103 protein-coding genes, 2 tRNA genes, 2 other RNA genes and 16 pseudogenes (1 of these 123 running past the window's edge) are annotated in these 115,343 nt (G+C 34.7%); 57 read left to right on the top strand and 66 right to left on the bottom strand.

The features are described from left to right. The 6 genes and pseudogenes from NBW39_RS00595 to NBW39_RS00570 form a co-directional block, all read right to left on the bottom strand. On the bottom strand, positions 1–36 hold the 5' portion of the coding sequence (locus tag NBW39_RS00595; protein ID WP_250294632.1) for an IS982 family transposase. The gene continues 837 nt to the left of window position 1, outside the view; 36 of the gene's 873 nt are visible here — the first part of the coding sequence; it begins with the start codon at positions 34–36; its stop codon lies off the left edge, out of view. A gap of 114 nt (positions 37–150) precedes the next feature. Continuing rightward, a complete protein-coding gene (locus NBW39_RS00590) occupies positions 151–1,023 on the bottom strand; it encodes an IS982 family transposase (protein WP_250294632.1) in 873 nt (290 codons plus the stop codon). A 264-nt stretch (positions 1,024–1,287) separates the two neighbouring features. Beyond that, positions 1,288–1,389, bottom strand: a pseudogene (locus tag NBW39_RS09115) (EndoU domain-containing protein); the annotation flags it as partial. 207 nt (positions 1,390–1,596) lie between these two features. Continuing rightward, the gene (locus NBW39_RS00585) at positions 1,597–2,544 is read right to left on the bottom strand and encodes an IS110 family RNA-guided transposase (RefSeq protein WP_250295313.1); all 948 of its coding nucleotides are present in this window, start codon (positions 2,542–2,544) and stop codon (positions 1,597–1,599) included. Between the two features lie 224 nt (positions 2,545–2,768). Next, positions 2,769–3,436, bottom strand: a pseudogene (locus NBW39_RS09110) (EndoU domain-containing protein); the annotation flags it as partial. Between the two features lie 58 nt (positions 3,437–3,494). After that, a complete protein-coding gene (locus NBW39_RS00570; RefSeq protein WP_250295310.1) occupies positions 3,495–4,682 on the bottom strand; it encodes a phosphoglycerate kinase in 1,188 nt (395 codons plus the stop codon). 597 nt (positions 4,683–5,279) lie between these two features. Here NBW39_RS00570 and NBW39_RS00565 point away from each other — a divergent pair. From NBW39_RS00565 to NBW39_RS00550, 4 genes and pseudogenes are all read left to right on the top strand, one after another. Beyond that, positions 5,280–6,152, top strand: a complete 873-nt coding sequence (locus tag NBW39_RS00565) for an IS982 family transposase (protein ID WP_250294632.1) — start codon at positions 5,280–5,282, stop codon at positions 6,150–6,152. Between the two features lie 208 nt (positions 6,153–6,360). Next, a pseudogene (locus NBW39_RS00560) lies at positions 6,361–6,938 on the top strand (IS630 transposase-related protein); the annotation flags it as partial. 93 nt (positions 6,939–7,031) lie between these two features. Further along, positions 7,032–7,904 (top strand): IS982 family transposase, encoded by an 873-nt coding sequence (locus NBW39_RS00555; RefSeq protein WP_250294632.1) that lies wholly within the window; start codon positions 7,032–7,034, stop codon positions 7,902–7,904. Positions 7,905–7,918: 14 nt separating this feature from the next. Continuing rightward, positions 7,919–8,206 (top strand): annotated as a pseudogene (locus NBW39_RS00550) (transposase); the annotation flags it as partial. A gap of 318 nt (positions 8,207–8,524) precedes the next feature. Here NBW39_RS00550 and uvrC read toward each other — a convergent pair. The 6 genes and pseudogenes from uvrC to nuoH form a co-directional block, all read right to left on the bottom strand. Next, positions 8,525–10,327 (bottom strand): annotated as a pseudogene (uvrC, locus tag NBW39_RS00545) (excinuclease ABC subunit UvrC); the annotation flags it as partial. Positions 10,328–10,334: 7 nt separating this feature from the next. Continuing rightward, a complete protein-coding gene (gene glyS, locus NBW39_RS00540; RefSeq protein WP_256466300.1) occupies positions 10,335–12,428 on the bottom strand; it encodes a glycine--tRNA ligase subunit beta in 2,094 nt (697 codons plus the stop codon). Positions 12,429–12,431: 3 nt separating this feature from the next. Next, positions 12,432–13,271, bottom strand: coding sequence for a glycine--tRNA ligase subunit alpha (locus NBW39_RS00535; protein WP_250295307.1), 840 nt, complete (start codon positions 13,269–13,271; stop codon positions 12,432–12,434). Positions 13,272–13,315: 44 nt separating this feature from the next. Further along, the gene (locus NBW39_RS00530; protein ID WP_250295306.1) at positions 13,316–14,074 is read right to left on the bottom strand and encodes a phosphatidylglycerophosphatase; all 759 of its coding nucleotides are present in this window, start codon (positions 14,072–14,074) and stop codon (positions 13,316–13,318) included. A 146-nt stretch (positions 14,075–14,220) separates the two neighbouring features. Further along, a complete protein-coding gene (gene hemB / locus NBW39_RS00525; RefSeq protein WP_250295305.1) occupies positions 14,221–15,216 on the bottom strand; it encodes a porphobilinogen synthase in 996 nt (331 codons plus the stop codon). Further along, positions 15,209–16,234 carry an NADH-quinone oxidoreductase subunit NuoH gene (nuoH, locus tag NBW39_RS00520; RefSeq protein WP_250295303.1) on the bottom strand — a complete coding sequence of 342 codons (1,026 nt, stop codon included), beginning with the start codon at positions 16,232–16,234 and terminating at the stop codon, positions 15,209–15,211. The genes hemB and nuoH overlap by 8 nt, the downstream gene beginning before the upstream one ends. Before the next feature lie 969 nt (positions 16,235–17,203). On the opposite strand from nuoH, the gene lipB reads away from it, so the two are divergent. Continuing rightward, positions 17,204–17,821, top strand: coding sequence for a lipoyl(octanoyl) transferase LipB (gene lipB, locus NBW39_RS00515; RefSeq protein WP_250295301.1), 618 nt, complete (start codon positions 17,204–17,206; stop codon positions 17,819–17,821). Then, entirely contained in the window at positions 17,821–18,798 is a 978-nt protein-coding gene (locus NBW39_RS00510) for an LD-carboxypeptidase (protein ID WP_250295300.1), read from the top strand. Before lipB ends, NBW39_RS00510 begins: the two co-directional genes overlap by 1 nt. A gap of 1,001 nt (positions 18,799–19,799) precedes the next feature. On the opposite strand, the gene tldD is transcribed toward NBW39_RS00510, so the two are convergent. After that, on the bottom strand, positions 19,800–21,218 hold the full coding sequence (tldD, locus tag NBW39_RS00505; protein WP_250295299.1) for a metalloprotease TldD: 1,419 nt from the start codon (positions 21,216–21,218) through the stop codon (positions 19,800–19,802). A 62-nt stretch (positions 21,219–21,280) separates the two neighbouring features. Between tldD and NBW39_RS00500 the strand changes: the two genes are divergently transcribed. The 3 genes from NBW39_RS00500 (at position 21,281) to NBW39_RS00490 (ending at position 23,487) form a co-directional block, all read left to right on the top strand. After that, positions 21,281–21,365 (top strand) — tRNA-Leu (locus NBW39_RS00500). 70 nt (positions 21,366–21,435) lie between these two features. Then, on the top strand, positions 21,436–21,900 hold the full coding sequence (locus tag NBW39_RS00495; protein ID WP_250295297.1) for a hypothetical protein: 465 nt from the start codon (positions 21,436–21,438) through the stop codon (positions 21,898–21,900). Positions 21,901–22,614: 714 nt separating this feature from the next. Further along, the gene (locus NBW39_RS00490; protein WP_250294632.1) at positions 22,615–23,487 is read left to right on the top strand and encodes an IS982 family transposase; all 873 of its coding nucleotides are present in this window, start codon (positions 22,615–22,617) and stop codon (positions 23,485–23,487) included. Between the two features lie 148 nt (positions 23,488–23,635). Here NBW39_RS00490 and NBW39_RS00485 read toward each other — a convergent pair whose 3' ends face one another. After that, positions 23,636–24,385: an SDR family oxidoreductase gene (locus NBW39_RS00485; RefSeq protein WP_250295296.1), complete on the bottom strand. Its 750-nt coding sequence runs from the start codon at positions 24,383–24,385 to the stop codon at positions 23,636–23,638. A gap of 9 nt (positions 24,386–24,394) precedes the next feature. Further along, positions 24,395–25,210, bottom strand: coding sequence for a YihY/virulence factor BrkB family protein (locus NBW39_RS00480; protein WP_250295295.1), 816 nt, complete (start codon positions 25,208–25,210; stop codon positions 24,395–24,397). Positions 25,211–25,345: 135 nt separating this feature from the next. On the opposite strand from NBW39_RS00480, the gene NBW39_RS00475 reads away from it, so the two are divergent. Together NBW39_RS00475 and NBW39_RS00470 are read left to right on the top strand one after the other, a co-directional pair. Next, the gene (locus tag NBW39_RS00475) at positions 25,346–25,672 is read left to right on the top strand and encodes a TrbC/VirB2 family protein (protein ID WP_250295294.1); all 327 of its coding nucleotides are present in this window, start codon (positions 25,346–25,348) and stop codon (positions 25,670–25,672) included. 17 nt (positions 25,673–25,689) lie between these two features. Next, positions 25,690–26,046, top strand: coding sequence for a TrbC/VirB2 family protein (locus tag NBW39_RS00470; protein ID WP_250295293.1), 357 nt, complete (start codon positions 25,690–25,692; stop codon positions 26,044–26,046). Between the two features lie 313 nt (positions 26,047–26,359). Here the strand turns inward: NBW39_RS00470 and NBW39_RS00465 are convergent, their stop codons facing one another. Together NBW39_RS00465 and NBW39_RS00460 are read right to left on the bottom strand one after the other, a co-directional pair. Further along, on the bottom strand, positions 26,360–27,232 hold the full coding sequence (locus NBW39_RS00465) for a hypothetical protein (protein ID WP_250295292.1): 873 nt from the start codon (positions 27,230–27,232) through the stop codon (positions 26,360–26,362). 119 nt (positions 27,233–27,351) lie between these two features. Next, positions 27,352–27,708 carry a glutaredoxin gene (locus tag NBW39_RS00460; RefSeq protein ID WP_250295291.1) on the bottom strand — a complete coding sequence of 119 codons (357 nt, stop codon included), beginning with the start codon at positions 27,706–27,708 and terminating at the stop codon, positions 27,352–27,354. A gap of 60 nt (positions 27,709–27,768) precedes the next feature. Between NBW39_RS00460 and ribF the strand changes: the two genes are divergently transcribed. The 4 genes from ribF to NBW39_RS00440 are packed head-to-tail and all read left to right on the top strand — an operon-like array spanning position 27,769 to position 31,850. Beyond that, positions 27,769–28,701, top strand: coding sequence for a riboflavin biosynthesis protein RibF (gene ribF / locus NBW39_RS00455; RefSeq protein ID WP_250295290.1), 933 nt, complete (start codon positions 27,769–27,771; stop codon positions 28,699–28,701). Then, a complete protein-coding gene (gene lspA, locus NBW39_RS00450) occupies positions 28,698–29,174 on the top strand; it encodes a signal peptidase II (protein ID WP_006279329.1) in 477 nt (158 codons plus the stop codon). Before ribF ends, lspA begins: the two co-directional genes overlap by 4 nt. Positions 29,175–29,203: 29 nt before the next feature. Continuing rightward, positions 29,204–30,544, top strand: coding sequence for a M16 family metallopeptidase (locus NBW39_RS00445; RefSeq protein ID WP_250295286.1), 1,341 nt, complete (start codon positions 29,204–29,206; stop codon positions 30,542–30,544). Beyond that, positions 30,531–31,850 carry a M16 family metallopeptidase gene (locus tag NBW39_RS00440; RefSeq protein WP_250295284.1) on the top strand — a complete coding sequence of 440 codons (1,320 nt, stop codon included), beginning with the start codon at positions 30,531–30,533 and terminating at the stop codon, positions 31,848–31,850. Before NBW39_RS00445 ends, NBW39_RS00440 begins: the two co-directional genes overlap by 14 nt. On the opposite strand, the gene purN is transcribed toward NBW39_RS00440, so the two are convergent. Beyond that, complete coding sequence (gene purN, locus NBW39_RS00435; RefSeq protein ID WP_250295283.1) at positions 31,844–32,410, bottom strand: phosphoribosylglycinamide formyltransferase; 567 nt, start codon at positions 32,408–32,410, stop codon at positions 31,844–31,846. The two genes, NBW39_RS00440 and purN, sit on opposite strands and share 7 nt — an antisense overlap. A 299-nt stretch (positions 32,411–32,709) precedes the next feature. Here purN and NBW39_RS00430 point away from each other — a divergent pair, with 299 nt between their 5' ends. Continuing rightward, complete coding sequence (locus tag NBW39_RS00430; RefSeq protein ID WP_250295281.1) at positions 32,710–33,126, top strand: hypothetical protein; 417 nt, start codon at positions 32,710–32,712, stop codon at positions 33,124–33,126. Here the strand turns inward: NBW39_RS00430 and NBW39_RS00425 are convergent. Further along, entirely contained in the window at positions 33,119–33,640 is a 522-nt protein-coding gene (locus NBW39_RS00425; protein ID WP_250295280.1) for a Na+/H+ antiporter subunit E, read from the bottom strand. The two genes, NBW39_RS00430 and NBW39_RS00425, sit on opposite strands and share 8 nt — an antisense overlap. A gap of 98 nt (positions 33,641–33,738) precedes the next feature. On the opposite strand from NBW39_RS00425, the gene smpB reads away from it, so the two are divergent. The 3 genes and pseudogenes from smpB to NBW39_RS08785 form a co-directional block, all read left to right on the top strand. After that, complete coding sequence (smpB, locus tag NBW39_RS00420) at positions 33,739–34,188, top strand: SsrA-binding protein SmpB (protein WP_250295279.1); 450 nt, start codon at positions 33,739–33,741, stop codon at positions 34,186–34,188. A gap of 6 nt (positions 34,189–34,194) precedes the next feature. Continuing rightward, positions 34,195–34,980 carry a prolipoprotein diacylglyceryl transferase gene (gene lgt, locus NBW39_RS00415; RefSeq protein WP_250295278.1) on the top strand — a complete coding sequence of 262 codons (786 nt, stop codon included), beginning with the start codon at positions 34,195–34,197 and terminating at the stop codon, positions 34,978–34,980. Between the two features lie 516 nt (positions 34,981–35,496). Next, positions 35,497–35,653 (top strand): annotated as a pseudogene (locus NBW39_RS08785) (IS66 family transposase); the annotation flags it as partial. A gap of 321 nt (positions 35,654–35,974) precedes the next feature. Here the strand turns inward: NBW39_RS08785 and pth are convergent. Both pth and NBW39_RS00405 read right to left on the bottom strand, forming a co-directional pair. Next, positions 35,975–36,523 carry an aminoacyl-tRNA hydrolase gene (pth, locus tag NBW39_RS00410; protein ID WP_250295276.1) on the bottom strand — a complete coding sequence of 183 codons (549 nt, stop codon included), beginning with the start codon at positions 36,521–36,523 and terminating at the stop codon, positions 35,975–35,977. Positions 36,524–36,525: 2 nt separating this feature from the next. Continuing rightward, complete coding sequence (locus NBW39_RS00405; protein WP_250295275.1) at positions 36,526–37,134, bottom strand: 50S ribosomal protein L25/general stress protein Ctc; 609 nt, start codon at positions 37,132–37,134, stop codon at positions 36,526–36,528. Positions 37,135–37,276: 142 nt separating this feature from the next. Here NBW39_RS00405 and NBW39_RS00400 point away from each other — a divergent pair, with 142 nt between their 5' ends. Continuing rightward, on the top strand, positions 37,277–37,576 hold the full coding sequence (locus NBW39_RS00400) for an ETC complex I subunit (protein WP_250295274.1): 300 nt from the start codon (positions 37,277–37,279) through the stop codon (positions 37,574–37,576). Between the two features lie 114 nt (positions 37,577–37,690). Here NBW39_RS00400 and NBW39_RS00395 read toward each other — a convergent pair. The 3 genes and pseudogenes from NBW39_RS00395 to recA form a co-directional block, all read right to left on the bottom strand. Further along, positions 37,691–38,325, bottom strand: a pseudogene (locus NBW39_RS00395) (IS5 family transposase); the annotation flags it as partial. 95 nt (positions 38,326–38,420) lie between these two features. Beyond that, positions 38,421–38,603 (bottom strand): annotated as a pseudogene (locus tag NBW39_RS00390) (IS5 family transposase); the annotation flags it as partial. A 175-nt stretch (positions 38,604–38,778) separates the two neighbouring features. Next, entirely contained in the window at positions 38,779–39,846 is a 1,068-nt protein-coding gene (gene recA / locus NBW39_RS00385) for a recombinase RecA (protein ID WP_250295272.1), read from the bottom strand. 141 nt (positions 39,847–39,987) lie between these two features. On the opposite strand from recA, the gene truA reads away from it, so the two are divergent. Then, complete coding sequence (gene truA / locus NBW39_RS00380) at positions 39,988–40,725, top strand: tRNA pseudouridine(38-40) synthase TruA (RefSeq protein ID WP_250295271.1); 738 nt, start codon at positions 39,988–39,990, stop codon at positions 40,723–40,725. Positions 40,726–40,750: 25 nt separating this feature from the next. Here the strand turns inward: truA and dnaN are convergent, their stop codons facing one another. The 7 genes from dnaN to ffs form a co-directional block, all read right to left on the bottom strand. Continuing rightward, a complete protein-coding gene (gene dnaN / locus NBW39_RS00375; RefSeq protein ID WP_250295270.1) occupies positions 40,751–41,908 on the bottom strand; it encodes a DNA polymerase III subunit beta in 1,158 nt (385 codons plus the stop codon). 129 nt (positions 41,909–42,037) lie between these two features. Continuing rightward, positions 42,038–42,535, bottom strand: a complete 498-nt coding sequence (locus NBW39_RS00370) for an invasion associated locus B family protein (RefSeq protein ID WP_370273662.1) — start codon at positions 42,533–42,535, stop codon at positions 42,038–42,040. Then, a complete protein-coding gene (locus tag NBW39_RS00365; RefSeq protein WP_250295268.1) occupies positions 42,528–43,421 on the bottom strand; it encodes an RNA polymerase factor sigma-32 in 894 nt (297 codons plus the stop codon). Before NBW39_RS00365 ends, NBW39_RS00370 begins: the two co-directional genes overlap by 8 nt. A 310-nt stretch (positions 43,422–43,731) precedes the next feature. Beyond that, positions 43,732–44,433 (bottom strand): P44/Msp2 family outer membrane protein, encoded by a 702-nt coding sequence (locus NBW39_RS00360; RefSeq protein ID WP_250295267.1) that lies wholly within the window; start codon positions 44,431–44,433, stop codon positions 43,732–43,734. Positions 44,434–44,781: 348 nt separating this feature from the next. Beyond that, positions 44,782–45,096: a YbaB/EbfC family nucleoid-associated protein gene (locus NBW39_RS00355; protein WP_064125278.1), complete on the bottom strand. Its 315-nt coding sequence runs from the start codon at positions 45,094–45,096 to the stop codon at positions 44,782–44,784. Positions 45,097–45,117: 21 nt separating this feature from the next. After that, positions 45,118–46,710, bottom strand: coding sequence for a DNA polymerase III subunit gamma/tau (dnaX, locus tag NBW39_RS00350; RefSeq protein ID WP_250295266.1), 1,593 nt, complete (start codon positions 46,708–46,710; stop codon positions 45,118–45,120). Between the two features lie 15 nt (positions 46,711–46,725). Beyond that, an RNA gene (ffs, locus tag NBW39_RS00345) (signal recognition particle sRNA small type) lies at positions 46,726–46,825 on the bottom strand. 471 nt (positions 46,826–47,296) lie between these two features. Between ffs and NBW39_RS00340 the strand changes: the two genes are divergently transcribed. Further along, complete coding sequence (locus NBW39_RS00340) at positions 47,297–47,950, top strand: glutathione S-transferase family protein (protein WP_250295265.1); 654 nt, start codon at positions 47,297–47,299, stop codon at positions 47,948–47,950. Between the two features lies 1 nt (position 47,951). On the opposite strand, the gene NBW39_RS00335 is transcribed toward NBW39_RS00340, so the two are convergent. Further along, a complete protein-coding gene (locus tag NBW39_RS00335) occupies positions 47,952–48,599 on the bottom strand; it encodes an O-methyltransferase (protein WP_250295263.1) in 648 nt (215 codons plus the stop codon). A 250-nt stretch (positions 48,600–48,849) separates the two neighbouring features. Here NBW39_RS00335 and NBW39_RS00330 point away from each other — a divergent pair, with 250 nt between their 5' ends. Next, complete coding sequence (locus NBW39_RS00330; RefSeq protein WP_250295262.1) at positions 48,850–49,128, top strand: DUF2671 domain-containing protein; 279 nt, start codon at positions 48,850–48,852, stop codon at positions 49,126–49,128. Between the two features lie 37 nt (positions 49,129–49,165). Here the strand turns inward: NBW39_RS00330 and NBW39_RS00325 are convergent, their stop codons facing one another. From NBW39_RS00325 to ssrS, 3 genes are all read right to left on the bottom strand, one after another. After that, positions 49,166–49,846: a thioredoxin domain-containing protein gene (locus NBW39_RS00325; RefSeq protein WP_250295261.1), complete on the bottom strand. Its 681-nt coding sequence runs from the start codon at positions 49,844–49,846 to the stop codon at positions 49,166–49,168. 51 nt (positions 49,847–49,897) lie between these two features. Beyond that, a complete protein-coding gene (locus NBW39_RS00320) occupies positions 49,898–50,359 on the bottom strand; it encodes a type II toxin-antitoxin system RatA family toxin (protein ID WP_458695381.1) in 462 nt (153 codons plus the stop codon). 19 nt (positions 50,360–50,378) lie between these two features. Then, positions 50,379–50,540: non-coding RNA, 6S RNA (ssrS, locus tag NBW39_RS00315), on the bottom strand. A 118-nt stretch (positions 50,541–50,658) separates the two neighbouring features. On the opposite strand from ssrS, the gene NBW39_RS00310 reads away from it, so the two are divergent. The 4 genes from NBW39_RS00310 to NBW39_RS00300 all read left to right on the top strand — a co-directional run bounded on the left by NBW39_RS00310 (position 50,659) and on the right by NBW39_RS00300 (position 53,666). After that, positions 50,659–51,264 carry an MlaC/ttg2D family ABC transporter substrate-binding protein gene (locus tag NBW39_RS00310; RefSeq protein WP_250295259.1) on the top strand — a complete coding sequence of 202 codons (606 nt, stop codon included), beginning with the start codon at positions 50,659–50,661 and terminating at the stop codon, positions 51,262–51,264. Next, a complete protein-coding gene (locus NBW39_RS00305) occupies positions 51,239–52,618 on the top strand; it encodes a bifunctional folylpolyglutamate synthase/dihydrofolate synthase (protein ID WP_250295258.1) in 1,380 nt (459 codons plus the stop codon). Before NBW39_RS00310 ends, NBW39_RS00305 begins: the two co-directional genes overlap by 26 nt. A 45-nt stretch (positions 52,619–52,663) precedes the next feature. Next, positions 52,664–52,798, top strand: a complete 135-nt coding sequence (locus NBW39_RS08650; protein WP_256466299.1) for a hypothetical protein — start codon at positions 52,664–52,666, stop codon at positions 52,796–52,798. A 184-nt stretch (positions 52,799–52,982) separates the two neighbouring features. Next, positions 52,983–53,666 carry a TerC family protein gene (locus NBW39_RS00300; protein ID WP_250295257.1) on the top strand — a complete coding sequence of 228 codons (684 nt, stop codon included), beginning with the start codon at positions 52,983–52,985 and terminating at the stop codon, positions 53,664–53,666. A gap of 109 nt (positions 53,667–53,775) precedes the next feature. Here the strand turns inward: NBW39_RS00300 and NBW39_RS00295 are convergent, their stop codons facing one another. The 3 genes from NBW39_RS00295 to NBW39_RS00285 form a co-directional block, all read right to left on the bottom strand. Next, positions 53,776–54,648, bottom strand: coding sequence for an ankyrin repeat domain-containing protein (locus tag NBW39_RS00295; RefSeq protein WP_250295256.1), 873 nt, complete (start codon positions 54,646–54,648; stop codon positions 53,776–53,778). A gap of 194 nt (positions 54,649–54,842) precedes the next feature. Beyond that, positions 54,843–56,405: a glutamine-hydrolyzing GMP synthase gene (gene guaA, locus NBW39_RS00290; protein ID WP_250295255.1), complete on the bottom strand. Its 1,563-nt coding sequence runs from the start codon at positions 56,403–56,405 to the stop codon at positions 54,843–54,845. A 166-nt stretch (positions 56,406–56,571) separates the two neighbouring features. Further along, positions 56,572–56,727, bottom strand: a complete 156-nt coding sequence (locus NBW39_RS00285) for a hypothetical protein (RefSeq protein ID WP_250295254.1) — start codon at positions 56,725–56,727, stop codon at positions 56,572–56,574. 131 nt (positions 56,728–56,858) lie between these two features. On the opposite strand from NBW39_RS00285, the pseudogene NBW39_RS09105 reads away from it, so the two are divergent. Continuing rightward, positions 56,859–57,744: pseudogene (locus NBW39_RS09105) on the top strand (IS5 family transposase). A gap of 12 nt (positions 57,745–57,756) precedes the next feature. Here the strand turns inward: NBW39_RS09105 and NBW39_RS00270 are convergent. The 6 genes from NBW39_RS00270 to NBW39_RS00245 all read right to left on the bottom strand — a co-directional run bounded on the left by NBW39_RS00270 (position 57,757) and on the right by NBW39_RS00245 (position 63,855). Beyond that, the gene (locus NBW39_RS00270; protein WP_250295251.1) at positions 57,757–58,089 is read right to left on the bottom strand and encodes a hypothetical protein; all 333 of its coding nucleotides are present in this window, start codon (positions 58,087–58,089) and stop codon (positions 57,757–57,759) included. Between the two features lie 10 nt (positions 58,090–58,099). Next, a complete protein-coding gene (locus tag NBW39_RS00265; protein ID WP_250295250.1) occupies positions 58,100–59,566 on the bottom strand; it encodes an alanine/glycine:cation symporter family protein in 1,467 nt (488 codons plus the stop codon). A 1-nt stretch (position 59,567) separates the two neighbouring features. Further along, positions 59,568–60,911, bottom strand: coding sequence for an alanine/glycine:cation symporter family protein (locus NBW39_RS00260; protein WP_250295249.1), 1,344 nt, complete (start codon positions 60,909–60,911; stop codon positions 59,568–59,570). 22 nt (positions 60,912–60,933) lie between these two features. Next, positions 60,934–61,704, bottom strand: coding sequence for a CDP-alcohol phosphatidyltransferase family protein (locus NBW39_RS00255; RefSeq protein ID WP_250295248.1), 771 nt, complete (start codon positions 61,702–61,704; stop codon positions 60,934–60,936). Continuing rightward, a complete protein-coding gene (locus tag NBW39_RS00250) occupies positions 61,701–62,393 on the bottom strand; it encodes a phosphatidylserine decarboxylase (RefSeq protein WP_250295807.1) in 693 nt (230 codons plus the stop codon). The genes NBW39_RS00255 and NBW39_RS00250 overlap by 4 nt, the downstream gene beginning before the upstream one ends. Positions 62,394–62,982: 589 nt before the next feature. Further along, entirely contained in the window at positions 62,983–63,855 is an 873-nt protein-coding gene (locus tag NBW39_RS00245) for an IS982 family transposase (RefSeq protein WP_250294632.1), read from the bottom strand. Between the two features lie 794 nt (positions 63,856–64,649). Here NBW39_RS00245 and era point away from each other — a divergent pair. Together era and NBW39_RS00235 are read left to right on the top strand one after the other, a co-directional pair. After that, positions 64,650–65,534, top strand: coding sequence for a GTPase Era (era, locus tag NBW39_RS00240; protein WP_250295247.1), 885 nt, complete (start codon positions 64,650–64,652; stop codon positions 65,532–65,534). Beyond that, positions 65,527–66,321: a 3'-5' exonuclease gene (locus tag NBW39_RS00235; RefSeq protein ID WP_370273659.1), complete on the top strand. Its 795-nt coding sequence runs from the start codon at positions 65,527–65,529 to the stop codon at positions 66,319–66,321. Before era ends, NBW39_RS00235 begins: the two co-directional genes overlap by 8 nt. Positions 66,322–66,389: 68 nt before the next feature. Here NBW39_RS00235 and NBW39_RS00230 read toward each other — a convergent pair whose 3' ends face one another. After that, entirely contained in the window at positions 66,390–67,574 is a 1,185-nt protein-coding gene (locus NBW39_RS00230; protein ID WP_250295246.1) for a lipase family protein, read from the bottom strand. A 376-nt stretch (positions 67,575–67,950) separates the two neighbouring features. Between NBW39_RS00230 and NBW39_RS00225 the strand changes: the two genes are divergently transcribed. The 4 genes from NBW39_RS00225 to NBW39_RS00210 all read left to right on the top strand — a co-directional run bounded on the left by NBW39_RS00225 (position 67,951) and on the right by NBW39_RS00210 (position 71,528). After that, on the top strand, positions 67,951–69,879 hold the full coding sequence (locus tag NBW39_RS00225; RefSeq protein WP_250295245.1) for a WD0745 family porin: 1,929 nt from the start codon (positions 67,951–67,953) through the stop codon (positions 69,877–69,879). A 112-nt stretch (positions 69,880–69,991) separates the two neighbouring features. Next, positions 69,992–70,210, top strand: coding sequence for a ParD-like family protein (locus NBW39_RS00220; RefSeq protein WP_250295244.1), 219 nt, complete (start codon positions 69,992–69,994; stop codon positions 70,208–70,210). Positions 70,211–70,605: 395 nt separating this feature from the next. Then, positions 70,606–71,412: a DUF2163 domain-containing protein gene (locus tag NBW39_RS00215; protein WP_250295243.1), complete on the top strand. Its 807-nt coding sequence runs from the start codon at positions 70,606–70,608 to the stop codon at positions 71,410–71,412. Between the two features lie 29 nt (positions 71,413–71,441). Beyond that, a tRNA-Ser gene (locus NBW39_RS00210) sits at positions 71,442–71,528 on the top strand. A gap of 124 nt (positions 71,529–71,652) precedes the next feature. Here NBW39_RS00210 and NBW39_RS00205 read toward each other — a convergent pair. Beyond that, positions 71,653–72,699, bottom strand: coding sequence for a class I SAM-dependent methyltransferase (locus NBW39_RS00205; protein WP_250295242.1), 1,047 nt, complete (start codon positions 72,697–72,699; stop codon positions 71,653–71,655). A 101-nt stretch (positions 72,700–72,800) separates the two neighbouring features. On the opposite strand from NBW39_RS00205, the gene NBW39_RS00200 reads away from it, so the two are divergent. The 3 genes from NBW39_RS00200 (at position 72,801) to NBW39_RS00190 (ending at position 74,120) form a co-directional block, all read left to right on the top strand. Further along, positions 72,801–73,172 (top strand): hypothetical protein, encoded by a 372-nt coding sequence (locus NBW39_RS00200; RefSeq protein WP_370273656.1) that lies wholly within the window; start codon positions 72,801–72,803, stop codon positions 73,170–73,172. Beyond that, the gene (locus NBW39_RS00195) at positions 73,173–73,445 is read left to right on the top strand and encodes a DUF2610 domain-containing protein (RefSeq protein WP_250295239.1); all 273 of its coding nucleotides are present in this window, start codon (positions 73,173–73,175) and stop codon (positions 73,443–73,445) included. Positions 73,446–73,736: 291 nt separating this feature from the next. After that, a complete protein-coding gene (locus tag NBW39_RS00190; RefSeq protein ID WP_250295238.1) occupies positions 73,737–74,120 on the top strand; it encodes a hypothetical protein in 384 nt (127 codons plus the stop codon). Positions 74,121–74,198: 78 nt separating this feature from the next. On the opposite strand, the gene NBW39_RS00185 is transcribed toward NBW39_RS00190, so the two are convergent. Next, the gene (locus tag NBW39_RS00185; RefSeq protein WP_250295237.1) at positions 74,199–75,344 is read right to left on the bottom strand and encodes a cation:dicarboxylate symporter family transporter; all 1,146 of its coding nucleotides are present in this window, start codon (positions 75,342–75,344) and stop codon (positions 74,199–74,201) included. A 210-nt stretch (positions 75,345–75,554) separates the two neighbouring features. Between NBW39_RS00185 and NBW39_RS00180 the strand changes: the two genes are divergently transcribed. Together NBW39_RS00180 and NBW39_RS00175 are read left to right on the top strand one after the other, a co-directional pair. Next, entirely contained in the window at positions 75,555–76,262 is a 708-nt protein-coding gene (locus NBW39_RS00180) for a uroporphyrinogen-III synthase (protein ID WP_250295235.1), read from the top strand. Next, complete coding sequence (locus NBW39_RS00175) at positions 76,262–77,041, top strand: exodeoxyribonuclease III (RefSeq protein WP_250295806.1); 780 nt, start codon at positions 76,262–76,264, stop codon at positions 77,039–77,041. The genes NBW39_RS00180 and NBW39_RS00175 overlap by 1 nt, the downstream gene beginning before the upstream one ends. A 37-nt stretch (positions 77,042–77,078) precedes the next feature. Here NBW39_RS00175 and NBW39_RS00170 read toward each other — a convergent pair whose 3' ends face one another. Both NBW39_RS00170 and polA read right to left on the bottom strand, forming a co-directional pair. Further along, positions 77,079–78,167 (bottom strand): hypothetical protein, encoded by a 1,089-nt coding sequence (locus tag NBW39_RS00170; protein ID WP_250295234.1) that lies wholly within the window; start codon positions 78,165–78,167, stop codon positions 77,079–77,081. 51 nt (positions 78,168–78,218) lie between these two features. Further along, complete coding sequence (gene polA, locus NBW39_RS00165) at positions 78,219–80,792, bottom strand: DNA polymerase I (RefSeq protein ID WP_250295233.1); 2,574 nt, start codon at positions 80,790–80,792, stop codon at positions 78,219–78,221. Between the two features lie 146 nt (positions 80,793–80,938). Here polA and petA point away from each other — a divergent pair, with 146 nt between their 5' ends. After that, complete coding sequence (petA, locus tag NBW39_RS00160) at positions 80,939–81,538, top strand: ubiquinol-cytochrome c reductase iron-sulfur subunit (protein WP_250295232.1); 600 nt, start codon at positions 80,939–80,941, stop codon at positions 81,536–81,538. A gap of 9 nt (positions 81,539–81,547) precedes the next feature. Here petA and priA read toward each other — a convergent pair whose 3' ends face one another. Further along, the gene (gene priA / locus NBW39_RS00155; protein ID WP_250295231.1) at positions 81,548–83,761 is read right to left on the bottom strand and encodes a replication restart helicase PriA; all 2,214 of its coding nucleotides are present in this window, start codon (positions 83,759–83,761) and stop codon (positions 81,548–81,550) included. Positions 83,762–83,857: 96 nt separating this feature from the next. Here priA and NBW39_RS00150 point away from each other — a divergent pair, with 96 nt between their 5' ends. Next, positions 83,858–84,157 carry a hypothetical protein gene (locus NBW39_RS00150; RefSeq protein WP_250295230.1) on the top strand — a complete coding sequence of 100 codons (300 nt, stop codon included), beginning with the start codon at positions 83,858–83,860 and terminating at the stop codon, positions 84,155–84,157. Positions 84,158–84,220: 63 nt separating this feature from the next. Continuing rightward, positions 84,221–84,865 (top strand): hypothetical protein, encoded by a 645-nt coding sequence (locus tag NBW39_RS00145; protein ID WP_250295229.1) that lies wholly within the window; start codon positions 84,221–84,223, stop codon positions 84,863–84,865. On the opposite strand, the gene NBW39_RS00140 is transcribed toward NBW39_RS00145, so the two are convergent. Then, a protein-coding gene (locus NBW39_RS00140) for an IS5 family transposase (RefSeq protein WP_250294658.1) occupies positions 84,837–85,626 on the bottom strand; the annotation gives its coding sequence in 2 pieces (ribosomal slippage) (positions 84,837–85,364 and positions 85,366–85,626; 789 coding nt in all). The two genes, NBW39_RS00145 and NBW39_RS00140, sit on opposite strands and share 29 nt — an antisense overlap. Before the next feature lie 400 nt (positions 85,627–86,026). Here NBW39_RS00140 and NBW39_RS00135 point away from each other — a divergent pair. Beyond that, positions 86,027–86,365 carry a hypothetical protein gene (locus NBW39_RS00135; RefSeq protein ID WP_250295228.1) on the top strand — a complete coding sequence of 113 codons (339 nt, stop codon included), beginning with the start codon at positions 86,027–86,029 and terminating at the stop codon, positions 86,363–86,365. A 220-nt stretch (positions 86,366–86,585) separates the two neighbouring features. After that, a pseudogene (locus NBW39_RS09100) lies at positions 86,586–86,648 on the top strand (WPE palindromic element domain-containing protein); the annotation flags it as partial. 563 nt (positions 86,649–87,211) lie between these two features. Here NBW39_RS09100 and dapD read toward each other — a convergent pair. Beyond that, a complete protein-coding gene (dapD, locus tag NBW39_RS00130; protein ID WP_250295227.1) occupies positions 87,212–88,042 on the bottom strand; it encodes a 2,3,4,5-tetrahydropyridine-2,6-dicarboxylate N-succinyltransferase in 831 nt (276 codons plus the stop codon). 75 nt (positions 88,043–88,117) lie between these two features. On the opposite strand from dapD, the gene NBW39_RS00125 reads away from it, so the two are divergent. Beyond that, a complete protein-coding gene (locus NBW39_RS00125) occupies positions 88,118–88,546 on the top strand; it encodes a zinc-ribbon domain-containing protein (protein ID WP_250295226.1) in 429 nt (142 codons plus the stop codon). A gap of 118 nt (positions 88,547–88,664) precedes the next feature. Further along, positions 88,665–89,339, top strand: coding sequence for a ribulose-phosphate 3-epimerase (gene rpe, locus NBW39_RS00120; protein WP_250295225.1), 675 nt, complete (start codon positions 88,665–88,667; stop codon positions 89,337–89,339). A 92-nt stretch (positions 89,340–89,431) separates the two neighbouring features. Here rpe and NBW39_RS00115 read toward each other — a convergent pair whose 3' ends face one another. Next, positions 89,432–89,770 (bottom strand): GNAT family N-acetyltransferase, encoded by a 339-nt coding sequence (locus NBW39_RS00115; RefSeq protein WP_250295224.1) that lies wholly within the window; start codon positions 89,768–89,770, stop codon positions 89,432–89,434. A 48-nt stretch (positions 89,771–89,818) separates the two neighbouring features. On the opposite strand from NBW39_RS00115, the gene NBW39_RS00110 reads away from it, so the two are divergent. After that, positions 89,819–90,678, top strand: a protein-coding gene (locus tag NBW39_RS00110) for an IS630 family transposase (protein ID WP_250294642.1) whose coding sequence is annotated in 2 segments (ribosomal slippage) — positions 89,819–90,143 and positions 90,143–90,678 — 861 coding nt in all. Because the reading frame shifts where the segments join, the coding sequence is not laid out codon by codon here. 28 nt (positions 90,679–90,706) lie between these two features. On the opposite strand, the pseudogene NBW39_RS00105 reads toward NBW39_RS00110, so the two are convergent. Continuing rightward, positions 90,707–91,517: pseudogene (locus NBW39_RS00105) on the bottom strand (DUF6444 domain-containing protein); the annotation flags it as partial. A 122-nt stretch (positions 91,518–91,639) separates the two neighbouring features. Between NBW39_RS00105 and NBW39_RS09095 the strand changes: the two are divergent. The 5 genes and pseudogenes from NBW39_RS09095 to NBW39_RS08775 all read left to right on the top strand — a co-directional run. After that, positions 91,640–91,781 (top strand): annotated as a pseudogene (locus NBW39_RS09095) (IS5 family transposase); the annotation flags it as partial. Between the two features lie 107 nt (positions 91,782–91,888). Beyond that, positions 91,889–92,362 (top strand): annotated as a pseudogene (locus tag NBW39_RS00100) (IS3 family transposase); the annotation flags it as partial. 89 nt (positions 92,363–92,451) lie between these two features. Then, on the top strand, positions 92,452–93,324 hold the full coding sequence (locus tag NBW39_RS00095) for an IS982 family transposase (RefSeq protein WP_250294632.1): 873 nt from the start codon (positions 92,452–92,454) through the stop codon (positions 93,322–93,324). Positions 93,325–93,331: 7 nt separating this feature from the next. Next, positions 93,332–93,943, top strand: a pseudogene (locus NBW39_RS00090) (IS3 family transposase); the annotation flags it as partial. 140 nt (positions 93,944–94,083) lie between these two features. Then, positions 94,084–94,268: pseudogene (locus NBW39_RS08775) on the top strand (IS66 family transposase); the annotation flags it as partial. A gap of 105 nt (positions 94,269–94,373) precedes the next feature. Here NBW39_RS08775 and NBW39_RS00085 read toward each other — a convergent pair. The 3 genes and pseudogenes from NBW39_RS00085 to fsa all read right to left on the bottom strand — a co-directional run bounded on the left by NBW39_RS00085 (position 94,374) and on the right by fsa (position 96,518). Next, a complete protein-coding gene (locus tag NBW39_RS00085) occupies positions 94,374–94,544 on the bottom strand; it encodes a hypothetical protein (protein WP_250295137.1) in 171 nt (56 codons plus the stop codon). Positions 94,545–94,566: 22 nt separating this feature from the next. Then, a pseudogene (locus NBW39_RS09090) lies at positions 94,567–95,452 on the bottom strand (IS5 family transposase). 421 nt (positions 95,453–95,873) lie between these two features. Beyond that, complete coding sequence (fsa, locus tag NBW39_RS00070; RefSeq protein WP_250295223.1) at positions 95,874–96,518, bottom strand: fructose-6-phosphate aldolase; 645 nt, start codon at positions 96,516–96,518, stop codon at positions 95,874–95,876. 1,098 nt (positions 96,519–97,616) lie between these two features. Between fsa and gatB the strand changes: the two genes are divergently transcribed. Then, complete coding sequence (gene gatB, locus NBW39_RS00065) at positions 97,617–99,041, top strand: Asp-tRNA(Asn)/Glu-tRNA(Gln) amidotransferase subunit GatB (RefSeq protein WP_250295222.1); 1,425 nt, start codon at positions 97,617–97,619, stop codon at positions 99,039–99,041. Between the two features lie 204 nt (positions 99,042–99,245). Further along, positions 99,246–100,493, top strand: coding sequence for an ATP-binding protein (locus NBW39_RS00060; protein ID WP_250295221.1), 1,248 nt, complete (start codon positions 99,246–99,248; stop codon positions 100,491–100,493). Here the strand turns inward: NBW39_RS00060 and NBW39_RS00055 are convergent. Next, positions 100,443–101,315 (bottom strand): IS982 family transposase, encoded by an 873-nt coding sequence (locus NBW39_RS00055; RefSeq protein ID WP_250294632.1) that lies wholly within the window; start codon positions 101,313–101,315, stop codon positions 100,443–100,445. The two genes, NBW39_RS00060 and NBW39_RS00055, sit on opposite strands and share 51 nt — an antisense overlap. 176 nt (positions 101,316–101,491) lie before the next feature. Between NBW39_RS00055 and NBW39_RS00050 the strand changes: the two genes are divergently transcribed. After that, complete coding sequence (locus NBW39_RS00050) at positions 101,492–103,246, top strand: ankyrin repeat domain-containing protein (RefSeq protein WP_250295220.1); 1,755 nt, start codon at positions 101,492–101,494, stop codon at positions 103,244–103,246. Positions 103,247–103,337: 91 nt separating this feature from the next. Here NBW39_RS00050 and NBW39_RS08770 read toward each other — a convergent pair whose 3' ends face one another. From NBW39_RS08770 to NBW39_RS00035, 4 genes are all read right to left on the bottom strand, one after another. Continuing rightward, positions 103,338–103,757, bottom strand: coding sequence for a DedA family protein (locus NBW39_RS08770; protein ID WP_370273654.1), 420 nt, complete (start codon positions 103,755–103,757; stop codon positions 103,338–103,340). Between the two features lie 6 nt (positions 103,758–103,763). Next, positions 103,764–105,137: a cysteine--tRNA ligase gene (gene cysS, locus NBW39_RS00045; protein WP_250295219.1), complete on the bottom strand. Its 1,374-nt coding sequence runs from the start codon at positions 105,135–105,137 to the stop codon at positions 103,764–103,766. After that, a complete protein-coding gene (locus tag NBW39_RS00040; protein WP_250295218.1) occupies positions 105,130–105,786 on the bottom strand; it encodes an exopolysaccharide biosynthesis protein in 657 nt (218 codons plus the stop codon). Before NBW39_RS00040 ends, cysS begins: the two co-directional genes overlap by 8 nt. A gap of 105 nt (positions 105,787–105,891) precedes the next feature. Continuing rightward, positions 105,892–106,751, bottom strand: a protein-coding gene (locus NBW39_RS00035) for an IS630 family transposase (protein WP_250294642.1) whose coding sequence is annotated in 2 segments (ribosomal slippage) — positions 105,892–106,427 and positions 106,427–106,751 — 861 coding nt in all. Because the reading frame shifts where the segments join, the coding sequence is not laid out codon by codon here. Between the two features lie 48 nt (positions 106,752–106,799). On the opposite strand from NBW39_RS00035, the gene NBW39_RS00030 reads away from it, so the two are divergent. After that, positions 106,800–107,423, top strand: coding sequence for a transposase (locus NBW39_RS00030; RefSeq protein WP_250295217.1), 624 nt, complete (start codon positions 106,800–106,802; stop codon positions 107,421–107,423). 1,007 nt (positions 107,424–108,430) lie between these two features. Here the strand turns inward: NBW39_RS00030 and glyA are convergent. Beyond that, positions 108,431–109,708: a serine hydroxymethyltransferase gene (glyA, locus tag NBW39_RS00025; protein WP_250295216.1), complete on the bottom strand. Its 1,278-nt coding sequence runs from the start codon at positions 109,706–109,708 to the stop codon at positions 108,431–108,433. A gap of 40 nt (positions 109,709–109,748) precedes the next feature. After that, a complete protein-coding gene (locus NBW39_RS00020; RefSeq protein WP_250295215.1) occupies positions 109,749–110,963 on the bottom strand; it encodes an MFS transporter in 1,215 nt (404 codons plus the stop codon). Positions 110,964–111,455: 492 nt separating this feature from the next. Here NBW39_RS00020 and NBW39_RS00015 point away from each other — a divergent pair, with 492 nt between their 5' ends. Next, positions 111,456–111,944 carry a hypothetical protein gene (locus tag NBW39_RS00015; RefSeq protein WP_250295214.1) on the top strand — a complete coding sequence of 163 codons (489 nt, stop codon included), beginning with the start codon at positions 111,456–111,458 and terminating at the stop codon, positions 111,942–111,944. A 53-nt stretch (positions 111,945–111,997) separates the two neighbouring features. Here NBW39_RS00015 and NBW39_RS00010 read toward each other — a convergent pair whose 3' ends face one another. Both NBW39_RS00010 and hemE read right to left on the bottom strand, forming a co-directional pair. Next, entirely contained in the window at positions 111,998–113,191 is a 1,194-nt protein-coding gene (locus tag NBW39_RS00010; RefSeq protein WP_250295213.1) for a pyridoxal phosphate-dependent aminotransferase, read from the bottom strand. Positions 113,192–113,963: 772 nt separating this feature from the next. Next, a complete protein-coding gene (gene hemE / locus NBW39_RS00005) occupies positions 113,964–114,980 on the bottom strand; it encodes a uroporphyrinogen decarboxylase (RefSeq protein WP_250295212.1) in 1,017 nt (338 codons plus the stop codon). Positions 114,981–115,343: the final 363 nt, after the last annotated feature.

Below are 115,343 nucleotides of genomic sequence, written 5' to 3'. Positions count from 1 at the left end.
GACGCAACAGTACAGTTCTGTAATATCTTTCTTCATGTGTAACCTCTTATTATTACTAAAATACTCGAGTTTACCCTGTTTCCCTCTTCTTAGTTATACTTTTATCTATTTTCTAATCCATAACTGAGGTATATAAACCCCAGTTATGGATTAACCAACGAAGTAAAGCTGAGAAATACAGGGCTTTTTCGATTGCATTGAATAAGAAATGAGGGTAGAAAAAATATGTACCAAGAAATTTACTGTGGATCTATGCCGAGTGTGCTCAAGTTCAAATTTGTTTTTTAGGCAGCCAAAAACCGTTTCAACAATCGATCTTTTCCCTAGTAAAATCTTCTCTTTCAGCGAAATCAGTGCATTTTTCATACCTTTTTTCACTTTAGTGACGAGTTTTAGACCTCTATCGAATAGTTTCTCAAAGAGCTCTTTCTTTATATAGCCCTTATCTCCAAACAAAAGTCCAGTTAGTTTTTTGGTTAGAGTTGGTACAGGTTTTCTGTCATCGACGTTACCTCTGGTTAGCGTAACACCTTGAATTTCACCTATTTCATTGATTACTACATGTAATTTAAAACCAAAAAACCAGCCGTAAGTATTCTTTCCTAACTCTGCTAATCCTTTGAAAACCTTATTTCTTGAGATTCTTTTTCGATGGCATACTGCTATTGAAGTAGAATCTATGTAGGAAATCCCGGTCATTTTTGCTTGTTCACAAAACCATTGCAAAAGTAATGCTAAATACCACAAAACTCGCGGCTTTAAGGCAATAAATCTGTGATATGAAGGCAGCTTTGAAAACTCTGATCTATAGAATAACTGAAGATAACAAAGATAAAAAGCCTTGAAGTTTTTACATGGTGATTTATGGTATAATAGGATTATGGTTAGAATTTCTGAGTGCGCTATTTCTGGTACTCTGGTTGGTTTTTTGCCGTTTGATAAGAACCTATTTGCAAAATTATCATCTACCGCACGACAAAAATCCTCGACGCAACAGTACAGTTCTGTAATATCTTTCTTCATGTGTAACCTCTTATTATTACTAAAATACTCGAGTTTACCCTGTTTCCCTCTTCTTAGTTATACTTTTATCTATTTTCTAATCCATAACTGAGGTATATAAAAGCTGATTTTATTCCTTCACAAGAGTATTGAATTGCTTTTATTAGACGAATAATGCCCTTCTTCATTATTACTCACAAAACCCTTTAATCAAAATTTTAACTCATTTGGATTTGCTACACCATATAACATTTTTATCATTCGTTCACCTTATTGGTTTTGAAATTAAGATTTATTGCAACTACAATAAGTACTCTTGTTATCACATTTTGGTGTTAAGTCAGGATAGAACGTGAGTATAGCATCATTCTTTCTTACAAACACTGATCAACTATGTTTTTAAAAATTTTTTTATTTGTGTAATTTTGCAAATTATATGGGCAATAAAAACCCGTTTGTCATAGAAATAGAATTTTATATCGACATCTACCACAGCAATTTCTGCTTAAGCTAATGAATATGTGAATAAGTACTTTAAGTCTGTGTGAACGTACTTATTCACAATATTCATTGCAGTTACTGCTGTGTAAGTTTTTAAATATTTAAATTAATTGCTTCTTTAAGCCTTGTATTAGCAATTACTATAATTTTACGCATTAGAGCTGTTATAGCTACCATCTTCTTCTTACCACTTTCAACAAGCTTAAAATAAAAGGCGCCAAGTATAGATTTTGACCTTGTGGCAGCCATAGCGGCTGTAAAGAGCTTTGAACGAACGTTACTTCTACCACCTGTAATCCTTCGATAACCAACAGCTTTACCACTTTCTTTTGGATGCGGTGCAACTCCGGCAAGACTTGCTACTTCTTTTCTGTTTAAGTAACCAAGCTCTGGCATTAAACACAAAAAATCTTGTGATAACTTTTTACCTATTCCAGGAACTGTTTTAAGAATTTTTTGGCGTTGTTGTAATTCGCGGCTTTCATCAATAATCTTTTGTATAGTATCATTGAGTTCGTTTATTTGACTATCGAAAAACTCAATGGTCTTTTGACAGCTTTCTTTTATATGATCATTTTCCGGTGCTTCAAGTCTGCATTTTTCTTGAGTTCTCATTTGCGTAATATCATCACGACGTTGACAAAGTGCAGCCAAAGTTGATTGTTCTTTAGAGGTAGGTACAAATAAAGAGAGAGTTCTATGGCGTTCAAATCCATATTGAGCAAGAGCTCTTGCATCTGATCTATCAGACTTTGCTAAAGTTCCGTGAGATAAAATAAAGCTTTTTACTTTACGAGTATTAGCTCGATGCACAGCAATATTTTTGTCGGTAAGAAAATGTGATAAGCCAAGCTCATATTTCCCTGTATTTTCTAAAGTCACTAAAGAATTAGGTAGAATATCTGAAAACTCTTGAAGCAATTGTTGCCAACCAGAAGCATTATTATCAAATTCGACAGCATTCTTCTGTTTGTGAATTGCGACGACATTTTTAAATTTTCCGATGTCAATGCCAATAAAATTTTGATAAGATGTAACCATAATAAACCTCGATAGTTTTAGTTAATTTAAGATTGTAAACGGGTGCATATATATGTCCCAAACAACTATTCAAACGTATCGAGAGATAGGGCTAGTGTACCCTGATCAGTACGGTTGTAATACCAATTTCCTCCCGGTCGCACACGCCCATGATAACTCTATTCCTATAGTGAGTAGAGTTATCTTTCTCTCTTATCTCTTTTATATCACGTTTTTAACTTACAATTATCTTCCATTTTATATAGGCATATTCCATCTTTTCCTAATTCCTTAAACGCCTTAGTTGCAGAAATTATCGGCATGAAGATTATATGCATATCCATTTGGGCATTTAACTTTTACTTCTCCATCCTTACCTAAATATTTCATTCCAAATGTATAAACTGGCGGCTTAATATCTGATTTATTGCATAGGATTCCAAATTGCACCTGCCCATTTATCTTCTTGAGCTTCAACATATCTACCTACAAAATGCATACCACCTAATTTATCGTTTGGCTCACCACAAAAAATATGTCCAAACCCTATAGTTTCTTTTTCAGTTCCGCTTGGAGTAAACCAAATGTTAGCCAGTTCGTCTTTAAATAACTCCAAGTTTGCATTTGGTGTAATCACTTATATATTCCTTTCACTACTTCTTGATGCTGCGGACAACTAAGTAAAATTTTGAAATCTTCTTTATCTGGATGCGCTCCGCAATCTCCACAAACTTTCAACACTCCTCTATCGAAGTCAGTTAATTCTGGAAACGGTGGCTGGTTGTGAACTGAAAAATGGTTCAAAATTATTTTCTTCTACATAGCTGGTGTGAAAATAATGATCCTTAATATAAAAAATAAATCCTATTATTGGTATTATTAAACACAAAATTAGTTTAACTGTCTTCGACATAATCACGTTCACAAAAAAGCTAGCTTACAAGAAACAATTTAAAAAAGTTTTAATCTAATCATTTTTGCAGAGCAGCAACTCCCGGCATTTCATCACCACTTAACCAATCTAAAAATGCTCCTCCACCAGTGGAAACATATGTAAAATCCTTATCGGTAAAGCCTGCAGCGCTTATTGCAGATAGACTATCACCTCCCCCTATTATGCTGGTTAATTTTCCTTTGTGCGTTAAGTCACTTACGACTTTCATTACCCCTATTGTACCACTTGCAAAAGCTGAATGTTCAAAAACACCAATAGGTCCATTCCACAGCAGAGTCTTACTGCTTGCTATTATACTGCTTATTGTACTCAAAGTTTGTGGTCCGATGTCCAAAATTATATCACCGTCCAAAATGGACTCAGTTTCTCTTGAAATACTAGTGCTGTAATCAGAGTTTACTGCAACCAGAACGTCTTCTGGCACAACTATTTTGCAATTGTTTTTATTTGCTGTTTCAACAATATTATGTAGAAGGTCGTCAACACCATTTTGAAAGAAAGATTTTCCTATATTTACTTTGCTAAATGACAAAAAATTATTAGCAATTGCACCACCGAGAATTAGGTAATCAACCTTTTCTGTTAGCTTCATAAGCACTTTTATCTTAGTTGACATTTTGGCTCCCCCAACTATCGCAGTAATAGGTTTAGCTTTAAATGATATGGCCTTTTCAAGATACTTTAGCTCATCTTGCAAACAAAATCCTGCATAGGAGGGTAAAAATTCTGTAATGCGTGAAATAGAAGCGTGAGCTCTGTGAGAGGAAGAAAATGCATCATTTACATATATATCCGCCAGAGATGCTAGTTGTTTGGCAAAATTTGCGTCATTTTGCTCTTCTTCTTTATAAAACCTCAGATTCTCTAGTAATATTATATCTCCTGCATCCATAGCACTCACTGCTTTTTGCACTTTTTCACCAACGCAATCATCAATGAATTTCACTTTTTTATTTAGTAACTGCGATAAAGTGTCAATTACATTTTTTAGCGACAGATTATTGTCTCTGGCCTTTGGGCGTCCGAAATGCGATATAATAATAATCTTTGCACTTGCATTCACTAAATACTGAGTAGTAGGCAATGCTCTCAAAATACGAGTGACGTCACGAATTTCTCCATCTTTTATAGGAACATTAAAGTCAACTCTGAGTAAGACGGTTTTATTGTGAAGATCACAATTTTCTATACTGGGTATATTCATTGTAAAACTAAAGCTATAAAGCCACTATACAGCAGTTTGACCCAAAGTAAAGTTTTGAGTTTACGAACGTTTAAGAAAATTTGCATGCCAAACGCTGGAATGACAAGCGTAATACCATCTCTTAGCCCTTACTATTGCCCACAAATATAAATGTACTTATAAATAAAGTATTACAATATTAGAGTTTGCAAATATTGAGGGTATAAAAATGGCAAATGAGAGTAATGAATGGGCTAAAAATGAATTTGGAGATGCTGTACTTGAAGATAAAAGATTAACTAGTAAATATTTGGTATCTGTTCAGGGGAGTGGCTAATGTGCAAATATTGAAGCAAAGTGCGTGACACACAGCTGTACGAACATTTGTTTGCAAAGGTAATTTGCACAACAAATGGTGTCATTCCAGTCTGGAATCCAGATACGATTTCATCATATAAATCTTTCCATTCTTGATTTGTTTTTTCAATTAAGTTTATTTTCCATTTTCTCTGCCAGCTTTTTAGACCTCAGTTATGGATTAGAAAATAGATAAAAGTATAACTAAGAAGAGGGAAACAGGGTAAACTCGAGTATTTTAGTAATAATAAGAGGTTACCCATGAAGAAAGATATTACAGAACTGTACTGTTGCGTCGAGGATTTTTGTCGTGCGGTAGATGATAATTTTGCAAATAGGTTCTTATCAAACGGCAAAAAACCAACCAGAGTACCAGAAATAGCGCACTCAGAAATTCTAACCATAATCCTATTATACCATAAATCACCATGTAAAAACTTCAAGGCTTTTTATCTTTGTTATCTTCAGTTATTCTATAGATCAGAGTTTTCAAAGCTGCCTTCATATCACAGATTTATTGCCTTAAAGCCGCGAGTTTTGTGGTATTTAGCATTACTTTTGCAATGGTTTTGTGAACAAGCAAAAATGACCGGGATTTCCTACATAGATTCTACTTCAATAGCAGTATGCCATCGAAAAAGAATCTCAAGAAATAAGGTTTTCAAAGGATTAGCAGAGTTAGGAAAGAATACTTACGGCTGGTTTTTTGGTTTTAAATTACATGTAGTAATCAATGAAATAGGTGAAATTCAAGGTGTTACGCTAACCAGAGGTAACGTCGATGACAGAAAACCTGTACCAACTCTAACCAAAAAACTAACTGGACTTTTGTTTGGAGATAAGGGCTATATAAAGAAAGAGCTCTTTGAGAAACTATTCGATAGAGGTCTAAAACTCGTCACTAAAGTGAAAAAAGGTATGAAAAATGCACTGATTTCGCTGAAAGAGAAGATTTTACTAGGGAAAAGATCGATTGTTGAAACGGTTTTTGGCTGCCTAAAAAACAAATTTGAACTTGAGCACACTCGGCATAGATCCACAGTAAATTTCTTGGTACATATTTTTTCTACCCTCATTTCTTATTCAATGCAATCGAAAAAGCCCTGTATTTCTCAGCTTTACTTCGTTGGTTAATCCATAACTGGGGTTTTAGAAGCTTTTCTTTACTAATTGCTAAATTTATGTCTTGAAACTCCTCAAAGTAGACTAATTTACTAACATTTTACTTTGACGTGAAACTGGAAATGGCTTTGCTTTTATGCTCCCAAATTCGTTTAATTATAGTACTTTTCATAATAGTCCAAATAAGGTAAAATAAGGATTTGTAGTAGTGAAGGTAGGTATGCCAGCAGCATATAGTTATGACTTAAGGAAAAAAGCAATGGAAGCTCTAGACGAGGGAGAAAGCAGAGAAACAGTGGCAGCAAGATTTAAAATTGGACGAACTACTTTGTGGGAGTGGCAGCAAAGAAGAAAAGAAACAGGTGACTTTCAATCAAAAAAACTTGGAAATGGAGGTTACAATCACAAAATTACCGACTGGGATGCCTTTGCTAAATTTGCCAGAGAAAACGGAGGAAAGACTCTATTGGAAATGGCTAAACTTTGGAGCAACGTTAGTATCCAAACTATCCACCGAGCCCTGAAAAAAATTGGATTTACACGCAAAAAAAGACCTATGGGTACAAGGAAAGAAGCGAAGAAAAACGTGCTAAATTCTTGAAAATTATAGCAACAAAAGAACCTAAAAACTTAGTGTATATAGATGAGTCTGGCATTGACAACACTGAAGACTACCCCTATGGATATTGTCAGAAGGGACAGCGGTTTTATGCCCTAAAATCTGGGAAGAAAACTCAACGAATCAGTATGATTGCAGCTTTAAGTGAAAGAAAAATAGTTGCTCCATTAACCTTTGAACCTCAGTTATGGATTAGAAAATAGATAAAAGTATAACTAAGAAGAGGGAAACAGGGTAAACTCGAGTATTTTAGTAATAATAAGAGGTTACCCATGAAGAAAGATATTACAGAACTGTACTGTTGCGTCGAGGATTTTTGTCGTGCGGTAGATGATAATTTTGCAAATAGGTTCTTATCAAACGGCAAAAAACCAACCAGAGTACCAGAAATAGCGCACTCAGAAATTCTAACCATAATCCTATTATACCATAAATCACCATGTAAAAACTTCAAGGCTTTTTATCTTTGTTATCTTCAGTTATTCTATAGATCAGAGTTTTCAAAGCTGCCTTCATATCACAGATTTATTGCCTTAAAGCCGCGAGTTTTGTGGTATTTAGCATTACTTTTGCAATGGTTTTGTGAACAAGCAAAAATGACCGGGATTTCCTACATAGATTCTACTTCAATAGCAGTATGCCATCGAAAAAGAATCTCAAGAAATAAGGTTTTCAAAGGATTAGCAGAGTTAGGAAAGAATACTTACGGCTGGTTTTTTGGTTTTAAATTACATGTAGTAATCAATGAAATAGGTGAAATTCAAGGTGTTACGCTAACCAGAGGTAACGTCGATGACAGAAAACCTGTACCAACTCTAACCAAAAAACTAACTGGACTTTTGTTTGGAGATAAGGGCTATATAAAGAAAGAGCTCTTTGAGAAACTATTCGATAGAGGTCTAAAACTCGTCACTAAAGTGAAAAAAGGTATGAAAAATGCACTGATTTCGCTGAAAGAGAAGATTTTACTAGGGAAAAGATCGATTGTTGAAACGGTTTTTGGCTGCCTAAAAAACAAATTTGAACTTGAGCACACTCGGCATAGATCCACAGTAAATTTCTTGGTACATATTTTTTCTACCCTCATTTCTTATTCAATGCAATCGAAAAAGCCCTGTATTTCTCAGCTTTACTTCGTTGGTTAATCCATAACTGGGGTTTTGAAGGCCACTGTAATATGGATATTTTTAATGGATGGTTTGAGCAATTTTTGATACCGACCTTGGAACCTGGACAAACTGTCATTCTTGACAATGCTACTTTTCATAAGTCTGATAAGATCATTAAGCTTGCTAAAGGGATTGGTGCAGAAATTTTGTATCTGCCACCGTATTCTCCAGATTTTAACAAAATTGAACATCATTGGTTTGCTATAAAAAACAGAGTCAGGAAAAACATTCCTCTATTCAAGTCTTTTCGTCATGCTGTTGATTCTGCCTTTCTATGATCTGTTCGGATTATTATGAGAAGTGCTATAAATTTGACGTTATACCTATATACAGGGTCCCATTTTGTTCACTTGCAAGTATATAAACATAATAACTTTTCATACATAGTAACCTGGATCCCAGACTGGGATGACAAGAAAGGGAGCACTGGAATTTTTGTTTCAATATTTGTACATGAGCCATGCATCTGAACAGATACAAGTTTTCTTTGAAAGACAGATATAGGAAGACCAGGGTATCTACTTTAAGCTCTCTACATTCCTTAACTTGACGCGTATGCTTTTTTGAACATTCCCAAACGGGTTTTCCAGCACTTCTCTCTTATAATTCACGTGTTTAAGAATGACTTCTGCTAAACCTTTACTAATTCCAGGTACGTTTTGAATTTCAGCTAGAGAAGCTTTGCTTATGTTCTTCACTGAACCAAAATAAGACATCAACGCCTTTTTTCTTTTGTTGCCAATGCCTGGTATTTCGCTTAATTGTGAAACTATAAACTGTTTATCACGTTTTTTTCTGTGCGCAGTTATTGCAAAACGGTGAACTTCATTACGCAGCAATTGTAAGTAAAGCATAACTTTGCTGTCATTCGCCAAACTGAATTCTTCCCTGCCCAGCATATAAAATCTTTCATTTCCTGCGTTACGATCATGACCTTTTGCCATACAAGCAAAAGGAACGTTTATATTCAATATTTCTAGTACATTCTGTACTATGGAAACATGTCCTGGCCCACCATCAATCAGTAAAAAATCAGGTATTATGCCTTTTATATTGCCGGAGAAACGTCTGGTTAGCACTTCCCTCATCATTTTATAGTCATCGCCTGAAAATTTTTCCTTTATAGTAAATTTCCTGTACTCACTTTTTAAAAAACCCTCCTGCCCTGCAACAACCATTACACCAATTTGTTGATTTCCAAATATATGGCTATTGTCATAAACCTCAATACGCTTTGGAATGTTTGGTAACAAGAAGATCTTGCTAAGCTCTTCAAGCTTTTCTAGGTTATTTCTATAATCGATAAGCTTCTGCTCTAAGCTATGCTGAGAGTTATCATAAACAAATTTCAATAAATCACGCTCTTTTTTATTCTTTGCATGCAGAACTTTTACTGGCTTTTGAGCAACCTTATATAGTGCTTGTTCTATAATTTCCTTATCCACAATAGAATCTGGAACGTAAATTTGTATTGGAGGTATGTTAGCTGAATTATAAAAATTGACCAAAAAGGTGGATAAAATTTCATCATTTGAGTGATCACCACAGTTCTCGGCAAAGTAAGGAGTGCTGCCGTAGTTGTCTTTATTTCTGAACGATAACACACTAATACATGCTAGATCCTCTTCACGTACAATACTGAAGAAATCTGCATCTTTTTCAAAAGAAAAATCCGTGTGCTGTATTTGAATTTGCTCAAGAAACTTTACCCGATCTCTATATATAGCAGCAAGCTCATAGTTTTCTTCACTGCTGCACTTTCTCATTGTGAAAAGTAACTGTTCTTTCACTTCCTTATTTCTTCCAAGCAATGTATTTCGTGCCTGTTTTACTGATTGGCAGTAGTCGTCTTTTGTGATTTTGTTTATGCATGGTGCTGAGCAGCGCTTAATTTGATATTCAATACATGGTCTTTTTGTTGAGGAAAAGTATTGATCTGAACATACTCTTAGGAGAAAAGCTTTTTGCAATGACAATATAGTTTGCTTAACAGCAGCGGCAGATGTAAAGGGACCATAATAATGAAACTCATTCTTCTTAAATTTGCCTCTATATTTTGCTATTCTTGGATAATCGTGCTTGGAAATTGTTATATAAGGATAAAATTTTCCATCCTTGAGCACAATATTATAAAGTGGTTTCAATGATTTTATTAACTGTGCTTCAAGAAGCAGTGCTTCGATTTCATTCTCAGTGATGAATATTTCAACCTTAACAACCTGTGAGAGCATAACTCTAATTCGTTCAGAAAGGTTTTCGAATTGAAGGTAGTCAGATAATCTCGATTTCAAGTTTTTTGCTTTACCAATGTATAAAACTTTATCCTTATCTCCAATCATCTTATACACACCACAAGACTGCGGAGATAATTTTATCTGTTCTTTATATTGCTTGAACATTTATCCATTACTTGACTTGTATGAGGTTAAAATCTGCTACTAAATGAAAGATGGAAACAACACTTGCAAGCAAAGATAATCTGTTTCTTTTTAGCTCATTAGAATCACAGTTAATCTTTACACTGTCCATAAATTGATTGATAAATGGAGCAAAACCAGCAAGCTCATCAAGTGCTGCATTAAAGTGGTTATTTTTTATTGCTTGTTTTATGTTTTTACAAGCAGTTATAGCACAATTTGATAGCGCAATTTCTTCATTTTCAATCAAAAACCTCTTACCGTAAGATGCACTATAAGTAGTGCCATCACTTTTCCTTACTTTGCTCATCATGTTACTGACTCTTTTGTAAGTGCTTAGAACCTGTTCACCTTCTGGCGTACTAAGATAACGATCCAATATAACAGTTTGCTTTTCTGCTGTCAGCAGATCATTAATATCGATTTTATATAGTATTGAATCTACAATATCTTGCCTTATATTTCTATTTTTTAAAATAACCTTGAATCTTTCTAAGCAGAATTTAAATACTAGTTCTGAAATTTGTTTTCTATTTGGCTTATCAACTGACGTTGTATTTTTATTAAATAGAAGCCTTGAATATAAAGATATTGACTTGTCTATCATTAGCCTAATTGGAATATGCAAATTATTTTCAAGTATTGTCCTAATTATACCAATTGTCATTCTCCGCAAACCAAACTGATCATACGAACCAGAGATTTTCTCACCTGCTGCAATTAAACCAACTAAGCTATCCACTTTGTCAGCAATTGACACAGCAATTGCTGAAGGGGATTTAGGACATTCCTGCTCTGGCCCGATTGGCTTATAGTGTTCAGTTATAGCTTCCACTATTTCTTTATCTTCGTGAAAATAAGAAGCATAATATCCACCCATTACTCCTTGTAATTCTGGAAACTCTCTTACTATCGATGTTGCCAAATCAGCTTTTGCCAAATATGCAGCACGTTCAACTTTTATCAGCGAAGCATGTGGAATAAATATAGCTATATACTTTGACAGAGCTGTAATACGCTTCACCTTTTCCCCCACGCTGCCAAGTGAAGCATGAAATAATATCGAACCTAATTTTTTGACATAATAATCTAGATTTTCCTTTTTATCTTGAGATATTAAAAATTGGGCATCAGCAAGACGTGCTTCTAATATTCTTTCGTGTCCTTTAACAACTTCACCATTGTTGACGTTGACAACAGTAACAAAATACGAAATTCTTTGTCCATCACTCAAAGCAAGGTATTTTTGCTGCGTATTAATTATACTAAGAATTACTTCCTTCGGTAATCCAAATGACTTTTCTTGATTCACTTCACCAAACAGTACGATTGGCCACTCTATAAGCCCTGTCAATTCATTTAGTAAATAATCATTTTTCTCAAGTTGTAAATTCTGCTCTTTTGTGAATTTATTAATCTGATCTAGTATAAATCGCTTTCTTTTGTCCAGCTGGAGAATTACGCTGTTTTTTTCTAGCAATTCAAAATAGTCTTTAGGTGCTTTAATAGTTAACGTCGCATCACTTGAGAGAAATCGATGGCCATATGTTGTGTTAGATGCTGTGATCCCTGCAAAAGACACAGGCATTATTTCGTCATTTAAAATACATAAAATGTTTTTAATTGGCCTAACCCACCTTTCTTTTCCTTCGCCCCATCTCATACTTTTTGGCCAAGAAAAATTCTTTAACATCCCTTCTAGTTGATTTTTGAGAAATTCTTTGATGTTAAATGAGCAGCTTTCTCTTTTAATGAAGTAAAAATCTTCATTATTTACTTTTCGAACGAGCAAATCTTCTTCATTTTTCTGATGTTTTCTTAAAAAACCTTCGATAGCACTCTTTGGTGCGTTAACGTTTGGTCCCTTAACTTCGTTATTGGAATCCTTTAGCTCCAAAGCATTTATGTTGTCGACAAATAGGGTAATGCGACGTGCCGTTACAAAAACCTCTATAGATGCAAATCTTAAATTGTTTTTATTAAAAGCACTGGTAATATAACTCTTAACTTGAACTGCAGCTGAATTCTGCATTCTCGGTGGTATTTCTTCTGAAAGGCACTCAAATAATAACTGCAACGACATACGCTATTTACTCATGTACAATTCACAACATTTTTTTGTCAGCTCTCTAACTCTACCAATATGCGCTGTACGTTCATTTACACCAAGCACACCTCTTGCATCAAGCAGATTAAGTAGGTGACTAGTTTTAATACATTGGTCATAAGCTGCCATTGGTAGCTCCTTTTCAATAAGGAACTTACACAATTTTTCCGTATCTTCGAATTGCTGCTGCACCACTTTAGTATCATAATAATCTAACGCTAGATAAGAAAATTCATATTCTCTTTGTTTAAAAATATCTCCATAAGTTACACCATTATCGTTCCAAATTATATCGTAAACATTATCTACACCTTGTATGCACATTGCTAAACGTTCCAACCCATATGCCACCTCACCAGGAATCATCTTGCAGTCAATCCCTCCAACTTGCTGTATATAAGTAAGCTGTGTTATTTCCATTCCATTGCATGTAACTTCCCATCCAAGTCCTGATGCACCAACACTCGGATTTTCCCAATCATCTTCAATAAATTTAATATCATATTCCTCTGTTGATACCCCTAGGGCTTTTAAGCTATGTAAATAAACGTCTTGTAAGTTATTACCAGATGGCTTTATTATAACTTGATATTGGTGATGCTGATATAAGCGATTAGGGTTATCACCATAACGTCCATCTGCTGGCCTAATTACTGGTTGTAGATATGCAATTTTTGTAGATTTTGTATCAATTGCAGACATAATTGTTGCAGGATGTAATGTGCCAGCACCAACTTCAGATGTGTATGGGTGAAGTATAACACAACCTTCACTAGCCCAAAAATCTTGTAACTCTTTTATTATACTTTGTAAGTTCACACAAATTGCACACTTTTTATACTAAATATATAAATAAATAAGTACTATTCAATATTTATTTTTTTTGCAGCACTATGTAAATAATCACCTAAACCTGCTGAACTTTCTCTCACATACTGAATTATGCTTTTATTTAGAACAATTGCATCATGCATAGTTAAATCGCAGAATATAAATGCTGTTAAATACAGTAAAATCACCGCATAAAATGTGTGAAAAATTCCCTCAAATGTGATTGACATTGCATTATTATAGCTGAGCTGTATTGAACTTATTGGCCATGGTTTTATCACTTCTACGACATTAAAAAATACATAAGGTATCATAAGAAAAAGGAAAAAGTGCATAAAATCATTAAACCAAAATGGGCATTGAAACATCTGCTTACATATACTCCCATAGAGTTTACTTACAGCATAATAAATTGACATTATTGCTGGCATTGAAAGTGCTACAGTCAGTACTTGCCCTGACGCTATTTGTATTACTATGTTTTCACCACTGCTTGCTGAAGGGTCTTGAGCATGAAAAATAAATATTCCAATTAATTGCATTATTAACATAACTATTGCCAATTTTGTAAAAATAGCAGCTACAACTATTCCTGAACTTGGCATTTTATATAGTAAATATTCGCCTCCATATGTAAGAGTTAATATAACATCGACAATAAATAATATTAAAAAAGAAGACCAATAGTTCTGCCAACTTGGTAAATATCCTATTCCTAAAAGAGAGCTTACTGTTTTAGCAGGAAAAACCTTGCCTAGCATCTTCCCCAAAAATTTAAAAAAAATCCCCATGTTCTAAGTAACACTTGGTTTATATTATTTATAATACTGTATTGTAATAGACTTATCAATAGCTTAAAACATGTATTGGAAGATTTTAGGTAATATGCAGCAACAGTAGAAGAACGTGCGCCAAAAATTTAATAATTTTATAGGGCTTATGCACTTAAATTTTTTGCAATATCAAGTGCAGCGTAAGTGAATATTGCACTTGCACCCGCACGTTTGAAACCAATCAAAGATTCATAAATCACCTTGTCATAATCTAGCCAGCCATTATTTGCAGCAGCTTTTATCATTGCGTACTCACCGCTTACTTGGTAAGCAAAAATCGGAAAATTAAACTTATCACTTGCTGTTTTGATAATATCCAAATATGGCATACCCGGTTTAACCATAATAAAATCTGCACCTTCATTTATATCCATTTCAATTTCGCACATTGCTTCGCGCGCATTTTTATAATCCATTTGATAACCACTTTTGTCTATAGAATGTGATAGCCCACATGAACCAACGACTTGCCTGAATGGAGCATAGAAGCTAGAGCAGTATTTCACTGCATAAGATAATATTAATACGTCTTGAAAGTTGTTATCATCTAATGATTTTCTGATTCTTCCTATTCTACCATCCATCATATCAGAAGGAGCAACTATATCACATCCTGCTTTCGCTAAAGCAAACGCTTGCTTACACAGCACTGATATAGTTTCATCGTTTTCTACATCCATCTGATTATCTTTTAAAATGCCGTCATGGCCATGAATAGTGTATGGATCCAGTGCAACGTCTGCAATAATACCAATTTCAGGTACCTTTAATTTTACAGCACGGATTGCTTTGCAGATTAAGTTGTCAGAATTATATGCTCCCTCAGCGTTTTCAGATTTTAGTTTACTATCAACTACAGGAAAAATTGCAACAGCATTAATTCCTAAATCTTTAGCTTCCTTAACTATAGACACTAATCCATCTATTGAATAACACTTTACGCCTGGTAAGCCAGAAATTGGTTCAGTTGTTTCTTCTCTGTTATGAACAAACAGAGGAAGAACCAGATCATTTACTGATAAACTATTTTCACTTGTTAAATTGCGAACCCATTTGCTCGAGCGCCTGCGCCTTAATCTTGTATTTGGAAAATTAAACATTGGATCCAGGTAAATTCCCAGTAAAGAGCAACACCCCTGAAATGAGTATTACCCAAAACACTGATATTGGCAGAAATACTTTCCAACCAAGACGCATGAGCTGATCATATCGATAACGAGGTATTGTTGCTCTAATCCAAATAAATACGAACAAAAGTATAACTATCTTCAAAACGAACCAAATCAAACCTGGAATTTTGTAAAATAAACTGAACTCCAGCGGCGGATACCATCCGCCCAGAAAGAATATTGTCATCATAGCACTTGCTAAAATCATATTTGCATATTCTCCCAGAAAAAAGAGGGCAAAAGGCATGGATGAATATTCAACGTTATATCCAGAGACAAGCTCTGCTTCAGCTTCTGGTAAATCAAATGGGTGACGATTAGTTTCTGCAAGCAAAGAAATAAAAAATATTATTCCTATAGGCATTAGTAGCAAATCAACCCAAAATGGCATATTGTGTTTCGCTACCACCATCTCTCCAAGATTTAATGTTCCAGTGGTAATAACGACTGCAGCAACTATTAAGCCTATTGAAACTTCATATGAAATCATCTGAGCAGCCGACCTTATAGCGCCAAGGAATGCATAATTGGAGTTGCTTGACCAGCCTGCAATAATCACGCCGTATACTCCCAGCGACGATATAGCTAGCACGTAAAGCACTCCAACATTAATATTTGCTATAACCTTAGGAATAACTACTTGCTGGCCATTTTCTACAATTACTTCAGCACCAAACGGTATAACTGCCCAGGCAATTAATGCCAAGATAAAGGTAAGCATTGGAGCCATAATGAACAGTATGGTGCTCGCTCTAAATGGTATTATCGGCTCTTTAATCAGTAGCTTAATAGCATCTGCAAATGGCTGCAATAGCCCAAAAGGTCCAACTACACTCGGGCCGTGCCTTAGTTGAATTGCAGCAAGGACCTTACGCTCAAAGTATGTCAAATATGCTACTGAAAGCAAAAGTGGAATGAGAAGAAAAATAATTTTAAATATTAAAGGCATACAACTCTAAACCAAAAAAATAATTCATGATTGTAGCAATAAAAAATACAGTAAGCACTTTAGATAGAGTAGACAATGTTCCTATTAAAATCAACAGAACAGCATTTTTCTGTACACTATTTAGCTTAGTAGAATAGTAAAATGATGTGCATATACATGACACTAGTGACATCATAATTAAGGGCATTATGAGGAAAAAACAATCTCCTTTCCCATTGGTAACTATGATATATGTTATCGCCATCCATACATATCCACTCGTGAATAGTGTAATAATATCGTTGATAAGATAAACCAGCTTATAAACGAACTGTTTTTCTAATGCATTTGGTTCTTTACACAAAAGTACAGAATTTAATTTACGTTCAAAATATACCAAACTTATCAGTAATAACGGTGTTAGAATAAATAAAAGATCAACTAGTGTAATCATAAAAAAACTTGAACAACTTTGTGCTCAAAATGTACCAAATATACTACTAAAAGTAAAATAATTTTCAATATCAGAAGCATTACTACTAAAAAGCTGCTTGTTTTTTAAACATACTGCCAATGATCTTAATACTATCATACAGGAAATAATTTTAGGTATAATAATAAACCTATCAACGAGAAATAAAAGAAAAAACCGAAAGAAAAAAAGCGAATTTTCCACGTCGCTTCTTAGGAGTTCTTTTCGCCCTGGCAATGCAAAATCTGGGTGTTGTATTAGAGTATCATCTACTCTGTTTTCTTGCCTTTTCCTATTCTCCTCGTAATCCAGAATTCGCGTTACTAATAGTGTTGAAATTAAGTGTAACCAAAAATTTCAAAAAGCAAAGCTTTTTATGTCAAACTGTGCCTGTTGCACAATCCCATAGCTGTACGAACATTTATTTGCGAAGAAATGTTATAGCCAGTTTTGCCTCAAACACAAAGGCAGTACTGGGATGACAGGAAAATGCTATACTAAAAAAAAAGAAATAGAACATGACAGAATGGCTAACATCTAACCAACTCATTGATTATAACTGTGCTGTAAAATCCATGGAAGAGAAAATTCAACAAATTCACAATAATTCAGCAGACGAATTGGTATGGCTACTTCAGCACCCTTCACTTTACACAGCAGGAATCGGTGCAACAGACGATGACATTGTTGAAAAACTATTTCCCATATACAAAACAGGCAGGGGTGGTAAATACACATATCATGGTCCAGGACAGCGCATTATATATTTAATGCTAAACCTTAAAAAAAGAAATAAATGCGACATAAAGCTGTATATTAGAGACCTAAGTAATTGGATCATAAATGTTTTAAAGCATTTTAATATACTTGGAGAATTTAAAGAAGATAGAATAGGTGTTTGGGTGAATAATAACGGAGTAGAAAAAAAAATTGCAGCTTTTGGTATCCGTTTAAGAAAATGGGTAACTTATCATGGCATAGCGCTTAATGTTTCTCCAGACCTCTCTCATTATAAGGGTATTATTCCTTGTGGGCTACAAGGTTATGGTGTTACATCAATGGAAGAACTAGGAGTGAAAGTTCTATTCTCTGAGTTGGATGATATACTAAAAAAAGAGTTTCATAAGATATTTTAATGATCATTTACCTTTTATATTTTATTTTCACTTTATGTGCTAATACAAGTATTTATGCAATTGATAAAGTTGATATTATTGCTCCTTCTTCCAAGGGAAAAGAATCAGATCTGACTACTATAAAAGAATATGTAAAAACTTTGGATTTTAATCCCCATATTTCGGAGAAAATATATAGTAATGATAATCCATTCTATTCTAACTCTGATGAATTCAGAGCAAATGATTTGGTTAGTGCACTAACTAATGATAGTAAAATAATTTGGTGTATCAGAGGAGGAGAAGGGGCTTCTCGGTTAATTCCCTATCTAGAAAAGTTACCCAATGATAAAAAAGAAAGGATTGCTCAAAACAAAAAAATCCTCATAGGCTATAGCGATATAACTGCCTTGCACATCTATCTACAAGTCAAATATGATTGGCAAACTCTTCATGGCACCATGATGGAAATGATAGTAAATAGCTCCGTTTCTGAAAGCTCTGTTGAAAAATTGAAAGAGTTAATTCTTAACAAGCGGGATTCTATCAGATTTGATAACCTAAAAATGATAAATAATGGCATTAGACTAAAGGATAGCAGATTAGAGTCTAAAATCATCGGTGGTAATATGACTTTAGTTGAAAATAGTATAGGAACCGCTTGGCAGGTAAGTGCAGAAGGCAAAATTCTATTTTTAGAGGACATAAGAGTCTACCCATATGCAATGGAACGCAGTTTAGATCACTTAAAACAAGCTCACATTTTTGATGAAGTGCAAGCGGTAATTTTTGGTAATTTTATCAACTCTGGTAACGATAATCTTGTTGAAGTTGTAAAAGAAAGGTTTGCAAAAAGTGTTAACTTTCCAGTGTTCACAGTTCAAGGAATAGGTCATGGGCATACAAATGACCCTTTACCTCTTAACACTCACGCTATTATTAGCGTTCAAGACGAAAAAGAAGGTTTGTTTTTTATGGATGTGCAGAATGTTAGCTAATCTTATAGCTAACGCGAGTTCTACGTCATACCGCCGCGCCGCTAACACGTAGCGGGATCTACGTCATACCGCCGCGGTATCTCAACCGCTAATATGTAGCGGGATACTTAACCGTCATACCTTAACATAGATCCCGCTAACAAGCAGCGGGATGACGAATCGTCAAGGTGTCATCCAAGTAGCCGACACTGGCAAGACGGCAGTGCTTCCTTCTTCTGTCATCCGAGTAGCCCTTCTCCTGTCATCCGAGTAGCCCTTCTCCTGTCATCCGAGTAGCCCTTCTCCTGTCATCCGAGTAGCCCTTCTCCTGTCATCCGAGTAGCCCTTCTCCTGTCATCCCAGTGCCCAGACACTGGGATCCAGGATTTTGACTGTAAACAAGCATACTATACAACATTTTCAATGAAACTGCCAAAAACTGGATTCCAGCGTCACGCGCTGACCTCTCTTGGGCTCTTTTAGCCATAAATATTTAAGAAATTTACTAAACGGAAAAAAAGGCAAAAGAAGCCCCGTTGGTGACTAGTTATTTATATGTACTTCAAAATATTGGCGTTTTTTATTCTAAACGCTACGATTCAGCCGCTTTTAAATACAACTAACCTAAATTATAAACGTTAAGAAATTTACTAAGCAGAAAAAAAGGCAAAGAAAACCTAGGGTAGCTAGTATTCAAATTCTCCCTTGTTCTATTTGACGTCTTTTGATGTCTTAAACGCTTTATAAGCGCGTTTCGGCTTGTATAGGTAGAAACCCAGAAGTTTTATAAAGACATGAGGTGCACATAGTGCAAAAAATTAAGCATGATTTACGCCAAATACAAAGTTCCCTTTGTCGTTTTAATCTGCAGATTGCGAAGGTAAATAAATAGCTTCAGTTTTATGATAAGGGGGTTGGCGGAGTTTGTCAAGGAAGTTTTTCGTTTCTGCGGGCTACTTGAATAACGGCTACAATGTTTGTACAATTGTGTACCGTGCGCTGGAATCCGTTTTAGCCCTTATCTATATCTCAGTTCCACCAACAGTTATTGCGTCGACTTTGAGTGTCGGCTGACCAACTCCAACGGGTACATTTTGTCCATCTTTTGAGCATGTGCCAACACCAGGATCTAACTTTAGATCATTACCAACCATAGATACTTTTTTTAACACTGTTGGACCGTCACCAATTAGTGTTGCTCCTTTTACTGGCTGTGTAATTTTGCCATTTTCTATTAGGTAAGCTTCCGAAGATGAAAAAACAAATTTTCCTGACGTTATATCAACTTGCCCACCACCGAAATTTACTGCATATAGACCTTTCTTTACGCTAGATATTATTTCCTCTGGTGTATGCTTTCCGGGCAACATATAGGTGTTTGTCATGCGCGGCATGATAATTTCTTTATAACTTTCTCTTCTACCATTACCAGTTGGGCTTACACCCATGAGTTTAGCGTTCATATGATCCTGCATGTATCCTTTGAGGATCCCATCTTCTATCAGTACATTATAACCAGGTGGAGTGCCTTCATCGTCTACGCTGATAGAGCCACGCAAATTAGGCAGAGTTCCGTCATCAACTACTGTGATGCCACTAGCCGCTACTTGTTTACCAATAGAATTTGAAAATGCTGAGACTCCTTTGCGATTAAAATCGCCTTCAAGTCCATGACCTACAGCTTCATGCAACAATACTCCCGGCCAGCCTGGACCTAAAACGACTGTCATTTCTCCGGCTGGAGTTGGAATTGCTTCAAGATTTACCAGTGCTTGTTTTAATGCTTGATTTGCAACTTCTTTCCACTTTTTCTCAGAAATAAACTTACTATAAGAGTCCCTTCCACCATGCCCTGCAGAACCTCTTTCGATTTGACCGTTTTTCTCTACAATAACTAGCACATTAAAACGTACTAGAGGCCTGATATCGCTTAATCTGTGATCACCCTTTATTATTTGTACGACTTGCCATTCTCCACTTAGAGTTATTTTTACTTGCTTCACGCAGTTATTTTTGGACCTTACATACTCATTAACCTCATTGAGTAGTTTTATCTTTGAATTCAGATCCATTTCATTTGTAGGGTTAATCCTCGAATATAGGCTTTTTGTCTCTTCGTTTAAATTTGTTGAATTTGTTTTGTTTAAAGACACTGAGCTTTTTACCATAGAAGCAGCATTACTAATTTCTTTTTCGTTGATCTCAGAAGAACAAACGAAAGATGTACTATCCTCACAAAAAGACCTTAAACCAAACCCCCTTCTGGTATTCAAGTCCATGTGTTTTAATATATTATCCTCAAAAAGCAGGGATTCTGACTGGCAAAATTCTAGAAACAGCTCACCACCATCGCTATTGCTCAAAGCGTTATTGACTATTTTATATACGTTATTAATATTAACATTGTTTTGAGCGAAAAATATTTGATCTAGATTTGGCATTACCTTTGAACTAAAAATTGTTTAAGTATATTATTTAACTTTAACATAGTAAACTATAAAAAGCCCGGGTGGCGGAATTGGTAGACGCGCTAGCTTCAGGTGCTAGTAACTTTTTAAGTTGTGGAAGTTCAAGTCTTCTCTCGGGCACTCTTAGCTTCCATATTGCTTGTTGAATTAATTAATGCTATAATATAACGTATTAGGTAATATTTATGCTATGTATGGTGAAAAAGATAAGTTAGCCTACAGAAAGAAGGTACGAACTTATTCAAAACGCTTAGTTACTACACTATCTACCGCCTTTTTTATTGGATATATAGCAGCATCAATCTTTAATATTTCTGCCTTAAGTTTATGTTTTACTATTGTCAGCACTGTACTAAGTGCACTTTCGTTTATCTTAAATATATGGTCATTAAATGATCATTTTCGACAGCAGAAGCAACTTGGTGTAGCAGGACAGAAAAAGCTAACAAAGATTTGTCTTGATATCACATCTAGTGTTTTATTTTTAGTAGGAGGAATTACACCTATATTGCCTCTCGAATCTCCTATCATTCCTTTTGTTTCCACTGCCTTTTTTATTCTAGGCTGTACTTTTATGGCAGCTAATATCGTTCGAACTATGATTAGTGAGCCACAAATAGACCAAAATAATAATAGACTTCGCATAACCATATAACATTGGGAATAGAAACGACTTGACAAACTCCGCCAGCTCCCTTATCATGATGGTGAAGGTATTCAGTTATCTTCATCTGTGCAGATTAAACAGCAAGAAAACAACGTAGTTGGCGTCTTATTTTTAATTTTTTGCACTATGTGCACCTTATGTCTTCACAGTATTGCTAGCTATATAAGCTGAAACGCGCTGTTTAAGACAGTATAGTACGCCGATTTGCAGGATTAGAGAGTGAACACTAATTACCACGGGGTTTCTTTTGCCTTTTTTTTATTTGGTAAATTTCTTAATATTTGTGGCTAAAGTAACTTAGGTTCACCGACAATCGTCATACCGCCGCGGGATCTAGAGATACCGCGGCGGTATGACGGTTAAGTAGGGTGTCATTCCAGTGCCCCCTATGGTGTCATCCCAGTTTGGGATCTAGTCTTTATTATGCAGCCACTTATTTAAAGTTAAGTTTCCTGGATCCAAGTAGTCAAGGCACTGGGATGACAGGAGAAGGAGGCACTGGGATCTAGTCTTTATTATGCAGCCACTTATTTAAAGTTAAGTTTTCTGGATCCAAGTAGTCAGGGCACTGGGATGACAGGAGAAGGTATTAGGATGACACCTTCATAACCTCAGTTATGGATTAGAAAATAGATAAAAGTATAACTAAGAAGAGGGAAACAGGGTAAACTCGAGTATTTTAGTAATAATAAGAGGTTACCCATGAAGAAAGATATTACAGAACTGTACTGTTGCGTCGAGGATTTTTGTCGTGCGGTAGATGATAATTTTGCAAATAGGTTCTTATCAAACGGCAAAAAACCAACCAGAGTACCAGAAATAGCGCACTCAGAAATTCTAACCATAATCCTATTATACCATAAATCACCATGTAAAAACTTCAAGGCTTTTTATCTTTGTTATCTTCAGTTATTCTATAGATCAGAGTTTTCAAAGCTGCCTTCATATCACAGATTTATTGCCTTAAAGCCGCGAGTTTTGTGGTATTTAGCATTACTTTTGCAATGGTTTTGTGAACAAGCAAAAATGACCGGGATTTCCTACATAGATTCTACTTCAATAGCAGTATGCCATCGAAAAAGAATCTCAAGAAATAAGGTTTTCAAAGGATTAGCAGAGTTAGGAAAGAATACTTACGGCTGGTTTTTTGGTTTTAAATTACATGTAGTAATCAATGAAATAGGTGAAATTCAAGGTGTTACGCTAACCAGAGGTAACGTCGATGACAGAAAACCTGTACCAACTCTAACCAAAAAACTAACTGGACTTTTGTTTGGAGATAAGGGCTATATAAAGAAAGAGCTCTTTGAGAAACTATTCGATAGAGGTCTAAAACTCGTCACTAAAGTGAAAAAAGGTATGAAAAATGCACTGATTTCGCTGAAAGAGAAGATTTTACTAGGGAAAAGATCGATTGTTGAAACGGTTTTTGGCTGCCTAAAAAACAAATTTGAACTTGAGCACACTCGGCATAGATCCACAGTAAATTTCTTGGTACATATTTTTTCTACCCTCATTTCTTATTCAATGCAATCGAAAAAGCCCTGTATTTCTCAGCTTTACTTCGTTGGTTAATCCATAACTGGGGTTCATAGGTGAAATGAGATCCCAGTGTCTGGGCACTGCCTTTGTGTTTGAGGCAAAACTAGCTATAACATTTCTTCGCAAACAAATGTTCGTATAGTTGTCGGCTTAACGGTATCTTTGCAGATACTATGGTGATTTATTCGGGAGATTTGCTGAGTGGTAAGATTTGTCCTGATATGCTACAATTTTCAGAAGCAAGTTCCACAAATTTGTCTGTTAGTTTATCAGGTGGCACCAATTCAGATGTATCTTTTCCGGGAAACGCTTGCTTATACATTTCACTACCCACAGGCCCTTCCGAATACACAGCATTTACGCACAAACTCGTATGTTTTGTCTCAGATGCATATATCTGCACCATTATTTCTAGTGCAACTTTACTTGCAGCATACGGCATCCAATATGGATAAGAGGAAGGAGAAAGTGTCACCTCTGAGGTCATGAATATCGCTCTTCCAGTATTAGACTTTTTTAGCATTGGATCTAAGTTTTTTAGTAAGTACCAATTGGCAGTAAAATTTGTATTCATTACGTTCTGTAGCTCTTCAATCTCACAGTCGTGAATAGGGTTCAGTTTGCCTAAAATTCCAGCACACGCAACTAATATATCAAGTGCTCCAGATTCTGATAATTTCAGGCTTTCTATCATGTTTGTCAGTATCTTTACATTCTCAAAGTCTAGAAGATCAAGCTGAATTAGTTTCACAGAGCCTTCTTTAAATTCTTCAAGCCCTTCAATTTCATTATATAGTGGCTTGAGATTATCAAGAGATCTTGAAATCAGAATCACACATGCACCTTCTTTTACAAATCTTTTTGCAACGGCAGAGCCTATTTCACCTGAAGCTCCGGTGATTAAAGCTACTTTACCTTCTAACTTACCCATTCTTCCTCCTTAGCGAGATTCATTGAAATATTTTAGCTGAAAATTAAATTTTGCTCCATATATAAAAATTAAACTTAGCATATAAAAAAATAGTAACGATACCACCACACCACCTAAACTTCCATATATCAAATTCAGTTGATCAAAGGAAGCTTTTAAGTATTGCTTGAAAGCTGAAGCGGAAATCGTCCAAAGAATAACAGCCACACAAGCTCCAGGAAATACGTCTGATAAGTTTTGTTTTATGTTTGGCAACATAAAATATAGCCAAGAGACTACTGTGAAAAGTACAAATTCAATGAGGAGATATTTAGTATAACTAATCCCCTGATAGGAAAAATCAATTAGCATCGGCACTAATGTAGAGAACACTATAGTTAGAGTTATAATAAGTGTGATCACTAAAAATTGTAATATACTGAGCACCCTTCTCCATATATAAGGCGGCGAAACCGGAATTTTATAAGCTTTGTTCAATACTGTTCTTAGCCCTTCAATTGTTGACGAGGCGGTCCAAACAGCGCCTACAATTGCTAAAGTTAGTAAGCTTTGCGGCGGGCCTGATATTATCTCCCTAATGCGCGGCATCAAAGATGCTAAAATATCTTGTGGCATGTTATCAATGATAAATACCCAGCCAATGTTATACTGGTCTAAGAAATTTGCAAATGTTGATGCCAAAGCCATTAAAACAATGAGAAAAGGGAATATTGATAACAGGATTAAAAATGATAGATACCCTGCGTGCTCCACTCCATCATTATAAATTGTGTCAATCAAAGCACGATAAAGGCAATAAACGATGCTGTAAAATTTCTGTAGCACTGTAATATAGACGAACCAAGAAAAGTATTCTAAATGAAATAAAGGATACTTTTAAGCAAAAAATCCTCACCATTTACTTAAATTTAATCAAAATGGTAGATAATCCAGCATTAAATAGAAATTATCGGAGGCATAATGAAAAATTTTCTTCTACTTGTGGCATTAATTCTCTCCTTTGCATTTGATGCAAATGCTCCTCCTACTACTTTTGTTGATACAAATGATACAACATCATCGGTGATATGCAAGATAATAGGCTATACTCACGGCATAGGTGGCCCAATGATCACAATAGTGATAATTGGTGCAGCGTTGCTTGCAATATTCGGCAGAATGCCGTGGCCAGCGCTTTTTGCACTCGGTGCATTTACTGCTGTGTTTTTTGGCGCTCCTGTAGTCGTTTCAAAAATAACACCAGGAGGTGTGATTTGTAAAGACGGTGCAGTAGCGAATAATCCATAGAAATTATAGGAGGCATAATGAAAAATTTTCTTCTACTAGTGGCGTTAATTCTCTTCTTTGCATTTGATAATGTTTTTGCTAGCAGTGTTACTGATGACGCAACGTCAAACACAATATGCAAAATAGTAGGCTATACTCACGGCATAGGTGGACCGATGATCACAATAGTAATAATTGGTGCAGCATTGCTTGCAATATTTGGCAGAATGCCATGGCCAGCGCTTTTTGCACTCGGTGCATTTACTGCTGTGTTTTTTGGTGCACCTGTAGTTGTTTCAAAAATAGTACCAGGCGGTGTGATTTGTAAAAATGGTGCAACTGCTTGCCCTGATGGTACCAACTGGGATACAAGTACAGGAGCGTGTAAAAAATAGGCGCTGCAGATTTAGAAAAGCATTAGCTAAACGGTGCTTCTTAAAGGAGGACCATAATTATATGACATTATAAACCTTTGCTGAAACTTTCTTTATGTCTTCGCTTGAAAGTGGTCAAGCTGACCACTTTCAGTGTTTACAATATTTTCAAAAACAATAGATAAAGTTTTCTGATTGCGTAGTAGACGGTCAGTCCAGGAAAAAGGACGGCGTCGTTTCAGTGCTTGTATCTATAGCGCAGGCCAGTTATCCGCTAACAAGCAGCGGGATGCAGTGCAAGAGTTCTACTAAATCAGTAAGAAAACAGATATATTTAGTGAAATTTAACAAGTTTATCTATAGTTTTAGTGATGATTCTTGGAGTATCCGGAGAAACTTCTGAGCTCAGCCTATTTAACCGCTCTATAGCAAATTCGCTGTTCTCATTTGTTATGAAATCACATAAAATATTTTCTATATCCTTAGTAATACTTTCATGTTTTCTCAGAGGATGATTATGCGGATACCTACTGATGGTTTTGATGCTGGAATACTCAACAAAAGCTTGATCCTTAAAAGCAAGTTGTCTCAATTTCTCTTTGAATTTTCCTTCTTCCTCTTTTGCTAAAAGGCGAGACCTTATCAGTGATTTTATGATCAAATTTATAGCTTGATGTATTTCAGAATGCACTATAACTTTAATGGTATTTTCTTCTACTATACAATCATAAATACTTTTTTCGCTCTGTAACGACTTTATTAATGTCTTGCTATTTTGTGAATTCAATTCCAAATTCTCTTCACTCATAGGAGTTATTATGAAGGTGTTCTTACTCACTCTGATGTTAAATTGTGGAGAGCCTTCAGAAAAGGAAAATGCTACATCCTTAAATTCAAGTGCGTGATTGTATGCAGCAAAAAGGGTGTGTGCTATAACACTGCTGGGCACCTTCATTCCATGTTTACTCAGGTGGTTCAATATATTTTCAACCTCATGATATGTAAAGTCTGTATCTTTTAGCAATTCAACAACTTCTATGCCGTCGCGCTGTTTATACTCTATTCTCACTTCTTCCGTAAAAAGTGTTTTAGCTGCTATATGTTTATCAAGCACTGTGAAAATCTTGATGAAATTCTCTAAATCTTGTTTGCTAACTAATTCGATACTAATTAAGTTTCTGCTAATAATTGAAATATTTTTTGTCATTTTTTCCCACTAAAAAAACTCACTAAATGAATTGTATTTTTAATTCATTAAGAATTGTTTAAAGTGAGCATACTAGCTTTTCACTCGTGCGTTACATGACAATAAAAGCAAGATGAAAATTATATAAAATCATCGTGTAGTACAACGCCTTCCTCATATTCGTCATTGCTACTTGTGTAAGTTGTGACATCAATGTGATTGTCATTATTATTTAGCATATCATCCAACTTTCCTTCTTTTTCAAGATCGATCAATTTGTCGCTTCCTGCAATATGGTGAATATAATTTCCATTGTCATCAGTAATAAAGATCTGTGGAACTGTTCTAACGTTATACTTTGATTTTATGTCGTTAAATAGATCTGAGTTTTTGAGCACATCAATTTCTTCATATTCCACACCTTTTCTATCTAGTAAATCCTTTGCCCTTATGCAGTATGGACAGCCCTTCTTTACATATATCACAACATTTTTCACAATTTATCTCCGTAGCTTACTAAAATATAGTTATTATATATAAGAAACATATCAAATTGTATGAAAATTATTTATAATTGTGAGCAAGGGGTAGAAAATAATATAGCACTAACCTTCGGAAATTTTGATGGCATTCATTCAGGACATGAGTTTGCAATTTCTACTCTCAAGAAGGTAGCACAAGAAAGAGGATTACCCTCTGCAGTTTTAACTTTTGAGCCTCACCCATCAACTGTTTTATTTGGTAGAAACAATTTTAGGTTAATAGACCAAGAACAAAAAAAGGAACTCATCAGCAGCTATGGTATAGATTACTTATATATTATTAATTTTAATAGAGGTTTTTCTGAGGTTAGCTGCGATGACTTTATCAGTGAGATTTTAATAGATAAATATGGCGCTAAACACATAATTGTCGGAGAAAATTGCACTTTTGGTCATAAACGATTGGGTAATATATTAACTCTAGAGAAATATTCTGAAATATATGGATACTCTTTGACTAAATTAGAGCCATTAACAATTGACGGCAAAATTTGCTCTTCTTCTTCAATAAGGGAGTATGTACAAAGGGGCGAAATAGAAATTGCTAATAAATTGCTCGGCAGACCTTATCAAGTTTTTGGTATTGTGACAAAAGGTGCGTGTAGAGGTAGAGAAATAGGATTTCCAACCATAAATATTCCTATAGAAGATTGCATGATAAAACCTAAGTTTGGCACATATTACGCTAGAGTGACTTTTCCTGATAGTAATCCAAATTGGTTATATGGAGTAGTCAATATTGGTATGAGACCTACTTTTAAGGATCTGAAAAAGCCTATAATAGAAATGCACATATTCGATTTTGATGAAGACGTATATAGTCATAAAGTCAATATACAACTTTTAAAATTCATAAGGTCAGAAAAAAAATTCCATAGTATTGAGGAGTTAACAAAACAGATAAATTATGATATACTTAAAGTTTATAGGTTAAAGGCAAATTTATGAAAAAGTTATGCTTAGTTGTTATATTAATTATAGTATTGATTGACCAAACGAGCAAATTGTACATAAACTCATTGATTGATGAAGGAGAATCAATTGAGATCGCTAGTTTTATAAAACTAGTTGAAGTTTGGAATTCAGGTATTAGTTTTGGAATGTGTAGCGCTTTACCACATGGCGGTTTCTTTTTTTCAGCATTTTCAATACTAATAATTGGTATACTTGCATATTTGATATACAAGTCTGACGATCAGTCAACTTACCTTGGTTTTTCTCTGATGATTGGTGGAGCAATCGGAAACGTAGTTGATAGGATCTATTGGGGAGCTGTATATGATTTCATATATTTTCATATTGATGATTGGTATTGGCCAGCCTTTAATTTAGCAGATTTATCTATAGTTTGTGGAATGTTTACATTGTTATATAAGTGGTATATATACGATATGCTTATTTCTAAACAAAATGAGGAATAAAATAATTGTTTTTATATTAGGTCGAAATAATGCTTCATAAGTTTTTTAGTTTTCTTATACTACCTGTACTTTTTTTTACTTACCCAATTTCTTCGAATGCTTTAAACATAGAGCACAACATAAAATATACTAAACTCAGTAACGGACTAGATGTTTATGTTGTTTCTAATCATCGGATTCCAGCCGTTTTACATGCAGTAATATACAAAGTTGGGGGAATGGATGATCCAATCGGCAAAGCAGGATTGGCTCACTACTTTGAACATTTAATGTTTGAAACTACAGGAAAGTTCACAGATATAGAAGCCACTATGAGTAGCATTGGGGCTCAATTTAACGCGTTTACCACTAAAGAATATACCTGTTATTATGAGTTGGTCCCCAAAAAAGATTTACCACTTGCAATGGAAGTTGAAGCAGATAGAATGGGCAATTTTAATGTTACTCAAGATAAAATAGAAAGAGAAAAAAACATTGTACTGGAAGAGAGGAAGATGAGATTTGATAATCATCCTAACAGCTTGTTGTGGGAAGAAATGAATAGTGCATTTTACCGTACTGGCTATGGCAGATCTGTTATCGGCTGGGAGAGCGATATTAAAACTTATAATCAAGATGACATAACGAGGTTTCATGACAATTATTATCACCCCGGCAATGCAATATTACTGATTGTTGGTGATGTGGAATTTGATGAAGTAGTGAAATTAGCAGAAGAAAAATATGGCGAAATTAAAGCTAAGCCTGTAATAAGACATTACCCAAATCAGGATCCAGTGCATAATGCAGGTTTATCGGTGATTTTAGAGAGCACTAAAGTAAAAGAACCAGTTTTATATTTTCGTTATCGTGTTCCTTTATTTAAGCACACAAGTGAAACCTCTGCTGCTCATTTAGCGGTTGACATTTTAGGTAGCGGCAAATCCAGCAAACTGTATAAAGATTTGGTTTTGGATAAAGATGTGGCAGTATCAGTGTCTGCTTATTATAATAGCCTAGCTTTTAGTGATGGCTATGTTGATATTGAGATAACTCCAAAAAGTGGCGTTAATTTAGATATTGTTGAAAGAGAGTTAGACAATGCCATTAATAATTTTATCTCTGAAGGAATAACGGATGAGGAGTTGCAAAGCTCGAAATATAGATACAAAGTAGCACAGTTTGATAATCTATCTGACTTAATTCATATAGCAATGTTTTATGTGCCACGCCTTGCACTTGGTATTCCACTTGATGAAATAGATATTTCATATAGCAAGATTAATGATGTCAATCTAGAGGATACAAATAACAAAATTCGTACTATCTTTTCTTCCAATAAGTTAATTGGTCGTTTATTACCAAAAGGAGATAACAATGAAGATAAGTAAAATTATATTTCTATTTTTTTTCTGTCTAGGCTTTAATTTACAAGCAAGCGGTAACTTAAATATAGAGGAGGTCACTACCCGTAAGGGGTTTAAGTTTTTATTTGTTGAAAACTGCGATTTACCAAAAGTTTCACTGAATATATCGTTTAAAGATGCAGGTTATGTGTATGAGAATGCAGAAAAACAGGGACTTACCTGGTTTACTTCTCTTATAATTCAAGAAGGGGCAGGAAAAAATGATGCCAGAGATTTTGCGAAAAAGCTTGAAGATAAAGGAATTAGTTTAAATTTTATTGCTGGTTTAGAAACGTTTGGAGTTTCGTTGGACACTCTGTCTGAGAATTTAGAAGAAGGTGTTTCACTACTTAGTGACGCTATAATACGTCCTAAAGTTGACTCTGAAGGGTTGAATAGAGTTTTCGAGAAAGCCAAAGTTGATTTTAATAATCTTGAAAAAAATCCTTTTTTTGTTGCTGGAAAAGAATTGGAAACGTTGCTATTTAAAAAGCATCCTTACTCAAAAAGTGTGTACGGTACTCCTGACAATATAATGAGCATTACTAGAGATGATGTTTTAACATACATAAAGCGTAATTTTGCTAAAGATAACATAGTTATCAGTGTTGCTGGTTGTGCAAAAAAAGAAGAAATTATTACGTTGTTAGATAAATATTTATCTAAATTGCCGTCAAAAAGATCAAAAGTTAGAAAAATACCTGTGAAAAATGATTTTGGTTCTGCAGAAAGTAAGAATATTTTTATGGATATACCACAGAGTGTGATACTTTTTGCTCAAAAAGGTATAGCTTATGAAGATCCTAATTATTATAACGCTAGTGTCTTGATTAATGCACTTGGTGGCATGGGATTGAATTCAATATTAATGAAAGAGCTAAGGCAAAACTTGGGTATTACTTATGGTGTTTATGCAAGTATTATTCCCAATAAACATGGGAACGTTATAGCTGGAAGTATTAATACTGATAGTTCTACTGCCAGTCAATCAATATCAGCAATAAAAGATACGCTGAGCAAGGTTCGAAAAGAGGGAATTGATGAGCAATTGTTTCGAGATACAAAAGTCAGCATGGTAAACTCCTATGTCTTCTCTATGTTCAACAATAATAACATAGTTGCAAAACTAAACGATATTCAGGTAAACAACCGTGACACTAACCATATAAATGATTTTGTAAGTCTCATTAATGACGTAAAGCTAGAAGAAGTAAACGAGCTGGCAAGTTCTTTACTGGAACCCGAAAATTTATTTTTTGTTGAAGTTGGAAAAAACGCTCAAGGTCAATAATTAATACTTTCTGCTATTGATCCTACTGCTTCTACATAACACTTATGCTCCTCAGCTAGAATGCGTACTGAGAGGCTTTGAATATCATCAGTTGGTAACACTGGCACAGCAACTTGAGCAATTATGGCTCCAGCATCAACTTCAGGAGTGACATAATGTACAGTACAACCTGTAATTTTTACACCTGCTTTTAGAGCTTGCTCTTGAGCGTTTAGGCCTTTAAAAGATGGAAGTAGAGAGGGATGAATATTTATCACCTTGTTATGCCATTTACTCAGAAAATCAGCTTTGAGAATTCTCATAAACCCTGCAAGGCAAATTAAATCAACCTTATGTTGAACAAGTATTTCGTGAATTTTATCAGCATCAAGTGGTTTATCCTTAACAACAAACGCTGGAACTCCTGCTTGCTCTGCTGCTTTCAGACCAGCAGCTTCACTATTATTTGTGATAACACATGCAACTTCTGCGGGAAAATTCTGATCTTGACATGCTTCTATCAAGGCCTGCATATTTGATCCCCTGCCTGAAATTAGTATTCCGAGTTTTATCTTTTTCATTATAGCACAGTTAGTTTAGAATTTAGTTAATACTAACAAAATAGCTCAAAAGGAAAACTTATTTTACAGCAAAGAAGGCAGACTAAACTCTTTATATTAAGAGGACCTCTAATTTTGGGTTTTACTGGACAGCACAAAAATAACGCCCATGCACCAGCTTAAACTAGCTTTAATGCTTAGATATTGTGCTATTTTTGTATAATATACTACTATAAGTATATATTTTTGTAATCGCGTTATTATTTATTTAACAAAGTATTAGTATAATTTATTACACTGAATTAAATGGAGAAATTTCAATGAGTAAATTACCGAACAATGCAAAAATAGGTAAATCTCAGGTTACTCAGTGGGAGGTAATAAAAAATTGTGAATATGCTGATAATTGCTTGTCAAAAATAGTAACTTTATATGTTATTAGAATAACTCAGCTATCAGATTTTTATACGAGTGACGAACCTGAAATTAACACTGTTTTAGCAAGAATAAGCGTGACAAATGAAAATGTATTTTTAAACAAGGCTACTACTATTGAAGTTATGGAAGGTATTTTTCCTTATAAATTTAACAGCAAGAAGAGAAATAATATATCAAGGTTAGAAGATTTATATAATTATTTATGCTCTATTATTAACAATAGCCTCCCAAAAGAAATGCTTGAAAGTCTCGTGAGAGAATATAAGGATGCTGTGAATCTATTTAAAGCAATTACTTAACTGAACGTAGTATTTTTAAGATTTTGTTTTCTATTTCAGAAATCCCGCTTTCAAGATCTTTGTCTATCAAACACATGGTAGATAAATATGTTTTCTGCTTACTTTCAACATTGACAGTTAAAGTCCCAGGAGTGATTGTGACTGAATTGGCAAATAACGCAATGCTTTCATCATTATGTCCTTTGCATTTTCTTAGGATAACGATTGGCTCAAGTTTAGATTTGAATTGTAGCACCTTTTTTGTTACATAAACACTTGATAGAATAATTTGGTACATTAACCATGGTATATAACTTACGAGCTTATAAAACGACAGTCTATTCGTACCATTTAAAATCTGGCTAAGAGCGCCTTCAGCGTTTATCAACTTTCTAAGGATAAACAACGTGAATATAGAAGAAAATACTCCACAAAAAATAAAAAACGGCTCAAAATAACCAGAAAGTATAATCCATAGAGCAAATAAAGTTATAAACGACAGAGAAAAAAACTTGATTTTTTGCCTAAGGTTCATGGTTTGCAGTATAACTTAAATGATTTTTTAAGGAAAGATATATTATGAATTGGGTTAAAAACTCTGTAATATATTGAAGCTTAAAGATATCTTTAGATATGGAAGTTATTGCAGAAAATAGGAAAGCAAGGTTTGAATATTTCATCTTAGAAGAATTTGAAGCGGGTATGGTCTTATTAAGCAGTGAGGTAAAGTCACTAAGGGAAAGGAAAGTAAATATTTCCGACGCCTACGTTATCGAAAAGAATAGCGAAATATGGCTACATAACATGCACATTGCAGAATATAAAGCTGCGAACAAAAAAAATCATAAGCCAAAAAGGGAGCGTAAACTGCTTTTACATAAAAAAGAGATAAACAAACTAATTGGTCAAATCAAGACTGCTGGGATAACTGTTGTGCCGCTTTCGGTCTATTTTAATGATAAAGGATTGGCAAAAACTAAAATTGCCATTGTGAAAGGAAAAAAGCTTTACGACAAGAGAGCAACCATAAAGCAGAGAGAGTGGGATCGTGAAAAAAGTAGATTGTCTAAGAATAATTTATAGCAAAATATGTCTTTAAATCCAATAATCTTCAGCATCGGTCCTGTTTCTATATATTGGTATTCCTTGGCCTACGTTTTGGGTATAGTATTTGCATATTGGTATTTACATAAGCTAGATGACCAAAAAATATTCACTAAGAATTTTTACGATTCGTTATTAACAGCCACTATTGTAGGTATTATCCTTGGAGGTAGACTTGGCTACGTATTGATATATGATCCAGTTCTTTATATAAGCAACCCTATCGAGATATTGAAGACCTGGGAAGGAGGGATGTCATTTCATGGTGGTGCTATAGGAGTTTTGCTTGCAGTAATAATTTCGTGTAAAAGACATAACATTCCTATATTTTATGCACTGGACCTAATTTCTTGCGGAGTTCCCATAGGTTTATTTTTAGGTCGCATAGGCAATTTTATAAACGGAGAGTTATTTGGCAGAGTTACCACTATGCCGTGGGGTATGGTATTTCCAGAGAGTGGTGATAATTTGCTGCGCCATCCAAGTCAGCTTTATGAGGCATTTTTTGAAGGACTGCTACTTTTTGCAGTGGCAAATTCACTGTTTTTTTTGACTAGGATAAGATTATATCACGGTGCACTAACTGGTATTGCAGTTATGTGGTATGGAATAGTACGCTTTGTGGTCGAATTTTTCCGTGAGCCAGATTATCAAGTTGGCTATCTGTGGCTTGATTTAACCATGGGACAGTTGCTTTCTATACCTATGGTTTTGCTGGGAATATATTTAGGTGCATTAAATTTGAAATTCAATATGAAATCTGTTACATAGAGGAAAGGTGGGTTTAATAGAAAAATGTAGCCAGAAGCCCCACATCATGCGCAGCTGTACGAATTTTCTGCGTTGCAGTAGAATGAATATGAGGTCCGGTGTCATTCCAGCGCGTAACGCTAGGCCATAAAAATTCCTTGACAAACTCCGCCAGCCCCCTTATCATGATAGTGAAGGTGTTCAGTTATCTTCATCTGTGCAGATTAAACAGCAAGAAAACAACGTAGTTGGCGTCTTATTTTTAATTTTTTGCACTATGTGCACCTTATGTCTTCACAGTATTGCTAGCTATATAAGCTGAAACGCGCTGTTTAAGACAGTATAGTACGCCAATTTGCAGGATTAGGAAGTGAACACTAATTACCACGGGGCTTCTTTTGCCTTTTTTTCTGCTTAGTAAATGTATCCGTTCAGCAGAGTGGCAAAATAGGTAGACAAGATAAACCAAAAAGATAATCATAGGGTAAACGTGAGGTAATATGATTGATCTAAATGATTCAGAAAACATTCCATTGACATGCTGAACAACAGATACGACACTATGTCGTTTACCGTAAAAACTCATATTTTACACAATCACAGCGAGGAAACACATTCCTCGAACGGATAATTTCATTATACTTAACATGGAAACAAAAGGGCTTTCCAAAATCTCCTATCTATTGTTTCTTAAACCACTCTGCTGAACGGATACCCAATATTTGTATATTAGCCATGCATCTGAACAGATACGTTTTGGTTTAAGATTTAATTTGATTGCTGCTATCCACAATTTTGAGCTCCTTATGTGAATTTTGAAAGAAGCCTATTTCATATATACAGATAACATCTCCTGAAAAGCTAAATCCTTTAAAATAGGGCAATAATTTTGCGAAACATCTTTGCTCTTTTTAAGATGATTATATCACTCTTCTTTCTACTTTCCTACAAATGCGACAGAACCAAGAAATCTGTTATTTTAATTGTGTGAAATTTAGTTTTGTGTTTCGTAATATTATACAATCAAATTGATAAAAGCTGTATTATCTCCTTGCAGCATTAAGTGTATATTTTTTGCTATTTTTTCCACTAAGGGAGTAACATTATCAAAATTTGAAAATTTTGATAATACATAATCTGCTAAGCTTTTTTGATCTTCAGGTCTGCCTACTCCAAATCTCAAGCGCCAATAATCATTACCAATAAAACTATCCATGGATTTAAGTCCATTATGTCCAGCAGAGCTACCACCTTTCTTTATTTTTATTCTTCCAAGTTCCAAGTCAGCGTCATCGTGTATGACAATGATATTATCTAGCGATAATTTGTAAAAGTTTCGTATTTTTGTAACAGGAATGCCTGAATTATTCATAAATGAATAAGGCTTTATTAACATGATTTTATTATCATTAATTATGCCAGAGGTTATTAGATAATCGGCTTTTTTAGAAAACGACTGGAAATTCCAATATTTGCAAATTGTATCAACTATGATGAAGCCGATATTATGATGAGTTAGCTCATATTGACTGCCAGGGTTACCAAGTCCAACTATCAGATGCACTATTACTCTGTTTCTGCTTGAGGTTCTTCAACGTCACTATCGGCAGCAGAAATTGTAACAATAGTAAAATTTTCTTCTTCATGGGCTACAAACTTAACACCTTCTGGTAATTTTACATCGTTGATATGTATAGATTGGCCAATCATTTTACCAGATAAATCAACTTCTATAACCTGAGGTATTTTATCAGGAGAGCATTTAACAGCAATAGAACGACACAAAACATTAAGCACTCCACCTAACTTGATCCCTGGAGCTTTACTTTCATTCACAAATGATAGAGGTATGTCTATTTTAATTTCGCTGCCTTTATCAACAAATTGAAAATCAACATGTTGCACAGTATCCTTTACTACATGCAATTGGATATCGCGAACAAGAGCATATTCCTTTTTGCCCGAAATATTCAGCTCTATCAAATGTGCAGAAAGAGAGCCTGATTTATATTGCTTCGTGAATTCCTTTGCAGACAATGTTAAATTTACATTATCATGGCCCTTTCCATATATGATTCCAGGGATGTTTCCTTTCTTCCTTAGAGAATGCATCGCTTTTGTTTTTGTTATATCACGTAACTCTGCATTAATTGTTACTATTTCTTGTTGCGTCATCGGTTACTCCTATTCAGCTAATCCTTTTAATATAATTTAATAATATAACATAAAAATATTTATTTCAAACTTCATTCTTTCATACTAATTGTTTGTGAAAGGATTTATTTAGATATATATTTAAGCTTATTTAACAAGAACTATGGGCATTGATGATAAAGTAGTTTTTAGGATTTATAAACCAACAAAAACTGCAACACAATCTGGTTTAGGTAATACAAATCTCTGGCACCTAAAAATTGAATCTGGTTCTTACTACATTGAACCTTTGATGGGGTGGGTTGGCTCAAAAGATCCAAAAAAACAGATTGTATTAAAGTTTGATTCTCTTGAAAAGGCAGTATTCTACGCAAAAAAACGTAACGTTAAATATATAATTGAAATGCCAAAAAATGTTAAAAGGTTGCCAAAATCTTACGCAAGCAATTTCATACTAAAGTAAGTTTTATTGCGGTGTGCTTATCTGTAAAAGACAGGGTTTAATATAGCTGGACAAAAATCAACTGATAAATATAGTAAAACTGACTTCATGATCTTGCTTAATGTTAGAACCTGTTCATAATCTTTTAAGGAGTAAAGCGGTGAAAGCAAGAACGACCATTTGCAGGCTAGTGTTGAGTTTCCGCTCACAATTTTTCCACAACTGCCTACACTTTTCCAATCAAGCAAAAGAGCGCTCAACGACCCATCTCTTTGGCAATACAACAAAGGTATGTTCGTTTTATCACTTCAACGGTTGCACTAATAATCGTTTTTATTTGAGTTGCAAAATTCTCTCCCGTATAGCCTGCATCAACCAGTACATTTTTTACTCCCGAGAGGTTTCCTTTTGCATTTTCGACCATTCTCACAGCACTGCTACGGTCAGTTATCTCTGCTGTCGTTATATAAATTGCATGTCTTGCGTATCTACTGCAATATGGCCCTGAAATCTTTTTGCCTGCATCATAGCCTTTTTCTTCAGCAGTATCTGCATTTTTTACACTCTGTGCATCAATTATGCAGAAGCTGTTTCCGACCATTATTTTGTCTGACCACGCCAACTATTTTTTTTAACATACGCTCCAAAATACTTTCTTTACTTCCATTTGGTTTTTCACTCCATTTTTTAAAATATTCGTAACAATTGCGCCATTTTGGAAACTCTTTTGGTAGCATTCTCCACTGAAAACCGCTTTTCAGATACTCCAGTTTCGAAAGAAGTCTAATGTTTCTACTTTTGAGAATTTTGCTATCTCTATAATTCCCATAACCTCAGTTTTAACGATTTTCTTGTCCACGATTTATAGATGCAACAGAACCACTGCAATAACACCCTTATCGCTGTAAACGTTGTTTCCTCCAGGAATTTTTCCTGAACTTTCGTACCAGTTTTCTATAGCTTCATCGATAAAATGAAAGACATTTCCTCTTTTTTCTAAAAATTGATTATACTCTTTATGATTACTAACTTTCATCTTCTGTGGCATATACTCTCCAAAATATTCATTTCTTAATAGAGTAACCACTTTCTTTAGATTTTTTCCCTTTTTTTTCTCATCACTACTCGCTATGCAACAAAGCCATCCAGGTAACTAACACTGGAGCCCAGAAAACTTTATCCATATATCATTTATTTTTGAAAATACTATGTTATAGCTTAAATTAGAAAACTGATTCTTCTAGAAGTTGCTCACTGTCCTCGTCTATTATGATAGAATTATCATGATTTCTGAGTAAATCTCTGATTTTCGTTTCTATCTCACTTGCAATTTCTTTGTTTGTTTTTAAGTAAGTTTTTACATTCTCTCTTCCTTGTCCAAGACGTGTGTTGTTATATGAATAATAAGCGCCTGCTTTTTCAAGCACACCAAGCTTTGCTCCCATATCTATTATTTCTCCAAGTTTTGATATACCTTCATTGTACATTATATCAAATTTCGCTTCTCTAAATGGAGGAGCAACTTTATTTTTTACAACTTTAACTCTTGTTTCATTACCTGTAATATTTTCTTTGTCTTTTATTACACCAACTTTTCTTATATCAAGCCTTATAGAAGTATAGAATTTTAACGCATTTCCACCCGTGGTAGTTTCAGGATTTCCGTACACTACTCCTATTTTCATACGAATTTGATTAATAAATATTAATATACAGTTCGCTTTTGAAACGCCAGAGGTTAGTTTTCGTAGCCCATGGCTTAAAAGCCTTGCTTGCAGCCCCATATGTTGATCACCCATATCACCTTCAATTTCAGCTCTTGGAGTTAATGCTGCAACAGAGTCAATAACTATCACATCAACCGCACCAGAACACACTAAATACTCAACAATGTGCAATGCCTGCTCTCCAGTGTCTGGTTGCGAAATTACTAAATCATCAGTGCTTACCCCAAGTTTACGAGCATATAAGACATCCAATGCATGTTCTGCATCGATAAATGCGCATGATCCTCCTTTTTTTTGTGCTTCAGCAATTACGTGCAAGGCAAGAGTGGTTTTACCAGAACTCTCGGGACCAAATATTTCAATTATACGTCCTTTTGGCAGTCCTCCAACACCTAGAGCCGAATCAAGCGCAATTGATCCTGTGGATATTGTGTCTATTTTTTCTACAGAATTTTGCTTCAGCTTCATTATTGCACCTTTACCAAACGCTTTTTCAATTTGGCTTATTGCATTATCTAATGCTTTTTGCTTATCATTATTTTTTTCTTCTGGGTTGTTTGCCATGGATCATTTATTAACTTGTATAACTTCCATGATAATCGAACGTGAACAACCTGCCAAGGGCTTTTTAATAATGAAAAACGTTATCGTAGAAAAACTAGCTACCTAAATTATATTAAGATAGAAAGTTAGATAGACTCTGCAATGCGATACAAAATAACAATAGAATACAATGGTAGTAGTTTCTCTGGCTGGCAAAAGCAGCAACGCTCTGCTAACTCAATCCAGGAGAAGATAGAAAATGCTATATTTAATTTTAGTGGTGAGAAAGTTACTTTGTACTGTGGTGGCAGGACTGATGCAGGGGTTCATGCTTTAGGACAAGTTGCTCATTTTGATATGGAAAAGGAATTTGAGCTTTATAGAATAAGAAACGCAATAAATTATCATTTAAAATCAATTCCCATAGTTGTACTGAATGTAGAAGTTGTAGATGATGCGTTTCACGCACGGTTTTCAGCAAAAAAAAGATATTACGAATACAGAATAGTTAATCGCTATGCTCCTGCAGCTCTGGAGACTGGTTATATATGGCAAGTGTTTAGCCCACTTGATGTAAATATTATGCGTGAAGCTGCTAAACATCTACTTGGAAAACATAACCTTTCAAGTTTCCGTTCAAAAGATTGTCAAGCCGCAAATCCGATAAGAACAATTGATGATATTGATATAATACAAAATGGGAGCCATATACACATCAAAATATCTGCTATTTCCTTTTTACATAACCAAGTGAGGATTATTGTAGGCACTTTGGTTGAATTTGGAAAAAATAGAACCAATCCGCAAGAAATGCTACATATATTAAGCCAATGCAAAAGAAGTGCCGCTGGGGTTACCGCGCCGCCTTTTGGCTTATATTTGGTAAAGATAGATTACTAATTTGATAAAAAATAATCCTGAGCCCTTAAGTTCTCATTGGCATCACTACATATAATACACTTGAATCGTCTTCATCAGTGATAATTGTAGCACTATTACCATCGGCTAAGCTAAACTTACATTTATTTTTTATGCAGGATAGAACATCAAGTAAATAACGCGAGTTGAACCCTATTTCTATAGGGGCTTCATTGTAGTCCACTTCTATGGATTCAGTTGCATCACTGCACTCTTGGGAGTTTGAATGCAAAGTTAGCAGCTTTTCTTGTAGTGAGAATTTAATGGATTTTACTTTATCAGATACAACAACAGAAACCCGATCTATAACATCTGAAAGTTTTTTACTTTCAATAACCATATGCTTATCTTGAGATGCTGGAATAACTGCTTTATAATTTGGAAAAGTCCCATCTATTAATTTTGATATTAGAATATATTCACCGCATGTAAACTTGATTTTTCTGTCTGAAAGTTTTACATTAATTTCATTACAATCATCCAATATTTTTAACAATTCCATGACAGTTTTGCGTGGAATGATTACACCAAATTCGCCATTGATGTTCCCAGGTTTTGGCCTCTTTATACATGATAAACGATGGCCATCAGTTGCAACGCAGTACAGAAACTGCTCGTCTGTATGTAGATATATTCCATTTAAATTATACCTTGTATCATCTAGTGATACAGCAAATTTTGTTTTAGTTAATAAGTCTATCAGGTCCGTATTTAGTAGAATAAAATCATGTTTATAATTATCTTCTTCAAGAGCAGGAAAGCTGTTTGAAACTACATTCGGTAAAGAAAAGTTTGCATTTCCGCAAGACATCAATAATTTTCCTTGGTTGTTTACTTCAAAATTGACATCCAAATCAGCGGGTAACTTCTTCACTATGTCATGTAAAGTATGCGCTGAAATTTTTACTTCTCCTTCTGTTAATACGGTTGCAGCAAGTGAGGCAAACATTGAAATGTCAAGATCAGTTGCCATTAATTTTATGCTGCCATGTTGTGCTTTGATATTTATACATGCCAAAACATCTATTGCATTACGCCTTTCAACCACTCCACTTACTCTGGATAATGTATTTAAAAGACTTGTGCGGCTTACGCTAAAACGCATCTGCTCACACACAGAATTTTGCTTTTTGATTTCTGTATCTACACCTGCAACCTCTGACATTACTAACTCTCAAAAATATATTTTAAATGATATCTGCATCCCATATAAAGTAAAGTGCTATTTATCGAAAGGGCAGTCTGTTTTATACTACAACTGGAAAATCACCTATTCTGTTTCTGTTACAATAATTTACTTTGTATGGCATAAATCATGCATTTTTTGATGCGCTTTTTGAAACCCAAGTAGGGAATAAGTATCATCAATGGTCACTGTTTTTGCTTTTCCATTCACTACCATTGATAACCCCTGCTTCATTTTTAGAATGAGATCTTGATCTATTTTTGTATGCTCTGCCCACGCAAAACTTCCCTGTATTATAGGCAGTGTATATTTAATTTTTTTGTCGATATTGAGAGCTACAGGCTCCTTATCATACTGAAACCCAGAGTTAACGCTTACCTCATCTGCTTTTTTATCAACATAACTAACCATTACATACGGCTTGCGGTTGGTTGTATAATGTTCGCTTTTTTTTTTAGGATAGGATACAATATAACATACTTTCTCTCCATCTTCTGATGCAGTATACACGAGCCAATCTTTATATTTTTCCTTCAATTGCACATCACTAACTGATGCAAAAGTGCCTATTGAAAAAAATATTAGAAATATAAAAAAACTACGCATGCAAACCAAATTTCAAACTTTCAGATTGTATATATCGTTTTACCTTAGCCATCGCCTGCTCAGCCAACTGCCTTATTCTTTCTCTTGAAACACAATATTTTTTACTAAGTTCATCCAGAGTTTGAGTGTTTTCAGACAAATATCTACTAATAAAAATGTCTTTTGCCCTTTCGTTGAGGCTCGCTAGTGCACTGTTTAAAATTGTTTCTTTTAATTCTTTTTCTTCATGATTTTGATAGGTTACTTCTTGACTGACCAAGTTACATGGGATCATATCTTGTAGCTCCCTTTTAGAGTCATCACCTATTTTTATGCAATCATTTAGCGACTGATCCTTACAAGCCAAACGGTAATTCATCTGTATAACGTCTCCTTCGGATACAGAAAGCTCATTAGATATTGCTTTTATTTCTTCATTATTTAAGGTTTCCCTGTTTGTATACTGTAAAATTCTTTTTTTTATTTTACGTAAACTAAAAAATAGTCTTCTTTGTGCTTGCGTTGTGCCTATCTTCACAAATGACCAAGATTTCAATATAAAGTCTTTTATTGAAGCTTCAATCCACCACACTGCATAAGTTGAAAAACGAAACCCTAAATCAGGATTAAACTTTTTTACTGCATGCATTAAACCCATATTCCCTTCCATAACCAGGTCCATCAGCAATAACCCATAATTTTTGAACTTCATTGCAATTTTCACTACCAAATTCAAATGGCTAGTAATCAATTTGTGAGCAGAAGAAACATCCTTATAGTTATTCCAATTTTTTGCTAATCGTACCTCTTCCTCTTGAGACAGCATGGGAAATTTTCGCACCCTAGCAATATATTGCATGAGATTGGTTCTGCTATCGACACATAAGTTTGCCATTGAGGTCAACATAACAACTTAAATTAAAAATCCATACATATAATATATTAATTTTCGGGGAAAAATTCAAGCTTTGATTTGAAAAAAGTACAAATTTTCCATCTAATTTCTTAGAGGCAGTAGGCCGCAGTATTAGCTAATTGGATAACATTATGTAACTTTAGATGATATTCTACCAGCACAACAATGAACGTTACAATTTAAATAAATAATGTTATTCCAGTGCCTTGACACTGGAATCCACATTTCTTTTTCTAGATCCCAGTGTCATGCTACTTGAATGACAAGAAAAAACCCACTGGGATAACAAGACTGAGATAGACTAGAAATTAAATGCTACTCCAGCTTCTGCACCAACAGTGCTGTAAAGGACTTTGATTTTGGCATCGTCTTTAGTTTCCTTACCAAAGTTAGCACCATAAGAGCCGAAATAACGAGCACCAGCATAAAGCTTGATTTCTGGAGTTACGTCATAGCTAACACCAGCTTTTGCTTGATAAGCAACACCAAATCCAGAATCTTTATCACCACTAACTTTTGTTGCTAAAGGATTGTTTATATATGCTGCACCAACACCAACACCAATATATGGAGTAATGGGCATATCTTCAATTGCTACATCATAATAAACATTAACTAGCCCTGAAATTGCTGTTAAGTTATTTGCAACTCCTCCTGCTGGAACAGGAGTTCCAGTTACCTTAGTATCTTTATTTAGCCATGAATAAATCCCTTCAACATCAACTCTGATATCGTCCATTTTGTAACCAAATGCACCACCACCGGCTATAAAAGAAGCGTTGTACAAATCAGTAGTGTCGGCTGTATCTTCAGTTTTCTTTTTAAGACCTGTAACACCATCAATTTTTGTGAAAAGAGGTAAAATTTCACCGTTGTATTGCAAACGAACGTAGTAGCTAGTTTCTTCATCACTTATTGGACCAACAGGATCTGAAAAAGCAGAGTTTGATAAACTTAGCAACGTTGCTAAAGCGGCTGCTGAAAAAAACTTTTTATAATGCATAATTGTCCTCGTAAAAAAATTAAAATTCCACTCTAGCAGTCTAAATAACAACTAAAGTTAAGTCAAGTGCTAACTTAATAACACAAAATATTCTACATTTTAACTAATTTTTAGGAGAAGACAAAGATTTTATTAATGAATAAATACGACTTTTGATTTTTTGGTATAGCTAACACAGGTAAGATTTACTATCGAAAGACCTCGTCATCCCGCTACTTGTTAGCGGATGAATACCGCGAATGAATCGCGGTATGACGTAGGGCTTATAGGCGCACTATATGAAGAAGTACTAGCGTTGGAAATATTAGAAAAAAAATACTTACACTAAAAGAAACTTCAGTAGTAAACTTAAAAAGGGAGCTTAAACCCAGGTGGTAAACCCATCATGCCTGCAAGATCAGAAGTTGCATTCGCCATATCTTCTTCTGCTTTTTTAACGGCATCATTAAACGCTGCTGTTACTAAATCCTCTACTATATCTTTTTCCTCATTTCTCATAAGTTCTAAGTCTATGTTCACCTTTTTAGCTTTATAGCTACCTATTTTTATGACTTCCACTAATACAGAAACTTTGCCACCACCAGAAATACCTTGAAACTCTTTCCCAACATATTTTTCTTGAGCTTCTGCAAGCTTTTTTTGCATCTCTTGCGCTTGTTTCATTATTTGACTAAAATCCACAACTTACTCCTTATTTTCTATATTAACTACTTTTGCACCTTTAAACGTATCAAGGATATCCTTAACTGCAGGTGCATAATTTAAATTACTCACTTCCCTGTTTATATAACCCGTATCAACTGTAATAACCCACTCTTGCTGAGTCACCTGATTTAAGTAATTTTTTAAATCATTGCAAAAATTACTATCCAACTTAGATACAGCTTTTAATTTTAAATATCCAGGTTTACAATCTATTAATTGTAGATTATTACACAGTTGTTTGTAAAGATAAATTTGGTTACTCCGCCTTAATAGTTGCAAAATCTTATCAAAATCGTAATTTTGTTGTTTATTTTCCACATGGATCCCAGTGTCAGCTACTCGGATGACAGAGTGGGGTTTTTCCACATATTTTTTTGGATCCAAGTAGTCAGCTACTTGGATGACAGAGGGGGAAGGTGCAACAGGTCTGCCCTGTCTATTTCCTTGCTCTACATTCTGTGAAAGAATTTTTTTGATCACTTGTTCCGGAGAAGGCAGATCAGAAAGATAGCAAAGACTAATTAGCATCATTTCAGCAGCAACATCGTTGCATGTTGAAGTTTTTATATCTTGAATACCTTTAAGCAACACCTTCCACAATCTCGAAAAAAATATTAAAGACTTCTTTATACTTAAATCTTTTATCCTATTTTTTTCATGCTCTGTAACTGCACTATCAATTTCTTTTGTAATCAAAAAACGGCATACTAACTGAATTGTTTGCAATAGACCTTCAAAAATACTAAGTGGGTTTGCTGTTTTTATCGCCTTGTCAAACACTGATAGAGCTTTCTGCAAATCACCTTCTAATATTGCGCCTAATAGATCGAATATAATATCTTTATCCACTAGGCCAAGTATGTCTGTCACATTTTTAGTGGATATTGCACCATCTTTGCCATGTAGCATTGCTTGATTCATCAAAAACAAGGCGTTACGCATTGAATTTCCAGAGTGTCGTGCAATTAATTCTAATGCTCCCTTTTCAATGAAGTAACTCTCTTTTTGTGCAACATCATTTAAACGTTCCACTATTTTAGCTACAGGAATGTTGTGTAAATCAAATCTTTGACAACGTGCAATAATAGTTATTGGTATCTTTTTTATTTCCGTAGTTGCTAAAATGAACTTTACACTAGATGGTGGCTCTTCTAGGGTTTTAAGTAATGCGTTAAATGCACTGCTAGATAGCATGTGTACTTCATCTATAATGTAAACTTTGAATTTAGAGCTTATAGGTGAATAACAAATATCTCCCAGGATTACTTTAATATCGTCGATGCTAGTGTGACTTGCTGCATCGATTTCAATTACATCTGGATGGCTTGAATTTTTTATTGCTAGACAATTTTCACATGATCCGCAGGGTTCAAAAATTGGCCCCAGGGAACAATTCAAGCATAAAGCTATTATCCTTGCAGTGGTAGTTTTACCAACTCCACTACTACCAGAGAGCAGTATAGATTGTGGAATTTTGTTTAAAGTAAAAGCATTTTCTAATACACGCACTAATATATCTTGACCTACTAGATCTTTAAAGCTACTAGGACGATGTTTTAATGCTATATTCATAGCCTCGGATAAAACAAATAATGAAATAGGTATGCAACCCAAAAAGGTTCTGATATGGCTGCTTCATTTCTGATCTGACCAAATTACAGAGTTTTTGCCTGCATACCTTATAAAATATTATACTTTTTTTTTTATTTAGCAAGGTATATCCTATATTAACCTTAATAATTTATATGTTAGACCTTTTGCAACATTACTTTGGAGTAAACAACTGTTACCTAAAATACTCTTCCCTTGTCATTCCAACTTGGATCCCACAACTGTACGAACGTTGTAGTTTGGAAGCAATTCCCACCAGTGGGGTGTCATCCCAGTGCCCAGACACTGGGACCCAGCTTCTATGCAACTTAATTAAAAACGTTTGTTTTAGCGTAAGACAACTACCTTTAGCTCATCAGCTCAGTTATAAGCAAAATTTCTGGATTCCAGTGTCAAGCACTGGAATGACACCATTTGCTGTGCAATTTACCTTCAAAAATGAATGTTCGTACAGCTATGCTTGGATCCAGAGAAAAAAGATGTGGATTTCAGTGTCACACACTGGAATAACAACCTATAGGTACTGGGATAACAAAAGAGGAATATTATGATTTTATATCATTTTCCTCTTTGTCCATTTTCACGAAAAGTTAGAGCTTTTCTAAAAGAAAAAAAATTAAGCTGTGATCTAGTGTATGAAAATCCGTGGGAAAAGCGGAATGCATTCATGGAGATCAATCCAACTGGGCAAGTACCAGTGTTAATAGATAATAACTTTGTAATAGCGGATAGTAATGCCATTTGTGAATATATAGAAGAGACTTACAATAGCGACGTCAAATTACTTAGTTCATCCACTATTATTAAGTCTAAAATACGTGCTCTAATCAATTGGTTCGACAACAAATTTTACAATGAAGTTACTAAGTATATTATGAATGAAAAAGTAATTACTAACCGCAGCCCTGATTCTAGGTTTCTCCATGCAGCTCAGCATAACCTGCTTTGCCATATAGAATACGTTGAACACTTAATTAACAAAAACGTTTGGCTTGCAACTGATAAGTTCACTTTGGCTGATATTACTTTAGCATCGCATATTTCCGTAATGGATTATGTAAGTAGTTTTCCATGGGAAAAAAGTAAAATTTTAAAAGAGTGGTACTCCATTGTTAAATCAAAGCCTTGTTTTCGTGAGATATTATTAGAGAGAGTTTCCGGTTTAACCCCTCCTAAACATTACGCTGACCTTGATTTTTAACTTATGTTAGCTTTAAAGCTACAGTCATTCCTTCATCAGTTGGAATCAATATAGAGAAATATTTTTTTTCATCTGATAATCTATCATTAAACTCCCTCATAGCATACCATGATTTTTCTGATACTTCTTTTGGAGGCGATTCTAAAAATACTGTGTTAAACAATAAAGTATTATCTGCAACGATTAGCCCATCTCGTTTAATGTATAACTCTGCCCAATCTAAATACTTAGGATAACTACTTTTATCAGCATCGATGAATATCATGTCAAATGGTGCTTTTGCTGATAATTTATTAATTTTTTCCAGTGCATCGCCTTCTATTAGAGTAATTTTATCACTTAGATTAAAAGTACTAAAATTTTTTTTTGCTATTCTTGAGTGTTGAGGATTATTTTCTATTGTATATATATGACCGTCTTTCAGTAGAGCTTTTGCCATGCAAATCGACGAATAACCGTATAACGTGCCAATCTCAACAATACTTTTAATTTTATGGATTTTTATAAATAAGCTTAATAGCTTTCCTTCTTCAGGGCCAATCTGAATATGTTGCTTTTTTTCAAGAATACAATATTCTTTTATTTTTTTATATTCTTTTGCAAATAGATTTCTTATATATGACAATTTTATGCTAAAATTATTACGCATATATTATAAATTAGGAGGACTTAATTCATACACAATTTATAAATATAATAATATAGTTTGAAATAATAAAAACATTTATTTTAAGTTATTATTTCATAGTATAAAATTTTAAGTGACAAAAATTATTATATATCGTACTATAGTTAACTAGTATAATAAACAGTCGATTATTATACTAGAATTAAAGGGACTGTTTATGCGCATTTCTCTTTTTAAAATGTAATTTTTATAATCAATTAGAGGGGGTTATATGTCTTATACTATTGCTGGTGAAGTTGAAACGTTAAACAAAAAATCTAACAAGAATGAAGGGGTTATGTTACTACATAATCCAGCTTATCGTGAAAAGTATAAAGAACGTTTTAATGAAGCTCAGAAAAAAGTTATGGATATGGTTCAGTTTTATGATGGGACAATAATATTAATAGAGAATAAAATCGCTATGTATTACTACACTTGGCACAGTAAAAAAAGAGAGTTTGAGCGTAAAAAACAACAAACAGTAGTGAAAAACAATGACTCAGCATAGAGTCTTTTATATGGTAAGCTACAGTGGTATTACTTCACTATAGCTTACCATATAATTCATCTATTACGTTAGTGAAGTATTTCAGCTCTTTATACCCTTCATGTTTAACTTTATTATGCTCTATATATGACTTACCATCATCGTTAAGCTTGATGAAAAATATTGGAGTGGCTGTGATACCAAGTTTATTAATTGCCAGTGATTTATCATTTATGATTTTATCCATCATTTTCTTATCATTAATGCATTGGTTAAATGCATCTTGCTTTAAGTTGCTTAGCGCAGCAATTCTTTGTAGTAAAGTCAAATCACTTAAATTGTAGTAATTCCACGAATCTATTGAGTTAAAAACAGCTTTGTTAAAATTAAAGTAGTCTTCTTGTTTTTCGTAGCAATGACTTAGCATTGCAGCCTTTAGCCCTCTGTAATCCAAAGGAAAATGACGAAATATGTATAACATCTTACCTGTGTCTATATATTTCTCTTTAATTTTAGGAAAGACATTCTTATGAAAAAGAGAGCAGTGATAGCAAGTTAATGAAGCATATTCTATCATTAGAATTGCTGCTTTTGGATCTCCTAATAATTTATCATCAGGTAATAGTGATAGTAACTCCTTTGATGTTATTTCATTAGTTTCTTTTTGAATATGTTGGTTAACAACTGCATAAGAATTAACACTCATAAGAATTAGTAAAAACAATAGTCTAAAAATCATTACAATATAAATACTTAACTTACTAAAAAAATATATTTTATATAAATAATGTCAAGGTAACTTTTGTTTAGCAAAGCTTTCAGCCCTATCTTTAAATGCAGCAATTATTTTACTTTGTGTATATTTATATACTGAGTTTAATAGAATTGAAAATGAGTTGGACTTAAACTTAAACTCTATATAAAACTTTACCATAGTTTTATTTTCGTCTATGGGAATGAATTGCCATTTATTGTATAGATGTTTAAATATTCCATTTGATGATATAGCTTTTATCCAACCTTCATTTGTTCCACTTGGAGAAAGAAAGGTTACTTCTGATGTGTACCTTCCTTTAATACCATGAAAAGCTGCAAGGAGATCCACAATCATTTGATTGTCATTTTTTTCTTTTATATAAACGGCTTTGCACCAAGGAACAAAATCAGGATACCTTTCAACATCAATTACAATTTGGAATACTTCATTAGGCGAACATAGGAAGGTACCTTGTTCTCTGTATTGATGAAGCATAAATGTTAAACCAACCAAAATAGGATCCGTATCTACCGTCAGCCTTAGTAGATTCCTGAGACCTGAAGTTAAGGTGGGCATCGCATATTAGTTTCAACGAAACCAGCAGAGGCAATTCCCTTCTCTAGAAATTATCGCTCGGGAAATTTAACTTAACTCATAACGCATAGCACAGACCCCTACTTGAATTATAGATGATTTACACAAGGCATGTCTATAGGTATATTAAAAGTCAGCGATTATTATTTAATCTTTATTAAACTTTGCATTCTAAGTATCATAGTTAATAAATATATCTTATGAATATTACTAAAGTTTTAATCATTATTGTTTTTATTGTAATTTCTTCAAGTGCTTATACTAATTGTACAGATCACAAAATTTTTGTGCATACTATGAAGCAACAAGTGAATGGTATATCTACAAAAGAAAATAGAAAAAACCTAGAGCATGTACACGAAAAGCTCCGGGAGGTCATTCAGAATAATGTTAACCTCAAAGGAATATCGCAATTCGTTATAGGAAAACATTGGGCTTTAGTTAAACAAAAAGAAAAAGAAGATTTTTTAAGAGAGTATGAAGTGTATCTTACGCGTTTGTGCGTTAAAATTTTATATAAATACATGCATGATAGTGAAATGATCATAATGAGCTCAAAAGCGGTTGACGATGAAACTTGCTTAATTGGTACAAGATTTTCTTACGGTGATGAAGAATTTACAAATGTTGATTTTAAAGTTACTAAAAATAACAGTTCTTTCTTGATAAGTGATGTTGTAATGAGTGGAATAAGTATTGCTATTAATCAACGTTCTCAATTTAGTGAGAAGATTGATACGCATGGTATAGCGAGCGTTATAGATGAATTAAGGTGCAATAATGATCTATATGCCTCATTGGCCTAAGCCACTTGGTAGCAGGCCGAATGATTTTTCTCTTGATCGCATAAAAAGCTTTCTAAATAAATTGGGCAATCCTGAGAAAAAAATGCCGCCCATAATTCATATAGCCGGAACTAACGGGAAAGGTTCAACACTAGCATTTATAAGACATATAATGCAAGCAGCAGGGTATAAGGTACACGCATACACCTCCCCACATTTAGTGAATTTTAATGAAAGAATAGTTATTGCAGGCAGTTATATCGATGATAATGAATTATATAGCTTGTTAGAAGAATGCCGTGCCGTAATTGCAGAACAGCCTATCACTCTGTTTGAAGCTGCAACGATCGCAGCTTTTTTGGCTTTTTCTCGTCATAAAGCCGATATAACTTTAGTTGAAGTGGGTATGGGTGGAAGGCTTGATGCAACAAATGTTATAGATAATCCGATTTTAACGATCATCACTTCCATTGCCCTTGATCATACAGAATATCTTGGCCCTACTGTGGAAATTATAGCAGGTGAAAAAGCTGGAATAATGAAACCTAATGTTCCTTGCGTAATAGCACCACAAGAAAAATCTATAATGAATACACTAGAATTCCATGCAATAAATAAGAAATCTCCTCTATATAGAGGAGGTCTTGAATGGAATTGCAAAAAACAACTATCTGTCATCCAAACTGGGATCCAGAAACAAAAAAATGAGTGGTCACGTGCTGGAGCTCAAATGATTTTTCAATCGGCTATTCAATCAATAGAATTTTCTTTGCCCTCTTTAAAGGGTGATCATCAGGTGATTAACGCAGGCAATGCTATTGCAGCATGTAGTATTTTAAGTGGAAAGTATGAATTTGACATTGGAAAAGAGAGTATTACTTCAGGTTTACAGCATACCTACTGGCCTGCACGACTAGAGCTCATAAAAGAGGGTAATTTAATTTCTTTATTACCGAAAGATTGGAAATTATTTTTAGATGGTGCGCACAATAATGACGGTGCTAGAGTGCTATCTCAGTGGGTAAAAGATAATTTTGCTGAAGGTATCTATATAATTTTTGGTGTTACTCGTAACAGAAATGTAGAAGAGTTCTTAGAGCACTTAAAGCCATATATCAAGCTACTATGTGCGGTTTGTGTTAAGTCTGAACCTCAAGCAACAAATACAAATTTGATTAGGGAAAAAGCCAATAACATAGGAATAAAAGCAGTTGAATGTGAGTCAATTGGCGATGCAATATCAAATCATATATTAAAAGCCTCTATTCAAAACGTCAAAACCATACTAATCTGTGGCTCGTTATTTCTAGCCAGAGATTTGAGTATGGAGAATAATCAACCCGTATCCGTTCAGCAGAGTGGCAGAATAAGGTAGACAAGGTGATCTAAAAAGATAATCATAGAGCAAAAGTGAGGTAATATGGTAAACCTTTTAGAACTTTGCAAAAATTTACAGCAAAAAATAGAAAGGTTAGAAGCAAAAATAGAAAGATTGGAAAAAGAGAATGAAAGTTTAAAAGCAGAAAATAAGGCTTTATCTTATTTGCGTGTATGAAAATAAGAAACTCTCTTATTATTGATTTTGCTCAAAAACGAAAATAGGAGAAGCTGCTGAACTTTATATTACGTTTGCTTCAGTTATCCTGTTTTTCTGAAGAGCTGCTATAAAATTTCGTAGTGAAGTCACTTAATTTTTACACATCTATTGTAGAGTAAGAAGAGCCGAATTTGGGACGAAAATGCTAGCTGATGCTTGGACTTTACTGACACTTACACTACTTGAAACTATACTTAGTGTAGACAATTTAATCTTTATTTCTCTAGCAATAGATAAAGTACCAAATGTGCTGAGAGAAAGAGTGCGCCTTATGGGCCTTGGATTAGCGCTATTAATGCGTTTTGTAATACTATTTTTTACATCATCTATATTGTCAATGCAAAAAACTATATTTCACACTGCATCAGCAAGGGATTTACTTATGATCGCAGGGGGATTATTCCTTATTGTTAAAAGCTCTATGGAGTTACGGGATGACATCTTTGTATGTAAGAAAAATAAAAAGAAAGCAAACGTTAAATCAAAATTTTTTTTAGTTGTGCTACAAATTATATTAATAGATTTAGTTTTTTCGGTTGATTCGATATTAACTGCTATAGCACTAACTTATAACATGGTAATAATTGCTACAGCATTTACATTTTCCATGCTAGCAATGCTGTTTTTATCAAGTTATACCGCCCAGTTAATCAAATCTAACCCAGGGTTAAAAATAATCGCCATTTTATTTATTTTACTTGTCGGTGTGTACCTCATACTTCATGGATTTCATATAGAATTACCAAAAGGATATTTGTATTCTTCATTTATGTTTGCACTGCTTGTGGAATCTATAAGTAGCATCAAGAAAAGGCACAGTGCATAATCAAATTCTTGCGTCACTAGATAAAATTTTAAGTCTTATGCTATCTTTTCTTAAAGTAAAAACCTCAAGTGTTTTTGCACTTGAGGCTCGATCAAAAGAAAAGTTTTTATCATCCTCCTATTTTTAGTGATTTTATAAGAGCCCTTCGATCTGGATCTGTGAGATAGCTAGCTACTCTGTCTCTCATTTCCTTAGGTAGTTTTTCTAAGTTAGAATGTTTCATAACTATGTCGCTCGCATCTAATAAATTTGCTTTTTTTATTCCTCTCTGACATTGAGTTGCTATCATACTTTCTATCATATTAGCATATAGAGGGTAGTCAGTTTTATATTTCTCTATATTTTTAGTTTCTTTTAACTTTTCTTGTAAATTAGTATCTTTATTAGATAAGTAGCCTGCCAATTTGTTTATATCGTTCTCAAATAAAAATTGATAGAATGAGATATTGCTGTTACCAATTTTTTCTTCCTTCATTTTTTTTATCTCATTTAGCACTTGACTTTGAAAATTATCCCAAAACTCAGATAACTCAGCATGATTACTAATATAATCTGGTTTTATCACCTTAGGGTCACGTAATATGATGTGCTTAGTGAGAATTTTGCTACACTCAGTAGAAGTTATTTCACTATACCCAATAGCAAAATTTAAAACAGTATGCCTACTATCAACTTTTTCATTAACATCTGCACCTGCCTCTATGAGAATTCTTACTAACTCTGCATCGTCATAAGAAATAGCCTTGCGTAAAGGAGCCCAACCCCTATTTTTCATATTAACATCCGCACCTTTTGATATCAGAAACTTTACTATATCTATATTTCCCCTTTCAATAGCTACTGTCAAAGTAGTATCTTGACCCATTCTACCGTAAGCATTAACATTAGCTCCACCTCTTATGAGCTCCTCAATTTGATTTGCATTTCCTGCCCTCAAAGCATCAAAAAGCTGTCCGTTTAATCTTGATTGTACTTCGTTCATAACCCTCTCCAATAAAAATTAATTATAACATATCTTTCACAGTAAAGCTAATAAAATTACCATGCTAGCATAAAGTAGCAACCGATTAGGACAATGGAATTTCAAGAGACTCAACAAAGCAAGATTTAAAGCAATGCCATCAATAGCCAGATATGTGTTTCTTTGTTCATACCATGCTACCGAAGGCAAATAAATCACTCCCACTCAATAGTTGCAGGTGGTTTGGAAGTTATATCATACACAACTCTATTTACCCCGGAAACGTTATTAACAATTATACTGCCAACATTTTGTAAAAAATCCCAAAATACTAGCAAGTGCTGATCCTTATCTTCAAATGGAAATGCATCGGCTGTCATACCATCAGATGATGTTACAGCCCTTAAAGCACAAACATATCCGTATGTACGACCATCTCCCATGACGCCTACAGTTTTTATTGGTAATAATACAGCAAAAGCTTGCCATATCTTATCATATAGATCGTAATTTTTCATCGTATTAATATATATTTCATCTACTTCTTGCAATATTTGCACCTTTTCTTTATCGACTTCACTTATAATTCTCACTGCAAGGCCAGGTCCTGGAAATGGATGTTGAAATATTATCTCATCTGAAAGCCCAATTTCCTTTCCAAGTAGCCTTACCTCATCTTTAAAGAGGTAACGTAAAGGCTCCACTAGCTTCAGGTTCATCTTTTCTGGCAACCCACCAACATTATGATGAGACTTAATTGTACTCGTGTTATCTGAGGCATGCCCTGACTCAACTACATCAGAGTAGATGGTACCTTGCATCAAAAAATCCACATCACCTATTTTTTTTGCTTCTTCTTCAAACACTTCAATGAAAGCGTTACCGATAATTTTTCGCTTTTCTTCTGGATCAGTTATTCCCTTTAACCTACTCAAAAATAAATTTGATTTATCAACGTAGTTTATCGGAATCTCTTTCAACATAGCAATAGTCTGGTTCTTGCGTAACAACCCAGTATCGATAAAAATACAGTTCAATTGTTTTCCTATAGCTTTATGTGTGAGAGCCGCTGCAACACTTGAATCAACCCCACCACTTACTGCAGCAATTACTTTTTTCTCTCCTACTACATTTTTGATTTTTTCCTTCTGCTTTTCAATAAACGACTTCATTGTCCAGTCTCTTTCACAATTTGCAATATCCAAGAAGTTAGAGAGCAATTTACTGCCATTTGTTGTGGGCCTCACTTCAGGATGGAATTGAGTACAGTAAATCTTCCGCTGTTCGCTAACAATCATTGCAATTGTTTGATTTATCACACCTGATGCGATAACAGTAAATCCCTGTGGTATAGTATCAACACTGTCCGCATGGTTCATTAATACATCCACTTCAGAATTAACATCCCAGGTATCCTTTATAATGGGGGATTCTTTTAGTATCTTGATTTTAGTTCTGCCAAACTCCTGTTTGAAACTCTCTTTTACTTTTGCTCCAAAATAATGACAAATGAGTTGCTGTCCATAGCATATTCCAAGTATAGGAACGTTTGTTGCCTCATTAAGTTTTATAATTTCATGTACTACTCTACTTGTTTCAGAACAATTATCATTTACAGATTGTGGTCCTCCAGAGAGAATAAACCCATTGAATTTTGATATTGTTTCAAAACTGATGTTGCTTGGAAATATCTCACAATAAACGCCCATTTCTCTGACTTGTCTTGCGATAAGCTGTGTAAACTGTGAACCAAAATCAATAATGGCAATTGCTGACAATTTGCTCCTCCATATTATTTAAAATGATATCTGATAATAAAGAAAATAATGGAGTAAGTAAACTAAGACCTCTTTAAAAGCTTTAACGTGTGGTGCAAGTTAGCTATATAGCTAATTTTCCTACACCATGCCGCCGCGGCGCTAACAAGTAGCGGGATGACGGTTGTCAGGGTGTCATCCAAGTAGCCGACACTGGCAAGACGGCAGTGCTTCCTTCTTCTGTCATCCCAGTGCTTCCTTCTCCTGTCATCCCAGTGCCTCCTTCTTCTGTCATCCCAGTGCCCAGACACTGGGATCCAGGATTTTGACTGTAAACAAGCATACTATACAACATTTTCAATGAAACTGCCAAAAACTGGATTCCAGCGGGCTTTGTTGCATAGCGTTCAGAAAAACTAGCAGTTACTGACAAAATTCATTATAAAATGACGATTTAACTGATTAAGGATAAATATGCCAGTCAAAATGAAGGTCCGTAACCAAAATGAATATAACAAATTTTTGCAAGAAAGAGGAAATATTTTTCGTTACATCGATGAAGCTATCGAAAATTGGTATGAAAATAGTCCAAAAATGCAGGGCGGCAACTATATTTATAGTGATAAAGTTGTAATTTTGGTGCATATAATCGTCAATCTTTTTAGAATTGGTTTAAGACAAACGGTAGGGTTTATAAAAGGATATTTGCAACAAATAGGAAGAGATTTGGCAGTTATCAGCTATTCACAAGCATCAAAAGAAACTTGATATTAAGATAAATGATTGCAGAAAATAATATGGAAGATATTGAAATTGCTATAGATAGTACAGATTTACAACAACACTCCTGAAAGAAAATAGCGCTGACAGAAAATATCGCAGCTATAGAAAATTGCATGTAATGTTGAATATGAACAGCCATAGCTGTAAAATACAGTAACGGTCTGATCACTATGGAGCCTGTGATTTGCTTAAAGAAGTTCATGCCATAAAAGCACTATATGCAGACAGAGCATATGACAGACATAAACTCTATAAATTGTGTGATGAATGCGGCATAAAGACGAAAATTCCTCCAAAAACCGATGCAGCAGAGCATCCAAAGTTGGACTACATGGCAGAGAGAAATGCTGCAATTAGACTAATAAAGTCATATGATTGCATAAAAAAGTGGAAAGAAAAAGTAAATTATGGAAAGAGAGCTCACATTGAAGGATTTTTCTCAAGATTAAAGCAAATATTCGGATTTAGTTTTAGGAATAAATCTGAGATAAATCGAGAAAAAGAACTGCTAATCAAATGCTATTTGCTCAATAAATTCACTGATATTGGTATGGCTAAATTTGAGATAGTTACATGAATTTACCATAAATCACCATCTCATAAAGTGCGATGCAACAAAGCCCACTGGGATCCAGCGAACTTTGTTCGCAAACGAACCTAGTAGATAAATATAAAATTTTACATTAAAACATAACACTATGGTGGAACTATATGCAAAATAGATCCCAGTGTCACGCACTGGGATGACAAGAAAGAGTTTTGGGATGACAAGAGGGAGTTTTGCTATGACAAGAAGATGCCACTGGGATGACACCATTAGTTGTACATGTTGCTTTAAAATATAAAGTTCGTACAATTGCGTGTCAGCTACTGGAATGACAAGAAGATGGTACTGAAATGACACCTGTTGTTGTACCTTCATATGCCAAAATTTAATTAATTTTATTATTCCTCAGCCTTTTTAGGTAGCACTGAACTTCATCGTTAATCTGATTACTAAACAGTATAAGCGCTGTCATGTTGATGAGAGCTAAACAAGAGAACAAAGTTCCACCGATATTGGCAATAGCCATTATATCTTTAGAAAGGCCAGAGAAAAACGCCACAATTATTACCGCTATGCGATATATCACTATACTTTTTGCACCGAATAAATATAGCCACCCCATTTCACAACAATATACAAATGAAATTATTGAAGAAAATGCAAATAAAGGTGCAGCTATGGCTAAAAGTATAGGAAACCATGGAGAAACAGTTTCAAATGCCTTTTGAGTAATTAATATCCCTTCACCAACACTAGTCTGGTATGCACCTGTTATTACTATTGTTATTCCTGTTAAACAGCAAATTAACATTGTGTCAAAGCATGGTTCTATCATAGCGACTAGTCCAGTTCTTACTGGTTCTTCATCTTTAGTTGTTGCATGAGTAATTGCAGCAGAGCCAACACCTGCTTCGCTGGCAAAAATTGCTCTTTGAATTCCAGCAATAAATGCTCCTACCATCCCTCCGCCAACAGCATTAAAATCTATCATGCTGGAAAATAATATCTTAAATGTGTGACCAAGATTGTGGATATTAAATCCAATAATAACAATGCAGCTACATATATATATGAGTGACATAATAGGCACTAGTGCAGAAGATACTCTAGCTATCCTTTTAATTCCGCCAATAATCACTAGAGCAAGCAGCGCAGAGATTATGGAAGAAAAAAACCAAGAGTGACCATCTACCCAACTTGAATAGCCAGATAATATTGAAACCATTTGGTTGGTTTGAAACGCTACACTTCCACCAAGACCTGATAATACAAAGAATACTGCATATATTGCAGCTAAAACAATACCAAGTTTTTTAAATCCAAATTCCTCCAGACCATTCCTTATATACTGAAAGGGACCACTAAACAATTGCTCCTGATCTTCTGTTCTATGTCTAAATGCTAAAGTCACTTCGGCAAATTTTGCTGACATACCAAAAAAACCTGTAATCATCATCCAAGGCACCGCTCCTGGCCCTCCCATTGAAACTGCAATTGCGACTCCAGCAACAGTTCCAAGGCCTACTGTGCTTGAAAGTGCAGTCATAAATGCCTGAAAATGCGTAATATGACCATCATGGTGATTCGTGTCATATTTTCCACATAAAATAGCAAACGCATGCTTAAACATTCTTATGTTGAGAAATCCAAAACGTAATGTTAGAAACACATAACCAAAAGCTAGTAGAAAGATTATAAATGGCACGTAAAGGATTTTGAAAAACAGCACTTCATTCATGAAGTTATTTATTCCATTCAACACAGCATCATAACTTTCATAAAAACCTGAAGCAGCGTACACATCATTAAACAATAGGCAAAATAACACCATACAAAGTAATCTATAAATCATGTTAATACCCTTTAGAATTGTAATAAGAATCTATTGTATTCAAAACTTCCCTTCTTAGTAGATATATTGCAACAGCATTTGGAATCATAAGGCACATGAACAAACTGTCGCCTAGGTAAGATATAAATTCTATGTTTTTTGACATACAACTAATATACACTGAAACCACTATAAGAATTTGGAACGGTATCAGTATTTTTTTATTACCAAATAAATACAGCAGAGCAACTTCACAGTAGTAACAATAAGCTATTATTGTAGAAAATGCAAAGGAAAACATCATTAGCGGAAAAACTAACTTGCTGAACAAGGGCAAAACTGTTGAAAATACCGAACTAATTAGTGTAATATCACCCACGTTATCAGTGCTATGCATACCAGTAATAATTATCACGATACCAGTCAAAAATGAGATTAATATTGTGTCTATAAGTGGTGCAATCATTGCAACGCATCCAACTTTAATTGGATCTTCTTCTTTTACAGTTGAATGTGCTATAGCTGCTGTTCCGGTACCTGCTTCGTTAGCAAACACTGATCTTCTCACTCCGGCTATTAATCCGCTCAATACTCCGCCTCCTATAGCTGATTTGTTAAAGATGTCTTGGAATATTATGGATAAAGCATTCAGCAAGTTACTTCCGTTTACATAAATTAAATATATACACATACCCACATATAGCACTATCATAATTGGTGCTAAGCTTGTTGAAACGAAAGCAATGCGCTTTATTCCTCCCAATATTACAATTAAGACAAGCAAGGATATGATAATGGACACGTTGTATTCGAAGAGGTTATTTGACAATGCTGCTATCTGATTTGCTTGAAATGGTATACCGCCCAAAATCATTGCAATAAGTAGCATAATCGCATAAGTGAAGGCAAGAAATCTACCAGTTTTTGCAAATCCAATTTTTGCAAGCCCGTACTTCATGTAATAAAAAGCCCCGCCAGTTGTATTTTCAGAGCGATAAGTGAATGCAAGCACCACCTCGGCAAACTTTATCGACATACCAAGTATTCCGGTAATTACCATCCAAAAAACTGCACTTGGACCTCCTATTGTGATAGCTATTGCAACTCCTGATATTGTTCCAAGGCCAACTGTCCCTGAAATTACTGTTGCAAACGCTTGAATATGAGTGATGATACCATTGTTATTACCATTACACTTTAGATTAAATAGCGTCTGTACTCCATGCTTGAATAATCTAAAGTTAATGAATTTGAACCGAACCGTACAAAAAACTCCAGTTGCAATTACCCAAATAATTATAAATGGAATGTTGAATATCTTTATGTACAGAAATGAATTTAATAGTCCACTTATCTTCAAAATCATGCAGTTTTCTATTTTTTGTTAGCTAACGAGTTGTATATGTAAAATATATGTAAAACCCGATGCTTATTGGAATAGTAAGTGTATATACTATACCTAAAATTGGTAGAGTCATCCAGGGCTTACTGATGAAAAACACAATAAGTACTCCAAAAAATGACACAAATATATAGGATAGGCTTTTGGGAATATAAATATATTTTGCGGAGAAAGTTGGAATGTGACTTATCGAAAAAAATGAAATGGCCAGAAAGTAACAAGCTACGTTTCTTGTGTTAAAAAATCGCTCTATGAGAAGTAAGTATTCACTCTCATGAGATTGAAAGGTAATAATTATTGGCAACAAAGAAAGTAAAGCACACACTGGAGCTGGAACACCAGAAAAGAAAAATTTTTTCCAGTATGGTTGTTCTGAGTGTAGCGAAACATTAAATCTTGCAAGTCTTATTGATATGCAGATTACGTATATCATTACTAAAATCCAACCTATGACTTTGATTTCGTTTAGCTTCCAAAAATACAAAAGAAATGCAGGCGCTGCACCAAAATTTAGAAAATCTGCAAAAGAATCAAGCTGGGCTCCAAAATCGCTAGTTGATTTTAGAATTCTAGCTATTCTGCCATCCATTCCATCTATTATTGCTGCAATGATGATAAAAATTACTGAGAATTCCCATTGTTCATTAAATGTAAATTTAAGTGAAGTGAGACCAGAACATAAACCCAATAAAGTTATAAAATTTGGGAATAATTTAGTAATAGGTAAGAATCTACTGTTACTTCCATCGTTATTCATATAACGTCAAAAGTAAGCTTCTCTTGAACGTTTTCCTTATTTAAGTTTGCTATAATTGTTTCACCACCAATAACAGTTTGCCCTTCTGAAACTCTTACTTCTATATCAGCAGGAACATAAATATTCACTCTACTGCCAAATCTTATAATTCCAAACCTTTCACCTGCTTTTACGTTCTGGGATACTCCTAAATTACAAACGATACGACGTGCAATTAATCCAGCTATTTGTTCTACAATAATTTCTTTTTCCTTTTGATACTCAATTACAATAACCTGCTTCTCATTTTCATTACTAGACCTATTGCTCATTGCGGATACAAACTTGCCTTTTTTATAACTCATTTCCTTTATCGTACCAGATATTGGTATACGGTTCACATGGACGTTCAAAACACTTAAAAATATGCTAACAAGTGTGAACTTCTTCTCTTCTCCATTTTCTGCCGATAAAGGATAATTAACTTCTTCAATTTTTGAAATCACACCATCAGCAGGACTTAATATAAGATCCTTATTGCTTGGCACAGCTCTTGCTGGATCACGAAAGAAATAAGTACATAATAATGTCGGAAACAAGCACGTAACACCAAATCCCCAAGATATAGAGAATGCTATACACGTTACTATAAAGGAAACTACTATAAATGAATAACCTTCCCTATTTATATTAGGTAAACCAAAACACATAATCTTATTCACAATAATCTACTATTAACAACTTATCATCTATCACTCCTCATGAAAAGCTTTTTTTAAGAGAGCTTATACTATAGTATTTTTCAAATTCAATTTGTAATTTAGAATCAACTATGTTTTTTTTTAATTTTTATTTGTGTGACTTTGTTCAATCATGTGGGCAATAAAAACCTGACCTTACCCAGATGGTATGAATGTATTTCTTGAGCAAATGTTGCAATATTTAAGAACACGAGAGTTATTATGTAGTTGGAAAAAATTTAAAGGTACCTGAAAGTATTGACATTAGACTTCTTGCATAACCCAAACTAAGTAGAAAAAAGGCAACTCCTTTGTCATCCCAGTGCTTCATGACGGTATCATCCAAGTAGCCCTCTTCTTGTTATCCCAGTAGCCTCCTTCCCCTATCATCCCAGTAGCCCCTATAATGTCATCCCAGTGCGTGACACTGGGATCTAATTTAACCTTATGACGGTGTCATCCCAGTACTGGGATCCAAAAAACTTAACTTTAAATAAGTGGCTGCATAATAAACCAGTGTCAAGCACTGGGATGACACCCTCCTAACCCCAGTTATGGATTAACCAACGAAGTAAAGCTGAGAAATACAGGGCTTTTTCGATTGCATTGAATAAGAAATGAGGGTAGAAAAAATATGTACCAAGAAATTTACTGTGGATCTATGCCGAGTGTGCTCAAGTTCAAATTTGTTTTTTAGGCAGCCAAAAACCGTTTCAACAATCGATCTTTTCCCTAGTAAAATCTTCTCTTTCAGCGAAATCAGTGCATTTTTCATACCTTTTTTCACTTTAGTGACGAGTTTTAGACCTCTATCGAATAGTTTCTCAAAGAGCTCTTTCTTTATATAGCCCTTATCTCCAAACAAAAGTCCAGTTAGTTTTTTGGTTAGAGTTGGTACAGGTTTTCTGTCATCGACGTTACCTCTGGTTAGCGTAACACCTTGAATTTCACCTATTTCATTGATTACTACATGTAATTTAAAACCAAAAAACCAGCCGTAAGTATTCTTTCCTAACTCTGCTAATCCTTTGAAAACCTTATTTCTTGAGATTCTTTTTCGATGGCATACTGCTATTGAAGTAGAATCTATGTAGGAAATCCCGGTCATTTTTGCTTGTTCACAAAACCATTGCAAAAGTAATGCTAAATACCACAAAACTCGCGGCTTTAAGGCAATAAATCTGTGATATGAAGGCAGCTTTGAAAACTCTGATCTATAGAATAACTGAAGATAACAAAGATAAAAAGCCTTGAAGTTTTTACATGGTGATTTATGGTATAATAGGATTATGGTTAGAATTTCTGAGTGCGCTATTTCTGGTACTCTGGTTGGTTTTTTGCCGTTTGATAAGAACCTATTTGCAAAATTATCATCTACCGCACGACAAAAATCCTCGACGCAACAGTACAGTTCTGTAATATCTTTCTTCATGTGTAACCTCTTATTATTACTAAAATACTCGAGTTTACCCTGTTTCCCTCTTCTTAGTTATACTTTTATCTATTTTCTAATCCATAACTGAGGTTCCTAGTAGAGATCGCTTTTGTAATTGCAACATTCATGCAGTCTTTAGCCACAAACATTAAGAAATTCACCAAACGGAAAAAAAGGCAAAAGAAGCCCTGGTCATTGTTTATTTTCAGTATTTGGCGTTTTTTAAGTCTTAAACACTGCAATTTAGCTGCTTTTAAGTGCAACTCACCTTAGCTAAAATGTTTAAGAAATTTACTAAGCAGAAAAAAAGGCAAAAGAAACCCCGTAGTAATTAGTGTTCACTCTCTAATCCTGCAAATTGGCGTACTATACTGTCTTAAACAGCGCGTTTCAGCTTATATGGGTAAAAACCCAGAAATGTTGTGAAGACATAAGGTGCACATAGTGCAAAAAATTAAAAATAAGACGCCAACTACGTTGTTTTCTTGCTGTTTAATCTGCACAGATGAAGATAACAAAATACCTTCAGTTTCATGATAAGGGGGCTGGCGGAGTTTGTCAAGTAAGTTTTTATGGCCTACGCTGACATTTGTTACTCAAACAACAGTTATGCAAGAGATCTGTTATATACCTACTACCATACTCGCCTTACTGTTGAAAGGCTTTGGTTATATACAAAACAGAACATTTTACGTATATGATACGATCGCTCTGCTTGATAGCACTTTGTGTAAATTTATTGCCTATAAGTGGCTTGACGCAGGCATCCAGTTTTCTTTATAATTTCCTTTGTGAAAGAACAAAAATGCTTATTTGTAACCATAGCTGGCTTACCAAATGCTGGGAAGTCTACATTAATTAACAGCATCATAGGCAAGAAAATTGCAATTGTTACCCCTAAAGTGCAAACAACAAGGACGCAAATAAGGGGTATTGTAACATGCAACAACACACAAATTGTCTTTACTGATTCCCCGGGAATTTTCTCAGCAGAAACAAAACTTGAAAAAGCTTTAGTCAAGTCTGCATGGTCAGCAATCAAGGGTGATGACATCACTTTGTTGCTTATCGATGCAAGCAATTATTTGAAAAATATAGAAAGAATCAAGACCATATTTGCGCGGCTGCAACGTACAAAAGGCAGATGCATTTTGGTTATCAATAAAACTGATTTGGTAAAAAGGCCAGAACTCAAGATGGCGCATGAGCATCTGAATTTGCTTTATAAATTTGAAAAAGTTTTTACGATATCAGCATTAAAGAATGATGGACTTTCTAATTTGATGAATTACTTGTCTGAAGTTGCACCGGTGAGCCCTTGGTTTTATGAAGAAGATCAAATAACCGATTCCTCGACAAATTTTTTATCAGCAGAAATTACGAGAGAAAAATTATTCTTGAATTTGCGTGAAGAATTGCCATATTCTACAGCTGTTATAACTGAACAATTTGAGGAAAAAAAAGATAAGAGTTTAGTCATAAAACAGATAATATTTGTGTTGAAAGATAGTCATAAAAAAATAGTGCTAGGAAAAGATGGCAGTAATATTAAGAAAATTAATATCGAAGCGCGTGCTGAACTAGAAAAATTATTTGAGTGCAAGGTACACCTCTTTTTATTTGTAAAAGTGCGACCTTGGATCGACCGTCCGGAGGAGTATATAGGCAATGCTTAATTCTTTATTAGTATTTGATATTGAAACTATACCAGATGTAAACTCCTGCAAGAATTTACTCAATATTAGTGACGATAGTAGTGTAGAAGAGAAGAGGGATGCATTAACAAAATATCATCTCGAAATAACAAACGGGCAAAACTCTTTTTTGCGTCAGCCTTTTCACCAAATTGTAGTTATTAGTTTTTTACTTTGCAGTATAAGCTATCAGAGCGGTTATGAGGTGTTTACACTGCAAGAAATAAGATCTGGAGGCACACTAAATTCCAGTGAAAAGGAGCTAGTGAAAGGATTTTTTAACTACATATCAGAAAAAAAGCCAAGATTAGTTTCGTTCAACGGACGCACTTTTGATATACCAGTGCTGAAGTATCGTGCTATGGTCCATGGCATTCAAGCGGAATATTTTCATAAAGCTGGCGATAAATGGAATAGCTATAATCAAAGATATAGTAGTGATTGGCATTGTGATTTGCTTGAATCTCTCTCTGATTTTGGAGCTTCTGCGAGAGTAAAAATGAACGAAGTTTGTGCAGCATTTAATCTTCCTGGTAAGATTGGAGTTGATGGATCACAAGTTATGGGTTTATACGATAGTGGCAAGATACAAGAGATTCGAGATTATTGTGAAACAGATGTAATTAACACTTATTTGATTTACTTGAGGTTCATGCATCATCAGGGAAGGATTACTACTGAAAGCTACAACAAAAGCGTGGAAGAGCTGCTTTTAGAGTGCGAAAAAAAAGAACATCTGAAGAAATTTAAAGAAGAATGGTTGTGGTGAAAACTTTTATATTGAATTTAAATGAATAGATATTATGGAGCAATCTAATAATTGCTCCATAGTAATAGTTATACACCCCTTGCAGTAGACAAAGAACTCTCAACTTCTGCTTGTTCAAGCTGAGAAGAATTTTTATTTTTTACTTCTTCGAAAAAATTTGACCCACCAACAATATAATTTACCAAATTGGCAGCGCAATATTGAACATTACCTAAAATCGCACAATTAATTCGGTTTAGTGCTCTAACAGGATAGTAAAAAAGAGATACACTATTATTTGACTTGAAGTCTTTTTCCTCAATGCTATTGATAGCTTGGTAATAACCATCTATTTTATGGGCAGTGTATTCTTCCGGTACGGATACTCTTAATTGTGCACCTACATGAGCATAACCAAAAACACCAGGTGATACCGCTGGCACTGGGTCTTGTCTATGTTGAGTTACTCTAATGGTTTTTTCTTGAAGAACATCATTATAAAGTTCACTGGCAGTCAGGTCAAAAACCCTTGGATCACCAAAAGTTGCAACATGGATATCTTCAGCTCCTTCTGTTTTGTTGAGGCATAAAGCAGCTATCTTAGCAACAGCTCCTCCCATACTGTGACCTGTGAGATTGATTTTAAAATCTTTGATTTCTGATCCTTGTTTTTCAGCATGAGTTTTTAATACTTTATAAAGACTACGCCATGAACCTGTAAATGTATTATAGAAACCGCTATGCATTCTTCCACCTTCAGGTAAAAATTTCGAAGTAGTAAACACTGCGTTTAGATCGGTTATAACATCATGACGGTCTTGAGTACCGTGATAAGCTATAGTTATTTCTTTATCTTTTGCAAAAACAAAACCGGCGCATTTTGGGTTATTGTAATAAAATGGAATGATATTATAGCCTTCATTAATAAATTCAGCTTTAGTTTTATATCCTGCTTTCGATAACATTGGATCATTATTACCGTAGGTCATCTTAGAGAAAGTGCACATCTCTAATAATTTCTCTTTGTCAAAGCCTGCAATTTCTGCGATACTTTCATCTATCTGGTAAGAAGAAGGTAAAGAATGTGGTTCATTTGGGTCACGAGGATTTATAAATTCATAATCTTCAATGATCTCAAATTCATCATCATATTCTTCTATCTTACATTTGCCGTCATCTGCTAAGATAGAGCTTGATTGTTCTAATTGTGAATCTATACTACTTGCACCAGTACTTGTGGTACTAAACCAATTGCGTAAAAAACTAAAATCCATAAATACCTCGATCTATTTAAAACTAAACAACTTTATTTAACTATAATGTAGATTGATATTATTGTCAATAGTGTTTTTCATAATTTATTTTTTTAACATAGCTATAGTTTCTTTTCCTTTCAATTACTATTGTTAGAATAAAAAAATTTACTTCCATAGAATAAGTAGTAGAGTTATAATGCACTAACAGGCAAAAAATATTAACCTCTGTGCTAAATTTTAGTTAATATACACGTTGGGCATATTAAAAAAGTTGTCTTTAAAGTGTTGCATTTTACTTTTGTTTTTGCTATAAGGTTGCTTTAAGTTGAATTTTCAACATTTTTATATATTTACATTTAAGACAATGATTTCGAAATTTTTTGGGGGCACTTCTATGAAAAAGTCTATGTATACTAGAACTGCTCTAGTTTCTTTATTAACTTTATGTTCTTTCGGCAGCTTTGCAGCTGACTTTCCTGATGAGAGTATGAAGGAAATAAAAAAGCAAGAGAGCACAAAAACTTCTGGAAAAATGGAAGTTATGAAAACATCAAATAAAAAACTAAAAGAAAAGATGGACAGAATATGTAATGCTGATCCAAGAAAAAAAGCTGAAGAGCTTAAGAAAAAAGAGGAGCTAAGATTAGCAGCCGAGCAGAAGAAAAAAGAGGAGATCAGGCTAGCAAATGAGAAAAAAGCAAAACTTATAGAAGCTTCAAAAGCGAAAGCCCTGAAAGTTAAAAATTCTAATGTAGAAAAGTCAAAAACTAAGGGTTCTAAAGCTAAGATTCAAGAGAATGTGAAAGTTGTTAATCAGGATGTACAGAAGGCAAATCCTGTTGTTTCAGTTGGTGGGGTTGATATTATCAATACCAATCAAGGGGATGGTTTGAGAATAACTTTCGGTGGCGTTGTTGATTCTCAAGGTTATGGTAACCATGGGCTAAGTGGCTATAACCATTATAATGTTATGCCAGGTAAATCTAGAGATTATTTTAACAATGCTGAAGATAGTATAAGAGGAGCAAATCCAATATTTCCTAAAGGGATAGGGAATATTGGTGATTACAGTGAAAACATGGGCATGATTTCAGATGCAATATTGCACTTAAGAGCTGAAAATAAAAATGAGGATATTGGTCTTCGTTATGGTGCTGATGTGCAATTCCATGTTCCAGTTACTGAAGGTAAAGGAGCTTCACAAGGCGTGAATGCTGCAAGAGGTAGAAGTGCGCATGTATTCTTAAATTCACAATATGGTGATCTGAAACTTGGCTATCAGTTTGGTCCTGAGTCTCTGATGAGACTTGATGCAACAAGAATTGCAACTGTTGATGGAGCTGCAGATAGTGACTGGTTCAGAAAAGTGAACTTAGAAGGAAGTGCTGCAAACTTTCCATTTTACGTAACACCACGTCTTTACACTGAAAGCTTCTCGAGCGAGAGCGAAAAGTTCTCCTTTCGTATGGCAGGAAAGTATAACAAAGAGGTTATGACCACATTGCCGTTTAGAGCTGCTTACTACTCACCAAATTATATGGGTGCAAGATTTGGTATTAGCTACTCACCTCGCTACGATAGTGGTTTATCCGTTGTAAAAGAAATAGCTCCAAATCTCCTCAAAGATTCAAGTGATGAGGTAACAGGGGTAAAGCATGAGGAAACGTTAAGACATGTTGGACCAGATTACCAGCATATAATAAGTGCTGGTGCGTCATATGAATATGACTTTAGTAAACATAATATAAAAGTTAAAACTTCCGTAGTTGGTGAATATGGCTTTCCAAAGCAACCAAGTAAAGATAAGCATCTTTATAAGGAATTTGTGAAGTATAATGACCTGATGGGTGTTAATTTGGGTGTAAGCGCTGATTATAAGATTAATGAAGATCAAGGCGTAAAATTTGCTGCCTCTTTTGCATATTTGGGCAAATCTGGTCAACCTAAGAGTGTTAAGGAATTTGACCCTACTTCAAAAGAATATAAAGATATTACTGATACTGCTAGAAAAGATGGCTTAAAGCAATTTAATGACAAGGATACAATGTACTGGACTGTAGGAGCTGGGTATCAACATGAGAATATCTACACAAGTTTGACGTACTTTGGCAGCAGAATGAATGATGGAGATATGCTTCACGATGGCGCACTTGGCGTTCAATATGATCTATCTCCTGCATGCAGTAAGAGCAAATTTGTTCCTTATGCAGCTCTTCATTATTTTATGACTGACGAAACAGGTAAGCTGAAAGATAAGTCTGATGCTGATGTACCTTCTAACCAAGGGGTTCTTCTGCTCACTGGTGTGAAGTTTTCTTTCTAGCCAGTCAGTACACACCACAGCTTGAATGTGGTGTGTATTTCCAGATGAAAATTTTATATTGAAAAAATTTTCAATATATGGTACAATAGCTTAAAGTAGAAGTAACAATATCATGGATATAACAGTAAATCTTGATGGAGAATTTGAGGAAATAGTACAGTCCCATTCCATGTTACAAAATCGTTCCGTACCACAACAAATCGAGCATTGGGCTAAAATTGGTCAAGTTGTTGAAGATAACCCTGAGCTAAGCTATAACATCATTAAAGAAATCCTTTCAGGCATCGAGGATGCAAAATCAGGTGATGTTGAGGAGTATAAGCCTTTGTAGCCATATTCCATAAGTGCTCCTTTTCTATCGTCTCAGTGCCAATTTTTGTCATACCAGTATTTCTCTCCTTGTTATCCCAGCACCCCTCTCCTGTCATTCCAGTGCTTGACACTGGAATCCAGCTTTTGATCGAAAATGTTGTATAATGCACAATCAATTTTTCTGGATCCAAGTAGTCAAGGCACTGCCTTTGAGGCAAAACCGGCTATAACACTTAACATACTGCCTTTACAAACAAATGTTTGTACAGCTGTATGTCAAGCACTGGAATGACACCCTATGGTCACCGGAATGACGCTTTATGGCTACTTAGATGATGAGAAAAGAACACACTGCCCTTATTCTACTGGCCGTATAGCTACTTTCAAATTTAATCAATTAAGCAGGAGGCCCCTATGCAAACCACACTAAAAAATCATTTAGCTGGAGAATTACTTACCACCGCTACGTGCTGGAAATTAAAGCTCGCAGGTGGAGAAGTAATGGGATTCACTGACTATGATGAAGATTTAAATATTGATAATATACTCTATAAATCTTCAAGTGGATTTACAGCCAGTAGTATAATATTAAACAGCGATTTAAAAACTGATAATCTAGAAATTGAAGGGATATTAAATAGTGCTGATATTAAAGAAGAAGATGTTTTATCAGGAAAGTACGACTTTGCAAATATTGAAATATTTCTTGTCAATTATAAAGACTTGACCCAGGGAACAATGAATCTACATTCAGGAATTTTTGGTAAAGTGACATTAAGTAGTGGAAGATTTATTGCTGAAATTAGAGGGCTCTCAGCAAAGCTTGAGAGAAGCATAGCAGAATTATACTCTCCTGCATGCAGAGCACAATTTTGCGATGATAAATGTAAAGCCGATACTAAAAAATTTAGTAAAATAAGTACAATCACTAAAGTAATAGACGAAAGAAGATTTGAAGACACGAATTTAACTGAGAGTGATGAATATTATAAGCACGGAGTAGTAAAATTCTTTGGCTCAACAGCATTTGAAGGTGTAGTAAAAGAATATAAAAATAAAGTAGTTACATTGTTTACTGCGCCTCCATACCAAATTTTTGCTGGAGATAAATATTCAATACTTGCAGGTTGCGATAAAACATTTCCAACTTGCAGAAGCAAGTTTAACAATACTGTGAATTTTCGTGGTGAACCCTATATACCAGGTTTTTATATTGTTTAGCAGCACAATTTTCAATATCATGAATACATGGAAAGGTGGCTGAGCGGTCTAAAGCACACGCTTGGAAAGCGTGCACATATGAAAATATGTCGGGGGTTCAAATCCCCCCCTTTCCGTATGTTACTTCTAGAATAGTATAAAACCCTCGGTCGCGCACAACTCTATTCCTATAGTGAGTAGCTCTCTCTTATCTTATTTATATTATGTTTTTAACTTACCCAATAACATAAATTACTTTAGCTATGCTATCAATAGCATTGCTTTAAAAAGAGTGCCCATATTTTCAGTCAATCTTAGGAATTCACTAAAGATCCTATTCTTTTGTTCATCACTTGCGCTTTTAATTAAAGCCTGGGTTCTTTCTTTTATGCCAAAAAGGTATAAAAATTCTCTTTGAGTTAAAATCTCGCAATCTACGTATTTTAATGAATCTTTTAATGCTTGAAAGTTCACAAGTGCGGTAATATCACTATTACCAACATTCTCAAGAAAATTAGCATACTTATGTTGTTTTATCGATTGCAAAGTGCTCTTATATCCAGGATATACATAACCATAATCTATAATCAGAGCAGCTCCTTTATGATTATATATCTTCTTCTCAAGTTTTTTTAATATTTCAACTCCAGTTGAACATATTTCCACCACTGCACCATCGAAACCCCCTGTCATGCAAGTAGCTGACACAGGAATCCATGATTCTTTTTTTTTGGATTCTAGTGTCACGCACTGGCATGACACCAAGAGACTGCCATCATCTTGTTTTGTTACCATATTTTCATACCACCTCTCATCACGATATACAAACTGATCTATCGGAAGAGCGTCAAAGAACTCATTTGCTAAAAAAATGGTTGGTTGTTCTGGTAGGTCGTCAATATTTTTGTGCCAATTAACATCTAAGCCTTTTAATTTTTCCTTTTGTATCTTCCGTAAAGTAGGGCTTATTTCAACTAAGTGGATCAACATTGAATTAAAAAAGCTGCTGTATTTTTTAGTGACTCTTATTATATCGTGAATGAGTGTTCCTTTGCCTGGCCCAAGTTCAACTAGAGAAAATTTTGATGGCTTTCCTAATTTTTCCCATGTATGCATTATCCAAACTGCAATTACTTCACCAAATAATTGGCTGATCTCAGGCGCGGTAGTAAAATCACCATCCTTACCAAGTGGTGATTTACTCATGTAATAGCCGTGTTTTTCGTGATACAAAACGGCATTCATGAAATCACTGATGGATATTGATCCTTGACTTTTGTCAATTAATTCATGTATATAAGTGAGCATGTTATTAATAAATGTTTAACTATAGCGTGCCATAATATAAAATAGTAGAGTATTTATATATATAGTATAAACTTAAGTTTGTGAGTAATAGTGCTTCAGTTATGGACGACAAAAACACCGATTATGTTGCCCTTATACCTCAAGATGATAGTATTGAATACAAATTTGAAGAAGCTGTCAATTTTATAGAAAACAAGGTTATAAATGCTGATGGACTAACTTTAGCGGAAGTGTTTCAAGTGCTAGTTCAAATGCTAAATGGTGATCTAGAATTGGTAAAAAAAGTACTAGCATATGCTAATATTATGGCAAAGCATGGAATGAAGGTAGCAAAAGAGTCGCAATTAAGCAGAGCTGATGTTCGCCGAGCTTTAGAAGGTAAAGAAAGTGTTGTCAATAGACAAGATTTTATAAAGAAACCACCTCTTCCACCTGCTATAAAATCGACCAAAAAGAAAAGTAGAGGTCTTTAGATGGCTGAATCTATAAAAAAATTTACTGTACAATGTGACTTCAAAGGGCAAAGTTCACCTTTTGCAATATACATAGGAAATCCAAAAAGTGATGCTCATCCAATTCATCATCAAGATTCTTGGCTTGTAAAAGAGCGTGGAGGGAATATCCCTAATAAAGTAAAAGAAAGTCTACAAAAATTATATAAATTATCTCAAGAAAATGGAGTCTCTTTCTCAGAGTTATGCGCATATGCCATTACTGTGGTTAGTAATAATGATAAAGAGCGATAGCAAACTGCTCTCTTATCATCCAATATCTTCTTCCTGTCATTCAAATAGCTTGCCCTTACTTTTTGTCCTTTCATTTTATTTCTACTGCTTTTTTCATTCTAGGCTGTGTTATTATGGCAGCCAATATCGTTCAGACTATGATCAGCCAACCACAAGCAAAAAACGTCCTTGAGGATCACTCTTCAAATACTGCAGGAGTATAAGCTTAAGTATTAATAAATTAATTTGTATTGACTTATATATAAGTATTAGCTATAATATTAATAGTTTAATGATAAAAGAGGTTAGTGTATGGATTTTTTAAACAGTCACCCAGATTTTTTTGAGGATGATGCTTATTATATAATATCTGAATATAATACGGATAATCGAGATCTTACAGATCTTAGTACATATGTAGTAGAACGTGATGCATATGAGAATTTGGTATTCAAAAACTTATATACATATATACGTTCCGATGGAAACGTACATAAAGATATAATGCTTAATCCAAAATCTTTACAAATAGAAGAGAGGATAGAAGATAGCAGAATCAAAAAGTGTTATACAAATAACTATAAGATAGATAATGGAACTTTATCTTTAGATGAGAGAGAATTAGTATTCAATATAACTCCAGATGAATGGAATGGTTCAAAAGAGTTCAATGTAATCAGTATCACAAAAATATAAGCACACTTGCAACATACTTTACTTAATTAATAACAAGAAAGCGGTGTTCAGACAAATAATATTTTATCTTAAAGCTACCTATTTCCCTTTCACAAAAAACCTCTTGTAAAATTTAGTAAACATAATAACCAACGCGCCATCTCCAGCAACATTTGCACCAGTGGTAATAGGGTTAAGAATTACGTAAATTGCAGTTATTAACGATAACATGCTTGGAGAAAACTTTAAATACTCCTCAAGAATTCCAAGCACCACAATTATATTACTGCCTGGCGCTGCAGCAGTAAACTTCAGCAGCAAAAAATATGATAAGAAACCCACGTGCTCCCATATTGTTAAGGGTTGAGTACCAAATGATTCCATAATTACCAAAGCTAGAACGATAATACAGAAACAATTGCCAATGGAATTGGTACTTGCAATGACAGGAACAATGGAATCTACTATATTAGGTTCCTTTACATTTTTTTTACTTCCCTCTAAAGTAACAGGTATTGTGGCACTACTAGATGATGTTGCGATTGCTGTTATTAGTGCAGGTAACATATTTTTCATGCTAGCTAGCCAATCTTTCACTCTAAATGAACTTGCAACTCCATACAATAATATAACATAAACGTATATAATAATTATCATAATAATAAAGATTACAATATAATCTCTGAAAATAGTTAATAACACCCTATCATGTTGCAACTTTAAGATAAAACCTAATATAAATACAGGCATAATAGGAATTAATACTCTCTTGAGAAGAAAGAATGCTATATCTGCTAATTTTTTAGCGATAATATCACTCTTTTGTGGAATGATTTTACGTACAGTTATTCCAGCAATGAATCCAAGTAATAGAGCGTGAAAACTTGAGACCAATGTTGACAATTTAAATTCCCATAAACTGCTCAGCGCATTTTGCGGCAGCTCTATTCCAGAATCAATGTGAAAATTTTGTATAATAATATAGCCTGTGAGGTAACCAACAAGGCTTGAAAGCAAATTTGATAAGAAAACTGTTGCCAGTAGTAATATAACGAATTTAATTGCTGCATTCTTTAAGCTATTAATGCTATTGAACATTAAAGAAAAGATGATAAAAGGCATTGTAAAGCTTAAAATTTCTTTAATGCTCAAGCTCACCGAGTATAAAAAAATCTTTACATCAACAGGAACGAAATTTCCAAACAAAAGTGAAGAAATAAAAACAATAAGAAGCAGTAGCAACATACCTAGTGTAACAATTGATGAGGCTAGTCTACTTTAAATTTTTATAAATAAAAATGAACATTTATCTTTTTGCAAAATTTCCATAAGGCTTAGTTACAAAACTTTAATGAAGTTTAGCATTGGTAATAAGAAATATAATCTGCTCGAAAATTTTTATTTAGTAATTTATTTATAAAGGATATTATCTTACCGATAGTAGAGCAAATCAGAATGAAGTCTATTTTATTGACGAGGCCTTTATTGGATTCGTTGAGTACAAGAAATATATTGAGAAAGTATGGATACAAAGTTTTTATAGAACCAGTATTCACAATAAAACACTTAAATCCTGATATATCTGTGCACGAATTTGATGTTGTAATATCCACAAGTAAAAACAGTGTAAAGGCTTTTAGTCAAATATGCAAAGAGGATGACTTTCCGATTATTACGGTTGGTAATTCAACCATGCAGGCTGCAAAAAATTTGGGATTTTCTGATATAATCTCAGCAGACAGCAACGTTGATGGTCTGATATCATTCATAAAAGCTCATTATTCAAACGCAATAAAGTTCTTGTATATAAGGGGACAAGAAGTATCATGTGACCTAAAAAAGAGATTATCTGAAGAAGATTTTAACGTAAGAGAAGTTGTACTCTATAAAACAATTATTAAAAGGAGTCTAACTAATAGGTGTAAAAATTTGCTGTTGGATGGTAAAATTGATAGTGTTGCTTTTTTTTCCTCACAGACAGCAAGGATATTTTGCTCATTAGCTCTAAAAAGTGGGCTATCTCATGTGATGAGCAATATAATTGCATATACCATGAGTAAAAACATTGCTGATAGTTTAAAGTTAATCAAATGGAAAAAAATTATAACATCGAGGTTGCCTACTGGGGAGAGTTTAATTGATATAATTAATAAGGATTGTTGATGCTAAAGATTGCAACTTGGAACGTAAACTCCATACGTAAAAGAGTTAATCAACTTTGTAGTTTTATAGTTGATAGTCAGATAGATATAATTTTGCTGCAAGAGATAAAATGTACGGAAGAGCAATTTCCTTATGCAGAGATAGAAAAGTTAGGATATGAATATGCTATCTATGGACAAGTTGCAAGAAATGGCGTTTGTGTTTTATCTAAATATCCGATACTGGAAAAACTGAAAATTGACATTGTAGAAGGTCATCAAGAAGCACGTTATATAGAATGTGTGATAAAACACACCAATTATAAGATAAGGGTAGGAAGTGTATACGTTCCAAACGGTCAAAGCCTGGACTCTCACGCATTTGAATATAAACTCAAGTTTTTTGATAACCTATATGAAAGGATGAGCACTTTGTTGAAGAATGAAGAGTTAACTATTATAGCTGGCGATTATAATGTTGCACTGGATGAAATTGATGTTTTTGATTCAAATTTATTGAATGGCCAAGTATGCTTTCATATAAAAGAACATGAGAAGTTAAGAGCAGTCTTGAATCTTGGGTTTAAAGACGCGTTTAGAATATCCCACCCAAATTTGCAACAATTCACTTGGTGGCATTATCAAGGCAATTCACTCAGAAACAATCAAGGAATGCGAATAGATTATATGCTGTTATCGCCACAAGCTGTAGATAAATTGGAAACATGCTACATAGATGATAGATTGCGTAAGCTAGAAAATCCGTCTGATCATACTCCTGTTGTATGTGCTATAGAATAATAGTAGACCTCTTACACAACTCACTTTATTGGCAAACTTAGGTATTACTTGGTTGTTGCCCTTTGTTTTTAGCTTGCTGATCTAAAGTAACTTGTTCAAACACAGGCTTAGGTTGTTGTTCACTCTTTTCATTTTTCTGGGAAGCTTTCTCAGGAACAGGCTGTTGTTCACTCTTTTCTTTTCCTACCGAAGTAACTTGCTCACTCCCTTTAGCTTTCTCAACTGGGGTTTTTAAAATTGTATTGATACCATCAAGAATTTTCCCATCCCATCCTTCTTTTTTCTTTTCATCTTGCGAATGAGGGTTATATAAAGTACCTTTTTTGTCATTTGAAAAAAGAACTCCCACTCCTCCTTTTATAGCAAATATTGCACCAATAGCAGCAGCAACTACCGCAAGTGTAGTAGGACCAAAAATTGATATTGAAGCAATGGAAAAAAGAATAGGAAGAAAGATCTTACGTAAGAACGTTGTTACCATCTCTTCATCACTGAGTGGTGGTTCATCCTCTTCTTTCTTGTCTTTACCGAAAAATGGCACCTTCTCTAATAACCCGTCTTTAAAAGAGCCAAAAAAGTTTTTAGGATCTACCTTTACTCCAAGCGGCCACCCGAGAAGCTTTATGAGTGAATCTTTAGCTTCTGTACCGCGTATATCAGCTACACATTCAGCTACTGCTTTTTCTATTTTGCCATTCTTTAAATTCTCTTCATTAGCTAAATTTTCTTTTCTAATTTTTTCAAATACAGAAAGTAAAAGCTGACAAAAATTCTCTTCACTTAGTAACTTTATATCTTCTTGATTAATATTATTGAATATACCTTCATGATTTTTTGATATAAAAGTAAAAATTTTCTTTTCATTTCCATTCTGTAATCGCTCTAATCGTTTATCTAATGACTTCAGATTACTCTGTAATTCTTGATTTGAAAGTTCTTCTTTCAATTTCTGTTTCTTCTTTTCTATTTCCTGTTGCGTTTGCTTCTCTGGATTTTCTAAAATATCTAAGAAAGCACGATAGATTAACTGGTGCTCCTCTTTTTCAGAAATTTTCTCATCTTTGTTAGTTAGCTGAGTAAATAGCCTTTGTTTTTTTTCTGGTAAAGTTCGTTTTATATCTGGCATAACTGACCTATTTGCATTTACCTATGCCATAATTATAGCATATTTTTCGTATTAGTTCAAATGATTTATACTCCTAGAATTCACGATGTTTAAGTCATAATTAAGAGAATTTAGACCCCAGTTGTCGCCAATTTTTATTTCTACTTCAAGTGGTACAGAAATTTCTATTGCATTTTCCATTACGTCTTTCATAAGTTTTGCTGTTTCTTGTACCTTTTCGTCTTCTACTTCAACCAGTAGTTCATCGTGAACTTGGAGGATTATTTTACCTACTTTTAACTGATCAAAAAGCTGAATCATCGCGCGTTTTATTATATCAGCGGCAGTTCCCTGCAGTGGTGCATTTATTGCTGCTCTTTCTGCAAATTGTCTTATATAAGGAATTTTATTATTTATGTCTCTTACAAAACATCTTCTACCAAACAAAGTTTCGACATAGCCATGTTGCCTTGCGATAGACACTACTTTTTCCATATAGGCTTTTATTTCTGGGTAACAAGAAAAATAGTAATTAATGTATTCAGCAGCCTCCTGAAAGGTAATACCAAGCCGCTTTGCAAGGCCAAATGGACTAATGCCATATATAATTCCAAAATTAATGGATTTTGCTTTGCGTCTTAATTGCTCATCTATTTCTTGCACTCCAAAAACTTGTCTTGCAGTGATATCATGAATATCTTGCCTGTTTGCAAAAGCTTCTTTAAATGCGGTAACATTTGCAACGTGTGCCAGGAGTCTTAGTTCTACTTGTGAATAGTCAGCAGAGATTATTTTGCATCCTTTTGGCGCAATAAATGCTTGTCTGATGAAATTTCCTTCTTCACTTCTGATAGGAATATTTTGTAAATTAGGATTGCCGGAGCTCAGCCTTCCAGTTGCAGTTGCAGTCGTTGAAAAGCTTGTGTGTATCCTACCATTAAGTGGATCAACCTGCTTTATTAATGCATCAGTGTAAGTGCCTTTTAATTTACTTGAATGTCGCCAACTTAAAATTTTACCTGCAATTTCTACCCCTTCTTCTTCGAGTGCCTCTAGAACTTCATAATTGGTGCTATACGATCCAGACTTTGACTTCTTCTTTTTACTTAGCCCCATTTTATTAAATAAAACATCACTTAATTGCTTTGGCGAAGCAATATTAAATCTTTCCCCTGCCAAGTTATATATGTCATTCTCAAGTACAGCGATTACCTGCTGAAATTTATCGGACAATTCCTGTAATTTTTGTATGTTCAGTAATATCCCATTTTTCTCCATATCAAATATTACTTTCATAAGTGGCTTATCGAAGCGCTCGTAAATTGTGAACAATTTTTCCTGAAATAACCTTTGCTTTAGCTTTTCATGAATTGCTATTAAAGTTTTTGCCGAGAAAATTTCTGCATTTTCACTCAAATTATGCGCAACTATGTTTGGAATACTGTGATCATGCTTTCCTGTGTCTAAGCTATATGACATTATCATCAAATCATCAACTGAATCTAGCATCTTCTCTACTGCAGGGAAGATTTTCCTCATCTCTTTAATGTTATGTATTATTTTAAGCGCTCCATTTGAGAGTAAAGTTGAGTTAATTATAATGAGTGCATCTTGTATGCTGTCTTGCTCTATACAAAAAATATTACTTTCGCTATAAGATAGACTTAATACATTGTTTTCAAGGTGGTAATGAATTGCAATTTTGCCTTCATATCTACAATGCTCCAAAAATTTCTCTAACTCTTCACTACTATATTCTGTTTTCTTTTCTGTGCTAGATCCATTGTAAGAAAAAAGCTTTTCCGTTTTACCTATTAAGGAATTGAATTCATACTTCTTTAAAAAGGATAATAGTTTCTCCATATTTGGAGAATGGACTTCATATTTTGCAATATCATGTTGAAGGTCTACTTTTTCGCATAGTGACAAAAGTTCTCTTGAAATTAGTGCTTTTTCCTTATGTTCGGTGAGGATATTACGTATCCTTGTTTGCTCGATATTATCAATGTTCTCTATAATATTATTCAACGAATCAAATTCATCTAGTAATTTAGCTGCAGTCTTCGGCCCTATTCCTGGAACGCCTGGAATGTTATCAGATGCATCACCAGTTAGAGAAAATAAATCAAGAAGTTTGTTTGAATTTACACCAAATTTTTCTACTATTTGTTTTTCATCTATGTATATATTTTTAATGGGGTCGAATATTAAAATATTGTGGTTCAAGAGTTGAAACAAATCTTTATCTGATGAAACGACTACCACTTTAAAGTCTTGGTGGTTGGCGTATTTTGCAGCTAGTGTTGCGATTATGTCATCTGCTTCATAACCTTCAATTTCTTCATAGCTGAGGTTAAAAGCTTCTACAGCTTCCCTCAGTATGGTGAACTGTGGAATTAGATCCTCAGGAGGCGTTACTCTGTTTGCTTTGTACTCAGGATATAAATTGTGCCTAAAATTCTTTTTCCCTACATCAAGTGCTATAGTTAAGTAGTCCGAATGGGCAATGTACTTAAGAACCATATTCAGAAAGCCATATACACCACCTATTGGCATTCCTGTTGTGGTAATTAAGTGAGGTAGTACATAGTAAGCTCTGAAAAGAAAACCATAGCCATCTATGATTGTGAAAGTTTTTTCTTTCATTGTAGATATTTGTGTGTGCCTTTGATGGTCTACTATTTAGCTGCAAAAATCAAGTAATATATCACTATTTATATAGAAGCAAAGTTTTTGTTGATTAGTACATAGTATTTAAATTAAAATATATACTTATAGCTAAGTAGAGATTGATGGGCAAAAAATTAACTAAAAATAAAAAACCACTGGCAAACAAAGAGGGTAAAAAAACACCTCCTGTTAAAGATCTTACTAAAAATAAGGGTAGGAGAGATTTTATAACATTAACTACATGCGCTATGGCAGGTATAGGAACTGCAAGTGGACTTTGGCCACTGATTAAGTCTATGAATCCTTCTGCTGAAGTTCTAGCAGCTTCCGCAGTGGAGGTGAATTTGTCTGGAATTCAAGAAGGACACGGAGTAAAAGTAAAATGGCAAGGTAAACCAGTATTCATTCGTAGGCGTACAAAGCAAGAAATTGAGGCTGCAAGGACTGTTGATGTGCAAAACTTACGTGATCCCCAATCAGATGAGCAGAGAGTACGTGAAGGAAAAGATGAATGGTTAATCATGATCGGAATATGTACACATCTTGGGTGTGTACCGGTTGACCATGCTACAAGAGATGGTAATGGTTGGTTCTGTCCTTGCCACGGTTCATATTATGATACATCAGGCAGAGTAATTGGGGGTCCTGCACCGAAAAATATGGCTGTACCTGATTATTTTTTCCCCAGTGAGAATGTTGTGGTAATTGGCAAGAAGGCTTAACGGAACTCGTTAAAAAAAACTCACAGGATCAACATCTATTATCACTGCAATACTCGAATTCAAGTTACAATTTTTAATCCAACATTTCAGCTTTTTTTGTATGGATAGGCTGTGCTTATTGTGTATTTTTAGCAATACCCTATACCGATACTTATTATTTAAAAAATTTATTGCTGCTGGTGATGGGCCAAGAATTTCAAATTCCTTTTTGTCTGCACTTACATTTTTTTCCTGGATACAAGTAGTTGAGCTACTTGGATGACAAAGAAGAGATTTTACTATTTCATTCGCTGCTTTTTGTGTCGCAATCTGATTCTTACCATAAATTATAAGCGCTATTAATCTGCTAAATGGTGGCATTTTGGCTTCGCGTCTTGACTCAAGTTCGATTTCATAAAATGAGTCCCTTTTTTGATGCAGCAATGCTTTTATTATTGAACTTTCAGGGTTATTGGTTTGCACTATTACCATCCCTTTTTCATTAAACCTTCCTGATCTGCCTGCAACTTGGTGCAATAATTGATACGTCTTTTCTGCTGCTCTTAAATCAGAATTTTCGAGACTCAAATCTGCATTCATTACTCCAACCAAAGTTAATTTAGGAAAATTGTGCCCCTTAGCAATTATTTGTGTGCCGATTATAATGTTCACCTCTTCTTTCAGTACCAAGTCAATTACGTTACTAACCGACTTCTGATCGCTGCTTATCATCGCAGTTTTTGCGTTTGGTATTAATTTTACCATTTCTTCAAGTAACCTTTCAATTCCTATGCCGTAGAGGGACAATGGCTGTTCACTTTGGCAATTAGAACATTTTTCTGGGAGTTTTAATTGATAAGAGCAATGATGGCACAAAAGAGCATTTTTTTTCTTGTGATATGTAAGCCAAACAGCACAATTTAAGCAGGAAATTTTATATCCACACTTTTTACAAACTGCCAGTTGTGCATACCCTCTGCGGTTTAGAAAAAGCATAACCTGCTGTTTTTTCTCTATGGTTTGTTTGATGCTTTCAAAAAGCTCAGAGGAGATCCATTGCTTGTTGTTCCTCATATCTACTACTTTAATGAGTGGCAATTCTGCACCACCGAATCGCTTGGTTAGCTTTACATGATTGTAATTCCCGCTTTTAACATGATGAATCGTTTCAAGCAGTGGAGTTGCTGATGATAAAATAATCGGAATATTTTCAAATTTGGCTAAGATTATCGCCATATCTCGAGCATTATATATAATTCCCTGTTCTTGTTTAAAAGATGAGTCGTGCTCTTCATCAATGATAATTAATTTTAGGTTTTTATAAGGCAAAAAAAGCGCTGACCGTGCACCAATAATTATCTGCGCATTTCCACTTGCTATATTGAGCCAATTATTTCGGCGAGTTTTTGGAGTGAGTCCTGAGTGCCATTCAACTAAGTTTTTTGATATCTGACCGCGAACACGATTTACCAATTGTGAAGTTAAAACAATTTCAGGCAAGAGGATTAGCACTTGCGCATTACCCTCTCCTGGTGTCATTCCAGTGCTTGACACTGGAATCCAGGTTTTGATCGAAAATGTTGTATAGTGCGCTTGTTTACAATCAATTTTGCTGGATCCCAGTGTCTGGGCACTGGGATGACACCCTCTTGGTAGACCCAAATCACAATGTTCGTACAGTTGTGTCTCTGGGCACTGGGATGGTAAAGTCTGAGCAGCATTTGGAACGGCAGTGTAATTCTTAATCAATTGTGCAATCACAGAGAGATAAACTTCGGTTTTTCCAGATCCTGTCTCACCGTCAAGCAAAGTCACTGAATACTTATTTAGATTACTTATTATTTCATCACTAGCTACCTGCTGTTCAGGGCTTAATTGGCAACTTATTTCACTTATTTCCTGCTTCTGCTTAGCACAAATCAATTTGTCTATTTGGTTTACTTTTAGCACTCCCCCCATTATCACTTTGGCAAGCATACCAATAGGTATTAAGTTATACTGCGCAACCCACTCTGCAAATGCAATCAATTTTGGTCTAATATTTGGTAGATCGATTTTTTGCTCAATAAATTTTAATTTCCGATCGCTCTTGTCACTATATCTCCAAACTATTCCGATCAAGCGTTTTTTGCCAAATGGCACCACTACGTAATCTCCAAGTAAAATCTCAGTATTTTCCTCAATTGCATATGAAAATAACTGATCAATTGGAAGTGGTAGTAATACGTCAACTGCTTTTGCCATAGTGATTGAGTTTAGCACTGTTTTGAAAATATTCGTTTGATTTTTGTGGATTGATTGGTTAAACTAGTATTAAGTTAGCTTTTTGAGGGTGAAGGTATGTTGACAGGTCAAGCAGTAGATAAGCTCAGGGAGTTTGTTTCCGTCCATAATGAATATAATAAAGGTAGAAGCCACACTTTCACTGAAGAACAAGTATTGCAAAGCAATAAAAAATTTTTCGAAACAAATACACATGTTAGCCTCAAAAGAAATGAAAAAGCTAATTACAACACTTTCTGTGCTCACGGTACTAACGCCTTTGTATTATTTTTAGCATTTGCTTTTGCAACTGCACAATTATTACCGGGCAACACAAGGAAGCTAACAGGAGTACCTAGAATTACAGGCGAATCATAAGGTAAATCACGAGTAAATAGTAACTTTGTATCGGCTGTAACATTATTAGATAATGATTCCGCTTTGTTCTCATCATATGAATTTGACTCATCGTATCCGGCATTTTACGCAAATAAATCAGTGATATCACTCCCTGGAGTATCGTACGATGAATTGTGTGATGCGGGAAAGAGAGAATATAAAAGAGTAGTAGATACAATGTATAGCAAACTTCAGAGGCAGTTTTCAAAGAAATATACAAAAAGAAGTAAAAATCAAGAATTGCAAGATAAAATAGGAAAGATTTTCCAAGATGAGTCTATGCGCGAAGTGTGTACAAAGTTATTCGATACTTCTGTTATAATTCTAGGAGATGGTATAGGAAAATGCGAAGGTAAAAAACTAGATCAAACAGAAATGGGTTTTGAACGAAAAGAAGTCTTGTACGAAAAAATAAATATTAGATGTATCATGGTTGACAAAGATGTTCTTATACCCCTGAAAAATTTAATTAACATGGTCAATCCAGAAATAGGAGAAAGTGTTGCGTGGTTTACTAATCAAGAAATACAAGGTTTTGAAGATGAGAGAGAAAATAATGCGAAAAATTCTGGCGCAAAAGTACCAGAAGATAGCTTTTTGAATACGTTTATAGAAAGATTTGGTGGTGAACTGCCTTTTGAGATTTCTAAGAACCTGTTTAAAATCTTCGTAATAAGAGAGAAATGAAGGAGAGAACAACCATCTGTAAGCTAGTGTTGAGTTTCCGCTCGCAATTTTTCCACAAACGCCTACATTTTTCCAACCAAGCAAAAGAACGCTCAACAACCCATCTCTTTGGCAATACAACGAAAGAGTGTAATTCACTTCGCTTTATTACCTCAACAGTTGCACCAATAGTAGCTTTTATTTGAGTTGCAAAATTTTCTCCTGTATAGCCAGCATCAACCAGTATATTTTTAACTTCAGAGAGGTTTTCTTCAGCCTTTTCCACCATTTCCACAGCACTGCTACGATCAGTTACTTCTGCCGTTGTTATATGAATTGCATGTGGCAAGCCTTGCGTATCAACTGCAATATGACGCTTTATGCCTGAAATCTTTTTACCTGCATCATAGCCCTTTTTTTCAGCAGTATCTGTGTTTTTAACACTTTGTGCATCAATTATACAGAAACTGGTTTTCTCTTTCCGACCATTGCTGATACGAACCTCTCCAACTAATTTTTTTTAAGACTACTTCCAGCAAGCTTGGTTCTGCTCCATTCTTTTTATTCCACATTTGAAAATAGTAATACACGTTCTCCCACCTTGGAAAATCTTTTGGCAGCATTCTCCACTGGCAGGCGCTTTTTAGGATATATAGCACTGCACAAAATACATCATACAAATCAAGTTTCCTTGGTTTTGTTTTCTTTCTGCTACTCTCCAGTATTGGTCTGATTTTTTCAAATTGTTCTTGACTTATATCGCTTGGATAGCTTTTTTGCATAGATATACCTCTTTCTTAACTATGCCTACTTTACCTCATATTTTCGAGATCCTTAACAGGTTCTAAGAAATTTGGTAGCACCACTATTGAAAAAGATTTATTATATTCATATTCATCAACTGGTAAGCGTGACAATAACAGACTTACTATACTGAAAAAAGAGGATCAATTAAAAGTATACAAAGAATCAGTAGAATATTCTACTCAAGAAGAAAATATAACAGGCGGTAGTAAAGAAAGTAACTCATGCCTTGAGCAAATCAATACTGAAGTTATAAATAATATTTCAGAACAACCGACTGCAAGCAATGTCACTACACAACCATTTGTTTCAACCCCTCCACAACAGGCACAACCAACGGATAGCGGTCCGCAACCAACTACAAGCAGTGCATCTCCATTGCAACAATCACCTGTCAGTAATGGAATTAATAATAATCTGCATCCAGAAAAGCAAGATAACCAGCTACCTATAGTAGGCAATCCAAAACGTAATTCTCCACAAAAACAAGCTTCAGGAATTTCTGCGAGAGGATGGACAATAGGCTTAGCATTATTATTCAGTGCTGTAGGAGCTACACTAGTTGCAATAGGAATTATTCCTGAGATTGTTGCTATTGGACTCATTGCAACTGCTGTATTGTTAGGAATTGTAGGTGCAGCATTAGGTTGTATAGTAGGGTATCTTACAGACATAACAGTAAACAAATGTTGTAATAGTGAAATGAAAGCTGCATAACTGACCATTAATGTCATTCAAATAACTCGTCTAGACATGTTTTTTTCTGGATTCTAGTATTGTGTGCATAACTGCATGAACATTGCGATTTGAGAGCAACTTTCACTAGGAAGGGTGTCATGAAAGTAGCTGACACTGGTTCCTTTATGACGGCAGTGCCCTCTTCTTGTCATCCGAGTAGCCCCTCTTCTGTCATCCCAGTGCTACCTTTCTTGTCATCCCAGTGCCCAGACACTGTGATCCAGAAAACTTAACTTTAAATAAGTGGCTGCATAATAAAGACTAGATCCCAGTGTCAAGCACTGGGATGACACCATAGGGGGCACTGGAATGACACCTCTCTTGGGCTCTTTTAGCCATAAATATTTAAGAAATTTACCAAATAAAAAAAAAGGCAAAAGAAGCCCTGGTCATTGTCTATTTTCTGTATTGGCGTTTTTTTAAGTCTTAAACACTGCAATTTAGCTGCTTTTAAATGCAACTCACCTTAGTTTAAATGTTTAAGAAATTTACTAAGCAGAAAAAAAGGCAAAAGATATCCCGTGTTAGCTAGTTGTCACTCTCTAATCCTGCAAATCGGCGTACTATACTGTCTTAAACAGCGCGTTTCAGCTTGTGTGGCCAGAAATGTTGTGAAGACATAAGGTGCACATAGTGCAAAAAATTAAAAATAAGACGCCAATCACGTAATACTGTTGTCGTTTAATCTGCACAGATTGAAGATAACTGAATATCTTCAGTCTCATGATAAGGGGGCTGGCGGAGGGTGTCAAGTAAGTTTTTATGGCCTACGCTGGAATGACATCATTTACTATATAATATTGTGTTATATTACAGATATATAGATCAATCCCTCAATATTTCATTTATAGAGATTTTCGATCTCGTCTTTTCATCCACTTTTTTTACTATGACTGCACAATAGGTTGAAATGTTATTTTTAGATGGAATAGACCCTGGTACCACTACAGAATAAGGCGGTACTTCGCCATAAAATACCTCGCTAGTTTCTCTATCAATAATTTTTGTTGATGCCCCAATAAATACACCCATGCCAAGGACTGATCCTTCTCTCACTACCACACCCTCAGCCACCTCGCTACGTGCTCCGATAAAGCAATTATCTTCTATAATGACAGGTGAAGCTTGAATAGGCTCAAGAACTCCACCTATTCCCACTCCACCGGAAATATGACAGTTTTTTCCTATTTGCGCACAGCTACCAATCGTTGACCAGGTATCTATCATTGTTCCTGAATCAACATATGCACCAACGTTAATAAAACTTGGCATTAGAACAACATTTGTGCCTATATAAGCAGATTGGCGAACAAAACACCCAGGAACTGCTCTAATTTTTAACCGGCGAAATTTCTCCTCATTCCATTCACTAAACTTGTTACCGATCTTATCAAACCAGCAATTGGTATTGTCTATTATTTTGTTTTCTTCAGTGAGAAAATGTAATAATATTGCCTGCTTTATCCACTTATGTACTACCCATTCTCCACTTGATAACTTTTCTGCTACTCTAATTTTGCCACTATCAAGAAGCTCAATCACCTCTTTAATTTCTATTCTTGCTGTTTTCTTTAGATTATAGTCATTAAATTTTTCTCTATTTTTCCAAATATTTTCTATCTCACTCTGTGTTTTTTTTAGTTGCAAACCTTCCATTTGTTATATATATATTAATATTAAATTTATAGCTCTATATCATTTGAGCTTGTTACTACTTTATATGTAAGTGCTATGAAAATACAATGTAATAGTTGTACTAAAACTTACTTAGTATCTCCTGAGCAAATTGGTGTATCTGGAAGAAAGGTAAAGTGTATGAACTGCAATCACATATGGCATGAATATCTAGAAGAAGTGTCAAACAAGTCGCCCTCTGCTAATATACAGGAAAAAAAAGTTAGTGGAAGGAATTTTTTACAAAATCTAGCATTCACCACTCTAGCTTTTGCAACAGCTACAGGGTTATGCGTCGTAATTGCTAATGGCATCTTTCCTAGAGAGATGAACAAAGCATACAAAACGATCAGTTTATATAAGGATTCAATAAGCTATAAATTAGGGTACAAAAAAGAACAAACAGAAAGTTCAAATGTAAAAAAACTTGCTGTAAATAAGTTTTATCAAGATTACCTTTTTTTATCTAATTTAAGATCTAGTTAAATAGGCATAAACCATTGCCGATATCGGTATTCAGTTTCTATAACTACTTAGATATGCGAATAGTATTAGGGTGACAGAGTTTTAAAAATAAGTTATTTTTTAGCAAAAAAGGCAGCTCATGAGTATTAAAATTGCACCTTCTATACTTTCAGCAGACTTTGCAAAATTAGGAGAAGAAGTAAGAAAAATTAGCGATTTAGGTGTAGATTACATACACATAGACGTTATGGATGGGAATTTCGTTCCAAATATTACAATTGGTCCTAGCGTTGTCTCTGCAATACGTAAATATAGCAATCTTCCTTTTGATGTGCATTTAATGGTCAAATCTCCTGGTGACCACATTGAAAGCTTTATAAATGCTGGTGCTGATATTATCACTGTACATGCAGAAGCAGAAATACACCTTGAGAGGTTGATAAGAAAGATAAAGTCATACAAAAATGTAAACGATGCAAAAAAACCGATTCAAGTTGGAGTTTCAATTGTTCCTTCAACTTCTCCAAGTGTGCTTGAATACATAATACATGAGCTAGATATTGTGCTGATTATGACAGTCAACCCTGGCTTTGGAGGGCAAGAATTCATTCATTCACAGTTGAACAAGATATCTACTATAAAAAAAATGATACAAGAGCGTAACCTTAAAACACAAATTTCAGTAGATGGTGGAATTAATTTTTTTAACGCAGCTGACATAATAAAAGCAGGTGCTGATATTTTAGTTGCGGGATCGGCGATATTCAAGGCTGAAGACATTAAAAAGGCTGCAAACGATCTTAAAAATGCATGAACGTTGTAATATGGTACAATGTTACATGATAATGAGACTGGCAAAACTTGCAAAGTAATTTTTTATGGCTTAAAAACGCGCTGGAAGGCACCCTACTTTAAATTCTTCATAAACCAAAGCACCAAATCGTCATCAAGATCAACTTTAGCGCCAGGTTTAATATCCTTATATTTGTACGTAACGCCCAAACCATCGGGAACATAGCCTCTCTTGACATATAGTTTTTGAGCAGCTCCATAATCAGCATAAAGACCAACACCCAAGCCAACAATATCACTTTTTTTAGCTGCTTCTTTTTCTGCAACTCCAAGCAAAGTTGATCCTACACTTCTATTTCTCATAAGTGGTAACACGTTAAGATCCATAATTTCTGGAATACCTTTATCATGAAAAGGTTTGTATTTGGAGCGCCATTTTATAGTACTTTTCATAATAGTCCAAATAAGGTAAAATAAGGATTTGTAGTAGTGAAGGTAGGTATGCCAGCAGCATATAGTTATGACTTAAGGAAAAAAGCAATGGAAGCTCTAGACGAGGGAGAAAGCAGAGAAACAGTGGCAGCAAGATTTAAAATTGGACGAACTACTTTGTGGGAGTGGCAGCAAAGAAGAAAAGAAACAGGTGACTTTCAATCAAAAAAACTTGGAAATGGAGGTTACAATCACAAAATTACCGACTGGGATGCCTTTGCTAAATTTGCCAGAGAAAACGGAGGAAAGACTCTATTGGAAATGGCTAAACTTTGGAGCAACGTTAGTATCCAAACTATCCACCGAGCCCTGAAAAAAATTGGATTTACACGCAAAAAAAGACCTATGGGTACAAGGAAAGAAGCGAAGAAAAACGTGCTAAATTCTTGAAAATTATAGCAACAAAAGAACCTAAAAACTTAGTGTATATAGATGAGTCTGGCATTGACAACACTGAAGACTACCCCTATGGATATTGTCAGAAGGGACAGCGGTTTTATGCCCTAAAATCTGGGAAGAAAACTCAACGAATCAGTATGATTGCAGCTTTAAGTGAAAGAAAAATAGTTGCTCCATTAACCTTTGAAGGCCACTGTAATATGGATATTTTTAATGGATGGTTTGAGCAATTTTTGATACCGACCTTGGAACCTGGACAAACTGTCATTCTTGACAATGCTACTTTTCATAAGTCTGATAAGATCATTAAGCTTGCTAAAGGGATTGGTGCAGAAATTTTGTATCTGCCACCGTATTCTCCAGATTTTAACAAAATTGAACATCATTGGTTTGCTATAAAAAACAGAGTCAGGAAAAACATTCCTCTATTCAAGTCTTTTCGTCATGCTGTTGATTCTGCCTTTCTATGATCTGTTCGGATTATTATGAGAAGTGCTATACTACCAAGCTATTACGATTGCAGCATACACTGTTTTTTAAAACTTTCATTCCCCTTGACTCTGTAAATTTTACAAAACTTGCCGTATTGCTTGCAAACACCAAGCGAGTTTACCTTTCTTATAATGGCTCGTTTCATCAATAAGTAGAACTTTACTTCTACTTATCTCTTGTTCGATCTGCTCATATGCTTCTTGGCATTTTTCTGCAACTCTAGCCTCGCTATTTGACACGCTACCAACACTGATGTCCAGGTTGAAAATATTTTTTATAATATTTGCTATTTCTCTTTTCGAGTTCTTGTAAAATCCGCTCAGCGCCGCGATTGTTGACTTAACTTTTGGACCAAATGTATCTGGCGTAACACCTTCTGGTAACTTACTGCTTCTTCTTTTCCCGCATCTCCGGCAACGACCATTGATATTCCACTACATAAGGCCTAATTTACGGAAGATCAACTTTTTGATGAATGTACGGTCCCTTGCATATTGCAATCTCTCCTCCGCATTCACAAGTAGATGACAACTTTACTTTTATCACCTCATCTGCATCCATTTTGGCGCGAAAACTTCCTTTATGACCAACCTGACCACCGACGTTTCTGTCGCTCTTTGGCTTGTCCTTCTTTATTTTGTATAATTCTTTAGAGCTTGGCAGAGATGAATTTTTCGAGTTTAAACCAAGCCTCTCCTTTAATTCAGCGTTCTCTATCCTCAGGGCTTTATTTTCTGCTTTTAAGTTTTCTACTTCTACTTCCAACTTCTCTATTTTTTTGCTGTAAATTTTTGCAGAGCTCTTCTAGATCAATCATATTACCTCACGTTTACCCTATGATTATCTTTTTAGATCACCTTGTCTACCTATTTTGCCACTCTGCTGAACGGATACACAAAATTCATTATAAAATAGCCATTTAACCTTTGAAGAAAAAATATGCCACAAAAAATGAGAGTCAGTAACCATAGCGAATATAACAAATTTCTAGAAATAAAGAGGAAATATTTTTCGTTACATCGATGAAGCTATCGAAAATTGGTATGAAAATAGTCCAAAAATGCAAGGCGGCAACTATATTTTATAATGCACCCCATAAATTAGACCAAAAAAAAATGGTTAATCCGAGTAAAAAGGGAAAAGAATGGAGTGTAGTATGAGAACAAAAAAGCAGAGTTAAAAGCAAAGATAGCTTTGGAAGCAATAAAAAATCAAAAAAGCACAGCAGAGATATGTAGTAATACCATCAACAAATTTATATGATTGGCGTGATAGAGTATTAGCAAGATTAAAAGACCTATTTATAGAAGAAAGTGAGAGTATAAGAAAACAAAGGATATTAGGACAAGAAATAGAAAATTTGCATAAAGTTATAGGGGAATTGACGGTTGAAAATAATTACTTGAAAAAAAAATTACTGAAATAAACAAAAAAGATAGGATAAAACTTATAGAAAAAGACTCTGATCTATCAATAAGAAAACAAGCTAATTTATTGAGGATTTGCAGGTCTAGCTTATATTATAGTCCTATAATTAATGATGAAAGTGAGATAGCAAATTTAATTCAAGAAATATATTTGGCTTCAGACTGCCATTATGGATATCGAAAAATTACTGCTGAAATTATAGCAAATGGAATAGTAATCAACCATAAGAACCTCAGTTATGGATTAGAAAATAGATAAAAGTATAACTAAGAAGAGGGAAACAGGGTAAACTCGAGTATTTTAGTAATAATAAGAGGTTACCCATGAAGAAAGATATTACAGAACTGTACTGTTGCGTCGAGGATTTTTGTCGTGCGGTAGATGATAATTTTGCAAATAGGTTCTTATCAAACGGCAAAAAACCAACCAGAGTACCAGAAATAGCGCACTCAGAAATTCTAACCATAATCCTATTATACCATAAATCACCATGTAAAAACTTCAAGGCTTTTTATCTTTGTTATCTTCAGTTATTCTATAGATCAGAGTTTTCAAAGCTGCCTTCATATCACAGATTTATTGCCTTAAAGCCGCGAGTTTTGTGGTATTTAGCATTACTTTTGCAATGGTTTTGTGAACAAGCAAAAATGACCGGGATTTCCTACATAGATTCTACTTCAATAGCAGTATGCCATCGAAAAAGAATCTCAAGAAATAAGGTTTTCAAAGGATTAGCAGAGTTAGGAAAGAATACTTACGGCTGGTTTTTTGGTTTTAAATTACATGTAGTAATCAATGAAATAGGTGAAATTCAAGGTGTTACGCTAACCAGAGGTAACGTCGATGACAGAAAACCTGTACCAACTCTAACCAAAAAACTAACTGGACTTTTGTTTGGAGATAAGGGCTATATAAAGAAAGAGCTCTTTGAGAAACTATTCGATAGAGGTCTAAAACTCGTCACTAAAGTGAAAAAAGGTATGAAAAATGCACTGATTTCGCTGAAAGAGAAGATTTTACTAGGGAAAAGATCGATTGTTGAAACGGTTTTTGGCTGCCTAAAAAACAAATTTGAACTTGAGCACACTCGGCATAGATCCACAGTAAATTTCTTGGTACATATTTTTTCTACCCTCATTTCTTATTCAATGCAATCGAAAAAGCCCTGTATTTCTCAGCTTTACTTCGTTGGTTAATCCATAACTGGGGTATAAGAAGGTTTTGAGAATAATGAAAAAGATGGGAATTACTGGGTTATATTGTAGAAAAAAACATAACACTAGCATTAAAGATAAAAAACATAAAATATATCCTTATTTACTTGAAGGTTTGATTGTTTGTAGAGCTAACCAGGTGTGGGCCACTGATATAACGTACATTATGCTTGAAGGTAAGTTTGTCTATTTTGTAGCAATAATGGACTTGTATAGTCGCTATATTATTGCTCATTCATTATCACCATATCTTGATGCTGGATTTTGCATTCATACTCTCAAAGAAGCTCTAAAACAAGGTAAACCTGAGATTTTCAACAGTGATCAAGGTGTGCAATTTACAAGCTATAATTTCATTATGGAGTTAGAGCGTGCTAATATAAAAATCAGCATGGATCATAAAGGACGCTGCTTTGATAATATATTTATTGAACGCTTATGGAGAACTTTAAAACAAGAAGCCATATATTACTATAGACCAAACAGTATCAGAGATTTGGATGTTGTAATAAAGGATTTTGTTGGTTGGTATAACTATAGAAGGCGACATCAGTCTTTACATTATAAAACTCCTGCTGATCTCTATTATCATAGACAATGAATGAATATGTGCTTTAAATGTGTGTGGACGCACATATTCATTATTTTTTTTAGATTAGAACTTCTTTACAAAAAAATCGGATTACTTTGAAAAAAATGGTCTAGACAAATGGGTGCACTATACCGCTGGTCTACTCTCCTTTGAATGATTCAGAAAACATTCCATTGACATGCTGAACAACAGATACGACACTATGTCGTTTACCGTAAAAACTCATATTTTACACAATCACAGCGAGGAAACACATTCCTCGAACGGATAATTTCATTATACTTAACATGGAAACAAAAGGGCTTTCCAAAATCTCCTATCTATTGTTTCTTAAACCACTCTGCTGAACGGATACTAGTAAATTTCTTAATGTTTATGGCTAAAAGAGCCCAAGAGAGGTGTCATGCCAGTGCTCCTTTTTTTGTCATCCGAGTAGCCCCTATGATGTCATTCCAGTCTGGAATCCAGTTTTCCATATAATCTCATCGAAAATGTTGTAACCACTTTCTGTGCTAGTTTGCTTGCTTACAAGCAAACTTTCCTGGATCCCAGTGTCAAGCACTGGGATGACACCATTCTTTTTCCTGGATCCCAGTGGGCTTTGTTGCATCGCACCTTATACTGGTAATAATTTACGATAAATTCATGTAGCCATTTCGCATACCAATGTCAGTGAATTTATTGAGCAAATAACACTTGAGTCGCAGTTCCTTCTCACGATTAACCTCAGATTTGTTCCGAAAACTAAACCCGAATGTTTGTTTCAGTCGCGAGAAAAAACCTTCTACATAAGATCTTTTCCCATAATTTACTTTCTTTTTCCATTCTTTCACGCCATCTTCACCATGTAATTTCATTAACTGAATAGCGACATTTCTATCAAGCATATAATCTATTTCTGGATGTTCTGCCGCATTGTTTATTGGTGGAATTTTTGTCTTTATATCATATTCGTTACACAACTTATAAAACTTGTGCCTATCATATGCTCTATCTGCATATAGTGCTTTTATGGCATGAACTTCTTTTAGCAAATCACAAGCTCCATAGTGATCAGACCGTTACTGTATTTTGCAGCTATATATTCAACATTACATGCAATTTTCTATAGCTGCGATACTTTCTATCTTCGCTATTTTCCTTCAGGAGTATTGTTGTATATCTGTACTGTCTATAGCAATTTCGATATCTTCCATATTATTTTCTGCAATCATTGATCTTAATATTAAGTTTCTTTTGATGCTTGTGAATAGCTGATAACTTGCAATTTTTCCCAATTTGCTCAAGGTATCCTGCTATAAATCCAACTGTTTGCCTCAAACCTATTCTGAATAGATGGGTTATTATATGTATCAAAATTACAACTTTATCACTATAAATATAGTTGCCGCCTTGCATTTTTGGACTATTTTCATACCAATTTTCGATAGCTTCATCGATGTAACGAAAAATATTTCCTCTTTCTTGCAAAAATTTGTTATATTCGTTTTGGTTACTGACTCTCATTTTTTGTGGCATATTTTTTCTTCAAAGGTTAAATGGCTATTTTATAATGAATTTTGTCAGTAACTGCCAGATTTTTTCGGTTGCTATGCAACAAAGCCATTCCAGACTGGAATGACACCATTTGTTGTGCAAATTACCTTTGCAAACAAATGTTCGTACAGCTGTGTGTCACGCACTTTGCTTCAATATTTGCACATTAGCCACTCCCCTGAACAGATACCTATTTTCTTATAAAAGAAATTCCTATATATAAATAATTGCCCTGATAACACCTAAAATGTAAAATAGTTTTACTAATTTCTATACTCCATAATAAGAACAGAAAGTGCCTCAGGCCCTATCCACTCTGAGAATTCTCATGCTTCTATCTGGGTAAGGCCGCTTTAGGCATAACACCCTAAACTTGCCAATTTTTATGTTTATTTGTGACCGTTTATTGTTTTGCACCCCAGTCTTTTTCAAATATTGCAAGTCCTTGATCGGTAAGCGGATGGTTAAGTAATTGTCTAAGTACTTTTGCTGGTACAGTAATTGAATCAGCACCAAGCCTTGCAGCTTCTATTACATGCGCTGGGCTTCTTACTGATGCAACAAGAACTTTAGTATCAAAATCGTAATTAGAATATATAGTGCATATATCTTCTATTAGCGATAAGCCATCATAGCTTATATCATCAAGACGACCAACAAAGGGAGAAATAAAACAAGCACCGGCCTTAGCGGCAAGCAGTGCTTGTCCAGGAGAAAAACATAACGTGATGTTAACAGGTATTTTATGCTCTGTCCACAACTTCTTACAAGAAATTAATCCTTCATGTGTAAGAGGTAATTTTACCACAACATTATCAGCGATTTCTGCTAAATTTAGACCTTTTGTGATCATCTCTTCATGGCTATCTGCAACAACTTCAACACTAACAGGCCCCTTGACAATAGAGCATATTTCACGCACTAAATCCTCGTATTTATCTTTACGCCCGGACTTTGCTATTAAAGAAGGATTAGTTGTTATTCCATCAATAAACTCTTTTAGTTCTTTAATTTCATTTAAATCAACGCTATCAAGAAAAATTTCCATATTAACCTCCCATAAAAACTTGGAAAATTTTATCATCCTATCACAACTGTACAAATATTGTATTTTAATGCAACATGAACAACTACCGGCCAGTTTTCGATTGTACACTAAGCTGGTGAGTGTAAAAGTAGCTGACACTGGTTCCTTTATGACAGCAGTGCCCTCTTTTTGTCATCCGAGTAGCTGACACTGGGATGGCTTTGTTGCATCGCACCTTATACTGGTAGTAATTTACGATAAATTCATGTAGCCATTTCGCATACCAATGTCAGTAGACTTCTTTCAACATTAGACTTCTCTCAGTTTTAAAAGAAGTCTATTGTTGAAACCAGCGCCTCCTTCTCCTGTCATCAAAGTAGCTTGACTACTTGGATCCAGAAGAAAGAATGGTGTCATCAAAGTAGCTTGACTACTTGGATCCAGGAATTTTATTAAGTATAAAAGTAGCCATTTTATGCTAAAATACAACGTTTTGATGATTATGAAAAGGCTGGATCCCAGACTGGCCTCCTAGTAGAGATCGCTTTTGTAATTGCAACATTCATGCAATCTTTAGCCATAAATATTTAAAAAATTTACCAAATGAAAAAAAAGGCAAAAGAAGCCCTGGTCATTGTCTATTTTCAGTATCGGCGTTCTTTAAGTCTTAAACACTGCAATTTAGCTGCTTTTAAACGCAACTAACTTAAGCTATAAATGTTTAAGAAATTTACCAGCAGAAAAAAAAGACAAAGAATCCCCGGAGTAGCTAGTTGTCACTCTCTAATCCTGCAAATCGGCGTACTATACTGTCTTAAACAGCGCGTTTCAGCTTGTGTGGGTAAAAACCCAGAAATGTTGTGAAGACATAAGGTGCACATAGTGCAAAAAATTAAAAATAAGACGCCAATCACGTAATGCTGTTGTCATTTAATCTGCACAGATTGAAGATAAATGAATACCTTCATTTTCATGATAAGGGGGCTGGCGGAGTTTGTCAAGGAAGTTTTTCGTTTAATTTTCGTCCTGTTTCTATATACCACTTAGCTAACATGAGTTTTGTTTTGACTTTTTGTGCTAATTTTGCAGAATATTAAGATTATCATTTAAATAAAATACATGACGAAAGAGGATTGGGAAGCGGTAATTGGGCTTGAGGTGCACGCTCAAATTTCTTCTAATACGAAGCTATTTTCTAGCTCATCAACGGAGTTTGGTGCTGAGCATAACACTCAAGTTTCTCTAGTTGATGCGGCGATGCCAGGTACACTACCAATACTAAACTACTACTCTATAGAGCAAGCAATACGCACCGGTCTTGCACTTTCTGCAGAAATTAATAAGTGTTCTTACTTTGACCGGAAAAATTATTTTTATCCTGATTTACCGCAAGGTTACCAGATAACCCAGTTTTTTGAGCCAATAGTTAAAAATGGTAGAGTATTTATCAACGACAATAAAAAGGAAATAAGAATTGCGAGAATTCATCTAGAGCAAGATGCAGGGAAGAGCGTTCATGAGGAAAGCAAAACTTATGTGGATTTAAATCGTGCAGGGGTTGCTTTAATGGAAATTGTTTCAGAACCAGATCTCCGTTCATCTGCGGAAGCTGCAGAATGCATGAAAAAATTGAGGCAGATTTTGCGTTACATTGGTTCGTGTGATGGTGATATGGAAAAGGGATCACTTCGTTGTGATGCAAATGTTTCTGTCCGCCTAAAAGGCAGTAGCACATTTGGCACTCGTTGTGAGATAAAAAATCTGAACTCGATACGTTATATTGTGCAAGCTATAGACTATGAAATACAAAGGCAAATTGAAATTTTAGAAAGTGGGGAAGAAATAAGTCAAGATACCTTATTGTTTGACGTCGCTTCGGGAAAAACAAAAGTGATGCGAAACAAAGAGGATGCAAGCGACTATAGATACTTCCCTGAGCCTGATTTATTACCTATTGAGGTAAGCCAGGAGAAGATTGATTTAATTCAATCATCTTTGCCTGAGTTACCAGATCAAAAAAAGCTGCGATACATTGAGGAATTGGGTATCAACGAATACGATGCAAACGTCATTACTTCCGATAAAGCAATTGCTGATTACTTTGAGGAATTGATAAAAAAACATGATTCAAAGCTCGCAGTCACCTGGTTAACTGTAGAGCTTTTCGGTCGTTTAAATAAAGCAAATATTGATATTGTGAGCTCCCCAATCAAAGCAAATGCTTTGTCAGAACTCTTAGATTTTATCGTTGATGGAACAATCTCTGCTAAACTTGGCAAACAAGTATTCGATAGTATGTTTGAAACTGGCAAACCTGCATCTCTAATTATAGAAGAGCAGGACCTAAAGCAAATAACCGATAAAGTTCAAATAGCAGAAGTTATCGACAAAATCATCAATAACAACCAAGATAAGGTTCAAGAATACAAAAGCGGTAAAACAAAGTTATACGGGTTCTTTGTTGGCGAAGTTATGAAACTTACTAAGGGAAAAGCCAGCCCTGATGTGGTGAATTCAATTTTGAGTGAGAGATTAAGTAATTAGTTACATTTTTTTATTTACGTAACAGCACATCTCGTAGATATTCTCAGATTTACGCTACGATATCTGTATATCATGACATATAACTTTTTTACCATTTGTTGGTACTATTTTTAAAATTACGTGAGGCTGAGGATGTCTGAAACTTATCCTGCTGGAGGGGCGAAAAACCTTATCCACGGTTTTATTTGCCAACTGAAATGGCTAATGCTATTTTTGAAACGTGCGATGGATAAGGAATATTCTTTCCGCTTAGCTACAGAACTGAGGTTAGCTGCGAGTTTTGACGATCTCGTCTTTCAGTATGAACAAAATGGGAAAATAATACATAGGTTCATGCAGATTAAACACACGCGAAAGAGATATAAAAAGATCAGCATAGATGACTTATTAACACACAAAAAAAATGACGATTTTGGCTTAGTAAAATACCTTATTGCTTATTTCATAATCAAAGGTAGCGGGAAGTTTGATAATGGAATTCTAGAGGATTTTATTATTGCTACAAATGCTGACTTTGATCTTAAAAGTCTTGTAGATAAGAAAATTTCAGTCACGAAAATAAAAACAAAAGATGATTTTCTTAGTATAGGTAACAGTGCAAGATATAAGCTTAAAGATTTAAAAGGTAATATTGCTCAATACTTGAAGCAAAGCATGGCTTCTATGAAAGATAAATTAAGTAAGAAAATAAGCAATGGTAAGAAGATAAGCGATGAAGAAATAGATAAAGGAATAAAAGACTTTCTAAATAAGCTAGTGTTTGCAGTGAATTTGCCTAATGAAGTTGAGCTTGGTGAAATCATTAAAAATGAGCTAGGTAAAGAATTTAATAATATTGATAGAAAGAACGTCTATAGTCGCTTTCAGGAAGAAGCTCTAGATTGGATGAAAGCAGAAGAAGGAAAGTTTCTGTCACATGAAGAAATAAATGAGTTTTTTGAAAAAATAAGAGAGGAAATTTTAGGAGCGATTTGGTTTGGCATAATAGAGCCAGTGGCATCTTTTACTGGTAGAAGTAGTGAATTAAAAGCCTTACATGACGCACTACAAAGGAGCACGGGCAGGCAAGCGGTGATATCGCAGGTTGCTACTATTAGTGGTCTTGGAGGAGTGGGAAAAAGTGAGTTAGCTAGGAAATATGCTTACAAGTATGGAAAGTATTATGGTGGCAATGTTATATGGATAAACGCTGAAAACTTTGAAGATATGAAAAATTCTTTCTTGAGGTTAGCTGGGGATGATAGATTAGGCATTCCTCCCAAAGATAAGCACGGAAGGGACAAAACGATAGAAGCTATTGTTGAAGAAATATATGCTTTTTTTGCAAGAAGGGGAAGGAAAAGCCTATTCATTTTTGATAATGCTGAGGGATATAAAGGTATTAAAAACCCCAGTTATGGATTAACCAACGAAGTAAAGCTGAGAAATACAGGGCTTTTTCGATTGCATTGAATAAGAAATGAGGGTAGAAAAAATATGTACCAAGAAATTTACTGTGGATCTATGCCGAGTGTGCTCAAGTTCAAATTTGTTTTTTAGGCAGCCAAAAACCGTTTCAACAATCGATCTTTTCCCTAGTAAAATCTTCTCTTTCAGCGAAATCAGTGCATTTTTCATACCTTTTTTCACTTTAGTGACGAGTTTTAGACCTCTATCGAATAGTTTCTCAAAGAGCTCTTTCTTTATATAGCCCTTATCTCCAAACAAAAGTCCAGTTAGTTTTTTGGTTAGAGTTGGTACAGGTTTTCTGTCATCGACGTTACCTCTGGTTAGCGTAACACCTTGAATTTCACCTATTTCATTGATTACTACATGTAATTTAAAACCAAAAAACCAGCCGTAAGTATTCTTTCCTAACTCTGCTAATCCTTTGAAAACCTTATTTCTTGAGATTCTTTTTCGATGGCATACTGCTATTGAAGTAGAATCTATGTAGGAAATCCCGGTCATTTTTGCTTGTTCACAAAACCATTGCAAAAGTAATGCTAAATACCACAAAACTCGCGGCTTTAAGGCAATAAATCTGTGATATGAAGGCAGCTTTGAAAACTCTGATCTATAGAATAACTGAAGATAACAAAGATAAAAAGCCTTGAAGTTTTTACATGGTGATTTATGGTATAATAGGATTATGGTTAGAATTTCTGAGTGCGCTATTTCTGGTACTCTGGTTGGTTTTTTGCCGTTTGATAAGAACCTATTTGCAAAATTATCATCTACCGCACGACAAAAATCCTCGACGCAACAGTACAGTTCTGTAATATCTTTCTTCATGGGTAACCTCTTATTATTACTAAAATACTCGAGTTTACCCTGTTTCCCTCTTCTTAGTTATACTTTTATCTATTTTCTAATCCATAACTGAGGTTAAAAGGTTTTTACCTTCATCTTTACATCCTAGGCATAAAAAACCTTATGTTTTAATTACTTCTCGTGACTGTAAGTGGAATGTGAGAGGAGAAGGTGATATAAAAGTAATACAATTAGATGAGTTTGGTGAAGTAGAAGCTTTAGAATTTGTTAGAAAAGCTTTGAACATAGAGAACAATTTACAGGATAGGGAAATAGAAGAGCTAACAAGAGAATTACAATATTTTCCATTAGCTTTAGGACAAGCAGTTGTATATATTCAAGATCGAAATGAGGAATCAAGATTAAGGGGTGATAAGAGATTTAAAATAAGTGATTACTTAAAAGAGTATCAACAAAATGCAGGTGAATTGCTTAAGAAAGGAGTTTATGAAAATGAAGATCGTTATACTAAAACAGTTTTAACAACTTGGAACATTACGATGACATATATATGCAAGGAATATGGCTTTGAAGCATTAAGCATTCTTGAAATAATGGCCTATCTTGCTCCTGACAATATCTGCATCAAAGAAATTTTTTCAAAATTAATAACAGATGATAAGGCAAAGCTTTGGAATGCTGTTGAGTTACTTAATCGATATTCAATGATTAAATTAAGGGAAGGAGTAGTAAATATCCACAGGCTAGTACAAAAAGTAACAAGATTAAAATTACAAGAGAACCGACAAGAAGAGAAAACCCTCAGAAAGGCTCTAGAATTGATAAACAGTGGTGATTTAGTGAAAGATAGTAAAATTCATGTTGCATCTATTTGGGGATATGCAAGTAAACACGGTAGGTTGATTGATGACTTTTACAAAGATACTAATTTGCATTTGCTTGTTGAAAATGATGATTATAAAGCGATTAAAAACTTATTAGCATATATAAAGAAAAAACATCAAGATAAGCTTAGTGAGATTGTTAATGCTAAAGATGGGTGTGATATTGCTCCATTGCATTTAGCTGCTGGAAATGGGAAATTGGACATAGTAAAATACCTGATCAATAAAGGTGCTAGTATTGATGCTAGGGACTGTTTTTACCAAACGCCATTATACTGGGCTGCTAAGAGTGGAGAGTTAGACATGGTAAAATATCTTGTAAATAAAGGCGCTAGTGTTGATATTGAAGATAGTTATGGCTGGACTGCATTATACTGGGCTGTTGAGAATGAAAATTTTTATATAGCAGAATACCTTATAAAAGAAAAAGGTATTGATGTTAGTGCTAGGTACAGCAATGGCAAAACTATGTTACATGAGGCTATTAGGTTTGCGAAACTGGATGCGGTGAGGTACCTAATTGGTAAAGGAATTGATATTGATATCAAAGACGGATATGGCGGTACTCCATTGCATTGGGCTGCTATCAGAGAAAAGATTGATATGGTAAGATATTTTATAGAGCAAGGTGCTGACGTTAATGCTAAAGATAATGATGATCTAACGTCGTTACACTGGGCAGTTTTATACGCGAACTTGAAGGTAGTAAGATGTCTTGTTGAAGATGGTAGTGATGTTGATGCTAAAGACAAACGTGGCTGGACACCATTGCACTTGATTGCCAAGAATAACCGTCTATTATGGGGGGATGATTTGAATGAAATGTTGGGAACAACAGAATACTTCATTCAAAAAGGTGCTGATGTTAACGCTAAGGATAAAGACAGCAACACACCACTACACCTCGCTGCTATGAAGGGAAAGATTGATGTAGCAAAAGTACTACTAAAACACAACGCCGATGTTAACGCTAAAAATAATGAAGGAAAAACAGCATTGTATTATGCAGCTAATAATAATCACCAAGAGCTTGTGGAATTGCTTTTAGCTCATGGTGCATCCTTATAACTATTGAAATTTTGCATTTAATTTATAGCTCAGCCTCTGTCAGGCTATAGGATGACAGAAGTGGGCTTTAATGGCTGTAGTACTATAGCTGTTATACTCCAAAAGTAAGTATTAGATATAACAAATAGAAGAAATTAGATAGAATGATTAAAGGGGCAAGGATATAAAGGTTTAACTTGAAATAACCTGATAAAATTTGAATCACACTTCCAAGTGCTGGCACCCACGAAAGTAATAAAGTTGCAAAAATTAGCAAATTTTTTGTAACTTTTGGCGTTGTATATTCGTTTTCTAATTTGTGGTATGATTTTCGTATAGAGATTGTTATTCTACCTAAGTACCAATTAACTATTCCACCAAGGCTTGATCCTAGTACTCCAAAAAATAACATAAGTAGTGGAGTGTAATACGACCTGAAATAAAGCATGGTATTGAACACAAAACCTTGATGTATGGGTAAGATGAGCGACGATACTAGACTATCTGTGAATAACAGGAAGTAATTTTCCATATGAGTTTACCAGGTTGTTGTACCATCTTCATTGTCAGAAATTGTAACCCCCATTTGTTTCAACTGATCCCTTATTTTGTCTGCAGTATCGTAATTTTTATTTTTTTTTGCAATTTTTCTTAAGTCTATCAACCTTTCTATTTCTTGATGATTTACATCCACAGCAAACCACTTTTCATAACTTGACTCAAGAAGACCAATAAATCTGGCGCTCTTAACAAAACTCTCAGTTAATTTAAGCTTTTCACTTTCATTACTCATTTTGTTGATTTTTGCAGCCATTTCATGTAATATAGCTAGAGCTTCAGGAATGTTTAAGTCGTTTTTTAAAGCGTCTATAAAATCTTTAGAAATTTCTGCGTTACTTTCATCAATATTCGTTGTATCTAAGCCACGTAATAACCGATAAAATTTATTTAAGGTTTCCTGTGCATCAGAAATAACGTTTTCTGTCCAATCAAGTGGTTTTCTGTAGTGAGTTTTGAGCAGTGCATAACGTATTACTTCACCCTTTATTCCACTATCTAGCAAATCTCTTACTTTGACTATATTAAATAAGGACTTGCTCATTTTCTCTTCATTTACTGTAAGAAAGCCGTTATGTATCCAGTATTTTGCAAACATTGATCCAGCAAATGCAGACTTACTCTGTGCAATTTCATTTTCATGGTGAGGAAATTGTAAATCTATGCCGCCACCATGAATATCAAAATCTTTGCCAAGGTAAGCATATGACATTGCTGAGCATTCTATATGCCATCCAGGCCTGCCCTCTCCCCATGGGCTATTCCAATAACTTGAAAGTTTGTAGTCAATATCATTTGCAGGCTTCCACAGCACAAAATCTCCCGGGTGCTTTTTATTTTCATTAACTTCAACTCTGCTACCTGGGACCAATTCATCAGTTTTTTTTCCTGATAAAGCACCATATTCATGATAAGATTCTATATTAAAATACACGTGTTTGTCAGATTCGTAAGCATGGCCTGATTGCAGCAAATGTTCAATTAATTTTATAATATAATTTACGTTTTCCGTTGCTTTTGGTTCGTATGTTGGCTCTTTACAATTTATGCTTTCCATATCATCATGAAAAGCTTTAATGTAATATGTGGTTATACTTTCTATGTTGCTATTTTTCTCACTTGCTGCATTAATTATTTTATCATCAATGTCAGTTATGTTACGCACATAGGTAACTTTGCCATAACAAAACTTAAGTAGCTGAAATAACACATCATACACAACAACAGACCGTGCATTGCCTATATGTGCTGTGTCATATACTGTTGGTCCGCAAACATACATTTTCACATGATCTTTAGCGATTGGTGTAAAAAGTTCCTTTTTTTTTGTTAAGGTATTGTAAAGCCTAACCATATACGAAGCTTTTGAGAAAAGAAAATGCCCCAATGATAAGTTGTGGCCCTTTGACTACTACAACAAGAGTAAGCAATAGCCCACACAATGATATTAAAACTCCCAATATGGATAGAAACCCATCTTTACTCATAATACCAAGTGAAATAAGAGTTGTACCAATTGCAGGAATAAAGTTGGTAAGAGGCAATGGAAGAGCTATCGATAATGCACAAAGCAACATTACAAAAGCTAAAATCTTTTCACCGGGCCCATAGAAAATAAAAGACATTCTTGGTTTCATGAACTTTTCTATTTTTTTTAATGCTGGAGAAGTTTTTTCCACCACAAGAGCTAGTGTTGAACGCTGAAAAGATCTTCTTTCTAGCCAACTGGGCATCCAAGGAGAATCAAATCCAAATAAAAGCTGCAATGAGAATAAGATTAAAGGTATAGAAAGAATAGTTGTATAACCAGGTGGAACCGGTATAGGCACCGATAGCGGCAAGGAGAAGATGATTATTAAAATACCAAAACCACGCTCATGCAAAGCTGTTTTAATGTCAAACAAAGTTACTTTATCGCTATCATTGTTATTGGTATCTGCAACTTCTTTTAGAATATCAGAAGCTAATTTATCACTTTTAGTCAACTTATCATTTTTTGACACGAAAAACCTTTGATAAAAATAATTCTTAACACAATTATTGTTTTATTTCAATATGCATTATTCATTTTGCGCTAGTATAGCACTTCTCATAATAATCCGAACAGATCATAGAAAGGCAGAATCAACAGCATGACGAAAAGACTTGAATAGAGGAATGTTTTTCCTGACTCTGTTTTTTATAGCAAACCAATGATGTTCAATTTTGTTAAAATCTGGAGAATACGGTGGCAGATACAAAATTTCTGCACCAATCCCTTTAGCAAGCTTAATGATCTTATCAGACTTATGAAAAGTAGCATTGTCAAGAATGACAGTTTGTCCAGGTTCCAAGGTCGGTATCAAAAATTGCTCAAACCATCCATTAAAAATATCCATATTACAGTGGCCTTCAAAGGTTAATGGAGCAACTATTTTTCTTTCACTTAAAGCTGCAATCATACTGATTCGTTGAGTTTTCTTCCCAGATTTTAGGGCATAAAACCGCTGTCCCTTCTGACAATATCCATAGGGGTAGTCTTCAGTGTTGTCAATGCCAGACTCATCTATATACACTAAGTTTTTAGGTTCTTTTGTTGCTATAATTTTCAAGAATTTAGCACGTTTTTCTTCGCTTCTTTCCTTGTACCCATAGGTCTTTTTTTGCGTGTAAATCCAATTTTTTTCAGGGCTCGGTGGATAGTTTGGATACTAACGTTGCTCCAAAGTTTAGCCATTTCCAATAGAGTCTTTCCTCCGTTTTCTCTGGCAAATTTAGCAAAGGCATCCCAGTCGGTAATTTTGTGATTGTAACCTCCATTTCCAAGTTTTTTTGATTGAAAGTCACCTGTTTCTTTTCTTCTTTGCTGCCACTCCCACAAAGTAGTTCGTCCAATTTTAAATCTTGCTGCCACTGTTTCTCTGCTTTCTCCCTCGTCTAGAGCTTCCATTGCTTTTTTCCTTAAGTCATAACTATATGCTGCTGGCATACCTACCTTCACTACTACAAATCCTTATTTTACCTTATTTGGACTATTATGAAAAGTACTATAATATGCAGCAAACAGCAAATTGTCGGAACAATAAGAGGGTTATTGAAGATACATGGAATAAAGCTTGGTAAAGGATCAAAATTTGAAACTTTTGCTTTAAGAATACAAGAGGCAATAAATAATTTGGATGAAATCAGTAGGAGTTCAATAGAAGCATTAGTTTGCAGTTTGGAAGCAATAGAAGAGTCAATAAGGAAGCTTGACAAAATACTTTCAGAACAAGGCAAAAAAGATGAAGATTGCAAATTGTTAACTACTGTTCCAGGAGTTGGTATTATAGTAGCAATGACATACAAAGCTGCAATAGATGATGCATATAGGTTTGAAACATCTTATGCAGTTGGAGCCTATATGGGATTGAGCCCAAGACAGTACGCTTCTGGAGAGATTGATCGGCATGGAAGTATATCAAAAATGGGACCAGTAGAATGTAGGAATGTGTTGTACGAAGCAGCACAAGTCTTACTTACAATCAGTCGGAAAAATTTTAAGTTGAGAAGCTGGGTTGCGAAGAAAAAAGGGATGAAAAAAGCAATTGTAGCAGTAGCAAGAAAATTAGCTGTAATTATGCATAGAATGTTAGTCAATAAAACAGAATTTTGTTATTAGAAAATGTAGGAGGAGCATAAATTTTACTCAAGGTAGTAATGCCGATGGAAGGGATAAGCAAGACCGTTGGGTGAAGCTTTTAGACTTCGTTAAAAACATGTTGCCGTCCACTTCCGCCTAACAAGTATAATGCGGCTTGACAAATTTGTTGTCATATCAGACCGCGGAGAGAACCATGGAAGCATGCTACTTAATCTATGTAAAATTATTAAAGATTATGGAGGAAATATGCTATTTTGATTTGTGTAAAAATTATTGTTGACTTATGTGCAATTAGAGAACTAGATCCCAGTGCCTCCTTCTTCTGTCATCCCAGTGCCCTGACTACTTGGATCCAGAAAACTTAACTGTTAAATAAGTGGCTGCATAATAAAGACTAGATCCCAGTGTCAAGCACTGGGATGACACCATAGGGGGCACTGGGATCCAGGATTTTGACTGTAAACAAGCATACTATACAACATTTTCAATGAAACTGCCAAAAACTGGATTCCAGCGTCACGCGCTGACCTCTCTTGGGCTCTTTTAGCCATAAATATTAAGAAATTCACCAAATGAAAAAAAAGGCAAAAGAAGCCCTGGTCATTGTCTATTTTCAGTATTTGGCGTTTTTTAAGTCTTAAACGCTGCAATTTAGCTGCTTTTAAGTGCAACTAACCTTAGCTAAAATGTTTAAGAAATTTACTAAGCAGAAAAAAAGGCAAAAGAAACCCCGTGGTAATTAGTGTTCACTTCCTAATCCTGCAAATTGGCGTACTATACTGTCTTAAACAGCGCGTTTCAGCTTGTGTGGGTAAAAACCCAGAAATGTTGTGAAGACATAAGGTGCACATAGTGCAAAAAATTAAAAATAAGACGCCAACTACGTTGTTTTCTTGCTGTTTAATCTGCACAGATGAAGATAACAAAATACCTTCAGTTTTATGATAAGAGGACTGGCGAAGGGTGTCAAGTAAGTTTTTTCGTTTAATCTGTTTCTATGAGCTACTTGGATGATGTCACATAAATTAATAAATAGGAAAATTACTACAAATCCTTTCAACTTTAGTTTTTACTGCTTTTTCGACACTTGAGCTATTTCCGCTGATTAATCCTTGAATTACTTCATTTATTAGACTAGCTATCTCTTTAAAATTTTCTGCCTCAAGTCCGCGTGTTGTCTCAGCAGCGGTGCCGAAACGGAGCCCTGAAGTGATGGTTGGCTTTTCTGTGTCAAATGGCACAGAGTTTTTATTGCAGGTAATGCCAGCCCTCTCAAGACTATCTACAACGTCTTTTCCAGTTAATTTCTGCGATCTTAAGTCAACTAGCACTATATGAGAGTCAGTGCCACCGGCTATAATGTCAAGTCCATGCTTTTGCAATTCTTGAGCTAGTATTTTCGCATTTTCCACGACTTTCTTGCTATAAGTTTTAAATTCTGGCGCTAATGCTTCTTTAAATGCAACAGCTTTTGCAGCTATCACATGCATAAGTGGCCCACCCTGCAATCCTGGAAAAACTGCAGATTGAATTTTCTTGTGTAATGCTTCATCATTGGTCATCACTATTCCACCACGAGGACCACGCAAAGTTTTGTGAGTTGTGGAAGTCATAACATGCGCATATTCAGCAGGGGATGGATATTCGCCCGCTGCAATGAGCCCTGCATAGTGAGCAATGTCTGCAAGCAAATAAGCACCAACTTTATCTGCAATTTCGCGAAAGCGTTTGAAGTCCATTTTTCTTGGATAAGCAGAAGCACCAGCTATGATCAATTTTGGTTTATGCTCCAGCGCCAGCTTTTCTATCTCATCCATATTGAGCAGATAAGTGTCTTTATTTACTGTATATTGAATCGACTTAAACCATTTACCAGAAAGGCTTGGTGCCGCACCATGAGTTAGATGCCCACCGCAATTCAGTGACAATCCAAGTATTGTATCGCCTGGAGTAAGCAGTGAAGCAAACACTGCTTGATTTGCCTGAGAACCAGAGTGAGGTTGAACATTTGCAAACTTTACACCAAACAACTTACAAAGTCTTTCTATAGCCAGACTTTCAACTTTGTCCACATGCTCACAGCCACAGTAATATCTTCTGCCTGGATAACCTTCTGCATATTTATTAGTCAGAAAAGAGCCTTGTGCCTCCATTACCGCTTTGCTTGCAAAATTTTCCGATGCAATTAATTGCAATTGTGACTTTTGGCGTTGCAATTCTTTTTCTATAGATTGATAAACTTCATTATCAAAGGATTTTAAATCATTTTTAGAGCCACAGATTTTTTTTAAAATACTCATCATAGATCAAACCTCGCTTTAATTTTAAAATGCACAAGCAATTTTAAGACTGCTTGTCCTGCTTTTTTAACCATAAGAGCCCAAAAACAGCTATTAGCAAACATACAGGAATAACTGATGTTGCTTTTATCAGCAATTCAGCGCCATACACAGGATTCCCTTGTATCACTGTCTTATCCCAATACAAATCTATTATTTTTGCGATCCCAGTGTGAAAAAAATAGCCAAAAACCATGACTATCATGTTTGACACAGCTGTGGCCAAGCCTACCAAGTTATTATTTACATAACTTAGTGCTTTATAAATTGTAACTACTTGATATCCAGATGCGAAACCAATAATAAAAAGCGTAGGTAATACAACATACAAGCCACCAATCTGAGTAAAAAGTAATAAAAAACCGGCGATCATTGCAAATGAGCATGCAATTATTACTTCATAATGCTTATTTTTATATTTTTCCAATAAATAAGCCAAAGAGAATGATCCTGTTAACATTCCTATCAATATTACGGAAGAGAGAGAAGATGCCAAGTCTTCATTCATTTTATATACTTCAAAAAAGAATGCTTTCGCCCAACCATCGGCAAAACCTTGCATTGGACCGACCATGAGTCCACCAAAAAAGCTAATTAGAATAATATGCTTGTTGAGAAGTATGTTTTTTAAGTCTCTAATGCTAACTTTTTCCTGTTGAGTATTGCTTTCAGGCGTTACTAAGAACAGCAACAGAGCAAGTAAACACCCGAATGCTGAGAAGGTATAGATAACATAATTCCAGCCAAATTTATTGAGTAAGAAGTCTAACGGTAATCCGCCACATATCCCCCCCAACACTCCTATAATTATGGATAAACTTGCCATTCTTGCCGATTTTTCTTGTGCAAAATACATGCTTGCAACTTTAAAGAGCCCAATTGCTGAAGCAGATGAACCAACTCCAACGATTATTCTTCCAATTATTGAATAACTCCACTCATCAAAGCATATAAGCGGTAATGTTCCGGTAAATGTTAAGACAATACATGCAGGTAAAACAAACTTTGGCCCAAATCTATCAAGGGCAAGACCAACAGGTATGTGAGCAAGCGTATAGCCTATATAATACAGGCCACCAAATTGACCAACGTCTGTAATACTTATGTTAAATTTTGTTATTAATTCAGGTGCAAGTATGTTTGGGATTACGCGTAATATATATTGGTATGCATAAAACAGTGACGCCAACAACCAGATTAAAAAATTCCTCTGCAACATGAATCTCAGCTAAAATTTAGGATTATATATACTTTAGTTATAAAAAACAAAATAAACATTTATTTTGATTTATTGAAATTTAATATAGATAACTAGCGTAAGCAACTATACATATTAACTAAATCTTCTAGATCCCAGATTGGTATGGCAGAAGGTAATGTAAAAAGTCTATTCTACTTTTGCAATTTTTAAAAGAGACCTTTTATTTTACTTACAATTTTTTCTACCATGTCTATAACTGGCTCATGAATAAGGTATATGAAAAAAATTACACCACAAACAATAAGTATATTTATGATTTTACCTTTATTTATCTTTACTTTAAGCTTTATTTTTGTTATAAGGTTCATTTTATTTACGTTTTATTTTACGCTGATAGATTATACTTTAAATAATATAATTTTTAGTAAAATTTGACTTCAGAAGTATCTTATTAACTCAATATTAACCTTTCTACATGTAAAATAGTTAATATAACATTGAGGTAGGTTGATGAACATAAGCACAATAGATAATACATTGCAAAATTACATAACAAAATACATTGAACAAACATTCGCTACACATGTGTCAGGCAATAGATATGACAAATTGTATAGGGAACTTCTAAGTGGCATAGAAGAGATAATAAAACTCACTATAAACGAAGCAAAACATTATGACAAAAGTTTGGAAAATCTATATAACGATTCAAGATTTAATAAGAAATTTATTCAAGCTGTTGCTAAACATCAGGTGTCGGAATTTTTAAATACTCACCCGAAAAGAAAAGAAATTGTTGCAGAATTTTACAATGAACATCACATTAACGAAAGTGATTTAAAGACTCTGGAGAAAGGGAAAGATTTAGTAAATAAAACAAATAACGTTAACTTACTGCAACGAAATGAAAAAAATGAGGAATTTAATATTAGAAAGACACTTGCTCACTCAATAAAAACGCCTTCCATAGAAAAATACAAGTTAGAACATTCAAGATAACCTTAGTGAATATTTTTAACGCGGTGAAATGGGTGATTTATGGATAGTCTATTTCATTTTAACTCCTGGCACGCTTTAGTAATACTATCACATCCAATTTCTAATTGTTCCTGAGAAGTTGCATAAGAAATTCTGATAAAATTTTCTAGACCAAATGCAATTCCTGGAATTACAGCAACTAAATAATCTTCCAACAAGTACTCAGTGAAATCTAAATCGTTATTTATTATCTTACCACTTTTTGTGCTTTTACTGAGCAATCCTTCACATGAGACAAATAAATAGAACGCACCTTGTGGAACAGATGCTGATAATCCCGGGACAGAATTTAGCTTTTTCACCATAAAATCTCTACGACTTTTAAAAATCCTTGTTCTTTCTTTCAAAAAACTATGGTCACCGTTTAATGCTGCTGCTGCTGCTGCTTGTGCTATCGAATTTGGGTTAGAAGTGCTCTGAGACTGCAGTGTAGAAATAGCTTTTACTACATCACTTCTACCTGCAATATACCCTATTCTCCAGCCTGTCATTGCATATGCTTTTGACACTCCATTGACCACAAAAACTCTGTCGTAAAGCTTTGGCTCAACCTGAGCGATAGTAAAAAACTTTTCGTCGTATATTATATGCTCATAAATATCATCTGTAACGACATTCACATGTGGATATTCAAGCAATATTTGTGCTATGTCTTTTAATTCACTATACGTGTACACAACTCCTGCAGGATTGTTTGGTGAATTAAGAATTAACCATTTAGTTTTTTTAGTTATATTGCTTTTCAATAATTCCGCTGTCAGTTTAAAATTTTGTTTGCATTCCACTACAACTGGTAAGCCCCCAAAAAGATTTACCATATCAACATATGAAACCCAGTAAGGAGCTGGAATAATAACTTCATCTCCAGAGTTAATTGTTGACATGAACAAATTGAATAACACCTGCTTAGCACCAGTGCCAACACAGATTTGGTTAAGCGTGTACTCGAGGTTATTATCCTTTCTTAACTTATTAATTATTGCTTCTTTCAGCTCACGCGTTCCATCAACAGCAGTATATTTAGTTTTGCCTTCATTTATTGCTTGAATAGCTGCTTTTTTTATATGATCTGGAGTATCAAAATCTGGCTCTCCTGCAGCTAAAACACAGATTTTTTTTCCTTCATTTTTCAACTTATTTGCCTTATCAGTTACAGTAATCGTAGGTGAAGGTTTTATTAGGGACATTCTTTCTGCAAGGTCTGACATATCTTACTGAAGCTAAATTCAAATGATAAACCCTGTATAACAAAAAAGCTAGGAATTTTATTATTTTACATAAGGTAAAAAAAGGCAAATAGTTTTTAGGTTTACTGTCACTCCAGTGCTCTCTTCTTGTCATCCAAGTACCTTCTCCTGTCATCAAAGTAGCTTGACTACTTGGATCCAGAAGAAAGAATGGTGTCATCCAAGTAGCCGACACTGGGATCCAGAAAAGGTTGCTTGTAAACTAGCATAGAAAAACGTTTTCGATGAGATTATATGGAAAACTGGATTCCAGCGTCACGCGCTACCTTCCGTGTAAACATTAAGAAATTCACCAAACGGAAAAAAAGGCAAAAGAAGCCCTGGTCATTGTCTATTTTCAGTATTTGGCGTTTTTTAAGTCTTAAACACTGCAATTTAGCTGCTTTTAAGTGCAACTCACCTTAGCTAAAATGTTTAAGAAATTTACTAAGCAGAAAAAAAGGCAAAAGAAACCCCGTGGTAATTAGTGTTCACTCTCTAATCCTGCAAATTGGCGTACTATACTGTCTTAAACAGCGCGTTTCAGCTTATATAGCTAGCAATACTGTGAAGACATAAGGTGCACATAGTGCAAAAAATTAAAAATAAGACGCCAACTACGTTGTTTTCTTGCTGTTTAATCTGCACAGATGAAGATAACTGAATACCTTCAGTTTCATGATAAGGGGGTTGAAGGAGTTTGTAAAGGGATTTTTTTCGTTTCACCACAATAAAGGCTTTTCATGTAGGGGTTTTAGTAATTTCTTACAAAAGCCACTAACTCAGCAATATTTTCAACTGGGGTATCAGGGAGTACTCCATGTCCAAGATTAAATATGAAAGGCAAGCCTCTAAAGCAATCTATTATACGTTTTGCCTCTTTTATTGCTTCCATTTTATTATAGGCTAAAAGATTAGGATCAAGATTTCCTTGTAGAGGGATTTTTAGATTCGCTTTCGCCCATTCTATTGGAACATTATAATCTATACTTATTGCAGATACACCTGTTTGCTCGCAGTAATCCTTATAAAGATTTCTAGCAGACCTTGGAAAACCTATTATTGGAAAATCAGGAAATCTATCCTTTATTGCCAAAACAATTCTCTTTGTTGGTTCAATAACATATTCTTTAAACAACGGTTCCGATAATGCACCAGCATTACTGTCAAATAGCTGAATAACATCTGCTCCAAATTCTATCTGTTTAATTAGATAAATAATCGTTGCTTCCGTTATTCGTTCAATTATTTCCTTCAAATACGAAGGGTAAAAATTTAATACTTTGGAAAAAGTTTTGCTGCTTCCACCTTCTATGATATATGAAGCTACTGTCCATGGGCCACCAGCAAATCCTATAAGAGGCTTTTTTTCTGATAGCTGACTTCTGACTTTCTTTATAGCGTTTAGAATTGGTAAAATTTTAGCTTCAATGTCTTGTGGACTTTTCAATTCTTTAGGATTCTTTATAGGTTTTATTCTCGGGCCCACATTGCGCAGGAAATTCACGTCACAACCCAAAACGTCAGCTATTATTAAAATGTCTGAAAAAATTATCGCCGCATCCACGTCAAATCTTGTCACTGGCTGTAATGTCAATTCTGTCACTAAATCTGTGCTGTAGCATATCTCCATAAAATTATTCATATTTTCCACTGCTTTGCGGTACTCAGGAAGAGACCTGCCAGCCTGACGCATTAGCCAAATAGGCACTCTTTCACCTGGCTCATTTTGCTTGATAACTTTTACTATTGTTGTTTTGCTGCTTTCCAATCTATTTTATTTATTCTTCTGTATATTAAAGTATAGTAGTAATAATAGTTCTATCAACAACTTGTTACTAACTTAAAATTCAGTAAAAATTGGCGTTGTTCAACTTGTGGATAAATATGTTAATAACTTTTATATACTATTGATTTTCTGTTATTATTTGTGTGTATAAGTAAGATGTTTAGAATGTTAGTAATTTTCTTTTATGGAAAACATTTTGCCATCATGCATTGTTACTTAACTATGTATATGTTGTTGAAAAAGTTGTTAATCAGCTGTTGGTATTTTATATCAACAAATAATTCACAAATTAATTTGACATTATTCACATGCTTATTAAACATTTAATAACAGTTTTCTTGATAA

The sequence above is a fragment of the Wolbachia endosymbiont of Oedothorax gibbosus genome (assembly GCF_936270435.1).
Taxonomy (GTDB): Bacteria; Pseudomonadota; Alphaproteobacteria; order Rickettsiales; family Anaplasmataceae; genus Wolbachia.
Note: the sequence above shows the minus strand (reverse complement) of the source record. Positions and strands in the feature narration are given on the sequence as shown.

What these genes read in the sequence shown, in the direction of transcription:
- NBW39_RS00230 (WP_250295246.1), bottom strand. Translation starts at nt 67,574, where the DNA reads ATGGATTTTAGTTTTTTACGCAATTGGTTTAGTACCACAAGTACTGGT.
- recA (WP_250295272.1), bottom strand. Translation starts at nt 39,846, where the DNA reads ATGGCAAACAACCCAGAAGAAAAAAATAATGATAAGCAAAAAGCATTA.
- NBW39_RS00330 (WP_250295262.1), top strand. Translation starts at nt 48,850, where the DNA reads ATGTCTTATACTATTGCTGGTGAAGTTGAAACGTTAAACAAAAAATCT.
- NBW39_RS00485 (WP_250295296.1), bottom strand. Translation starts at nt 24,385, where the DNA reads ATGGGTAAGTTAGAAGGTAAAGTAGCTTTAATCACCGGAGCTTCAGGT.
- NBW39_RS00310 (WP_250295259.1), top strand. Translation starts at nt 50,659, where the DNA reads ATGAATATTACTAAAGTTTTAATCATTATTGTTTTTATTGTAATTTCT.
- NBW39_RS00565 (WP_250294632.1), top strand. Translation starts at nt 5,280, where the DNA reads ATGAAGAAAGATATTACAGAACTGTACTGTTGCGTCGAGGATTTTTGT.
- NBW39_RS00425 (WP_250295280.1), bottom strand. Translation starts at nt 33,640, where the DNA reads ATGAACCTTAGGCAAAAAATCAAGTTTTTTTCTCTGTCGTTTATAACT.
- NBW39_RS00200 (WP_370273656.1), top strand. Translation starts at nt 72,801, where the DNA reads ATGGACGACAAAAACACCGATTATGTTGCCCTTATACCTCAAGATGAT.
- NBW39_RS00235 (WP_370273659.1), top strand. Translation starts at nt 65,527, where the DNA reads ATGCTTAATTCTTTATTAGTATTTGATATTGAAACTATACCAGATGTA.
- NBW39_RS00305 (WP_250295258.1), top strand. Translation starts at nt 51,239, where the DNA reads ATGATCTATATGCCTCATTGGCCTAAGCCACTTGGTAGCAGGCCGAAT.
- nuoH (WP_250295303.1), bottom strand. Translation starts at nt 16,234, where the DNA reads ATGCCTTTAATATTTAAAATTATTTTTCTTCTCATTCCACTTTTGCTT.
- smpB (WP_250295279.1), top strand. Translation starts at nt 33,739, where the DNA reads ATGGAAGTTATTGCAGAAAATAGGAAAGCAAGGTTTGAATATTTCATC.
- NBW39_RS00060 (WP_250295221.1), top strand. Translation starts at nt 99,246, where the DNA reads ATGCTATTTTTGAAACGTGCGATGGATAAGGAATATTCTTTCCGCTTA.
- NBW39_RS00250 (WP_250295807.1), bottom strand. Translation starts at nt 62,393, where the DNA reads ATGTGTTTTGGTTTACCTAATATAAATAGGGAAGGTTATTCATTTATA.
- truA (WP_250295271.1), top strand. Translation starts at nt 39,988, where the DNA reads ATGCGATACAAAATAACAATAGAATACAATGGTAGTAGTTTCTCTGGC.
- priA (WP_250295231.1), bottom strand. Translation starts at nt 83,761, where the DNA reads ATGGCAAAAGCAGTTGACGTATTACTACCACTTCCAATTGATCAGTTA.
- NBW39_RS00190 (WP_250295238.1), top strand. Translation starts at nt 73,737, where the DNA reads ATGGATTTTTTAAACAGTCACCCAGATTTTTTTGAGGATGATGCTTAT.
- lgt (WP_250295278.1), top strand. Translation starts at nt 34,195, where the DNA reads ATGTCTTTAAATCCAATAATCTTCAGCATCGGTCCTGTTTCTATATAT.
- NBW39_RS00510 (WP_250295300.1), top strand. Translation starts at nt 17,821, where the DNA reads ATGATCATTTACCTTTTATATTTTATTTTCACTTTATGTGCTAATACA.
- NBW39_RS00440 (WP_250295284.1), top strand. Translation starts at nt 30,531, where the DNA reads ATGAAGATAAGTAAAATTATATTTCTATTTTTTTTCTGTCTAGGCTTT.
- NBW39_RS00255 (WP_250295248.1), bottom strand. Translation starts at nt 61,704, where the DNA reads ATGAATAACGATGGAAGTAACAGTAGATTCTTACCTATTACTAAATTA.
- NBW39_RS00300 (WP_250295257.1), top strand. Translation starts at nt 52,983, where the DNA reads ATGCTAGCTGATGCTTGGACTTTACTGACACTTACACTACTTGAAACT.
- NBW39_RS00285 (WP_250295254.1), bottom strand. Translation starts at nt 56,727, where the DNA reads ATGCTTGTTTACAGTCAAAATCCTGGATCCCAGTGTCTGGGCACTGGG.
- NBW39_RS00150 (WP_250295230.1), top strand. Translation starts at nt 83,858, where the DNA reads ATGTTGACAGGTCAAGCAGTAGATAAGCTCAGGGAGTTTGTTTCCGTC.
- NBW39_RS00015 (WP_250295214.1), top strand. Translation starts at nt 111,456, where the DNA reads ATGAACATAAGCACAATAGATAATACATTGCAAAATTACATAACAAAA.
- NBW39_RS00205 (WP_250295242.1), bottom strand. Translation starts at nt 72,699, where the DNA reads ATGCTCACTTATATACATGAATTAATTGACAAAAGTCAAGGATCAATA.
- NBW39_RS00325 (WP_250295261.1), bottom strand. Translation starts at nt 49,846, where the DNA reads ATGATTTTTAGACTATTGTTTTTACTAATTCTTATGAGTGTTAATTCT.
- NBW39_RS00125 (WP_250295226.1), top strand. Translation starts at nt 88,118, where the DNA reads ATGAAAATACAATGTAATAGTTGTACTAAAACTTACTTAGTATCTCCT.
- NBW39_RS00335 (WP_250295263.1), bottom strand. Translation starts at nt 48,599, where the DNA reads ATGCGTAATAATTTTAGCATAAAATTGTCATATATAAGAAATCTATTT.
- cysS (WP_250295219.1), bottom strand. Translation starts at nt 105,137, where the DNA reads ATGGTTAGGCTTTACAATACCTTAACAAAAAAAAAGGAACTTTTTACA.
- NBW39_RS08650 (WP_256466299.1), top strand. Translation starts at nt 52,664, where the DNA reads ATGGTAAACCTTTTAGAACTTTGCAAAAATTTACAGCAAAAAATAGAA.
- dnaX (WP_250295266.1), bottom strand. Translation starts at nt 46,710, where the DNA reads ATGAATATAGCATTAAAACATCGTCCTAGTAGCTTTAAAGATCTAGTA.
- NBW39_RS00470 (WP_250295293.1), top strand. Translation starts at nt 25,690, where the DNA reads ATGAAAAATTTTCTTCTACTAGTGGCGTTAATTCTCTTCTTTGCATTT.
- NBW39_RS00265 (WP_250295250.1), bottom strand. Translation starts at nt 59,566, where the DNA reads ATGATTTATAGATTACTTTGTATGGTGTTATTTTGCCTATTGTTTAAT.
- NBW39_RS00585 (WP_250295313.1), bottom strand. Translation starts at nt 2,544, where the DNA reads ATGGTTACATCTTATCAAAATTTTATTGGCATTGACATCGGAAAATTT.
- tldD (WP_250295299.1), bottom strand. Translation starts at nt 21,218, where the DNA reads ATGCCAAATCTAGATCAAATATTTTTCGCTCAAAACAATGTTAATATT.
- polA (WP_250295233.1), bottom strand. Translation starts at nt 80,792, where the DNA reads ATGAAAGAAAAAACTTTCACAATCATAGATGGCTATGGTTTTCTTTTC.
- NBW39_RS00185 (WP_250295237.1), bottom strand. Translation starts at nt 75,344, where the DNA reads ATGTTGCTACTGCTTCTTATTGTTTTTATTTCTTCACTTTTGTTTGGA.
- NBW39_RS00180 (WP_250295235.1), top strand. Translation starts at nt 75,555, where the DNA reads ATGAAGTCTATTTTATTGACGAGGCCTTTATTGGATTCGTTGAGTACA.
- ribF (WP_250295290.1), top strand. Translation starts at nt 27,769, where the DNA reads ATGAAAATTATTTATAATTGTGAGCAAGGGGTAGAAAATAATATAGCA.
- NBW39_RS00590 (WP_250294632.1), bottom strand. Translation starts at nt 1,023, where the DNA reads ATGAAGAAAGATATTACAGAACTGTACTGTTGCGTCGAGGATTTTTGT.
- NBW39_RS00530 (WP_250295306.1), bottom strand. Translation starts at nt 14,074, where the DNA reads ATGGGGATTTTTTTTAAATTTTTGGGGAAGATGCTAGGCAAGGTTTTT.
- dnaN (WP_250295270.1), bottom strand. Translation starts at nt 41,908, where the DNA reads ATGTCAGAGGTTGCAGGTGTAGATACAGAAATCAAAAAGCAAAATTCT.
- rpe (WP_250295225.1), top strand. Translation starts at nt 88,665, where the DNA reads ATGAGTATTAAAATTGCACCTTCTATACTTTCAGCAGACTTTGCAAAA.
- NBW39_RS00355 (WP_064125278.1), bottom strand. Translation starts at nt 45,096, where the DNA reads ATGAAACAAGCGCAAGAGATGCAAAAAAAGCTTGCAGAAGCTCAAGAA.
- NBW39_RS00445 (WP_250295286.1), top strand. Translation starts at nt 29,204, where the DNA reads ATGCTTCATAAGTTTTTTAGTTTTCTTATACTACCTGTACTTTTTTTT.
- gatB (WP_250295222.1), top strand. Translation starts at nt 97,617, where the DNA reads ATGACGAAAGAGGATTGGGAAGCGGTAATTGGGCTTGAGGTGCACGCT.
- NBW39_RS00195 (WP_250295239.1), top strand. Translation starts at nt 73,173, where the DNA reads ATGGCTGAATCTATAAAAAAATTTACTGTACAATGTGACTTCAAAGGG.
- hemB (WP_250295305.1), bottom strand. Translation starts at nt 15,216, where the DNA reads ATGTTTAATTTTCCAAATACAAGATTAAGGCGCAGGCGCTCGAGCAAA.
- NBW39_RS00490 (WP_250294632.1), top strand. Translation starts at nt 22,615, where the DNA reads ATGAAGAAAGATATTACAGAACTGTACTGTTGCGTCGAGGATTTTTGT.
- NBW39_RS00220 (WP_250295244.1), top strand. Translation starts at nt 69,992, where the DNA reads ATGGATATAACAGTAAATCTTGATGGAGAATTTGAGGAAATAGTACAG.
- NBW39_RS00170 (WP_250295234.1), bottom strand. Translation starts at nt 78,167, where the DNA reads ATGCCAGATATAAAACGAACTTTACCAGAAAAAAAACAAAGGCTATTT.
- NBW39_RS00295 (WP_250295256.1), bottom strand. Translation starts at nt 54,648, where the DNA reads ATGAACGAAGTACAATCAAGATTAAACGGACAGCTTTTTGATGCTTTG.
- dapD (WP_250295227.1), bottom strand. Translation starts at nt 88,042, where the DNA reads ATGGAAGGTTTGCAACTAAAAAAAACACAGAGTGAGATAGAAAATATT.
- NBW39_RS00405 (WP_250295275.1), bottom strand. Translation starts at nt 37,134, where the DNA reads ATGACGCAACAAGAAATAGTAACAATTAATGCAGAGTTACGTGATATA.
- lipB (WP_250295301.1), top strand. Translation starts at nt 17,204, where the DNA reads ATGACAGAATGGCTAACATCTAACCAACTCATTGATTATAACTGTGCT.
- NBW39_RS00095 (WP_250294632.1), top strand. Translation starts at nt 92,452, where the DNA reads ATGAAGAAAGATATTACAGAACTGTACTGTTGCGTCGAGGATTTTTGT.
- NBW39_RS00115 (WP_250295224.1), bottom strand. Translation starts at nt 89,770, where the DNA reads ATGAAAAGTACTATAAAATGGCGCTCCAAATACAAACCTTTTCATGAT.
- NBW39_RS00430 (WP_250295281.1), top strand. Translation starts at nt 32,710, where the DNA reads ATGAGTAAATTACCGAACAATGCAAAAATAGGTAAATCTCAGGTTACT.
- NBW39_RS00215 (WP_250295243.1), top strand. Translation starts at nt 70,606, where the DNA reads ATGCAAACCACACTAAAAAATCATTTAGCTGGAGAATTACTTACCACC.
- NBW39_RS00320 (WP_458695381.1), bottom strand. Translation starts at nt 50,359, where the DNA reads ATGCTTCATCAATACAGAGAACAAGGTACCTTCCTATGTTCGCCTAAT.
- NBW39_RS00365 (WP_250295268.1), bottom strand. Translation starts at nt 43,421, where the DNA reads ATGTTGACCTCAATGGCAAACTTATGTGTCGATAGCAGAACCAATCTC.
- NBW39_RS08770 (WP_370273654.1), bottom strand. Translation starts at nt 103,757, where the DNA reads ATGGAAAATTACTTCCTGTTATTCACAGATAGTCTAGTATCGTCGCTC.
- NBW39_RS00030 (WP_250295217.1), top strand. Translation starts at nt 106,800, where the DNA reads ATGAAAAGTACTATAATATGCAGCAAACAGCAAATTGTCGGAACAATA.
- glyS (WP_256466300.1), bottom strand. Translation starts at nt 12,428, where the DNA reads ATGTCGTTGCAGTTATTATTTGAGTGCCTTTCAGAAGAAATACCACCG.
- NBW39_RS00175 (WP_250295806.1), top strand. Translation starts at nt 76,262, where the DNA reads ATGCTAAAGATTGCAACTTGGAACGTAAACTCCATACGTAAAAGAGTT.
- lspA (WP_006279329.1), top strand. Translation starts at nt 28,698, where the DNA reads ATGAAAAAGTTATGCTTAGTTGTTATATTAATTATAGTATTGATTGAC.
- NBW39_RS00085 (WP_250295137.1), bottom strand. Translation starts at nt 94,544, where the DNA reads ATGCAACAAAGCCCACTGGGATCCAGGAAAAAGAATGGTGTCATCCCA.
- NBW39_RS00465 (WP_250295292.1), bottom strand. Translation starts at nt 27,232, where the DNA reads ATGACAAAAAATATTTCAATTATTAGCAGAAACTTAATTAGTATCGAA.
- petA (WP_250295232.1), top strand. Translation starts at nt 80,939, where the DNA reads ATGGGCAAAAAATTAACTAAAAATAAAAAACCACTGGCAAACAAAGAG.
- NBW39_RS00400 (WP_250295274.1), top strand. Translation starts at nt 37,277, where the DNA reads ATGGGCATTGATGATAAAGTAGTTTTTAGGATTTATAAACCAACAAAA.
- NBW39_RS00370 (WP_370273662.1), bottom strand. Translation starts at nt 42,535, where the DNA reads ATGCGTAGTTTTTTTATATTTCTAATATTTTTTTCAATAGGCACTTTT.
- NBW39_RS00570 (WP_250295310.1), bottom strand. Translation starts at nt 4,682, where the DNA reads ATGAATATACCCAGTATAGAAAATTGTGATCTTCACAATAAAACCGTC.
- NBW39_RS00495 (WP_250295297.1), top strand. Translation starts at nt 21,436, where the DNA reads ATGTATGGTGAAAAAGATAAGTTAGCCTACAGAAAGAAGGTACGAACT.
- NBW39_RS00245 (WP_250294632.1), bottom strand. Translation starts at nt 63,855, where the DNA reads ATGAAGAAAGATATTACAGAACTGTACTGTTGCGTCGAGGATTTTTGT.
- NBW39_RS00260 (WP_250295249.1), bottom strand. Translation starts at nt 60,911, where the DNA reads ATGATTTTGAAGATAAGTGGACTATTAAATTCATTTCTGTACATAAAG.
- NBW39_RS00360 (WP_250295267.1), bottom strand. Translation starts at nt 44,433, where the DNA reads ATGCATTATAAAAAGTTTTTTTCAGCAGCCGCTTTAGCAACGTTGCTA.
- NBW39_RS00555 (WP_250294632.1), top strand. Translation starts at nt 7,032, where the DNA reads ATGAAGAAAGATATTACAGAACTGTACTGTTGCGTCGAGGATTTTTGT.
- NBW39_RS00055 (WP_250294632.1), bottom strand. Translation starts at nt 101,315, where the DNA reads ATGAAGAAAGATATTACAGAACTGTACTGTTGCGTCGAGGATTTTTGT.
- purN (WP_250295283.1), bottom strand. Translation starts at nt 32,410, where the DNA reads ATGAAAAAGATAAAACTCGGAATACTAATTTCAGGCAGGGGATCAAAT.
- NBW39_RS00475 (WP_250295294.1), top strand. Translation starts at nt 25,346, where the DNA reads ATGAAAAATTTTCTTCTACTTGTGGCATTAATTCTCTCCTTTGCATTT.
- NBW39_RS00270 (WP_250295251.1), bottom strand. Translation starts at nt 58,089, where the DNA reads ATGAAGGTACAACAACAGGTGTCATTTCAGTACCATCTTCTTGTCATT.
- NBW39_RS00225 (WP_250295245.1), top strand. Translation starts at nt 67,951, where the DNA reads ATGAAAAAGTCTATGTATACTAGAACTGCTCTAGTTTCTTTATTAACT.
- NBW39_RS00020 (WP_250295215.1), bottom strand. Translation starts at nt 110,963, where the DNA reads ATGTTGCAGAGGAATTTTTTAATCTGGTTGTTGGCGTCACTGTTTTAT.
- glyA (WP_250295216.1), bottom strand. Translation starts at nt 109,708, where the DNA reads ATGATGAGTATTTTAAAAAAAATCTGTGGCTCTAAAAATGATTTAAAA.
- NBW39_RS00340 (WP_250295265.1), top strand. Translation starts at nt 47,297, where the DNA reads ATGATTTTATATCATTTTCCTCTTTGTCCATTTTCACGAAAAGTTAGA.
- NBW39_RS00010 (WP_250295213.1), bottom strand. Translation starts at nt 113,191, where the DNA reads ATGTCAGACCTTGCAGAAAGAATGTCCCTAATAAAACCTTCACCTACG.
- fsa (WP_250295223.1), bottom strand. Translation starts at nt 96,518, where the DNA reads ATGGAAATTTTTCTTGATAGCGTTGATTTAAATGAAATTAAAGAACTA.